General features: G+C 43.8%; 104 protein-coding genes, 1 tRNA gene and 1 pseudogene (1 of these 106 running past the window's edge). 74 read left to right on the top strand and 32 right to left on the bottom strand.

The window, feature by feature from the left end; genetic code table 11:
- From AC23P2_RS17015 to AC23P2_RS17000, 4 genes are all read left to right on the top strand, one after another.
- Positions 1-2,657, top strand: partial view of a TonB-dependent receptor gene (locus tag AC23P2_RS17015; RefSeq protein WP_487774308.1) — the 3' portion only. The gene continues 700 nt to the left of window position 1, outside the view; 2,657 of the gene's 3,357 nt are visible here — the last part of the coding sequence; the start codon falls outside the window, past its left edge; its stop codon occupies positions 2,655-2,657.
- Positions 2,658-2,883: 226 nt separating this feature from the next.
- Positions 2,884-3,264: a response regulator gene (locus AC23P2_RS17010; RefSeq protein WP_028526095.1), complete on the top strand. Its 381-nt coding sequence runs from the start codon at positions 2,884-2,886 to the stop codon at positions 3,262-3,264.
- Between the two features lie 58 nt (positions 3,265-3,322).
- Positions 3,323-4,090, top strand: a complete 768-nt coding sequence (locus AC23P2_RS17005) for an MBL fold metallo-hydrolase (RefSeq protein WP_472491793.1) — start codon at positions 3,323-3,325, stop codon at positions 4,088-4,090.
- A gap of 87 nt (positions 4,091-4,177) precedes the next feature.
- A complete protein-coding gene (locus tag AC23P2_RS17000) occupies positions 4,178-5,560 on the top strand; it encodes an alpha/beta fold hydrolase (protein WP_487774307.1) in 1,383 nt (460 codons plus the stop codon).
- Between the two features lie 3 nt (positions 5,561-5,563).
- On the opposite strand, the gene AC23P2_RS16995 is transcribed toward AC23P2_RS17000, so the two are convergent.
- Both AC23P2_RS16995 and AC23P2_RS16990 read right to left on the bottom strand, forming a co-directional pair.
- On the bottom strand, positions 5,564-8,212 hold the full coding sequence (locus AC23P2_RS16995) for a carboxypeptidase-like regulatory domain-containing protein (protein ID WP_487774306.1): 2,649 nt from the start codon (positions 8,210-8,212) through the stop codon (positions 5,564-5,566).
- A gap of 5 nt (positions 8,213-8,217) precedes the next feature.
- Positions 8,218-8,907: an NUDIX hydrolase gene (locus AC23P2_RS16990; protein WP_487774305.1), complete on the bottom strand. Its 690-nt coding sequence runs from the start codon at positions 8,905-8,907 to the stop codon at positions 8,218-8,220.
- A gap of 101 nt (positions 8,908-9,008) precedes the next feature.
- On the opposite strand from AC23P2_RS16990, the gene AC23P2_RS16985 reads away from it, so the two are divergent.
- Complete coding sequence (locus AC23P2_RS16985; protein ID WP_472491795.1) at positions 9,009-10,301, top strand: hemolysin family protein; 1,293 nt, start codon at positions 9,009-9,011, stop codon at positions 10,299-10,301.
- 23 nt (positions 10,302-10,324) lie between these two features.
- On the opposite strand, the gene AC23P2_RS16980 is transcribed toward AC23P2_RS16985, so the two are convergent.
- The 10 genes from AC23P2_RS16980 to AC23P2_RS16935 form a co-directional block, all read right to left on the bottom strand.
- A complete protein-coding gene (locus AC23P2_RS16980; protein ID WP_472491797.1) occupies positions 10,325-11,074 on the bottom strand; it encodes a DeoR/GlpR family DNA-binding transcription regulator in 750 nt (249 codons plus the stop codon).
- Between the two features lie 265 nt (positions 11,075-11,339).
- Positions 11,340-12,035: a 3-keto-disaccharide hydrolase gene (locus AC23P2_RS16975; RefSeq protein ID WP_487774304.1), complete on the bottom strand. Its 696-nt coding sequence runs from the start codon at positions 12,033-12,035 to the stop codon at positions 11,340-11,342.
- A 99-nt stretch (positions 12,036-12,134) separates the two neighbouring features.
- Entirely contained in the window at positions 12,135-12,692 is a 558-nt protein-coding gene (locus AC23P2_RS16970) for a YceI family protein (RefSeq protein WP_472491800.1), read from the bottom strand.
- Positions 12,693-12,727: 35 nt separating this feature from the next.
- The gene (locus tag AC23P2_RS16965) at positions 12,728-13,630 is read right to left on the bottom strand and encodes a DUF5777 family beta-barrel protein (RefSeq protein ID WP_487774303.1); all 903 of its coding nucleotides are present in this window, start codon (positions 13,628-13,630) and stop codon (positions 12,728-12,730) included.
- A gap of 55 nt (positions 13,631-13,685) precedes the next feature.
- Complete coding sequence (locus AC23P2_RS16960) at positions 13,686-14,204, bottom strand: QcrA and Rieske domain-containing protein (protein WP_487774302.1); 519 nt, start codon at positions 14,202-14,204, stop codon at positions 13,686-13,688.
- 118 nt (positions 14,205-14,322) lie between these two features.
- Positions 14,323-15,228 carry a DUF72 domain-containing protein gene (locus AC23P2_RS16955; protein WP_487774301.1) on the bottom strand — a complete coding sequence of 302 codons (906 nt, stop codon included), beginning with the start codon at positions 15,226-15,228 and terminating at the stop codon, positions 14,323-14,325.
- Between the two features lie 97 nt (positions 15,229-15,325).
- On the bottom strand, positions 15,326-16,471 hold the full coding sequence (locus AC23P2_RS16950; protein ID WP_487774300.1) for a hypothetical protein: 1,146 nt from the start codon (positions 16,469-16,471) through the stop codon (positions 15,326-15,328).
- A gap of 131 nt (positions 16,472-16,602) precedes the next feature.
- A complete protein-coding gene (locus AC23P2_RS16945) occupies positions 16,603-17,217 on the bottom strand; it encodes a YceI family protein (protein WP_487774299.1) in 615 nt (204 codons plus the stop codon).
- Positions 17,218-17,365: 148 nt separating this feature from the next.
- The gene (locus tag AC23P2_RS16940) at positions 17,366-17,857 is read right to left on the bottom strand and encodes a MarR family winged helix-turn-helix transcriptional regulator (protein WP_487774298.1); all 492 of its coding nucleotides are present in this window, start codon (positions 17,855-17,857) and stop codon (positions 17,366-17,368) included.
- A 159-nt stretch (positions 17,858-18,016) separates the two neighbouring features.
- Positions 18,017-19,945, bottom strand: a complete 1,929-nt coding sequence (locus AC23P2_RS16935) for a BamA/TamA family outer membrane protein (protein WP_487774297.1) — start codon at positions 19,943-19,945, stop codon at positions 18,017-18,019.
- Between the two features lie 186 nt (positions 19,946-20,131).
- On the opposite strand from AC23P2_RS16935, the gene nuoL reads away from it, so the two are divergent.
- Together nuoL and AC23P2_RS16925 are read left to right on the top strand one after the other, a co-directional pair.
- The gene (nuoL, locus tag AC23P2_RS16930) at positions 20,132-22,126 is read left to right on the top strand and encodes an NADH-quinone oxidoreductase subunit L (RefSeq protein ID WP_487774296.1); all 1,995 of its coding nucleotides are present in this window, start codon (positions 20,132-20,134) and stop codon (positions 22,124-22,126) included.
- Between the two features lie 9 nt (positions 22,127-22,135).
- Entirely contained in the window at positions 22,136-23,722 is a 1,587-nt protein-coding gene (locus AC23P2_RS16925; protein ID WP_487774295.1) for a complex I subunit 4 family protein, read from the top strand.
- Between the two features lie 63 nt (positions 23,723-23,785).
- Here the strand turns inward: AC23P2_RS16925 and AC23P2_RS16920 are convergent, their stop codons facing one another.
- On the bottom strand, positions 23,786-24,784 hold the full coding sequence (locus tag AC23P2_RS16920) for a lysylphosphatidylglycerol synthase domain-containing protein (protein WP_487774294.1): 999 nt from the start codon (positions 24,782-24,784) through the stop codon (positions 23,786-23,788).
- Here AC23P2_RS16920 and ruvC point away from each other — a divergent pair.
- From ruvC to AC23P2_RS16870, 10 genes are all read left to right on the top strand, one after another.
- The gene (gene ruvC / locus AC23P2_RS16915; RefSeq protein ID WP_487774293.1) at positions 24,783-25,370 is read left to right on the top strand and encodes a crossover junction endodeoxyribonuclease RuvC; all 588 of its coding nucleotides are present in this window, start codon (positions 24,783-24,785) and stop codon (positions 25,368-25,370) included. The genes AC23P2_RS16920 and ruvC overlap by 2 nt on opposite strands.
- Before the next feature lie 150 nt (positions 25,371-25,520).
- Entirely contained in the window at positions 25,521-25,817 is a 297-nt protein-coding gene (locus AC23P2_RS16910) for a type II toxin-antitoxin system HigB family toxin (RefSeq protein WP_487774292.1), read from the top strand.
- Between the two features lie 18 nt (positions 25,818-25,835).
- A complete protein-coding gene (locus AC23P2_RS16905) occupies positions 25,836-26,204 on the top strand; it encodes a helix-turn-helix domain-containing protein (RefSeq protein ID WP_487774291.1) in 369 nt (122 codons plus the stop codon).
- Positions 26,205-26,398: 194 nt separating this feature from the next.
- Positions 26,399-27,601 (top strand): AI-2E family transporter, encoded by a 1,203-nt coding sequence (locus tag AC23P2_RS16900; RefSeq protein ID WP_487774290.1) that lies wholly within the window; start codon positions 26,399-26,401, stop codon positions 27,599-27,601.
- 112 nt (positions 27,602-27,713) lie between these two features.
- Entirely contained in the window at positions 27,714-29,531 is a 1,818-nt protein-coding gene (locus AC23P2_RS16895; RefSeq protein ID WP_487774289.1) for an alpha-amylase family glycosyl hydrolase, read from the top strand.
- Between the two features lie 35 nt (positions 29,532-29,566).
- Positions 29,567-30,025: a hypothetical protein gene (locus AC23P2_RS16890; protein WP_487774288.1), complete on the top strand. Its 459-nt coding sequence runs from the start codon at positions 29,567-29,569 to the stop codon at positions 30,023-30,025.
- Positions 30,026-30,079: 54 nt separating this feature from the next.
- Positions 30,080-30,874: a transglutaminase-like domain-containing protein gene (locus AC23P2_RS16885; protein ID WP_487774287.1), complete on the top strand. Its 795-nt coding sequence runs from the start codon at positions 30,080-30,082 to the stop codon at positions 30,872-30,874.
- A gap of 226 nt (positions 30,875-31,100) precedes the next feature.
- A complete protein-coding gene (locus AC23P2_RS16880; protein ID WP_487774286.1) occupies positions 31,101-31,823 on the top strand; it encodes a YiaD family glycine zipper/OmpA-like lipoprotein in 723 nt (240 codons plus the stop codon).
- Between the two features lie 35 nt (positions 31,824-31,858).
- Positions 31,859-32,332 (top strand): hypothetical protein, encoded by a 474-nt coding sequence (locus AC23P2_RS16875; protein ID WP_487774285.1) that lies wholly within the window; start codon positions 31,859-31,861, stop codon positions 32,330-32,332.
- 71 nt (positions 32,333-32,403) lie between these two features.
- On the top strand, positions 32,404-33,033 hold the full coding sequence (locus AC23P2_RS16870; RefSeq protein WP_487774284.1) for a porin family protein: 630 nt from the start codon (positions 32,404-32,406) through the stop codon (positions 33,031-33,033).
- A 39-nt stretch (positions 33,034-33,072) separates the two neighbouring features.
- Here the strand turns inward: AC23P2_RS16870 and AC23P2_RS16865 are convergent, their stop codons facing one another.
- Complete coding sequence (locus tag AC23P2_RS16865) at positions 33,073-34,644, bottom strand: Na+/H+ antiporter (RefSeq protein ID WP_487774283.1); 1,572 nt, start codon at positions 34,642-34,644, stop codon at positions 33,073-33,075.
- 138 nt (positions 34,645-34,782) lie between these two features.
- On the opposite strand from AC23P2_RS16865, the gene AC23P2_RS16860 reads away from it, so the two are divergent.
- The 4 genes from AC23P2_RS16860 to AC23P2_RS16845 all read left to right on the top strand — a co-directional run bounded on the left by AC23P2_RS16860 (position 34,783) and on the right by AC23P2_RS16845 (position 40,441).
- Positions 34,783-35,685: a helix-turn-helix transcriptional regulator gene (locus AC23P2_RS16860; protein ID WP_487774282.1), complete on the top strand. Its 903-nt coding sequence runs from the start codon at positions 34,783-34,785 to the stop codon at positions 35,683-35,685.
- Positions 35,686-35,849: 164 nt separating this feature from the next.
- A complete protein-coding gene (locus tag AC23P2_RS16855) occupies positions 35,850-37,649 on the top strand; it encodes a serine hydrolase (protein WP_487774281.1) in 1,800 nt (599 codons plus the stop codon).
- Positions 37,650-37,667: 18 nt separating this feature from the next.
- Positions 37,668-37,799, top strand: coding sequence for a hypothetical protein (locus AC23P2_RS16850; RefSeq protein WP_487774280.1), 132 nt, complete (start codon positions 37,668-37,670; stop codon positions 37,797-37,799).
- A 212-nt stretch (positions 37,800-38,011) separates the two neighbouring features.
- Positions 38,012-40,441 (top strand): TonB-dependent receptor, encoded by a 2,430-nt coding sequence (locus AC23P2_RS16845; RefSeq protein ID WP_487774279.1) that lies wholly within the window; start codon positions 38,012-38,014, stop codon positions 40,439-40,441.
- 33 nt (positions 40,442-40,474) lie between these two features.
- On the opposite strand, the gene AC23P2_RS16840 is transcribed toward AC23P2_RS16845, so the two are convergent.
- Together AC23P2_RS16840 and AC23P2_RS16835 are read right to left on the bottom strand one after the other, a co-directional pair.
- Positions 40,475-40,960, bottom strand: a complete 486-nt coding sequence (locus tag AC23P2_RS16840) for a hypothetical protein (protein WP_487774278.1) — start codon at positions 40,958-40,960, stop codon at positions 40,475-40,477.
- A 219-nt stretch (positions 40,961-41,179) separates the two neighbouring features.
- Entirely contained in the window at positions 41,180-41,731 is a 552-nt protein-coding gene (locus AC23P2_RS16835; protein ID WP_487774277.1) for a sigma-70 family RNA polymerase sigma factor, read from the bottom strand.
- Between the two features lie 192 nt (positions 41,732-41,923).
- Between AC23P2_RS16835 and AC23P2_RS16830 the strand changes: the two genes are divergently transcribed.
- Together AC23P2_RS16830 and AC23P2_RS16825 are read left to right on the top strand one after the other, a co-directional pair.
- The gene (locus AC23P2_RS16830; protein ID WP_487774276.1) at positions 41,924-42,262 is read left to right on the top strand and encodes a DUF6249 domain-containing protein; all 339 of its coding nucleotides are present in this window, start codon (positions 41,924-41,926) and stop codon (positions 42,260-42,262) included.
- A gap of 30 nt (positions 42,263-42,292) precedes the next feature.
- Positions 42,293-43,780 (top strand): serine hydrolase domain-containing protein, encoded by a 1,488-nt coding sequence (locus AC23P2_RS16825; protein ID WP_487774275.1) that lies wholly within the window; start codon positions 42,293-42,295, stop codon positions 43,778-43,780.
- Between the two features lie 41 nt (positions 43,781-43,821).
- Here the strand turns inward: AC23P2_RS16825 and AC23P2_RS16820 are convergent, their stop codons facing one another.
- Positions 43,822-44,316 carry a ferritin-like domain-containing protein gene (locus AC23P2_RS16820; RefSeq protein WP_487774274.1) on the bottom strand — a complete coding sequence of 165 codons (495 nt, stop codon included), beginning with the start codon at positions 44,314-44,316 and terminating at the stop codon, positions 43,822-43,824.
- Positions 44,317-44,532: 216 nt separating this feature from the next.
- Here AC23P2_RS16820 and AC23P2_RS16815 point away from each other — a divergent pair, with 216 nt between their 5' ends.
- Positions 44,533-44,751 carry a hypothetical protein gene (locus AC23P2_RS16815; RefSeq protein WP_487774273.1) on the top strand — a complete coding sequence of 73 codons (219 nt, stop codon included), beginning with the start codon at positions 44,533-44,535 and terminating at the stop codon, positions 44,749-44,751.
- 27 nt (positions 44,752-44,778) lie between these two features.
- A complete protein-coding gene (locus tag AC23P2_RS16810) occupies positions 44,779-45,117 on the top strand; it encodes a hypothetical protein (protein WP_487774272.1) in 339 nt (112 codons plus the stop codon).
- A gap of 102 nt (positions 45,118-45,219) precedes the next feature.
- On the opposite strand, the gene AC23P2_RS16805 is transcribed toward AC23P2_RS16810, so the two are convergent.
- The gene (locus AC23P2_RS16805; RefSeq protein ID WP_487774271.1) at positions 45,220-45,543 is read right to left on the bottom strand and encodes a response regulator; all 324 of its coding nucleotides are present in this window, start codon (positions 45,541-45,543) and stop codon (positions 45,220-45,222) included.
- A 310-nt stretch (positions 45,544-45,853) separates the two neighbouring features.
- Here AC23P2_RS16805 and AC23P2_RS16800 point away from each other — a divergent pair, with 310 nt between their 5' ends.
- Genes AC23P2_RS16800 through AC23P2_RS16790 form a run of 3 tightly spaced genes read left to right on the top strand, consistent with a single transcriptional unit; the run spans position 45,854 to position 46,946 of the window.
- Entirely contained in the window at positions 45,854-46,159 is a 306-nt protein-coding gene (locus AC23P2_RS16800; protein WP_472491853.1) for a YtxH domain-containing protein, read from the top strand.
- A gap of 57 nt (positions 46,160-46,216) precedes the next feature.
- Complete coding sequence (locus tag AC23P2_RS16795; protein WP_028526058.1) at positions 46,217-46,582, top strand: phage holin family protein; 366 nt, start codon at positions 46,217-46,219, stop codon at positions 46,580-46,582.
- Positions 46,572-46,946, top strand: coding sequence for a hypothetical protein (locus AC23P2_RS16790; protein WP_487774270.1), 375 nt, complete (start codon positions 46,572-46,574; stop codon positions 46,944-46,946). The genes AC23P2_RS16795 and AC23P2_RS16790 overlap by 11 nt, the downstream gene beginning before the upstream one ends.
- Here AC23P2_RS16790 and AC23P2_RS16785 read toward each other — a convergent pair.
- Positions 46,943-47,371: a response regulator gene (locus AC23P2_RS16785; RefSeq protein WP_028526056.1), complete on the bottom strand. Its 429-nt coding sequence runs from the start codon at positions 47,369-47,371 to the stop codon at positions 46,943-46,945. The genes AC23P2_RS16790 and AC23P2_RS16785 overlap by 4 nt on opposite strands.
- Positions 47,372-47,380: 9 nt before the next feature.
- Entirely contained in the window at positions 47,381-48,889 is a 1,509-nt protein-coding gene (locus tag AC23P2_RS16780; protein ID WP_487774269.1) for a sensor histidine kinase, read from the bottom strand.
- 149 nt (positions 48,890-49,038) lie between these two features.
- Here AC23P2_RS16780 and rpoN point away from each other — a divergent pair, with 149 nt between their 5' ends.
- From rpoN to AC23P2_RS16755, 5 genes are read left to right on the top strand one after another with little or no spacing between them, the layout of a single operon-like run.
- Positions 49,039-50,475 carry an RNA polymerase factor sigma-54 gene (rpoN, locus tag AC23P2_RS16775; protein WP_487774268.1) on the top strand — a complete coding sequence of 479 codons (1,437 nt, stop codon included), beginning with the start codon at positions 49,039-49,041 and terminating at the stop codon, positions 50,473-50,475.
- Between the two features lie 35 nt (positions 50,476-50,510).
- On the top strand, positions 50,511-52,007 hold the full coding sequence (locus AC23P2_RS16770; protein WP_487774267.1) for a sigma-54-dependent transcriptional regulator: 1,497 nt from the start codon (positions 50,511-50,513) through the stop codon (positions 52,005-52,007).
- A gap of 32 nt (positions 52,008-52,039) precedes the next feature.
- Positions 52,040-54,037, top strand: a complete 1,998-nt coding sequence (locus tag AC23P2_RS16765) for a PAS domain-containing sensor histidine kinase (protein ID WP_487774266.1) — start codon at positions 52,040-52,042, stop codon at positions 54,035-54,037.
- A gap of 43 nt (positions 54,038-54,080) precedes the next feature.
- Complete coding sequence (locus tag AC23P2_RS16760) at positions 54,081-54,551, top strand: response regulator (RefSeq protein WP_487774265.1); 471 nt, start codon at positions 54,081-54,083, stop codon at positions 54,549-54,551.
- Between the two features lie 15 nt (positions 54,552-54,566).
- Positions 54,567-56,036, top strand: a complete 1,470-nt coding sequence (locus tag AC23P2_RS16755; RefSeq protein ID WP_487774264.1) for a two-component system sensor histidine kinase NtrB — start codon at positions 54,567-54,569, stop codon at positions 56,034-56,036.
- On the opposite strand, the gene AC23P2_RS16750 is transcribed toward AC23P2_RS16755, so the two are convergent.
- On the bottom strand, positions 55,975-56,835 hold the full coding sequence (locus AC23P2_RS16750; RefSeq protein WP_487774263.1) for a hypothetical protein: 861 nt from the start codon (positions 56,833-56,835) through the stop codon (positions 55,975-55,977). The two genes, AC23P2_RS16755 and AC23P2_RS16750, sit on opposite strands and share 62 nt — an antisense overlap.
- A 194-nt stretch (positions 56,836-57,029) precedes the next feature.
- On the opposite strand from AC23P2_RS16750, the gene AC23P2_RS16745 reads away from it, so the two are divergent.
- From AC23P2_RS16745 to AC23P2_RS16735, 3 genes are all read left to right on the top strand, one after another.
- The gene (locus AC23P2_RS16745) at positions 57,030-57,182 is read left to right on the top strand and encodes a lmo0937 family membrane protein (RefSeq protein ID WP_157607738.1); all 153 of its coding nucleotides are present in this window, start codon (positions 57,030-57,032) and stop codon (positions 57,180-57,182) included.
- Positions 57,183-57,234: 52 nt separating this feature from the next.
- On the top strand, positions 57,235-57,426 hold the full coding sequence (locus AC23P2_RS16740) for a hypothetical protein (protein ID WP_183976520.1): 192 nt from the start codon (positions 57,235-57,237) through the stop codon (positions 57,424-57,426).
- A gap of 165 nt (positions 57,427-57,591) precedes the next feature.
- Entirely contained in the window at positions 57,592-58,602 is a 1,011-nt protein-coding gene (locus tag AC23P2_RS16735; RefSeq protein ID WP_487774262.1) for a WD40/YVTN/BNR-like repeat-containing protein, read from the top strand.
- On the opposite strand, the gene AC23P2_RS16730 is transcribed toward AC23P2_RS16735, so the two are convergent.
- On the bottom strand, positions 58,596-60,011 hold the full coding sequence (locus AC23P2_RS16730; RefSeq protein WP_487774261.1) for a prenyltransferase/squalene oxidase repeat-containing protein: 1,416 nt from the start codon (positions 60,009-60,011) through the stop codon (positions 58,596-58,598). The genes AC23P2_RS16735 and AC23P2_RS16730 overlap by 7 nt on opposite strands.
- Positions 60,012-60,259: 248 nt before the next feature.
- Here AC23P2_RS16730 and gldJ point away from each other — a divergent pair, with 248 nt between their 5' ends.
- From gldJ to AC23P2_RS16700, 6 genes and pseudogenes are all read left to right on the top strand, one after another.
- Positions 60,260-61,561, top strand: a complete 1,302-nt coding sequence (gene gldJ, locus AC23P2_RS16725; RefSeq protein ID WP_487774260.1) for a gliding motility lipoprotein GldJ — start codon at positions 60,260-60,262, stop codon at positions 61,559-61,561.
- A 295-nt stretch (positions 61,562-61,856) separates the two neighbouring features.
- On the top strand, positions 61,857-64,424 hold the full coding sequence (locus tag AC23P2_RS16720) for a TonB-dependent receptor (RefSeq protein WP_487774259.1): 2,568 nt from the start codon (positions 61,857-61,859) through the stop codon (positions 64,422-64,424).
- Between the two features lie 65 nt (positions 64,425-64,489).
- Positions 64,490-65,371 (top strand): sulfite exporter TauE/SafE family protein, encoded by an 882-nt coding sequence (locus AC23P2_RS16715; protein WP_487774258.1) that lies wholly within the window; start codon positions 64,490-64,492, stop codon positions 65,369-65,371.
- Between the two features lie 11 nt (positions 65,372-65,382).
- On the top strand, positions 65,383-66,609 hold the full coding sequence (locus AC23P2_RS16710) for a sterol desaturase family protein (protein WP_487774257.1): 1,227 nt from the start codon (positions 65,383-65,385) through the stop codon (positions 66,607-66,609).
- A 6-nt stretch (positions 66,610-66,615) separates the two neighbouring features.
- Positions 66,616-67,218, top strand: a complete 603-nt coding sequence (locus AC23P2_RS16705) for a redoxin domain-containing protein (RefSeq protein ID WP_487774256.1) — start codon at positions 66,616-66,618, stop codon at positions 67,216-67,218.
- A gap of 9 nt (positions 67,219-67,227) precedes the next feature.
- Positions 67,228-68,085: pseudogene (locus AC23P2_RS16700) on the top strand (family 2A encapsulin nanocompartment shell protein); the annotation flags it as partial.
- On the opposite strand, the gene AC23P2_RS16695 reads toward AC23P2_RS16700, so the two are convergent.
- The gene (locus AC23P2_RS16695; RefSeq protein ID WP_374754684.1) at positions 68,077-68,139 is read right to left on the bottom strand and encodes a hypothetical protein; all 63 of its coding nucleotides are present in this window, start codon (positions 68,137-68,139) and stop codon (positions 68,077-68,079) included. The pseudogene AC23P2_RS16700 and the gene AC23P2_RS16695 sit on opposite strands and share 9 nt — an antisense overlap.
- On the opposite strand from AC23P2_RS16695, the gene AC23P2_RS16690 reads away from it, so the two are divergent.
- The 8 genes from AC23P2_RS16690 (at position 68,138) to AC23P2_RS16655 (ending at position 76,133) form a co-directional block, all read left to right on the top strand.
- Positions 68,138-70,066, top strand: coding sequence for a family 2A encapsulin nanocompartment cargo protein cysteine desulfurase (locus tag AC23P2_RS16690; protein ID WP_487774255.1), 1,929 nt, complete (start codon positions 68,138-68,140; stop codon positions 70,064-70,066). The two genes, AC23P2_RS16695 and AC23P2_RS16690, sit on opposite strands and share 2 nt — an antisense overlap.
- 69 nt (positions 70,067-70,135) lie before the next feature.
- Entirely contained in the window at positions 70,136-70,951 is an 816-nt protein-coding gene (locus AC23P2_RS16685) for a serine O-acetyltransferase (RefSeq protein ID WP_487774254.1), read from the top strand.
- An 88-nt stretch (positions 70,952-71,039) separates the two neighbouring features.
- Positions 71,040-71,852, top strand: a complete 813-nt coding sequence (locus AC23P2_RS16680; protein WP_487774253.1) for a phytanoyl-CoA dioxygenase family protein — start codon at positions 71,040-71,042, stop codon at positions 71,850-71,852.
- Positions 71,853-71,860: 8 nt separating this feature from the next.
- Positions 71,861-72,655: an SDR family NAD(P)-dependent oxidoreductase gene (locus AC23P2_RS16675; RefSeq protein ID WP_487774252.1), complete on the top strand. Its 795-nt coding sequence runs from the start codon at positions 71,861-71,863 to the stop codon at positions 72,653-72,655.
- Positions 72,656-72,663: 8 nt separating this feature from the next.
- On the top strand, positions 72,664-73,119 hold the full coding sequence (locus tag AC23P2_RS16670; RefSeq protein WP_487774251.1) for a hypothetical protein: 456 nt from the start codon (positions 72,664-72,666) through the stop codon (positions 73,117-73,119).
- Between the two features lie 107 nt (positions 73,120-73,226).
- Entirely contained in the window at positions 73,227-74,684 is a 1,458-nt protein-coding gene (locus AC23P2_RS16665) for a tetratricopeptide repeat protein (RefSeq protein WP_487774250.1), read from the top strand.
- 53 nt (positions 74,685-74,737) lie between these two features.
- The gene (locus tag AC23P2_RS16660; RefSeq protein ID WP_487774249.1) at positions 74,738-75,973 is read left to right on the top strand and encodes a peroxiredoxin family protein; all 1,236 of its coding nucleotides are present in this window, start codon (positions 74,738-74,740) and stop codon (positions 75,971-75,973) included.
- Entirely contained in the window at positions 75,927-76,133 is a 207-nt protein-coding gene (locus AC23P2_RS16655) for a DUF4395 family protein (protein WP_487774248.1), read from the top strand. Before AC23P2_RS16660 ends, AC23P2_RS16655 begins: the two co-directional genes overlap by 47 nt.
- Positions 76,134-76,445: 312 nt before the next feature.
- Here the strand turns inward: AC23P2_RS16655 and AC23P2_RS16650 are convergent, their stop codons facing one another.
- The 3 genes from AC23P2_RS16650 to AC23P2_RS16640 form a co-directional block, all read right to left on the bottom strand.
- Complete coding sequence (locus AC23P2_RS16650; protein WP_487774247.1) at positions 76,446-77,738, bottom strand: O-acetylhomoserine aminocarboxypropyltransferase/cysteine synthase family protein; 1,293 nt, start codon at positions 77,736-77,738, stop codon at positions 76,446-76,448.
- The gene (locus AC23P2_RS16645; protein WP_487774246.1) at positions 77,722-78,951 is read right to left on the bottom strand and encodes a cysteine desulfurase family protein; all 1,230 of its coding nucleotides are present in this window, start codon (positions 78,949-78,951) and stop codon (positions 77,722-77,724) included. The genes AC23P2_RS16650 and AC23P2_RS16645 overlap by 17 nt, the downstream gene beginning before the upstream one ends.
- 402 nt (positions 78,952-79,353) lie before the next feature.
- Entirely contained in the window at positions 79,354-79,971 is a 618-nt protein-coding gene (locus AC23P2_RS16640; protein ID WP_487774245.1) for a YceI family protein, read from the bottom strand.
- 959 nt (positions 79,972-80,930) lie between these two features.
- On the opposite strand from AC23P2_RS16640, the gene AC23P2_RS16635 reads away from it, so the two are divergent.
- The 21 genes from AC23P2_RS16635 (at position 80,931) to AC23P2_RS16535 (ending at position 106,918) form a co-directional block, all read left to right on the top strand.
- The gene (locus AC23P2_RS16635; protein WP_487774244.1) at positions 80,931-84,035 is read left to right on the top strand and encodes a SusC/RagA family TonB-linked outer membrane protein; all 3,105 of its coding nucleotides are present in this window, start codon (positions 80,931-80,933) and stop codon (positions 84,033-84,035) included.
- Positions 84,036-84,064: 29 nt separating this feature from the next.
- On the top strand, positions 84,065-85,369 hold the full coding sequence (locus AC23P2_RS16630; RefSeq protein WP_487774243.1) for a RagB/SusD family nutrient uptake outer membrane protein: 1,305 nt from the start codon (positions 84,065-84,067) through the stop codon (positions 85,367-85,369).
- A 47-nt stretch (positions 85,370-85,416) separates the two neighbouring features.
- Positions 85,417-86,820 carry a DoxX family protein gene (locus tag AC23P2_RS16625; RefSeq protein WP_487774242.1) on the top strand — a complete coding sequence of 468 codons (1,404 nt, stop codon included), beginning with the start codon at positions 85,417-85,419 and terminating at the stop codon, positions 86,818-86,820.
- Between the two features lie 41 nt (positions 86,821-86,861).
- Positions 86,862-88,379, top strand: a complete 1,518-nt coding sequence (locus AC23P2_RS16620; protein ID WP_487774241.1) for a hypothetical protein — start codon at positions 86,862-86,864, stop codon at positions 88,377-88,379.
- 87 nt (positions 88,380-88,466) lie between these two features.
- Positions 88,467-89,396 (top strand): TIGR01777 family oxidoreductase, encoded by a 930-nt coding sequence (locus AC23P2_RS16615; RefSeq protein ID WP_487774240.1) that lies wholly within the window; start codon positions 88,467-88,469, stop codon positions 89,394-89,396.
- The gene (locus tag AC23P2_RS16610; RefSeq protein ID WP_487774239.1) at positions 89,396-90,835 is read left to right on the top strand and encodes a phytoene desaturase family protein; all 1,440 of its coding nucleotides are present in this window, start codon (positions 89,396-89,398) and stop codon (positions 90,833-90,835) included. The genes AC23P2_RS16615 and AC23P2_RS16610 overlap by 1 nt, the downstream gene beginning before the upstream one ends.
- Positions 90,832-91,752: a cyanophycinase gene (locus tag AC23P2_RS16605; protein ID WP_487774238.1), complete on the top strand. Its 921-nt coding sequence runs from the start codon at positions 90,832-90,834 to the stop codon at positions 91,750-91,752. Before AC23P2_RS16610 ends, AC23P2_RS16605 begins: the two co-directional genes overlap by 4 nt.
- Before the next feature lie 22 nt (positions 91,753-91,774).
- A complete protein-coding gene (locus tag AC23P2_RS16600; protein ID WP_487774237.1) occupies positions 91,775-93,352 on the top strand; it encodes an SGNH/GDSL hydrolase family protein in 1,578 nt (525 codons plus the stop codon).
- 108 nt (positions 93,353-93,460) lie between these two features.
- Complete coding sequence (locus AC23P2_RS16595; RefSeq protein ID WP_487774236.1) at positions 93,461-95,092, top strand: sensor histidine kinase; 1,632 nt, start codon at positions 93,461-93,463, stop codon at positions 95,090-95,092.
- Positions 95,089-95,835: a LytR/AlgR family response regulator transcription factor gene (locus AC23P2_RS16590; RefSeq protein WP_487774235.1), complete on the top strand. Its 747-nt coding sequence runs from the start codon at positions 95,089-95,091 to the stop codon at positions 95,833-95,835. The genes AC23P2_RS16595 and AC23P2_RS16590 overlap by 4 nt, the downstream gene beginning before the upstream one ends.
- A 44-nt stretch (positions 95,836-95,879) precedes the next feature.
- Positions 95,880-96,962 carry a hypothetical protein gene (locus AC23P2_RS16585; protein ID WP_487774234.1) on the top strand — a complete coding sequence of 361 codons (1,083 nt, stop codon included), beginning with the start codon at positions 95,880-95,882 and terminating at the stop codon, positions 96,960-96,962.
- A gap of 276 nt (positions 96,963-97,238) precedes the next feature.
- A complete protein-coding gene (locus AC23P2_RS16580; RefSeq protein WP_487774233.1) occupies positions 97,239-99,023 on the top strand; it encodes an AIPR family protein in 1,785 nt (594 codons plus the stop codon).
- Between the two features lie 660 nt (positions 99,024-99,683).
- On the top strand, positions 99,684-100,649 hold the full coding sequence (locus AC23P2_RS16575) for a DNA topoisomerase subunit B (protein ID WP_487774232.1): 966 nt from the start codon (positions 99,684-99,686) through the stop codon (positions 100,647-100,649).
- 541 nt (positions 100,650-101,190) lie between these two features.
- Complete coding sequence (locus tag AC23P2_RS16570; RefSeq protein ID WP_487774231.1) at positions 101,191-101,646, top strand: hypothetical protein; 456 nt, start codon at positions 101,191-101,193, stop codon at positions 101,644-101,646.
- A gap of 5 nt (positions 101,647-101,651) precedes the next feature.
- Positions 101,652-102,257 carry a DUF6915 family protein gene (locus AC23P2_RS16565; RefSeq protein ID WP_487774230.1) on the top strand — a complete coding sequence of 202 codons (606 nt, stop codon included), beginning with the start codon at positions 101,652-101,654 and terminating at the stop codon, positions 102,255-102,257.
- A 757-nt stretch (positions 102,258-103,014) separates the two neighbouring features.
- Positions 103,015-103,446, top strand: coding sequence for a hypothetical protein (locus tag AC23P2_RS16560; RefSeq protein WP_487774229.1), 432 nt, complete (start codon positions 103,015-103,017; stop codon positions 103,444-103,446).
- Positions 103,447-103,973: 527 nt separating this feature from the next.
- Complete coding sequence (locus AC23P2_RS16555; RefSeq protein WP_487774228.1) at positions 103,974-104,213, top strand: hypothetical protein; 240 nt, start codon at positions 103,974-103,976, stop codon at positions 104,211-104,213.
- 8 nt (positions 104,214-104,221) lie between these two features.
- Positions 104,222-104,623: an SMI1/KNR4 family protein gene (locus tag AC23P2_RS16550; protein ID WP_487774227.1), complete on the top strand. Its 402-nt coding sequence runs from the start codon at positions 104,222-104,224 to the stop codon at positions 104,621-104,623.
- An 80-nt stretch (positions 104,624-104,703) separates the two neighbouring features.
- Positions 104,704-105,720 carry a helix-turn-helix domain-containing protein gene (locus tag AC23P2_RS16545; RefSeq protein ID WP_487774226.1) on the top strand — a complete coding sequence of 339 codons (1,017 nt, stop codon included), beginning with the start codon at positions 104,704-104,706 and terminating at the stop codon, positions 105,718-105,720.
- Positions 105,721-105,791: 71 nt separating this feature from the next.
- Positions 105,792-106,361 (top strand): NAD(P)H-dependent oxidoreductase, encoded by a 570-nt coding sequence (locus AC23P2_RS16540; protein WP_487774225.1) that lies wholly within the window; start codon positions 105,792-105,794, stop codon positions 106,359-106,361.
- Between the two features lie 68 nt (positions 106,362-106,429).
- A complete protein-coding gene (locus AC23P2_RS16535; RefSeq protein WP_487774224.1) occupies positions 106,430-106,918 on the top strand; it encodes a DUF1905 domain-containing protein in 489 nt (162 codons plus the stop codon).
- Here AC23P2_RS16535 and AC23P2_RS16530 read toward each other — a convergent pair.
- On the bottom strand, positions 106,896-107,594 hold the full coding sequence (locus tag AC23P2_RS16530) for a ComF family protein (RefSeq protein ID WP_487774223.1): 699 nt from the start codon (positions 107,592-107,594) through the stop codon (positions 106,896-106,898). The two genes, AC23P2_RS16535 and AC23P2_RS16530, sit on opposite strands and share 23 nt — an antisense overlap.
- Before the next feature lie 204 nt (positions 107,595-107,798).
- A complete protein-coding gene (locus AC23P2_RS16525) occupies positions 107,799-108,617 on the bottom strand; it encodes a phytanoyl-CoA dioxygenase family protein (protein WP_487774222.1) in 819 nt (272 codons plus the stop codon).
- Between the two features lie 142 nt (positions 108,618-108,759).
- On the opposite strand from AC23P2_RS16525, the gene AC23P2_RS16520 reads away from it, so the two are divergent.
- Positions 108,760-109,626 carry a helix-turn-helix domain-containing protein gene (locus AC23P2_RS16520; protein WP_487774221.1) on the top strand — a complete coding sequence of 289 codons (867 nt, stop codon included), beginning with the start codon at positions 108,760-108,762 and terminating at the stop codon, positions 109,624-109,626.
- Positions 109,627-109,667: 41 nt separating this feature from the next.
- Positions 109,668-110,810 (top strand): DUF4249 domain-containing protein, encoded by a 1,143-nt coding sequence (locus AC23P2_RS16515; protein WP_487774220.1) that lies wholly within the window; start codon positions 109,668-109,670, stop codon positions 110,808-110,810.
- Between the two features lie 15 nt (positions 110,811-110,825).
- Here AC23P2_RS16515 and AC23P2_RS16510 read toward each other — a convergent pair whose 3' ends face one another.
- The 3 genes from AC23P2_RS16510 to AC23P2_RS16500 form a co-directional block, all read right to left on the bottom strand.
- A complete protein-coding gene (locus tag AC23P2_RS16510) occupies positions 110,826-111,617 on the bottom strand; it encodes a helix-turn-helix domain-containing protein (protein ID WP_487774219.1) in 792 nt (263 codons plus the stop codon).
- Between the two features lie 10 nt (positions 111,618-111,627).
- Positions 111,628-112,578 (bottom strand): SDR family oxidoreductase, encoded by a 951-nt coding sequence (locus AC23P2_RS16505; protein WP_487774218.1) that lies wholly within the window; start codon positions 112,576-112,578, stop codon positions 111,628-111,630.
- 186 nt (positions 112,579-112,764) lie between these two features.
- Positions 112,765-112,838, bottom strand: a tRNA-Ile gene (locus AC23P2_RS16500).
- 464 nt (positions 112,839-113,302) lie between these two features.
- On the opposite strand from AC23P2_RS16500, the gene glgP reads away from it, so the two are divergent.
- Positions 113,303-114,985: an alpha-glucan family phosphorylase gene (gene glgP, locus AC23P2_RS16495; protein WP_487774217.1), complete on the top strand. Its 1,683-nt coding sequence runs from the start codon at positions 113,303-113,305 to the stop codon at positions 114,983-114,985.
- Positions 114,986-115,059: 74 nt separating this feature from the next.
- Here the strand turns inward: glgP and AC23P2_RS16490 are convergent.
- The coding region (locus tag AC23P2_RS16490) for a hypothetical protein (RefSeq protein WP_487774216.1) at positions 115,060-115,343 on the bottom strand (284 nt) is incomplete at its 5' end.

The following is a 115,343-nucleotide window of genomic DNA, read 5'->3' as shown; positions in this document are numbered from 1 at the left end:
TTCGTCAGTCAGGTTTTGCTGGCGCGGGAGTCAATGCGGTTACTCGCTCAGGAACCAATGAAGTCTCTGGTTCTGCTTATTTTCTCACAAGAGGAAATAGCTTGGTTGGCAAGAAAGCAGATGGCCAAAGCCTCCCTCCAGTGAACGTGAACGAAAAAACGTTTGGATTCCGAATTGGAGCACCTATTATTAAAGATAAGCTCTTTATTTTCGCTAACTTCGAAAATTTTGTAAGTTCTACTCCAGCACTCTCGTGGGTAGCAAATCGTTCAGGTGCAACAGGGAACGTTTCTCGTGTAACGGCGGATGATTTGAATGACCTAGCTAGTTTTATGAAAACAAACTTCAACTGGGACGCAGGAGCGATTGATAACTTCAACAACGATGTAACCAGTAGAAAAGGACTTGTTCGTTTGGATTATAACATCAATAATAACCATAAATTGTCTGTTCGTTACTCTCATCATAATTCAGAGTCTGAACAAGCTATCAGCAATAGTAATAGTAGTAATACAGCAGGTTTTGGTAACAGAACAGGATATGCAACTGGTTCATACGCTGGTAATTTAGCCTTATCGCCAGAAAACACAGGTTATATTATTGCTGATAATACTCGTTCGTTAGTGGCGGAATTAAACTCAAATTTCGGAGGTAAATTTGCCAACAACTTCATCGCTACCTACAACAAGCAAATTGAAGACCGCCAATACAGAACCGATATCTTCCCGACGGTTGATATTTTGAAAGAGGGAACAACCTATACTACAGTAGGTTTTGACCCATTCACGCCTAACAACAAGTTGAACTACTCAACGTTGAACTTTACCAACAACTTGAGCTACTTCGCTGGCAAGCACACATTCACGTTGGGTCTTTCTTACGAGCACTTTACTTCAAACAACGTATTCTTCCCTTCATCAAACGGGGTATGGGTATTTAACTCAATTGCAGATTTCAAAACAGCAGCCTTGGCTTTCAAAGCAAATCCAAGTTTAGCAACGTCACCTGTACCTGTGGCACGCTTCAACTACCGCTATTCACTTTTGCCAGACGGAGCAGAACCATTGCAAACATTGAAGCAATCAACTTACGCAGCTTACATACAGGATGAATTCCAAATAAGCGACAAATTCAAATTGACAGGTGGTGTACGTTTCGACTTGTTTGATTACAACGATGACCTTGCAAAAGACTTTAACAACCCAGTAGTAGCTGGTTTGACGTATAAAGACGAAAACGGGCAAGATCTGAAAGTTAGCACTGGTACTTTCCCAAGCAATAAATTGTTGGTGTCTCCTCGTCTTGGTTTTAACTACGACGTAAAAGGTGACAGAACAACGCAGGTTCGTGGGGGAACAGGTATCTTCGTATCACGTATCCCACAAGTATTGGTTTCAAACCAATTGGGGAACAACGGGGTAAACACGGCCGTTCTTAACTTCACTAACACTACGGCCTACCCTTTCACAACCGATCCAAGCCGTTATAAGCCTGCTACGACTGACATCACTAGATTGCCTGCTTACGTAATCAACGCTTCAGTAGATGGTTTGAAAAACCCAGTAATTTGGAAAACAAACTTGGCGATTGACCAGAAACTTCCTTTCGGTTTGATTGCTACCGTAGAAGGTATTTACAACAAAAACGTGCAAGCACTTCGTTACATTGACGCCAACTTGAAAGGACCAAGCACTAACTTCACAGGCCCTGATACACGCGGTCGTTTCCCTGCATCAGGCTTATCGGGTGCAGCAGTGAACCCAGCTCGTTTTATCAACGCTGCTAACACCAACGCCTTTATCTTGACAAATACGAAAGAAGGATACGCTTACTCTTTCACAGCTAAGTTGGAAAAAACAGCGACAAAAGGGTTGAGTGGGATGCTAGGATATACTTACGCAGTTGCCAAGGACATCCAGTCAGTAGCCAGTACTGTATTGGCCAACATTCCAACAGTAGCAGGTCAAAACTACTTGACGCCATCATGGTCTGACAACGACCTTCGTCACCGTTTTGTAGGATACCTCAACTATCGTCTCAATTATGGTGGTAAATTGGGAGGTTCGACCATGTTTACTTTAGGGATGGTTTCCAACAGTGGATTTAAAGGTTCTTATACTTATGGAACTGATTTGAACGGTGACGGTCAAAATAACGACCTTATTTTTGTACCTAACAAAGGTTCTGATTTAACTTTTGCTTCTTTAACTACTGGTGGCAAAACATTTACAGCAGATCAACAAGCCGCTGCGTTGGATGCCTATATAGATGGTAACCCTTACTTGAAAAGCCGCCGTGGCCAATACGCAGAAAGAAATGGAGTAACTTTCCCTTGGCTTACTCGTTTTGATCTAACAGTTGAGCAAGATTTTTATGTTTCTGTAGGCGACAAAGGCAAAAAGAATATCATTCGCCTACGCTTCGACGTTCTTAATGTTGGGAATTTACTGAATAACAAATGGGGTGTAGGTAACGTTTCAACTTCCCTAAACCCACTGAGACATACGACTATCAGTGCTACGGGAGTTCCTACTTATACTTTTGGTACCCAAGTTGTAAATGGAGAGACCATTCTTCTTAAAGACTCATTTGCAAAAAGTATCAATATTGACAACGTATGGCAGGGCCAATTCGGTATCCGCTATATCTTCAACTAATCGGTTGATTCTCATACCAAAAAATCCCGCACTTAGGTGCGGGATTTTTTGTTTTTACGCCTCTCCTCACCCGTTAAAAGTTGTAAGTAAAATTGGGCTGATTAAGAAAAGCGCTAACTTTTACATTTTACATTTTTCAGTTTAAAATTTTTCGGTTTACTTAGTGTCTCATTTCTTTGAACGTTTGCCAAGCAAAGCTTTAAACCACCAAAAACTTCCTATTACCATGTCGCAAAAGCGCGTACTTATTGCCGAAGACAGTTCTGTAATCCAAAACCTAGCAAAGAAAATTTTGGAGTTCCAAAACTTTGAAATTACTGCCGTCAAAAATGGCGAGCAAGTGCTACAGATTTTGGATAAAGAAGATTTTGAGATTATTTTGCTCGACATAAACATGCCTATCATGGATGGTATGGAATGTGTAAAGGCAATTCGGGGACTAGCCAACAAAGCTAAAGCGCAACTTCCAGTGGTAGCTATTACTGGAAATGCTAAAAACTACTCTGAAGAAGATTTTACTACCGCAGGATTCAACGATGTACTCGTAAAACCGCTCAATTTTGACCGCCTCGTTGAAATTGTAAATGAACTGACTGCCGCAGAATAATAACGAACGATGGGGTTGCGTAAAAGCATTTTTACGCAACCCCACTATTTTATAACGAATGGTCATTACGCTCCTTGGGACAGGGACATCTTCGGGAATTCCATTGATTGGTTGTCGTTGTGACGTTTGTCGGTCGTTGGACTACCGCGACAAACGCCTTCGGGTGTCTGTCTATGTCGAAACACAAGGCAAGTGTTTTGTAATCGACACTGGCCCAGATTTTCGCCAACAAATGCTGCGTGAAGACATTACCCAACTCGACGCAGTTATTTTTACGCACCAGCACAAAGACCATACCGCGGGCTTAGACGATGTCCGTGCCTTTAATTTTCTTCAAAACAAAGACATGCCCGTCTATGGGCGTTTGCAGGTCTTAGAACAGTTAAAACGCGAGTTTGAATACGTATTTGCCGACTACCGCTACCCAGGTATTCCGCGACTTCAGCTCCACGAAATTACCAATACCCCTTTTGACGTCTTGGGAGTTACGTTTACCCCCATCGACGTGCTTCACCATCGCTTGCCCGTTTTTGGCTTCCGCATTGGCAATTTTGCCTATCTAACCGACGTTAATCATATTCCCGAAGCAGAACTAGCGAAACTTCAAAACCTAGATGTTCTGATTTTAGGAGCCTTGCAGCGCGAAACGCACATTTCGCATTTTAATTTGCAACAAGCCATTGATGTTGTGTCAATTTTAAAGCCCCAAGTGACCTATTTTACCCATCTGAGTCATAAAATGGGCCGCCATGCCGAAGTAGAAAAAGAATTACCCGCTCACATTAGGTTGGGATTCGATGGGCTAAAAATTAAGCTCGAAGACTAATTTTTAGTGATTTTTTCTATCAAAATTTTTGGCGTAAATTTTGCACCAAATCGCAGTGTTCCTGCTTTACTTTTATCTTAGATTCAGATGTACGCAAAACTCAGCCACGGAATTTTCATCTTTTTGATTGCCTTTGTATCAACCACTCAGGCACAACACCTTCACCGCAAAGGATCATTAGGAATTGACTACGTTGAAGCACCAGATTCGCTACTCAATGCCCTTAAAATAGAGGAAGCGCACTGCATTTGGGTAAAAAGCGTTCATCCACAATCGACAGCTGCCCAACTGGGGATTCGTCCTGACGATATTTTGGTATCAATCAACGAAACAGATTCACTCTATCTTTTTGACTTCCATAACCTCGAACAACAGCTCAAAGAGAACGACCCTATTTCGATTACCTATCTGCGTAAAAACCGCAAAACGCGCGCCGTCGGCGTTGTCAAACCCGCCCCCCGCGAAAACTCCGCAGGCGAAGTGTTTTACGATGAAGTTCCGTACCAACGTGGGTATTTACGCACCATCGTTCACCGTCCCTCCAACACTGACAAAGTGCCTGCCGTTTTTTATATCCAAGATTTTGATTGTGGTTCTATTGATTTTTCAAAGGATAGCCTCTCCCCTACCAAACAACTGGTAGATGGCTGGGTGAGGGCGGGATATGCCGTGGTGCGGGTCGAAAAGCCTGGTGTAGGCGAAAGTGCGGGCACCAAAGACTGTGCAAGGCTGGATTACCAAGAAGAACTCGCGGCTTTTCAGAATGGGTTTCGTTTTACCCAAAAACTTCCCTTTGTTGACAGTTCAAAGGTTTTTATTTTTGGACATTCTATCGGCGGAACGGCCGTCCCTATTGTCGCTCTTAAAGCGCGGCTCAAGCCACGTGGCGTAATGGTGTATGGCACGGTAGTAAAACCTTGGTTTGAGTACATGCTTGATGTGTTTCGTAAGCAACCACTGCTCTACAAAGAATCACTCTTACCTTCGGATGTCAATGCCCGCATGATGACACCACTCTTGTACGAATGGCTAGTGCAAGGCCGTAGTGCCACCGATTTGCTCAGTGTCCCCGATTTTGAAGCCATACTCACCTCCAAAGAAAACCCGCTCGGCTATCGAAGAGGAACATTTTGGGGACGTTCGGCGGGATACTTTGCTGATTTAAACCGCGTCAATCTTCTACAAACGTGGGCACAAGCTAATGTCCCGACCTTGGCCATCCACGGAGAATTCGACAGCCAAGCGATTAGTCCAGAAGCAGCGCAGCAGATTGCCCAAATCGTCAATGAGTCGTTGCCTAACAAAGGCACTTATAAATTACTGAGAAATGCCGACCACTTTATGGCAAGGGTAAATTCATTTTTAGAATACAAACAGCTCCAACAAAAAGGAAAATACAAGGATTTTGCTTCCCACAACTTCAACGCTGCTATTATCGAAATGACAGTCAACTGGATGCAACAGCAGTAAAACCTACTGGCGAACAGTGTAACTCATGTTGGCTACCACTGGTTTGCCTCGGTAGGTGAGCCCTTCGAAATAAATGCTATACAGCCCATTTTTTGAGGGCTTAGGCACTTTAATGGTCGTTATTGCCGACGATGAAGGAAAAACAGAGGGGTTCCAATACGCGACTAACTGACCCGACCTTGGTGTCAGTTTCGATGACAACCCATCGACCATAAACTTTTGAAATCCTTTGGTTTCGCTGGCGCCTCCTTCTCCAAGTCCTGCACCTGCGTGCTTGGTAATGATAGAAATAACCCCTACGTAGCCCCTAAGCCCCAACAAGGACTCAGCTCGGTTGACCACTTCCACCCGTTCTACTTGAGAAGCGGGTATTTGAGAAATAAGATTAATGTTGTCAAATCCGACCCCATCTACCAGTACCAGCGGTTGAGGTAGTTTTGTTCGCACAAAACCTCCCGCCGATGCCCCCATACGCATCGTAATGACCAATTTGGTTAGTCCGTTGTCCTCAGGAAATTCTACAATTCGTAGCCCTGGCACTCGCCCCTGAATCGCAGATAGAATATTCATCCCAACAGCATTTTCGTATAAGTCTTTTCCCTGAAGTACGTAATCAGCCTCTTTATAAATTGAAGTGATGGGTTTGGGGGCCACTTTTGCCTTTACCTGCACTTCATTCAACTGTACGGTAGTGCCTTTGAGTAACCCATCGTAATTCATCGGCACGATCTTCCACTGGTTTGAGGAAAATGCAGGCAACCAATTGGGTGAAATCAACGAATCGACACTAAACGTGGCATCAAGCGCGGGCTTTCCTTTGGCATTAGTTACTTGCAATAGTACGGGTTGTTTCCCTTCCAACGGTAAATTTGTAAATTGAAAATGGCCTTTGGAGTTGATAGAAGCAAAAAAGCTCAAATTGGCACTCGGCAATACCATCAAAACCGACTCATGTTTATTGGGACGATAATTTAGTACTTTCCCCGAAACCTCGAATCCGCGTTCAATAGGGCCGTTACGCCAAGCAACCAGTTCATTGGTACTCATTAGCGGATGCCTAGCCCCAATACTCCCCCTAAAAACTGTCATTGTACCCCAAGAAAAGCCCTCAGAGGGGAATGAAACAACCAAGGAATCATGCAACTCCTCCACTTTTATTGACATGGAATCTGTGGGTACAGTGGGCAAGTACACCGCCATTTCCTCATTTTTCAGCACAGGAATCCAGCGGTAGGTATAAGTACTATCCGACTGATGTTTCCCCCATTTGGTATATGTACGGAGCAGGTACGTATCAGGTATAATCAAAGAATCTTGTAATAAAAATTGGGTAGTAAAGTGGCGATTTTCCAGCGATAATCGCTGTTGTAGAAGCACCTTTTTAGTCACAGGTTGTACCAATTCAACATACACCAATTGGCTCAGTGTATCCGCTCCCTCCTCGGACGTATAGCGCATTTGGCCGCTTACTTGTACGACGTCATTGGTAAAATAGTAAGGCTTATCCGTCGTAAAATAAGCCGCTTCGCTTGGACTAATATGAGATTTCGGCGGATTGTATGTAGCGTTTGTGGGAGACGTATAATCCAGCGGCAAAAGCGTAGAAACACGATTTTCGGCCAAATATCCAGAAACAGAACACGCTTGTGGATTCAAGATAATACCCTGACTGTTAAACAATAAAGGCTGACCATTGGTCTCAATCCAAGCCACTTGGCAGGCTTTGTCTTTGTAGATGGAAAACACGCCTTCTTTCCCATTGTAATGCACCTCAATGCGCGCAGGCAAGACCAAACTGTAAAAGTTTTTCACCGCTTTCACCGCACTATCCAGCTGTATTTTGGATAGTTTTTTTGCTTGATTTTGGTGAAAGAAAGGCGTTCGTTTGGTCGGGTCTTCGCCTGGTTTATCGACAAAAAACTCAAAGCCTTCTCGGACAGAATTTTTAACTTGTAATGATTTAAAAAAGTGAACATCAGAGCCTCGGTAAGCTTCTGCCCTATGCTGTTCCCAGACTGCCTTTTGGGAAGCATCATTGGTATATAACGACGTAAATTCGGCCAAGCCACTAAAAAACACTTGGGCTCCGTCGTAACGAAATTCATTCAACGAATAACGTATCTGATACCCTAACCACTGGTTGTTGATTTCGAGTATATCTTTGGCTATGGCAGTGAGTACGTTTTTTTCTTCACTAAACTCCAGTACCCACGGATTGACGATTCGGCACTGATTTTTAGCTAATTTATCACCCAAAAACTGTTTTTCAAATTGCTCAAATTGTTGCTCCCATACTTTGTCTTTTTTCTGAGATACTTTTACCTCTTCCAGCAATTTTTCATCTATTACTAGCCTGACATCTAGTTTTAGCTCCGTGTTGCTGTCGATGACAATTCTTTGGGTAAAAGGTTTGAACCCTACTTGACGAACGACGAGACTATAGGTGCCGATAGGAATATTTTTTAGCAAGAACAGCCCCTCCAAGTTTGTCTCGGACGCAATGGAGGTATTGTTCAAAAATACGCTCACAAAAGGCAGTTTTTCGCCCGTCGTTGCCGCGCTCACTGTCCCCGAGATACGCTGCCCCCGCACCCAAGCCGATGGCAGCACCACAAGCAAGAGAACAGCGATAAGTAGCGTTTTGGGATACATCGTTTTTAATCCATGTCCACTTCTTGGCCCAAAAAACAATCCACCACGTAGCGAATTGAGCTGAAAGAGTTGAGGAGAGCCTGCCTTGCTTCTGTTTCCGTCATCCACACAATCTGTTCAATTCCTTCCTCGTGTTGCGGCGCCATTTTTTTATCGTTGACGTTGCGCATCAAGTACCATTTTGTGCGTTTGAGGTATTTTTGATTGTTTTGGCTGTAGGTGTGCCAAGTGGTACAAATTTTTTCGACCAATTCGGCTTTCACGCCCGTTTCTTCTTCTACCTCACGCAAAGCCGCTTTTTTGGACTTTTCATCCTCGTCCAGCTTTCCTTTTGGTAGGTCCCAACAACCACGTCGAAACATCATCAAAAACTGCTCACCTTTGGTCACTACTCCACCCGCAGCTTTTACTACCGTAAACATCTTTTTGAGACGCTTTTCTACGGCCTCTTTATCTTTTGGCACCAAATAAACCGACTGTAAATCAGGCAAATCGAAGTTATTCAGAAAATGAAACAACTTTTCAACCGTGATGGGAGTGGCGTTTAAAATCAGCAAATGGCCACGCAAACTAGCCACTTTCAACATCTCTAGGTTAGCATCCACTACCTTGTCAAAAGTGCTTCTATCGGGAAGCTTTTGGGCAGCCTTTTCGCTTAAAATTCGGATAGGTCGGTCTTTGATAAAAATAATCATTCTGCTATGGAAAGTAAAACTTGACAAAATTAGCAAATGCGATTGTTTTGGATAGCAAATAGTTTTGATAATTTTGCAATTGTACCAACCATCCCCCCTTCGTGGAACTACTTGTAATCGTTCTACTCGTTCTAATTAACGGAATTTTCTCCATGTCGGAAATCGCGCTTGTCTCATCGCGAAAGTCGAAATTGGAAACCGCGGCCCGCAACGGTGACCGTCAAGCCCAACACGCGCTTGAACTTGCCAACTCTCCCAATCGCTTCTTATCCACAGTCCAGATTGGTATCACGCTCATCGGTATCCTTAACGGGGTATTCAGTGGCGAACGCATTACAACTGATTTTCAAACGTACATCGAACAGTTTGAGTTGCTTAAACCCTACGCCCACAGCATTGCTGTTGGGGGCGTTGTCCTTTTTGTCACTTACCTCTCGTTGGTACTTGGAGAACTTGTTCCTAAACGAATCGGGATGGCCAACCCCGAAGCCATTGCCAAATTTATGGCAGCGCCAATGAACTGGCTTTCTACCATTACCGCACCATTTATTTGGTTGTTGGCCAAATCAAGCGATTTGATTATGAAATTGCTTCGAATTACACCACAAAATCAATCTATTACAGAAGAAGAGATTAAAACAATTATCCAAGAAGGAACCACAGGGGGCGCTATTGACGAAATTGAACAAGAAATTGTTGAAAATGTATTTCACCTTGGAGACCGCAAAATTGTATCCTTAATGACTAACCGCCAAGAAGTGACTTGGCTAGATGCAGCCGATGAACCTGAGGTGAATAGAGCAAAAATCTTGGAATCAAAACACTCTGTTTATCCGCTTTGCAATGACGGAATTGATAATATTGTTGGTTTAATTTATGTCAAAGACCTGCTCGGTGAAGACCTCGATGGGCAACTTCGACGCTTGGAAACGTTGGCCCGCGAAACGCTATACATTCCCGAAAATATAAAAGCGTACCAAGCTTTAGAAAAATTTAAGGAGCGACGCGTGCATTTTGGCATCATCGTCGATGAATATGGCGCCATGCAAGGCATTGCCACCCTCAACGACATTATGGACGTTCTGGTGGGAGATTTGTCAGAAACGAATGAGTTTAACTACGACATCGTTGAGCGCGAAGACGGCAGCTTTTTGGTGGATGCACAGCTTCCTTGGGAAGATTTCCTCGACCACTTTGATATTGTGGTCGAAGACAACAAAGAATTGACTGGGTTTAATACCCTCGGCGGATTTGCCCTGCACATTATCAAGGATATTCCTGCCACTGGCGAATATTTTACTTGGCAGGAATATCGCTTTGAAATCATCGACATGGATAAAAGTCGTATTGACAAAATTCTGGTGCAACGTATCTCTGACGAAGGTTTTCTTTAAAACTGCAAACTTTTGCAATGTTTTTAGATAAGTTCAATACCTTGCTGCCGAAACCCATTTAAAGTGACGTCAGAAGGCTTCAAACTTGTTATCAGAATATCAATATCTTGTAAGTCGCATACTTTGTAGGTTTCTACCGTATGCAGCTTTTCAGTAATGGCGCAAATAGCTACTTTTTTGGCTGCTTGCGCCATTTTCTGTTTTAGAACCGACTCTTCATAGTGGCGTAGCGTAACGCCGACTTCGGGATCTAGCCCATTAAAACCCATCAAGTACAAATCCACCCGAATATGCTCAAGTTGCTTCATTACTTGGTTTCCAATCGTGATTTGATAGCGTTTATGGTAAGTTCCCCCCAGTAAAATGGTTTCGATTTTGGGATGTTCATTCAATACCGCCGCCAAGGGTAAGCTATTCGTAATCACTGTCATTTCCAGATTCTTAGCGAACTGCTCCGCAATATGAAAATTGGTTGTACCTCCGTCCATGAGTATTGTCTGGTGATTGTAAAAAAGCTTTTGTGCTTTTCGGGTCAGCATCACCACCTCTTGCTGGTCGGCGCTATAGTTGTGCGTATTTTTAAACGATAAGTACGAGTTGGCCACCGCACCTCCGTGGACTTTCTTTAAAAGTCCCTTGTCTTCTAACTCAATAACATCGCGGCGAATGCTATCGTAGGAGACATTCAACAATTGGCTCAACTCCAACAAATTGATTTTTTGGTCACGATTGAGCTTCTCAATAATGAGCCGTTGGCGTTCTTCTTTAATCATAGGTTGACGTGTCTGACAGGTATCCAAGTATCGTTTGCAAAGTATTGAAAATTCTTTGCAAAAAAATGCAAAAAAAAGTTGCATTAAAACAAAAAGTTTGCATATTTTTGCAATGTTGATTCAATCACAACTTGACCTATGATGAAAAAAAACCTCGCGCTACCCTAGGGGTTTGTGTAGCTGCGAGGTTTTACAAAAATCTGTTTTAAAATGATGTGGATAGGAACGTCAGACCCAGCTGTTTCGGCTGGGTTTGTGTTTTTATCTACAATTCACGAATACGGACATTGCGGTACCATACTTTGTCGCCGTGGTCTTGCAACGCAATTTTGCCTTTTGCAAATTTTCCAAATCCTTCCCAAGTCTTAAATTTACTGTTGGCAACCAAGGCGTCCCATCCTTCTCCTTTGGTTGGGAATGTAACCATTTGCTTTCCGTTCAACCAAAACGTGCCTTGTCCGTTTGAAATGAGCATTTTAGCCTTGTTCCACTCTCCTGCGGGCTTCACGGCCGTCAGGTCTGCGGGTGGAATCATGTCGTACAATGAACCTGATTTGTGATTACCATTTTTACCAGCAAACGAATCTGGGTGTTTGGCATCGTCCAATACTTGCATTTCTGGGCCTGTGCTGTAAGGGCAGCAGTATTTTTTGTCTTCTACTACGCCCCACATAACGCCGCTATTGCCTTTTTCGGCGATTTTCCACTCCATTTCCAACTCAAAATTTTCAAACTCTTGGTCAGTTACTAAGTCACCACCGCCTCTGGCAGTAAGGGTCATTGCGCCATCTTCTACCTTCCATTTATCCGACACGGGCTGACCTTGTTTGTTAAAGTTGTGCCAACCGCTGAAATCTTTGCCATTGAAAAGCTTTTGCCATTTTCCTTTTTTTTGCACAAATCCGCAGGTCAAAATAAGCGCTGCTGCTGCAAAAACGAGTGTGAATTTTAATTTTGTCATGATACTAAAAGTGATAAATTAAGAGAAACAAAAAATGAGTAGTCTTGGCTAAGACCACTCATCAAAAGGAATCGGTGCGACACCTATACTTATTTTACTTTATTTTTTAGCAGCTTGTGGCGCCATACTGTACTTACATTTTACCTTAATTACCTGCGCAATTTTCACAAAAACCATCTTTGGCACCTCTATGTTGTGATCTACCAAGGCAACATCAAACTCAGAATTAATGGAGATTGTTCCCTCAGCCACAGTGAGTTTTCCTTTGAGAGTACGGGGTTTTGTTACCCCATGAATCGTTAAATCGCCCGTAGCAGAGACGTCGTACGTACCGTTTTTAGTATAATCAATTTTTTCTACCAATTTTCCTTTAAAAACGGCTTTGGGATACTTGTCTGAGTCCATGTAGTTTTCGTTGAAATGCTCCTGCATCAACTTATTGGGAAAATCGAACTGCTTCATCACCATTTGCACAGCTACGTCTCCCGTTGCGGTGTTGATGATACTTACACTGTTCTTATTCACTGCCGAAATGTCCTCGACGGGGGTCTCTGAGAAGAAAGTGGTTTCTCCCTTATTGGTCAGATATATCCCTTGTGCTCGCAGCGAACCCGCCAATAGCAGGCAGCCCAAGAAAAGTTTAATGCGTGTTTTCATAGCCATTCAAATAGGTTTGAGATGATTGTATGCTTTTATTTCATCATGCTTTTAGCTCTTTTGTCGAAGCTAAACGTGCGTGACACATTGAATCCGTAGCGAATATCGCCTTTGCCCCAACTCCCCGCCGTATCGCCAATAAATTGTTTTTCGACCATACCTGATGAATTGGTGAAGTGAAGTTGGAAAACGTGCCCGCCCGTTTCGATGTCAAAGCCAATCGCCAACGAGTTATTGTACTTATCGCCAAGGTCATTGATAATATCTTGATCACGAAAAGCCCAGTAGTATTCGGCATTTAACGAGACGCGCTTACTGACTTTCATTCGTCCGCCAAAACCAAGAGCAAACAACGCGCGTTCTTGCGCGGCCGTAGCCACTCGATTGCGATACAACAACGTCGGGTTCAATTGCAGCGACAACTTATCGTTAAATTTCCGCGCAATCAACAATTGCGTACAGTACGAAGTTTTGTCTTGGGTAGAAAGCGTCTTATCTTGGGTTTCGATGACTGCGCTGACCAAACCCGTGATGGACACAGGGATATTTTTTGTTCCACTTGCCTGCCGTAACAACTTGGCTTTCCCAAAGAAATCGTAGGTTTTTTGGACACTGCTACGCCCAACTCCAATCATGATGTTGTCGGTCAAGCCGTATTCAAACCCCAAACGAACAGTAGAATAATCAAGCCCAAACAAATTATAGGCACCAGAATTGAGGCGGTCGAAACGGTGGTGAATCAAAAAATCAAGGTGATTTTTCTTCACCGTTTCAACCGAATGCCCATTGATAATCCGTGTCCCTTTGAAGGTCGCAGAGGTATAATCGGTTGTTTTAGGAGTTTCTTGCTCCAGCAATTTTGTCAAGTCATCTTGGGCATTTGCCTTGACTATACCTATCACTAGCCACAATAAGGCTATTTTAGCAACTACTTTCATAATTTGGGAATATCAAATGGTTAACACGCTTATTTTATTTGAGGAACTTCGATGATTACGCACTTACTGTGAGCGTATTGCCATTGGCACTTAGTTGGGCTTTATATACTGTCAAAGCCCTGGTAGCTGGACCCACTTCAACTGCACCAGCTGTACTAAATTCTGAGCCGTGGTTACTACAATAAAAATCATTTTGTGCCGAGCGATAATCAACGGTTGTACCTTCGTGGGTACACGCTTTTGACAGGGCAACAATGGTTCCTTTGGCATTGGCCACAATCAAACTGCCTACAACCACAAATTTACCTTCAGTTTTCAAGGTCGAATAGTTACTTGAGGTTAAATCAAGGGTAAAACTAATCGCTCCTTTGCTCAAATCAGCATTTCCTGTTAAGCCAGTCGTACCTGTATTTGTTCCCCCCGTATTTGAACCCGTTCCAGAAGTATCTGGGTCAACACTCCCGCTTGAGCAAGCCGTCATAGTAGTTCCCATGCAATAAAATGCCATTAACGCACTGCTACTAAGCCCTAAATTGCGCAAAAATTGTCCTCGTTTCATGGTTTGATTTTTCATGTTAAAAGAAAGATGGATTGTTGGTTAAAAACTCCTTTTAAAGCTATTTACGAGTCTCACACCGATATGGTTGCGTGAATGGCACTTTTTTTTATGCCTTGTAACAAAAGAGAAGCAATTAAAACAACGAGCCTTGGATTACTTTAGGCTGAATACGAGGCGCTAAGAGTGCAAAGTGGCAATATTTATTTAGTTGCTCAACCCAATAGCTAGACAGCTCGGGGGCATGAAGATTTTCACCACAATGGACAAAAATATAGACCGTTGATAGCCCTGTTTCAAACCATTTTTTTAGACGCTGTACCCACTCGTCCACCCTGCTGTAGTCGGTCGGGTGAAGTTCATTGCCCACAAATCGGAGCGTAACCGTTGAATTTGAAAGTCCCATGTGAACCACATCGCGGCGGCCTGCCACATCCGACATGACCGTGCCCACGCCCAACTCGTGCAGCATCTGCAAGGTTTCTTCCCAAATCACTGGTTGCGCAAACCAATCGGGGTGGCGAAATTCAACCGCTATGGGAAATTTAGGGGGGAGTTGTTTCAAAAAAGTCGATAAAACCTTGGATTGGCGCGCGTCAAAATACGGCCCTAATTGAAGAAAAGTCATCCCAAGATTAGCTTCTAAGCCCAACACCGACTTGGTAAAGGCGTCACTTAAAGGTTCACAACCGCGCAATTGGCGGTCGTGGCTGATTTCTTGGGGCCATTTAGGGCAAAACTTAAAATGGGCAGGCACCGACTCTTTCCAACGCTGAATGGTGGACTCCGACGGAATTTGGTAATGCGTTACGTTTAATTCAATCGTATTGAACTGACGACTGTAATGGTAAAGAAAGTCTTTTTCTTTGGCCGTGGTGGGATAAATTTTCCCCACCCATTCTTTATTGGCCCAAATAGGAGGCCCAACAAACACTTGTTTCTCTCCCTTAACAGCCTCTTTAAGGATTGTTTTATTGAAGTCAGGGTCGTTTGGTAAGGTAAAATCGACCCCTGAAATATCGGTTAATTTGCCAAAATCCATGGTAATGTTTCCTTGATAAAACTAAAAAGCCGCTTTTTCAGCGGCTCTTCAAATTAAAACAATTTACGTTTCATTATGTTTATCCAAACGTATTTTTCTATTTAACCCGTTCGTCATTGGTATATATCCCCACTTCCTTTCGTCCATTACGGTGATAAAATGCGCCTTGGCCATTTCGTTTTCCGTTGGCAAAAATACCCACAAATCTATCACCATCCACGTAATAATAGGTACCTTTTCCGTTGGGTAAATTATTTTGGAAAATTCCCACGTACTTATCACCATTGGGAAAATAATAAGCGCCGTAGCCTGCACGTTGGTCGGCTTGAAAATCACCTTTATACTTCATTTTTCCGTCGGGATAATATTGAACTCCAATGCCATGACGACGCCCCATCCGAAAATCACCTTCATATCGCTCACCGCTTTCATGTACGTAAATACCGTAACCATTTTCACAATTTCCCGCAGTACACCCTACCTTATCGTCGTCGTCGTCTTCTTCCTCTTCATCATCGTCGGAAGCAGGAAACGAACCCGTACTTGTAGAGGCGATAGTTACGGGAATTTTACTTTGATTTTTGGCCGTTAGGGGGGCTTCTGATTTCGACGGTGTGACGGCCGTTGTTAGACCTGCGGCATCCATCCAACCTTGCCGAATGGCGTCAATACGGTATGTTTTGGCAGGATGAGAATAGGTGGCTTTGTCGTCACCCAAGGTTTTGATCGCCACCAGCGACTCTTCTAAGGAAGCCCCAAGGCGCTGCATTACAAAACCCGAAAAACGGTCGGCTTCTAACTCTTTTTGCGGACGTGCCCCTTTCCCGTCAATGGTGTGGCCTTGCAAATGATGCCCGATTTCGTGGGCTACAATACTAATGGCCGACCAGTCGGTGTGGGTTACGTTTTCAACCCGCTTCATAAACGCACCGTCATAAACGATGTAGCGTTGTCCATCCACCACGGTTGCAAAGCAATTTTCGGTGTTGGGACACTCGACCACGATAAAGTTTCGCAACAAGCCCACTTGCTTTAAGATTCGGTCCACGACCGCTTCGGCATGTTGGTTGGAGCGAAAACTCAGGTAGTTACAAATGTCCTTGGGCGATTGGAGTTGTTTGAATCCAAAGTAATGACAAACGAAGGCATCATCCTCAGAGTTGTCAGTTTTTTGGGTTGCCGCAGGGGTTTGGGCAAACGAATAACTTGAAAGAGCTGTTAATAGGCAGATTAGGCGTTTCATAAGTGGTCTTCAGTCAGGAATCGCATTATTGAAAAAACGTTGGGTAGGTTCAAAAATTACATTCCCCTGAAAAAATAAAAACCTCTCCCGAAACTCAGGAGAGGCTTTTTGATTTCCCAAAATAGGTCAAGTTACTTTGCAGCAGCCAATGTCAAGTCGATAGCGAAATCATCGTAAATCGCTTTGTCACCGATGTTAGCAAAGAATGTTTTTGAGCCATAACGAATATCCCACTTAGTACGGTCAAGTGTGATTTTTGCGTTAGCACTTACCCCTTTCGCATCTGCTTTCACTGTCGCTGGGAAAGTTACGCTCTGGGTAATTCCTTTGATTGTCAAATCGCCAGTAATATTGATGTTTGCACCAGTTCCGTCCACTTTCTTGATGACAAATTTTGCTTTTGGATGCTTTTCTACCGAGAAGAAATCATCTGATTTTAAGTGACCAACCAATTTCGCGTTGTAACCTGCATCTGTCAAATCGTCACATTTGATGGTAGTCAAATCAATTTCAAACGAACCGCCAGTTACTTTAGCGCCATCCACCAACAAAGAACCATTTGCCAATGCTACTGTTCCGTAGTGCTCACCAGTTACTTTTTTCGCGTTCCATTTTACCACACTTTTCGACGCATCTACTTTGTAAGCAACTGCTTTTTTCGAGCTATTTTTTTCGGTAGCAGAAGCACCGCTAACGGCCAACAAACCAGCTACCAACACACTTGCAATCATTTTCATTGTTTTCATTGTACTTAATTGTAGTTAAAGAATTTGTGTTTATTGTGAATTTTAAAAGTTTTAAACGCTAAAAATGTACTAATTACAAACTAGGCTTATCGAATTAATAGGTTTTGGTTTTACAACAGCCAAATGCGTAAAATTAGTTCGCATCAACCTATTCTTCGATAGATGGGCACTGGCCTTCTTTAGCAGCGCATGACCCTCTGAGGCGGTCAAGCAAATCACTGAGAGTATTCGCGTCTTCTTCAGTCAACCGCTTCAACTGATTTTCCCATTCTTCCTGCATACTGTCCAGCTCCAATAAAATTGCCAATCCTTCCTCCGTAATCACTACATCTACTGCTCGGCGATCACTTGGGCATTCCGTACGGCGAACGTACCCTTTTGCTAATAGTTTATCTACTAAGCGAGAGGCATTCGACATCTTGTCAAGCATGCGCTCTATGATGTCGTTTACCCGTACTGGCTTTGGATGTTGTCCCCGCAATATCCGTAAAACGTTGTACTGCTGAGGTGTCAACTCATAGGGTTTTAACAGGCAAGCCTGGCTGTTAGTCAACCAGTTCGTTGTATAAAGCAAGTTAATCGCAACTCGCTGATACGGGTTTTTAAATTTTGTTTGTTTGATGTCAGTTTCGATAGACATGGTACATGTGTCATATTTGACGTTGCAAATATATGATGTATTTACATTATATGTCAATACATTTAATTTATTTTTTTAGAAAAAACTAAAAATAAAAATTTATTTTCTTGATAATCAGATTGTTAAATAACCAACAAAATTTTATCAATTATTTTCTCCTTACTTAAACTGGACGATTTCAGGAGCTGAAATATCGAAATCTCTAAACCTTAACGGCGGAACACCATCAAAATTGGCCCGAAATGGCTGCCCAATGTCTGGAATTCCCGAATAAATACTCAGCCGAACCTGAAAAGTTGTAAATGTCAGATTTTCGTTTCGGAACCTAAATCCGAGTCCATAGCCAGCAAAAGGTTTATTTCGGAAGAGGTATTGTCCACTAAAGGCAGTCCATCCCAAATCGGCAAAAGTAAAAGGCGCTACCCGAAAACCCAAAAAATTGAGTGGACTAAAGAAAACCGTCTCCGCACCAATGACCAATTTTCGGGTACCGCGCAGCTCGTCGCTGGAAATGCCCCTAATGCCCTCGTTACCACTTATGTTAAGATATTCATTCGCAAACCGATTGAACCCCCAAGCAAATTTTAGGTTGATAAAATGCCGCGCGTACCATTCCCCTCCAAAGCGATGTAATGGAGTAAAGTAATTGTTTTCGGTGCTAAAAACCCCTTGCTCAGTCGCCCCTTCTTTTATGTAAGTTCCAAGGTTAGTGAGGTTGTATAAGTACCCGATTTTAATGTAACGGGCCCTCGAATATTTTAGTCCGATGTACTTTCGGTCGCCCAGTTCGGCGGGGTCACTGCCGTAAACAAACGAAACCAAATCGCCCACGGGTACGTCTTCGGTTCGGCCAAAACCATAAATGAGCAAATCGCGCTGGTATCGGCGGTTGGAGTACCCAATGCTGAACAAAGTGGGGCGGGTATTTTGGAAGAGTTGGTTAGTGCTATCGGTCACACTGCGGTCGCGTCCATAAAAAGATTGGCGCGTGTGCCGCAAAGCCACCACAAACCGAGCCCGTTCACGCAGTTTATCATCACCAAAAAATATACGAAAAGAACGCCCCATCCACGCATCAAACAATACATACTGCGACCAGAAATAATTCCTAACGGAACGCCCTGTCAGCGAATCGAGGGTAAATTCAAACAACCGACGATTGTAGTATCCCAATTCTATTGCTCCCGCATATTTCATTTGGGGAGTTAGGAAAGGACGATAGGCTTTAAAAGAAAGTTGTTTTTGGTCGCGTTGCACGTTGAGTATCCCCTCCCCCGCCACAAACGTTTTGCCAAAAGAAGGGATAAAGTAACGCCCTGCATATTCCAAACGCTGCCGTTCGTCGCGGCCGTTGTACGATACCGTATTTTTGAACGACTGCCCCAAACCGCGAAAATTCCGTTGTTCTATACCAATCGTAAAATTGTCAAAATTTGAGGCCGACCCATCGGGCAGCAACGACCACAAATCTTGGGTATAAACGTGGACATCGACGGCATCTTTAGCATTGCGAAAGGGAACAATGACAATGCGTGCGTCGTGAAAAATCCCCTGTTGACGCAAATAACGCTCGTTGTCGCGCATTTTTTCGGGGTCAATCACGTCGCCTTCCTCAAAAAAAAGATAATTTCTTAAAATGATTCGTTCACGGGTACTTCGGTGCAATTTATTTCCCGTACGTTCGGTCCAATTTCCTGGCACTTGTAAGGTATCATGCACACTATAACCAAAAACATCTAAACTATGGATATGGATTTCGCGAATCCAACGGCCTGCAAACGGCAAGTGCGGATTTTGTTCCATTTGGGCCACTTGTCCAGAGTCAATATGCCGATCAATATCTCGAAACAATACATTATAAAACGTCTTGGGAATCACCTTTTTAGCTGTTTTTCCAAAGGCAGTATCTTTGGCTGTAGGGGCATCTAGTTTCGCTTTAAACAAGCTGTCGATGGGGGAAGAAACGCGCGTTGTGTCTTTGACTTTTGTATTTTTTCGGGTGTCGGGACGTTCAATAGTGGGCTTCTGTGCCCACGACGACGCCGTCATCAGCACAAATACCACCCACAGAAGTCCATTTTTTATCATAAAAGCCATTTCCCTAACCACCGCTTGCGATTCGTAGTACTACATACGAGTAAATTCAGTTGAAAATTAAAGAAACTTAGTCAAAATCGTTACTCTTCTGTTAAATTTTAGAAACAGCTTTGCAGTAAACTTCTGAAAGTTGGCAGATAGTTTTTACTTTTGCCCTCGCAAAAGGCTAACGTTTGAATGTTTTCAAAGCTACTCATTCTTCTTTTTTTACCCCTGGTTAGTTGCCTCGGGCTGTTGTCAGTAGGCAAAAAAGCCAATGCTTGGGCAGGTTGGGTCGCATCCTTTGTTTCTCTCCTCGGGCTTGGTCTCTCTCTTTATTTGTTTCAATCGTGGGTTCATGCTCCACAGCAGTTTGCCGTTGAGTGGTTTCAACTCAAAGAAAAATCATTTACGTTGTCGCTTCAAACCGACAATCTTACGCTCATCATGCTTGTTCTTATGCATTTTGTGGCGTTGTTGGTTCAGCTTTTCTCCATCAGCTACATGCACGACGATGCGGGTCGTTGGCGGTATTTTGCCTTTTTGGGCGTGTTTGTCTTTTCGATGTTATTGATTGTACTCGCTGGCAACCTATTTTTAATGTACGTAGGTTGGGAATTGGTGGGTTTATCTTCCTATTTATTAATTGGCTTTTGGTACGAAAAACCACGGGCCGTCTGGGCAGCAAAAAAAGCTTTTATCCTCAACCGAATTGGCGACGCGGGCTTTTTAATGGGAATTTTGCTCCTGTTTTGGTATTTCGGGACGAGCGAACTATCGGTGCTAAGTTCGCAGATAACCGTTGGTAGTTCACGGTTTGCCGTTTCTACCAATGAACTGACACTCATTGGTTTGTTGCTTTTTTGTGGAGCAGTCGGAAAATCGGCACAATTTCCACTTTCGGCTTGGCTGCCCGATGCCATGGAAGGCCCAACGCCCGTTTCGGCACTGATTCACGCCGCGACAATGGTGGCTGCGGGGATTTTTTTGTTAGCAAGAATTTATTTTTTATTGACGCCCGATGCCCTTACCATCATTGCCCTCATTGGCGGAATTACCATGGTGATGGGTGCTTATCGTGCTATTTTTCAAACAGACATCAAAAAACTTTTGGCCTACTCCACCATTTCACAATTAGGTTTGATGGTACTTGGAATGGGGGTTGGCGCACGTGAGGCAGCTTTATTTCACTTATTGACTCACGCTTTTTTTAAAGCAGGATTATTTTTGTGCGCAGGAGCTGTCATCCACGCTGTACATACACAAGACATGCGGCAGATGGGGAATCTACGCCCCAAAATGAAAGTTACTTTCGTCGCTTATTCGATTTGTGCCGCCGCACTGGCAGGCTTACCGTTTTTTTCGGGCTTTCTATCAAAAGACGCAATTTTGGTTGAAGCATTTGCTTGGGCTTCGCAACGAACTGCTATTGCGTACGTGTTACCTGTTGCAGCTCTTCTTTCGGCTGGGCTAACGGCCTTTTATATTACGAAACAGTGGCGTTTGGTCTTTCTATCGCGACCTGCTTCCGAAACGGTGATTCACTCGCCTGAAGTACACGAAGCCGATAAGCTTATGCAACTACCGATGGTTTTATTGGCAGGATTATCGGTTTTTGTGTGGTTTTCAATCAATCCCTTAGACGCCGCACATGGTTGGTTTTTCCAACTTTTTCCTAGCAAATTTAGTCATGAATGGCATACCATCGTTGCTACTTTATCATTAATTGTCGCAGCAATAGGCATTAGTTTGGGATACATTTGTACTTTTAATCACAACATTCCATCTATTGTTCAGCAATTTGGAACATTGCACGACACCATCAAAAAAGCATACGAACAAGGTTGGGATTCGGTTAAGCATCAACTCCAAATCCTCAGGGAACATGACCCCGAAACGGAGCAGTTTTTATTTTTAATAAGTCCTCTCCAAAAAATTGGACAATGGCTGTATCATCTCGATAGTAAAATTGTGGATGTAACCGTCAATGGATTTGCTTATTTAACCGTCATTGTCGCTCATATTATTGGTCGTTTTGACCGAATGGTCGTCGATGGAGCAGTCAACGGTGCAGCATGGCTGGCAAGGTTTGTCGGTAGCCGAACCCGCAACCTCCAAAATGGCCAAGCCCAATCTTATTTTGTAGTCGTTCTCGTAGGAATTATCGTTGTTATCCTGTGGGTACTCCACTGAAACTAAGTTATGAAGATACCTTATCTACTTTCTTTTTTTGTATTTCACCCCTTGGTAGGTACGATTGCTATTCTACTGATTTCTAACCGTTTCAAACACACGTACAAATGGATTACGTTGTTTTTTACGGCTTGTCAAGTACTTGTATCGGGGGTTTTATACTCCATGTACGACACTTCCAACCCTGCCCACCAATTTGTGGAAAAAGCAGATTGGATTACACTTTCGTTGGGCAACATGGGCACCGTTTCCATTGACTACCTGCTCGGAATTGACGGTATCAGTTTTCCAATGGTCTTGCTGACGTCGATAGTGATGCTTGTAGGAGCTATTTCTTCGTGGAATATTGACAAACGCGAGAAGGCTTATTTCTCCTTGTATTTACTATTAACTACCAGTATCACAGGCTGTTTTATCGCCCTCGACTTCTTCTTATTTTTCCTCTTCTTTGAGTTTATGCTCCTGCCCATGTATTTTTTGATTGGGCTGTGGGGAGGCCCCCGTCGCGAATATGCATCAATTAAGTTTTTCCTTTATACGCTTGTTGGCTCTTTGCTCATTCTGATTGTCATGATTGGGCTGTATTTGTCAGTTATCGACCCTGTTGAGTCACAGTTAACCCAAACGTTGGTGCATACCTTTGACCTTCGTTACATGACAGATATGCGCAACTACCTGCCCAACAGCCTATTGTCATTATCGGGTGAGGTCAATTTGTTTGGAATTCCGTCTCGGATGTTGGCTTTCTGGTTGTTGTTTATTGGTTTTGCCATCAAACTCCCCATTGTTCCTTTGCATACGTGGCTGCCCGACGCCCACGTGGAGGCTCCAACGCCTGTATCAGTGGTGCTTGCAGGGATTTTGTTGAAAATTGGGGGCTATGGTTTGTTGCGAATCGCCTACCCTATTTTTCCCGATGCAGCCAATGAATACGCCTTCGTCTTGGCACTTTTGGGCGTCATTTCCATTGTTTACGGAGGTTTTAATGCCCTTGCCCAAAACGACCTCAAAAAAATGATTGCTTATTCGTCGGTATCGCACATGGGTTTTGTAGTCCTCGGAATTGCCTCGCTTACGTCGGAAGGTATCAACGGTGCCATTTATCAAATGGTGAGCCACGGGGTGCTTTCGGCCATGTTATTTTTGGTAGTGGGTGTTCTTTACGACCGTACCCACAACCGCCTCATCGACAGCTACCGTGGACTGATTGGTCCCATGCCTATTTATACTGTGCTTACGGGAGTGGCCTTTTTTGCTTCGCTAGGTTTGCCTGGTTTTTCGGGTTTTGTGGGCGAATTGTTTACCCTCATGGGAGGTTTCAAATCGGCAGTAGTTCCAACTTGGGTAGCAGCCCTTGGCACCATAGGCATTATTTTAGCGGCAGCTTATTTCTTATGGACACTCCAACGGATGTTTTTGGGGAAATTGTGGGCCAAAAATCAAGACGATTTGGCGGTTTTGTATGACCTCGATGCGCGCGAAAAATGGATGTTGGTGCCGCTTGGATTGTTGGCTTTCCTCATCGGGATCTTACCAAATAGCCTTTTCCAGATTTCTGACAAAACAGTGAGTCAATTGCTCAAGGTTTTTGAATAAACAATAGTTTTAATCTGAACAGTACTTTAGTCAGGTTGCTTACAACCTGACTCACACAACACCTCAATTCCACCATTTTAGTTTAAAAGTCCAAACTGTACCTATCAGTACAGGAAAAAGGATATTTATACACCAAAGCGTTAGTGTTACTGCTAAAATACGGGCGGGTTCGATGTCGTAAAAGCTAAAAACGTAAAGGGAAGAAGCTTCGCGAATACCTAAATCGCCCAAAAAATTGAGGGCAGGAATGAGGGTTTTGGCAAAAAATACTAGAAAAATACCCGCAATGGCAACATCGAAAGGGAGCTTTACTTCAAAAAGCCAAAGTAGCAGCGCAAACTGAAGAGTAAAAACCCCATAACGCAAGATTGCCCAACGAAACGCTTGGCCAATTTCGGATAGTGTATATGCTGCAATGACTTTTACGTAAGGATCTACCCATCGAAAAAATCGAAAACGAACCAAGAACTGCTCGGCTTCGCCACGTTTGGCCACCAATACTACGCCAAAAACAAGGGTCATCACCAAGGCCAATAGAAGCAATAGCTGCGGCCATTGTTGTAAAGTAGGTTGATGATATACCCAAAACCCCCAGCCCAACGTACCAAAAAACAGGGACACAAAAAACTGTAATCCACTGGAAAGCAGCGCTGCTCCTACTCCCGACAGGCGTTGGTGACTTTGTAGCGAAAGTACCCTTCCTGCCGCATCACCGACGTTGTTGGGCATTAAAAACCCCAAAGCAAGTCCCGAAAGTACTCCTTGAAAAGCCTGCCCAAAACTGATTTTTTCAATTTTTTGGGCCAAAAGTTGCCATTTGCGGCTTTCGCAAGCCCAGTTGATGGGGGTAAGGAAAAGGGCTAACCCGAGGATTCCCCAATGACCTTGCTGCAAATGAAAAAGCAAGAGCCGATATACTTCCCCCAGGCTTTGTCCTTTGGCCTCCACGCTAACGTACAGGTAGAGCAGCATTCCAAAAAAAAGAAGCCATTTGAACACCCAAGTGATTTTTTTGAGCGAAGAAAGCCGAGAAAACCACGAAGGGCTGTTACTTTGCGTCATGCAAGATCAACAATCAAATCTGACTGAAAAAATTATTTTAGGGATTGACCCTGGAACCCGAATCGCAGGATACGGTGTCATTCGTATTATCGGTGCGCGTATCGACTTACTTCAATACGGCGTCTTAAAACTCGACAAATATAGTAGCCATGAACTAAAACTGAAGAAAATTTTTGACCGTATCACCCAACTTATCGAGGAATTTTTGCCCGATGAAATGGCCATAGAAGACCCCTTTTACGGAAAAAACCCCCAATCAATGCTGAAATTGGGGCGTGCCCAGGGTGTAGCGATGGCCGCTGCGCTCAACCGAAACATTCCGATTGTGGAATATTCGCCCAAGACCGTAAAAATGTCTGTAACGGGCAACGGAAATGCCTCCAAAGAACAAGTGGCTTTTATGTTGGAAAGTATTCTAAAGATGCCCCTACAGCCCGAATACCTCGACGCTACTGATGCCGTAGCTATTGCGATTTGTCATCATTACCACGCCAATTCGCTACCAACGGCAGCGGCCAAAAAGAAAGGAGCGAAGAAGGGCGGCTGGTCAGCTTTTGTGAGCGAAAACCCCACTCGAATCAAGTAAATTTTACTTACCCTGCCGAAAGTTTGAAACTTTCGGCAGGGTGGGGAATATCACCCCTTGTCTCCTCGCGGAGGTCTAAAACCACTTAAAAGATTAAAACACATCAACCAAGTTCCCAATTTGTGGAACTTTTTTTATACATTTGCCCTTATGAGAATATATTCACATAAAACTCTAAAAGAGTTTTGGGATCAATACCCTGACTCAAGAACCTCCCTAGAAATGTGGTACGAAAAAATGGAGGAGAATACCTACGAAACGCCCAATCAAGTTATCAAAGATTTTAAAGATGCTGATATTATTGGCAATGGTAGGATTATTTTTAACATCGCACTCAACGAATACAGATTAGTAGCCTTTTTTCGATACAAATTTCATGCTGTTTATGTTCGATTTGTAGATACACACAAAGAATACGACAAAATAAAAGATATTACAAACCTATAACCTAAGTCACTCACAGCAATGCAAAATAAAACAATTCAGATCAAGCCAATCACGAATGATGAGGAGTTTGCCGAAGCAAATGAAATGATTGAATTATTACTGGAATGTCCAGAAGGTTCTGAGGAAGAAAAAATTTTAGAAGCCATTACCATACTTGCCTGTGAGTATGAAAAAAAATATTATCCTATTCCTAAACCTAACCCAATTGAGGCTATTAAATACAAAATGACGGAATTGAAACTTTCTCAAAAGGATTTAGCCCCCTATTTTGGAGGTGAAAACCGAGTTTCCGAAGTATTAAATGGAAAAAGAAAGTTAAGCCTTAAAATGATAAAGCAATTACATCATAATTTAGGTATTTCTGCAAATACTTTGTTGGCTTTGTGATTGATTGAAATACCAACTTTTATCACCTCATAGAGGTCTAAAACCGCTTAATTGGAAGCCTTCTCTGACGAGAAATACCCTCCCAAAAATTTGAAACTTTCGGCAGGGTGGGGAAAAACATCTACGAACTTTTCCCAAAAAACAGTGGAACAATGATTTAAGCATACAGTACAGGTCTTTTAACCTTTACTCGTATGCCACCGACTACCACACCGCCTACCACGTTTCAGCTTCCGTACGTTGCCCGCTTGGGTTTCGTATTGCTCAGTATCACATTATTGGTGTACTGGATGCACGTCTTAGGGTCTATTGTTACCCTGCTGCTCTTCTCCATCATTTTGTCGATGGCTATGTTTCCCCTTACCCAATGGCTCGAAAAAAAGGGACTTCCGAGCGCCTTTGCCATCACCCTCGCTATTTTAGCGTTTACGGCGGTTTTTGTAGGGGTTGGTTTTGTGATTGGGTACGAGGTCAACGAATTTATGCAAATGCTCCCTCAAATGCTTTCCAAGGTAGAATCGTACGCGGCGCAGATGCAGCAATGGGCGTACGAGCATTTGAAGATTTCGCACAAAATGCAAGTCAATAAGCTGCAAGAATATACCCAAAACCTAAGCTCCAAAAGCGGCGATATGGTAGGGTCAGCCGTTACGACCACGGGGTCGATGCTCGGAATGCTTGCGATAGTTCCCGTTTTTATCTTTTTTGTGTTGTACTACCGAAATATGCTGACGCAGTTTTTGTACAAAGTGTTTAGCAACACCCCAAAGTCGAAACTGAACGGCGTTTTTAGCAAAATTTATGAAGTAGTCCACAACTACTTATACGGCTTGTTTCTGGTGACAGTTATTGTAGGTACGCTCAATTCAATAGGCTTGTTGGCCTTGGGGATACAGTCCGCCTTTTTCTTTGGTTTTTTAGCCGCCATACTGCTCATCATTCCTTATTTTGGCATACTCATCGGTTCTATCCTACCCATTGTGGTAGCGCTTGTCACCAAAGAGTCTCCCATGTATGCACTCGGCGTGGCTGGCATCTTTTTCTTTGTTCAAATTTTAGAAGGAAATTTTATTACGCCCTACATCGTAGGGTCCAAAATCAGCATCAACCCGCTGGCCGCCATTGTCGCTTTGTTTCTTTGCGAAATGCTGTGGGGCATCGCAGGAATGGCCCTCGCTTTGCCACTTACAGCCATCTTGAAAGTCATTTTTGACTCGGTTTCTTACCTAAAACCTTACGGTTACGTCTTGGGAGAACCTGAGGTGGACAAAGAACGCGAACTAAAAAGCACCAAAATTCAGGCCCTTGAACGCGAACTGGTAGAAACCATCCACGAAACAACCGATGAAGTAAAGGCCATTTTTCACAAGAAAAAGGCCGTAAAAAAGGCATCGTAATACTGGGGAATAAATTCCCCAATATTGCCAACTATTCACCTCAAACGAATGTGGCATAGGATTTTAATCTTAAACAATAAGACTGTTAACCACAAAAAATAGAACTTACGCCATGAAAACAATTGAACTCTCAGACATACAAGCAAGTACCGTTGCAGGCATGGGAGCTGTACCACACTCAGAAGGTGTTTCGTTTCGGGTTTGGGCTCCCAATGCCAAAGCAGTATCAGTAGTTGGAGATTTCAACAGTTGGAACAACGAGGCAACACCCCTCTCACACGAAGAAAATGGGTATTGGTCCGTCAATGTTTCAGAAGCAAAAATTGGACAAGAATACAAATACGTGCTTTCCACGGAGGTAGGCGAATTGATGCGCAATGACCCTTATGCCCGACAATTAACCAATTCGGTTGGCAATAGCATTGTACATGACCCACATTTTGAGTGGGCAAATGATGACTCATTTCAGATGCACAACTGGAACGAAATGGTCATTTATGAACTGCACATTGGGACTTTTAACGTAAAAGGAGAAGGTCAAATTGGCGATTTTTATTCAGCTATCGAACGCCTCGACTACCTTAAAGCACTAGGAATCAACGCTATAGAAATTATGCCCATTGCCGAATTCCCTGGTGGGTACTCGTGGGGATATAACCCTGCCCATCCTTTCGCAGTGGAATCGGAATATGGTGGACCATTGGGGTTAAAAAGTTTTGTCAAAGCTGCCCACGAAAAAGGCATTGCCGTTATTTTGGACGTCGTTTATAATCACTTTGGCCCGACAGACATGGACTTATGGCAGTTTGACGGCTGGAGTGAGAACAATCTTGGAGGAATTTATTTTTACAACGATTGGCGCGCCACTACTCCTTGGGGAGACACTCGTCCCGATTATGGTCGGCCAGAAGTGCGCCAATATATTCGTGACAACGCCTTAATGTGGCTCGAAGAATATCGTTTAGATGGCCTCCGAATGGACATGATTCCGTACATGCGAAATGTACATGCCGACGGAAACCCTGACAACGACTTAGCAGAAGGCTATTCTTTAATACAGTGGATAAATTCGGAAATCAGGGAAAAATTTCCCCATAAATTTACCGTAGCCGAAGACCTCCACACCCTATCATCTATCACAGCTAGTGTCGCAAACGGTGGTTGCGGTTACAGTAGTCAATGGGATGCCGAGTTTGTCCATCCCATCCGTGAGGCCATCATTACGATGCACGACGCCGACCGAAACATGGATGCGATTGTCCATGCCATTACGCACAAATACAACAACGACGCTTTTCAACGGGTCATTTATACCGAATCGCACGATGAGGTAGCCAACGGCAAGGCGCGGGTCGTTCAGGAAATTGCGGGAGAAGGCGACGTCGATAACTGGTATGCCAAGAAACGTTCCATTTTAGGGGCTGTGCTTACGCTCACTTCGCCAGGCATTCCGATGCTTTTTCAAGGACAGGCATTGCTCGAAGACAAATGGTTTGATGACACTGACCCGATTGATTGGAGCCTATTTTCGGCACATAAAGGTATTTCAAAACTTTATAGAGACCTTATTCATTTGCGGTTGAATCAACGACAAACCACGGCGGGATTAACTGGCCAACATGCAATACCGCTCTATCTCAACCGCGAACAGAAAATCATTGCCTTCTACCGTTTCAAAAATGGCGGTAGTAAAGATAGTACCATCGTCATTGTCAATTTTTCCCAAAAATCTTTGAATCCCTTGACGCTTCGATTTCCCAAACAAGGACTTTGGCGACTTCAATTTAACAGCGACTGGGACGGATATGATGCCGAATTTGGTAATCATTTTGCGAGCGACGTAATCGCAAACAAGACCAATAACGACGAAAATTTGCTCGTTAATATTCCACTCGGCCCTTACAGCGCTCTGATTTATTCATTGGATTAAACACACTCTATTTCACTCATAAACATCACAAAATCATGAAAAAAGCAACCATCATCGTCGCCGCCATGTTGGCATTCGGAACAATCTCATTGTCAAGCTGCTCACGCGAAGAAAAACGCGACGTAGCCGATAACGTACAAAATGCCCAAGATGAGGTAAAAGATGCGGCTGACAACGTAGCCGAAGACGTAAAAGAAGCCAAAGAAGAAACGGCAGAAGAAATAAAAGAAGCCCGTGAAGAGCTATCGCTTAAAATTGAAAATCGACGTCAAATCATCAATAGTGAGCTTGACGAGCTAAACGCAAAAATCAAAAAGGCATCGGCCAAAGAAAAGGATAAATTAGAGGCAAGACGTGACAAGTTGAAAGAAAACTTGAACGACCTTAACGATGACTTAGCAGAGGTAAAAAAAGACGTTAAGCGTGACTGGAAGCAGTTTAAACGCGACCTCAACGACCGCATTGACGCCATGCAAAAAGATTTTGAAAACTAGCCATTACACCCCTGTCCAGCTCCAAAATGGAGCTGGATTTTTTCACTTCCTCTCATGAAACTCCAAGGCCAAAGTACCCTCATTTACCAAATTCCCCAGCCTGTTCCTGTTCAGATGATGCTTCGCCCGTATCGCCACGACGGGCAATCTGTCGTAAAGGAGCAGTTTAGTATTCAACCTAACGTACATTTTACAGAATACTTAGATACTTATGGCAATCAATGCCAACGTGCAACCCTGCCCGCTGGCAATGTCACCATCACTACGGAGGTGGAAGCATTGGTTCATCCTTACCTTGCTCCTGCACTTCCTTTACCCGAATATATACCCGTAGCCGACCTCCCCAATGAGGTGATGATGTATCTGCTGGCAAGTCGATATTGCCAATCCGATTTGATTGATATTCAGAATCTTGCGCGAGAAATTGTTGGAAATACCAAACTGGGTTATGCGCAAGTGGAGGCGATTAGAACGTGGATTAATCAGACGATTAGCTACCAATACGGCACCACCAACGCCACCACTACCGCCCTCGATATTGCGCAACAACGCGTTGGGGTCTGCCGTGATTTCACGCACCTTGCCATTGCATTGTGCCGTAGTTTGTCTATTCCTGCCCGCATGACAGTCGGCTTTTTGGACCAACTCGAATACATGGATCTTCACGCGTGGTTTGAAGCGTATGTTGGTCATCAATGGTACACCTTTGATGCCGTCCAGCCCCAAACACAAGGTTGTCGGGTGGTACTTGGGTACGGCCGCGATGCCGCCGACGTAGCCATGGTAACACAGTTTGGAGCGGCCAATTTGCAATCGCTCACAGTCAATGTACAAGTTTTTCAAGAATAATAAGGTTTCCGCTTTTTATATGCTTCGAAAGCTGCATCAGTTTTGGTGTAGCTTTTTTTGTGGCCATTTGGGAAAAATGAGGAAAATATTCTACATTTTTTCTCATCCGAAAAATTAGCAAAAATTAACACAAACCACTAAATATCAATTATTTAACTCATATTCAAACAATAACTGGAACAGCTTTTTTAGATTTTACTGCGTTAATCTTTAACATCAACACAGTATGAAAACGAGCATCATCACCTACTTACTTTGTTTCGGATTATTAGCACCAAGCCTTTATATACCTTCACAAGCCCAAACGTCGTCGAAGAAAAAAACGACCAAAACCAAGCTCAAAAAAACGCAATCAGGCGCTTTGATTGGTGCAGGAGCGGGAGCGGTTATCGGAGGAATCATTGGTAAAAACAACCGAAATACTGCCATTGGCGCCATCATTGGAGCAACCGTCGGTGGCGCAACAGGTGCCATCATCGGACAGTCGATGGACAAGAAAGCCGAAAAACTTCGCCAAGATTTGGGTCCTGATACCAAAGTAGAACGCGTTGGAGAGGGTGTAAAACTCACAATGAACGACCAACTCCTGTTTGACTTTGGCTCGGCCAAGCTTCGTCCCGAAACACTCGGTAATTTGAGAAAAATGGCCGCCACCCTCCGTAGCGACGATTATACCAATTTACTCATTGAAGGAAACACCGACAACGTGGGTAGTGAAGCCTTCAACAAAAATTTGTCAGAACAACGGGCTGCTGCCGTGTCCAATTTCTTGATAGGCGAAGGTATTGCCTCAAATCGGGTAAAACTGATTGGTTTGGGCGAAGCAAATCCCATAGCGAGCAACACATCTGAAACGGGACGCCAGCAAAACCGTCGGGTAGAAATTGGAATTTTTGCCAACGAAAAATTAAAACAACAAGCCGCTCAATCGGCCTTTAATGCCCAATAATCACCATACCTAACTTATTTTAATAGACCAAAACCATGAGAACTCGCCTCTTCATCATCGCTTTAGTAGCCGCCTTAAGTACTGGATTCAGCACTTTTGCCCAAGATTATCGTACGGCAGTAGGACTACGCTTAGGTTCTACCAACGGTATCACTATCAAGCACTTTACCAAACGAAATGTCGCCCTTGAAGGAATTGTTTCTACCCGTTGGCGGGGTGTTGGCCTTACGGGATTAATCGAAGGCCATACTCGTTTTTTGGGAATCAATCGCCTCAATTTCATCTATGGCGCGGGTGGCCACGTCTATATCTGGGGAGAAGGAAATAGAGGCTACGCCCCTTACCAACGGTCGAGCATCGCAGGACTAGACGCTCTCCTCGGACTTGAATACAATTTCCGCGAAGTACCTATCAACATCGGCATGGACTGGAAACCAACCCTCAATTTCAGCGTGGACAATGGTTTTTGGGGCGACGAAGCCGCCATTTCAATCCGATATACATTTTAGTGAAACGGGTTACTCACAACCCACTTTTACCCAAATTCAACCATTATTAAACATTAAAATCAACAATCGCCATGAATCGCAAACACATCATTTTAGCCATTGCTTTTGTAGCATCAGCCCTTACTTCATTCGCTCAAGACTCCGAAAACAGAGCAAGAACAGGTATCCGTGGTGGGCTAAACGCCTCGAATATGTACATCGACGAAGTCACCGACCGCAATCCTCGCTACGGCTTTCACGCGAGTTTGTTTACCCAGTTACCATTGGTGAAAAACAAATTGTACCTCCAACCCGAAATCGGGTACAGCAACAAAGGAACGACGGCCAGATACAACGTTCTCAATACTTTTCAAGGAGAAAATACTTTTAGCCTCGATTATGTAGAGGTTCCTGTTTTGCTGACGTATAAAATTGGCAATTTTATTGACCTACACGCAGGTGGTTACGGGGGCTATTTGCTCAATGCCAACACCAGAAGTAAAAGCGATGTAGGGTCCAGCCAAATCGAACTTGGCAAGGGCAATTTCAACGAAATTGACTACGGACTTTCGGCAGGACTGAGTATTTATTTTGGCAAATTAATGATTGGGACTCGCTACAATTACGGGCTTCGCCCAGTAGCAACGAGCGATGCCGCCAAGGTATTTATGGGTAACGCCAAAAATTCCGTGGGACAAATTAGCGTAGGTTTTACGTTTTAGATAAACAGAGGGGAGGATGTAAGCATCCTCCCCTCACTGTTACGAGTACCTCAATTTCTCTTCATCTAGGTCAATTCCGTGCAACAGTTTTCGCACAACTTCCTCGTCGATTTTATCATCTGTATTGTTTTTATTTTGTAGCCAAAGTCGCTGTTGTTCCAATACATCCAAGTAAATTCGCTTGGTTTCTTCAGTCAGCTCTTCAGGTTCTTCATGGCTTTTTTGTTCCCACAATGCCACTTTTGTCCGTAGTATTTCATTTGTAACGAGGTGTTTACGGTAGTTTTGGTGAAAATACTGCAACGAATGTTCGGCCATTCCCCTCTTTAGCATTGCTTCGGTTTCTTCTTCAGGCAAATAATCGCCATAATCAGGCAGTTCAAGCTTTTTAATCAGCCACGGTAAGGTAAGTCCTTGGAGTACCAATGTGGTGAGAATCACCACAAACGTAATGAACAAAATAAGATTTCGGTGGGGAAAAGGAACCCCGTTTACCTCTACAGGAATGGAAAGCGCCGCCGCCAACGACACCACGCCGCGCATCCCCGACCAAGACAGTACAATTGGCGCTTTCCAGCCTGGGTTGGGGTCGGCTACTTGTATAAAATGACTCATTATTTTGGTCGTAACCACAGCGCCAAATGAAGCGATAATTCGCCCAATGATGAGCACGGCGGTGATGACCAAGCCATATCCAATGGCCAGCGAGAGTGCAAGTCCCTCTTGTTCGAGTCCTTCGTAGATTTCGGGCAAGTCCAAACCAATCAGTAAAAAGACCACGCCATTGAGCACAAAAACAAAGCTTTGCCACACGTTTACCCCTCGTAAACGTGACGAACTTGAGAGAAAGAGATGTCGGCGATTGGCCAACAACAACCCACCACTCACCACCGCCAAGACCCCCGAACTGTGGACTTCTTCGGCCGCGATGTACATCACATAAGGCGTCACAAACGAAAGCACAATGTCTATGTTGGCGTCGGTAGGCAATAGTTGATGGGCTTTCATAAACAACCACCCTACCGCTAATCCAATCACGGAACCACCAATGACCATCCACCCAAAACTTAGCGCGGCTTCGTGCCAAACAAACTGACCCGTGGCGACGGTGAGCATGGCAAAACGAAAGATAATCAGCGACGAAGCATCATTGAGTAGGCTTTCTCCTTCCATGATTGAGGACATTCGTCGTGGCAATTTGACAAACTTCAAAATCGCACTGGCACTCACCGCATCGGGCGGAGAAACAATACCACCCAATAAAAAGCCCAATGCCAACGAAATACCAGGAATACACCAATTGGCGACCAAAGCCACCGAAAAGGCCGTTAGAAATACTACAACGAATGCAAAACTACCGACAATGCGCCGCCAACGCCACAGCTCTTTCCACGACATCGCAAAGGCAGCATCGTACAACAAAGGCGGCAAGAAAATGATAAATATTAACTCAGGCTTAATTTGTATTTTCGGGATACCAGGAAAAAAACTGATGATTAAGCCCGTGATGACCAACAGCACAGGATATGCTACTTTTATCCTGTCGGCCAGCATAATCAGTAACAAAATGACGACAATCAGCGTGAGAAAAAAAGGGAAATGTTCAATCATATTTGTAAGAGGTTTATTGCGTGATGGGTAGGTGGACGTTCAAATGTACATAAAAATTAAAATTACACCACTCATCAAATAATCGGTTGTCGGCAATAGATAAGTACTTTATTTGAAGGAATATCGCTTTAAAACGCCATGGTTCATTTGTCGGAGCAAACCAAAAATGTATTGGAGGGAGTCAATTACCGCAACAATTTGCTGGTGGTTTCGTCATTGAAAGAATTTTACCATCCCATCAAATCCCATGGTTTTGCCATCAAATATGTACTCAATGGGGTCGAACATTATACCCTCAACGGGCAGCCGTACCCCGTGGGGGCGGGCAACTATTTGCTATCTAACAATACCAGCGATGGTCACGTAGAAATAGACAAAGGCGAATTTGTGAAAGGAATTTGTATCAATATAGTACCTGAATTAATGGCCGACGTCGTAGCCAGTCGCCAGCGACCAGATACTGCTTATCCCGACGCGAATTTAGGCCATTTTTTTAGCTCACATCTTTTTTTGGAACAACAATACTCGGCCACCAACACCCGCTTAGGACACCTTTTACGGCAACTTCATACTGATTTCTTACAGAATGATTTATTGAATTTCCCCATTGAAAACGATTTTTTTTATACGCTTTCGGAGCTAATCGTTGCCGATCAAATACCTGTTTTTAAGCAACTTCATGCCATCCCCAGCCTTAAACCTTCTACAAAAAAAGACCTCTATCGCCGACTTCATCGGGGCAAAGAGTGCATCGACGCGCTTTTCCAATTTCCACTGGCCATTGAAACCGTCGCTACCGAGGCTTGTCTTTCAGAGTATCATTTTTTTCGTCTTTTCAAACAAGTTTTTGGCCAAACTCCCCACCAGTACCTCCACCAAAAACGCCTAAATCACGCCGCTCAGCTACTTGGTCGTGAGCGAGCGTCGGTGACTGAAGCAGCGATAGCGTCTGGTTTTGCTGACATCCATTCGTTTAGCAAAGCCTTTAAAAAACACTTTGGCGTTTCCCCTACCAGTTGGCTGCAAAAAGAAAGTTTCTAGCACTAAATTTCTGCGTGCCTCTGTGTTTTTTCAATCTATGCCAATCTGGGCGAAAAAATTATTTTCTCCATAAAAAGCCGTCGTCTTTACGAATTAGCAGGATTTGACAAACCGTTTCCTCAGCTTCGCCGTAGTTTTACCCCACAGGTTGAAAACACACTACGATGAAGAAAACTATCCTATTTTTGACGCTTTTTGTAAGTACTTCTTTTGCCCAACAAGCCACTCCCGACGCCCGTTTTGCAGGACTGGACACCCTCTTTGCCCGCGTCCTCAACGAATGGAAATGCGCAGGTTTTGCCGTAGCAGTGGTGGAAAAAGACAAAGTTATCTATGCTAAAGGCTTTGGTTATGCCGATATCGACACCAAACGCCCCATTACCGAACACACCCAATTTGCCGCAGGAAGCTGTACCAAACCCTTTACCTGCGCCGCTTTAGGCTTGTTAAGGGCCGAAAACAAAATAGACTTTAACCATTCCGTTCGTGACTATTTACCTCAATTGTCGTTTTACAACGAGGAGATGAACAAAAACATCACCGTTCGCGACTTGATGTGCCACCGAACAGGTCTCCCCCGCCACGACCAAGCATGGGCTTTATTCTCCACCAATTCCGTTGATACGTTGCTCAAACGGGTTCAGTTTTTAGAACCTAATTATGGCTTGCGTGAAAAGTGGCAATACAACAACTTTATGTTTGCCGCCCAAGGAAAAATGGTCGAAAACCTCTCTGGGCAATCTTACCGTGCTTTTGTAAGGCAACGCATTTTTCAGCCTTTGGGAATGAAAGACGTTACTTTTTCGGTCGATAGCATGGCGCTTTACGACGACCGTTCGTTGTGCTATACCGTTTCTGAAGATGACAAAATTGTCTCCTTGGATTACTTCAACCTAGATGTGATGTCGGCAGTAGGAGGTATCAACACCTCCGTCAGTGAGATGGCCAAATGGGTTATGTTGTGGGCAAACAACGGCATTTATAAAGGCAAACGCCTTCTTCCTGCCGACTACGTTCGCGAAGCCATCAGTTCCCAAATGATTGTGCGTGACGCCGCCCCTTCGGCCAGCAACCCCTCGTTACACTTTGAAAATTACGGCCTTGGCTGGTTTTTATCTTCCTATCGCGGGCATTATCGGGTCGAGCACGGCGGAAATATCTCTGGGTTTTCGACCAATACTTGTTTCTTTCCCACCGACGGGGTAGGCATTGTGGTTTTCTGCAACCAAGCCGTGTCGCGGGTACCCTCGGTCGTTCGGAACATCCTCGCCGACCGAATGCTCGGCCTCCCCGACAAAGATTGGCAAAGCTACCTTTACACCTCCGACATGGCGGCCAAAAACGCGGCCAAAAGTGCCAAGAGCCAAATGGCGAGCCTTACCAAAACCAACATCAAGCCCGCGCATCCAGCAGACGAATACGAGGGTTACTTTCAACACAAAGGATACGGAACGTTTGAAATTGTGAACCGTAACGACTCGCTTTTTGCCGTTTTTCCGTTACAACAATGGTACTTACGCCCCTACGGACACGATGTTTTTGACGCCTTACCTGTTGATAAACATGGCAAAGTGGCGTCCGAAGCCAGTATTCAGCGGATTGTATTTAACCAAAATACCGAAGCCGAAATCGCCAGTGCTTCCATTGCTTTTGAACCTGAATTGATTCATCCGCTGGAATTTACGTGGTTGCCTAAAGTCAAAAAATTACCCAAAGTTGTCCTTCAACGCTACGTAGGTGAATATAATCTCAATGGTATGGCCATGAAAGTGGGACTTAATGCCAACGAAATTTTGTACCTATCGCTCCCCAACCAACCTACCCGCGAATTAGAAGCCCTCGGTAAAGGAAAATTTCGGCTAAAGGGATTGAACGGCTATTCGATTTCATTCAGCCAAGACGCGAAAGAGTTTTTGCTCACCCAACCTAATGGTATCTTCAAAGCCCTCAAAAAGAAAGCATAATCTAAACGACTCACAACGATGGAAACTTCTCAGCTGGTAAAATCCAAACTATTCAAAATTTTTTTAGTGGTATTTATAGCCGCTTGCCTATTTAAAATTTTTGGAAGTGGCTATGATTTTGGGCAATGGCTGTACCGTGTCACGCACTAACCTGCTCGTGCGAGAGAATACACGTGCAGGAGGATACTTATATCCGCCCCCTAAGGCACGAGAAGGGCACAGAGCAGCGTCCGATTTTGCACAGAAATTGTTCAATTTCGGACAAGAACCCATTCACATATTCACCCAACTAGCTGTAAATCAAACCATTTATTTATTGGCACGACTTTAGTAAAACATCATTACGAACTACCCAAACTCCAATGACAAGAGCTATCTTATTACTGTTATTATCCACTCATTTTTTATTTGCTCAAACCGCCAAAATCAGCGGCAACATCGTCAATGCTAATCAGCAGCCACTTGACGGCGCAGTCATTTCCTTGTTAAAATCAAAAGATTCATCGTTTGTCAAAGCAGCCATTACTGAGCCTAACGGTAATTTTGAATTTTTAAACGTCAAAGCAGGTACTTACCTCGTCAGTAGTTCGCATTTGACCTACCAAAAATACGTTGGAACGCCCTTTGAACTATCGCAGTCGGACCTCGTATTACCCACGATTCAGCTCAAAGAAGGTGAAAAAACACTCGCTGAAGTGAAAGTAACGGGTAAAAAACCCTTTGTAGAAACCAAGATTGACCGTACGGTCATCAACGTTGATGCCCTAATCAGCAACGCAGGTACCAATGCCATGGATATTTTGGAAAAATCACCAGGCTTGGCCATCGACCCCAACGGAGGGATTCGTCTCAAAGGTAAAACGGGGGTGGTTGTTTTTATCGACGATAAACCTACTTATTTGTCGGCGGAAGATTTGTCTAACTACCTCAAGTCATTGGCCGCGGGTTCGGTCGAAACCATCGAAATCATGCCCAACCCTCCCGCCAAATACGATGCAGCTGGCAATGCGGGGGTGATTAACATTCGTCTAAAAAAGAATACCGTCAAAGGCTTTAACGGTGGACTCAGCTTGAGTTACGGACAAGGCACGTATCGTCGTTCCAACAACAGCTTTAACTTCAATTACCGCATCAATAAGTTTAACTTTTTTAGTAATATAAGTGTAAATCAAAACAATAGCTACCAAGATTTGACCATTTGGCGGCGGTATTTTCAGCCCAATACAACCACTTTTTCTTCTGCTTTTACCCAAAACTCCTACATTCAACGGAACATTGGCGGGAATAATGCAAAAGTTGGATTTGATTATTATGCCTCTAAAAAAGCCACATTTGGGGTTGTTCTTACGGGTTTTATTAATCCTTCGCACGTGGATGTCACCAACAAAGCCAAGGTCTTCAACGCCTCCAACGAAGTTACTAGCTTGGTAGAAGCCATCAGCCCAACGGATAAAACCTTAAAAAACGGTAGCATCAACCTCAACTACGCCTACAAACTTGACAGCACGGGCAAAGAACTTTCCACCAACGTTGACTATATCCATTACCAAGCTACCACGGCTCAGTCGCTTACCAATTCGCTTTTTGATGCCCAAAATAAATTCGTTAGTCAGTCGGTGTTGGTTTCTTCTTTGCCCACAAATATCGACATTGGCACGGCCAAAATTGACTACGTAGCCCCTTTGATCAGCGGCGGAAAATTTGAAACGGGTATCAAAACAAGCTTTATCAGTACGGGCAACGTCGCTGATTTTTCTGACCAAGTTGATGGTAAGCTATTTCCCAATTATGAATTTACCAATAGCTTCAACTACAACGAAAACATCAACGCAGGCTACCTCAATTATGCCAAAGAGCTTAATCGTCTGACCATTCAGGCGGGGCTTCGATTTGAAAACACCAACATTCGTGGACATCAATTGGGAAATAAACAAACCAAAGACTCGACCTTCACCCGCAACTACAACAACTTATTTCCTACCCTGTATTTGCAATATCGTTTGGACTCAACGGCGGTGCACTTGTTAGGATTTTCGTTTGGGCGTCGTATCGAACGTCCTAATTATCAGGACATGAACCCCTTCTCCTACCCGCTCGACCGTTTTACGTACTATGGTGGAAATCCGTTTCTACAGCCTACTTTTTCATATAATTTTGAGTTGTCTCATACCTTCAAACAACGCATTACGACGACGCTTCAATACAGCATAGCCAAAAACGTCATTTCTGAAACCAACGAACAACGTGGCACCATTTATTACAGTCGCCCAGGGAATTTTGGGCAACGAATTTCGTACGGTATTTCTGTAAACGGCAGCTTTCAGTTGGCCAAATGGTGGTCGCTCAACCTCTACACCGAATACATCAGCAACGGATTCAAGGCGACACTCTACGGTCAAAAACTCGATGATTCGCGGTTTTACTGGGCGGTGGTTCCAACCAACCAATTTCAACTCAAAAGCGGCTGGGCGGCGGAATTGGCAGGCTCATACCAAACCACTTTTTTGTTAGGTCAGTTACTCATTTATCCCATTGGGAACGTTCGGGCAGGGGTTTCCAAACGCATTATGAAGAACAAAGGCACGCTAAAATTGAACGTCAGCGACATATTTTATACCAATCAAATCAAAGGAGACATCCGAAACATCGCCAATGCCGAAGCCAATTGGTTTAGTTACTTAGACACCCGCGTAGCCACGCTTACCTTTTCGTACCGATTCAACAAAGGAAAAACACTCAACCTTCGCCAAACGGGTGGCTCCGACAGCGAAAAAAGTAGGGTAAAAGCATAGGGTAGCAAAAAGTCCTCCCTAACAGGAGAGGATTTAGGTGGGGTTCACCACGCGAAACCTCAACAAATAATCTACCAACAACAAAACACATACAGCCACTGCACCCAGCAACAGTTGGTCGGGTATGGCAGAGGTAAGTTTTGAAACGTCGAACGAAATCAACTCCACTCCTTGGGGCACAGTTCCTGAGGAGTTTTTTTGTGGAAAAAATAATCCAAAAACCAGCAATGTACCCACAAAAGTCGCCACCATATACCACACGAAGGTCGGTATGATGGGCTTAAATACGGTTTTGGGAGGTGCGATTTGTGTTAATATATTTTTCGTAAAATCAGGGGGCGTTTTTTCAAGGCTATGCTGCTGCAACAACCTCCGAAGCGCAGGTTCTTTTGCTTCCGACAACGCTGCTTCTGCGTCAATTTTTAGCATAAGTTGATCCGTAAAAAGCGGACTTGGTGCGCCCAAATCGGCTTTTTTCAGAAGTTCTTGTAGTTTATTTTCTTTTTCCTCTTCCATCATTTTAGTCTCCTAATGAGCTTAAACGCATTTAAAAAATAGCCTTCGGGAGGCTATATCTTAGTAGAAAAAAGGAAACAAAGCCACATCGGGATGACCGATACTCGGTAAAATATGCCACCCCGATGGGGCTTTGCTTGAGACTTGATTATTTCTTTCTACTAAGATTAGGCTCCTCTGGAGCAATAAATAGTATTTTTTTATTGAATAATGTTTTCGTCCCTACTCCAACAAAAAACGCAAGGAATGTTCCAGCTTTTTTCGGGCGCGAAACAGCCTAATTTTTATATTCTCGGCCGTCAGACCCGTAATTCCTTGAATTTCCTTGACCGAACGTTCATCCAAGTAATAAAGCGTTACCACGACTGCTTCTAACTTCGGCAATTGGCCAATGGCGTCTCTAACAAACCGCTGTTGTTCAGAGGCTTCCATCGGCGGTGCTTCCGTCGAGGTTTCTTCCGACCAATAGGTATCCGATAATTCGTCCGTCAACGGAGTCATATCCAGCGCATTTTCTTTTAACTTTGATACTGCCGTTCGGTATGCAATGGTGTATAGCCAAGTCGAAAACTTTGACCGTCGTTCAAACCGATAAAGCTGACGATACGCTTTAATAAAAACCTCTTGGGCAATGTCCTCGGCTTCGGCTTCATTTTCCAGCATTTTTATCGCAATCGTGTAAACCATGTACTTATACTTATCCACCAAATACGCATACGCGCGGTGGTCGCCCTTCAAAACTTGGTCAATGTATTTGTAGTCTTGCTGTTCCATTCCCACATCTGACAGGCAATTAATAAAATTGGTTACAGGTTCGTGAATTATTTTGTAAAAAGAGGCTTTCCGAGTTTGAGGTTTTTGTCAGCTTGAAACTTGGAAAGTATTTTTTCGGAAAAAGTTAAATTTATTTGTAACCGCCACTAAACTTCTCTTGTCCTATGAGCAGTCACCTAAAAATTAACTGCTATGAATGAGATATTAAGAGATTGCATTGTTTCCATCGTCGCCTTCGGTTCCGTATTTGGAATTCTTTATGTAGTCCTGATGACCCGCCACCGCGAACGAATGTCGCTCATGGAGCGCGGGCTTTCTACGTCCGAGTTTTTCAACCAAAAAAGTACTTTATCTGCCACCCTAAGGTATGGTTTATTGCTTATTGGCATTGGCATCGGCATTTTGTTTGGCAATTTTGCCCATGCCCATTTTGACGTACCTCGCCAAGGTGCTTTTTTAGCCATGATTTTTTTATTCGGTGGCATCAGCCTAATTATCAGCTTTTTAATCGAACGTAAATTGAACAAATAAAACATTAAATTATTTTTCCCCAAAACAGCCATGAAACGTATCACTTTAATTCTTGTATGGAGCACCATCTGCTTCTTCACTGCCAATGCCCAAACAGAGAATCTTTTCAAAGCCATTCAGGGCCAAGACAGCCTCATGTTCAACATTACTTTCAACACCTGCGATTTAGGGCCGTTGGAAGAACTCGTTAGCGAAAACTTTGAGTTTTACCACGACAAAGGTGGAATTACGATGGGTAAACGTGCATTCATCAATAGCTTAAAAAATGGTCTTTGTGCCCACCCCGAACGCTATCAGTCACGTCGTGCGTTGGTCAAAGGTAGCATGGAAGTGCATGAATTAAGAAAAGACGGTGTACTATACGGAGCCATTCAAGTAGGGCGACATCGGTTTTATGAAACCAATAAAGGCCAACCTGAGCGCTTTGCAAGCATTGCCCGATTTACGCATTTGTGGCTATTGGAAGAGGGAAAATGGCGGTTTGCACGCGGCCTTAGCTACGACCACCAAACCACCGATGCGCCTGATAAAGAAACAAATACCTTTGAAAACGAAGAAGGAATCAAACAATGGCTTGCCCAAAACCACATTCCAGCGCTGGGAGTTGGTATTATTCGTGATGGAAAATTGAAAGAAATAAACGTCTATGGAGAAATAAAAAAAGGAGAAACGGCTCCCTACAATGCCCTTTTTAACGTAGCATCATTAACCAAACCTGTTGCCGCCATCTTGACGCTTCGCTTGGTGAGTGCGGGAAAATGGAATTTGGACGAACCGTTGGCCAATTATTGGATTGACCCCGACCTTAAAAATGACCCGCGCCACGCCCAATTGACCACGCGACACGTTTTGACCCACCAAACGGGCTTTCCAAACTGGCGTAGGAATCACCCTACCAAAAAATTAGCCTTTAACTCCGACCCAGGTACCAAATATGGGTATTCGGGCGAGGGTTTGGAATATCTCCGCAAAGCGTTGGAAAAGAAATTTAAAAAGCCGCTGGATCAACTTGCCAAAGAATGGGTACTGGAGCCCCTCGGAATGAAAGACACGCATTTTTACTGGGATGGCTCGTTTGACGAAAGTCGTTTTGCCGTGGGTTATAATACACAAGGTATTCCTTACAAAATAAATAGAACCACCGCACCTAGTGCCGCCGACGACTTGGTGACGACCATCGAAGACTATGGAAAGTTTTTGGTTTCGGTACTCAACAACGAGGGGCTTAGCAAAGCCGTTGCCGAAGAAATGGTGAAACATCAAGTTAAAACCAGAGAAAACAAATACTTTGGACTGGGCTGGGAAATTTATGAATTGGCCAATGGAGACTATGCGCTTTCGCACGGTGGAGCCGATGAAGGCGTTAAAACCTTGGTGTTTCTTTTTCCCAAAACCCGCGAAGGACTCATTATTTTTACCAATGCCGATGACGGATACAAAGCCTACGACCTTTTAGTAAAGACTTACTTGAAAGACAAAGGAAAACAAATCATCGACATTGAGATGGGGAAAAAATAAATTAGGAGTTAGGAATTCCTAATTCTTAACTCCTAATTCACTTATTCCATCAGCTTCATCGTGTCTTGTTCGTAAGTATTTGCGGCTTGGCTACGGTGAAGCGATTGAATCACTTTGAGTGATTGTTCGATACTCCCCTTTTGCCCCAGCAATACTCCCTTGATTTCCGCATTTGCTTGAATATCTTCCACTTCCAGTGCTGCTTGGTACGCCTCAATAGCCGCTTCATCCCCAAACTCGCACGAGCTCAAAATACCGTTTCGGTCATTACCCACCACAGCCGCTTTAAAATTGAGCCAAGCTTGGTGGAGAATCCCTACCAACGTTCCTTCATTCGCAGGGATTTCACCCGTTTCGCGTATGTAAGCGGCTAGGGTTTCGGCAAAGTTGACGCTTTCATTATACATACTCGAAAAAATGACTTTCAAGTCTTCGTCTTTGGTGTCAGAAGCGGCAATTTGATACCCCGAAAGACGGTCGTTATTAATCCTTAAAAGCTCATTGAGCGTCCGTGTTATTACTTCGTTCTGTATCATGGCGTTGCTTTGTTTAGTGAATGAATAGTCAGTAAGTCAACAAAACAGTTCCACCCGTTTTTAGGAAACACATTGGGGAATTGGGACGCTAAAAAAGCCCCTAAAAGGCCAAATTGGGGAAAATACACCTCATTTTTTCTCACAAATAAGCATGGTATTTATTTTTTATACAATTCATTACCAAACAGTTATGACCACAAATTAAAGACAGCAACCATGAATAACATAGAAAGAAAAAGTGCAAGAGACTCGGCGGAGTCGAGGAAGTATTCCGCCACTAGAATCACGCTTACCATCTTATTAGTAGGCATCGGATTAATGGTAGCCGCGTATTTCGCAGGTTTTGTAACTCGCCCCGACGAACAGCGTTTTGGCAAAGTGCAACCTACTGACTCGGCCATCGTCACCGAAAGTGACACCACCATTGGAAAATAAATTTGAAAACCATAAAACTCAATTAACATGAAAACCACAGAACAAAAAATCAAAGAAACCGCTCAAGAAGGCATCGAAAAAATGGAAAAAGCCGCCACAAAAGCGGAAGCCAAAGTGGAAGTGGCTGTAGCCAAGGCCCAAGCCAAAGCTGAAGTAGCTGCTGAAAAAGCCGACAGCAAATGGGAACAGTTTAAGGACAAAGCAGAAGACGCTTGGGAGGATGCAAAAGAAAAAGCCGAAGATATTTGGGAAGATGCCAAAGACGCGGCCGAAGATGCGTGGGACAAAACCAAAGAAAAAGCCCACGAAGTAGGCGAAAAAATCTCGAAGAAGTCCAAAGAAATCAAAGAAGATGTGTCAGCTTAGCAGCTAAACGTCTTAAAACAAACGCGCCTGTGAGCAATGCTCGCAGGCTTTTTTTTAGCAAAAAAAAGAATGAACGCCGATTGCTCATTCAAAAAACTATCATTACAAAACGCTCGCTATCTTCTTCACATCCAGCGGCTTTTCAACAAAACCATCTGCACCAAGTGCCAGGGCTTGTTCGCGTAAGGCACTCATGGCTGTCATCATTACGAGCTTGGCTTGCGGCATTTGCTGTCTCACTTGTGCGATATAATCAATGCCCGTTCCATCGGGAAGGTTATTGTCCAGAAAAATCAACTGAGGGGCTTCGACGGTTAACTTGGCAAGGCCATCTGCAAGGCTGTGGGCCCGCATCGACACGATACCGTATTTTTTGAGAAACATTCCTAATAATAGACACGTATCTAATTCGTCGTCGATTATCAATGCTCTCTCATAGACCTTATCTAAACTCGCATTATCCATTTCAATAAATCATTAAATAAAAGGCTAATCTTTCAGTAGTGGGTATGCTTACGATAATTGTAAGCAATATATGTATTAACATTAAAAAACCGTGCCAGTAACACGTAGAAATACGGGCTGGTTTTGGTAGAATCTCCCCAATCGGGGCAAAAACGCCTCAATTTTCCACTCAAATACCCCTTTTTGACTTTGGAACAGCCTTTTTATCTTATTACTCGAATTCATCAGTAAATGAATAAATCATCACAAATCATTTAAACAAATAATTGCCATGACTAACAATTCAAAAGTAGTATTGGGCGTAGCTGCGGCAGCCGCAGCAGGTGCCGTAATCGGAATGATGTTTGCGCCAGAAAAAGGAAGTGATATCCGTGAAAAACTTCGCGAAACTGCGAATAATTTCGCTTCAGATTTGCTTGACGCACTCCAAAACGGACGTACACAATACGCCCAAGTTGCCGAAGAAGTAGAAGACGCCGCGCAAAATGCAAAATCGAAAGTAGTTGGAAAAGTAGCTGAAATCAAAGACCGAGTAGAATCGGAAGCGGGGCAGTTGGCCAACACTTTCAAATCATAACACCTTCATTCATCACGACCAAGCGAGGTAGCTCGCTTGGTCTTTTCCCTTACCGCCATGGAAGTCATCAAATCAGCCCACGAAATCAAAGATAACGCCACCGACTGGCTCGATGCTGCCACTACCTACCTCGAAGCCCGTTGGAACTTAGGTGTTCTCGACCTCTCTGAAAAATCAGCCCGCGCCGCTTCACACGTCGTGTCGTTGTTGATTTTAGGTACTATTGGCACCATCGTGCTGCTATTTCTCAGCTTAGGAGTCGCTTGGTTGCTGGGCGAATGGCTTCATAGCCCCGCCAAAGGCTTTTTTCTAGTTGGTCTTTTTTATGGAATTGTAGGACTCGTTCTATTTTGGGTCAAAGACCAATTTATTCGGGTTCCTGTTGTCAATGCCTTTATCAAACAATTTTATTATGAAAAATAACATCCAATCCATCGAAGATATTCGGGCCGAACGTGCCCATTTGAAGAATAAATTGGCCTTGTCACAACTTCACATGCACACCCGCGTACAAGCCATTCAACAGGAGCTTAATCCAGCTCGACAAGCCCTAGGCGTGGTGAAAGATGTGTTTGCTAGGCCCCGCAAAGGACTTCTTTACGTAGGTGTTGGTATTGGCGTTGACTTGCTGCTGCGTCGTCGCTTGCTCAAAAAAGCAGGCTGGTTGCCACGGTTAGTTGTTCCTTTTTTGGTACAAAATGCGGCTGCCAACGTCATTCAACGCAACAGCACGTCGTTCCTAGAAAAAGGACTACGGTGGTTAAAAAAAGCGACCGATAAGCGCTAGTTAGCCCCCACGGGCAAACGACTCAGTTGGGTCCAAAATTTAAGCAATGTTTTGACGGTATCGTTGAAGTTCTCGTACGAAGCGGGTTTTGTGATAAAACAATTGGCCCCCATCGAATAGCAATTGTCGATGTCTTCACTGGCGCTCGATGTCGTCAGAACCACAATAGGAATACGCCGTAACAATCCATCCGATTTTACGGCTTTTAGCACTTCCCTCCCGTCCATTTTAGGCATATTTAGGTCGAGCAGTACCAAACCAATTCTATTTTGCAACGCAGGAGAATTGAGGTTTGCTATTGCTTCAAGCCCATTTTTTGCATACACAATTGGATTTTTTATACCACATTCTTCCATGACCGACTTCAATAAATACACATCGTCCTCGTCGTCGTCACAAATAAGAATCGTTATTGCTTTGTTCATTCGTTTAGGTTATTTGGGAAGGTAAACGTGAAAAATGGCCCCCGATTCTCCCTGACGAGGTTCGGCCAGTATATAACCGTTGTGATTGGTGACAATTCTACGGCACAACGAAAGGCCAATTCCCGTTCCTTCAAATTCGTTACGGCTGTGTAATCGCTGGAAAATTACAAAAATTTTCTCAGCATATTGAGGTTCAAAACCTATCCCGTTATCTATAAACGTAATTCGGTGGTATATATTTTCACTCTGCAAATCGCCCGCATTTGGTATTTCTCCCCCCGCTACCTGTTGGTAGTCAATCGTCACCACTGGGGCAACTCCGTCGTGGCAATACTTCATTGAGTTGGAAATCAGGTTAGTAAACAATTGTTCAAACTGACTTTTTACCCCCAATACCTCAGGAAGTGGCTGACTTATGATGCGTGCGTTTTTCTGGACAATTCGCTCCGATAATTCTTCTCGTACATTTTTTAGTACCTCGTTCAAGTCAATTTTTTCAAAATTTTCTTCACTTCGATTGGTCGCTTTTGAAAATGCCAAGAGGTCATTGATGAGATTTTGCATCCGCATCGCCGACTGACTTATCTTCACTAGGCTATTTTGAGCATCTTCGTTGAGCTGTGACGCGTGTCGAACCTGCAACCGTTCGCTAAATGCTCGAATTTTCCGCAGCGGCTCTTGCAAATCGTGCGAAGCTACGTAAGCAAACTGTTCCAATTCGGCATTGGTACGTTCGAGTTCTGACAATTTATTTTCCAATTCCGTTTGAAACCCAATCCGACGGCTCAATTCTACGTACAGAAGCCGAAAGAAGACGGCCAAAAAAGCCAAGGCTAACCCACACAGCCCCAACAGATACAGCGACATATTATGGTCAGCACTTTTTTGTAATTCAATGCGAAGATCTAAATAACCTTTCTCCTGCTGATCAAAACGCTCCGAGGTAGCCCGAATCTTATCCATATACCCTTTTCCAAGATTCAAGGTTTTTAGGTCAATTGGGATATTTTCTTGCGCACGGGCAATGTTCCCTTTGATGAAAATTAACCGTTGTTTTATAAATATCTCAAGCGAATCTAGCCGTTTCAATTGGGTCTCATTGTCACTCACAAGCGCCCTCAAGTCAGACTGATATTGCTTTATATTTTCAAGTCCTTTTTGGTAAGGCCCTAAAAAATGCTCCTGATGCGACAGTAGAAAACCTCGCTGACCTGTTTCTATATCAACTAATGTCTTGATTAGCTCTTTGTTCAAAAAGCGGATTTGGTACGAATGCGCCACATCATTCGTACGTTTCCCCATCTCTTCAAAGTGATTGAAGGTAACCCAACTCAAAAAAACCAATAAAAGTAAGCTGACAAACGTCGCCAAAATAATGGTAAAAAGAGCACTGGGGACGGAATACAAAGGATTCAAATTGGGAATTTTTTTACCCGAAAAATTGTAGAAACTTTTCCCCAATTTGGGTAAAAAACGAATCAAAAACCACACTTTAATTTTCTGCGCTCTTGTTCTCATGCGAAACTGTTACCAAGTCTATCAAAATTCAGCATTTTTTTAGAATTAACTAAAATTTGCTGCCCCATTTTTCAAAAAAAATACCCAAAAGCGAAACTTGGGCATATTTTTTTAATACCACAACCACAGAACAATTCCCATACCACACCATGGCCGCACCTGCCTTTAACCTGTTACAATCGCAAAAGCAAACGCTTAAAATCTCGCCCTCCCAAATTCAGTTGCTGAATTTTTTGCAATTGAATTCATTGGAGCTTGAGCAGTACATCAAAAACGAGTTGGAAGAAAATCCGCTCTTGGAAGAACGCCAAAACGACGAACAAGACGGAGAGGCGAACGACACGGAGTTTTCGTTAAGCCCACAAGCCGAAGACCGTACCCAAGACTACATGGACTGGGACGAGTTTAGCAACGATGACTTACCTGATTATCGGACGCGTATTGACCATGCCTCCGACGACGACAAAATATATACGCCTGTAGTGGTTGAAACTACCGATTGGCGGAGTGAATTAAAAGAACAATTTCACTTGTTGCCTTTTTCAGAAAAACAACTACAACTTGCTGATTTTCTGATAGATTCTCTCACCGACCAAGGCTATTTGCCCGCTTCGGTAAGTACCCTAGCGGATGACGTTTCGTTTACGACGGGAATATTTGTGGAAGAAGAAGACGTACATTTTTTGGTTGACTGTCTCCGAAAAATGGAGCCCATTGGTTTGGGAGCGCGCGATTTAAAAGATTGCCTGTTGATGCAGCTCGCCCGTGACAAAAGCCCAGCAGCGGGGGTTGCTTCATGGCTAGTTGATGACCTTTTTGAGGAAGTTGCCGCCCGTAATTACGACAAAATTATGCGTATGAGCGGCCTGCAACAGCACGAATTGAAAGAAGCAATTGCGCTCATTAGCACCCTCCGTCCCTACCCAATTGTGGACGGCGGCAGCAGTTCAGCCATGGTTTTGAAAGAAACCATTGTCCCTGACTACATTATAATCGTTGAAAACGAGGCCATCGAAGTAAGTCTTAACACCCGTGGGATTCCACCGTTGAAAGTCAATACCGATTATGCCAAATCCGTGGGCACATCGCGCTCGGCGGCTAGTTACGTCAACTCAAAGATTTCGGCCGCCCAGTGGTTAATCGAAGCCATTTTGCAACGCGAAGCGACCATGCTCAAAACAATGCGTACCATTGTTAATTTGCAACGTGACTATTTTTTAACGGGTGATGTAAGGTACTTGAAACCAATGGTATTGCGCGACATTGCCGAACGCATCAAAATGGATGTATCAACCATTTCGCGAACTACCAGTGGAAAATATGCGCAAACCCCATTTGGAATTATTCATTTAAAAGACTTATTTACCGAGGGCGTCAAAACCGACAACGGCGAAGAAGTTTCAAACCGCCAGATTCAATCCGCTTTGGTCGCGTTGGTGGGGCAAGAAGACAAATCTCAACCACTAAACGACACCCAATTGACGGAGCTTTTGGCCCAACAAGGGTATTCATTGGCCAGAAGAACGATTGCCAAATACCGCGATTTACTCGATATTCCGTCCGCAACCATGCGGCGAGTTTTATAACGTACTTACTTGATTTTAATTAGTTTTTGCATCTCATGGCACAAAAAATCTTAGTCATCGACGACGACACCGACATCTGCTTACTTTTACGCCGCTTTTTAAGTAAAAATGGGTTTGATGTGGCCATTGCGCACAATGGTGTCACTGGCTTAGCCACCCTCGACGACTTTCGTCCAGACCTTGTTTTGACGGATTTCAAGCTAGGAGATATGGACGGCGTTACGATTCTAACCCAAATCAAAGAGCGGTTCCCTTACGTTCCTGTGCTCATTATTACGGGTTATTCTGACATAAAAGTGGCCATCAACGTCATGAAACAAGGTGCTTATGATTACATTACTAAGCCCCTTTTTCCCGACGAAATCCTCTTGACCATCAAAAAAGCCCTGAGCCAGCCCACGCATCACGTTGTGCCTGCGGCGGCGGCGGTCGAAGAAGAAACCAACAACCCATCATCGCCCCGTAAAAAAAGCAGCGGCCCTGCTCCTGCTTATATTTTAGGAAATGGCCCCGAATCTCAGCAATTATACAAACAAGTTGACTTGGTTGCCCCGACCAATTATAGCGTACTCGTTTACGGCGAAAGTGGCTCAGGAAAAGAAGCCGTTGCCCTCGAAATCCACCGTCGGAGCAAGCGTTCCAGCGGGCCGTTTGTGGCCATGGACTGCGGGGCTATTTCTCGTGACTTGGCGGCGAGTGAGTTGTTTGGGCACGAAAAGGGGTCATTTACGGGCGCACTCACCCAAAAAATAGGTCATTTTGAAATGGCCAATGGCGGCACGCTCTTTTTGGACGAAATCGGCAATTTACCCTACGATGTTCAGGTGTCGTTGCTGCGCGTGGTGCAAGAACGGAAAGTGCGCCGTATCGGTGGAAACCGCGAAATCGAAGTGGATGTTCGTATCATTGTGGCCTCCAACGAGCGCCTCATCGAAGCCGCCCGCCGAGGAAAATTTCGCGAAGATTTGTATTACCGTTTCAACGAGTTTAGCATCGACGTCCCACCGCTTCGTGATCGCAAGCAAGACCTCATGGCATTTGCTCAGTTTTTTCTTGATAAAACCAACGAAGAATTGGGGAAAAATGTCCGTGGTTTTTCGTCCGAAGTCATTCAGGCGTTTGAAGAATACCCTTGGCCTGGCAACCTCCGCGAGATGCGAAACGTCATCAAACGTTCTACGCTGCTATCAGAAGGAAGCATGATAGAAGCCCGAACCCTCCCGTTTGAGTTGCTGAATTACAGCCGATTACTATTTTTAGAACCCAGTACCCCTGCGGTAGCCCCAGTACCATCGCCGCCCGTGGAAGTACCCATCTATGCACCGCCCCAACCCGTCGTTTCTGTTCCTGTAGCCTCAAAAGCAACATTCAACAAAACCGACCTAAAAGCCGCTGCACTGGAAGCCGAGTACGAAATGATTTTGAATGTGTTGAAGCAGGTTAATTTCAATAAAAGTAAAGCCGCCGCCGCTTTGGGCATCGATCGAAAAACGCTTTATAACAAAATGAAAAGCCTCAACTTAAACAGCTAGGACTCCTAGCTGTTTTTGGCATTTAAGATACCATGACCGTACCCTACGATAATCCGCTTAAAACATTTCAGCTCGACTTGATTGGAAGTCAAGTAGAATTGCTTTGCCGTATTCTACCTGACCTTATTTACGTGATTGATTTAAAAATCAGCAAGTTAGCATTTGTCAGTGACCGAGTGACCGAATTGCTGGGGTATTCGCTCGACGATATTCACGAAATGGGTGACACGTTTGGGCCGATTATGATTATTGAAGACCGTGCTAATTTTTCAAAGCAAATCTCAGAAAAATTCCACAACCTTCAGATCGGAGAAAATGTAGAATTTATGATGGGATTTCGCCACAAAAATGGCGAAATCCTTACGCTTCGTAACCGTGGTACTGTCCTTAAAAAGGACGAAGAAGGCAACAACCACTACCTGATTCTCACTGCCGAAGACGTCACTCAGTCGCAACTCAGGGAGCAAACAATTTATAAAAAACAACAGCACATCGAAGATACCGAACGTGCGCTTAGGTTTGGCTCATGGGCTGTAAGCAATTACCCCGCCAACGACAAGGTGTATTGGTCCAACGGTGTTTTTGATATTACGGGGCTGTCCGTCAAAGACTATCCCGATAGCTTTGTTCCGTTCCAAACTTACTCAGAGCTAATTCCTACGCAGGAGCGCGAACGTGTTCAGGCCATTGCCCAAGCACACCTTGCTTCCAAAGACCCGTACTATGAAATAGAGCACGGGATGATTGACACCAATGGTCAACAAAAACAGGTTTTGCTCCGTACTCACGCTTTTTTTGAAGAACATAGTTTTTCACTAATCGGAACGGTTTCGGACATTACCCTCACCAAGCGCTACGAAGACGAACTTGCCACAAAAATTGTCGAGCTCGAACGTCAGCAGGCGCAGATGGAAGAAGCAGAGTCGATTTTTAAGTTTGGAAGCTGGGAATGGCAGTTGGGAGAACAAAATTTTCGCTGGTCGGAAGGCATGTTTCACTTGCTAGGTATTGACTCAAGCACTTGTCCCAGCCATACTGTTCCCGAGGGGTTTTATAATCAGTTTGGACACCCTAGCGACATCAAGGCTATTGATGATTTTGCGGCCGAGTTATTGGCTGGACAAAAGGCCATCAACGAACTCAACCACCGCTTGGTTGATAAAAATGGCGATTTAAAGTACATTTCTATTCGGGCAAAAAGCCATTTTGACGAACACGGGAAAGTCCAAAAAATCGTTGGGGTTTGCATTGACGTCACTCAGCTTGAAATTTACAAACGCGAACTCGAACGCCAGCTCGAAGCCGTCAATAAAAGTAACCGTGAGTTGGAGCAATTTGCGTACGTAGCTTCCCACGATTTACAAGAACCACTGCGCAAAATCATTGCGTTTGGCGAACGTCTCGAAAAGAAATACCAAGAAAGTCTCGGTGACGATGGTCGTTTTTTGCTCGGCCGCATGACCAATGCCGCTCAACGGATGAACCACCTCATTGAAGGGCTTCTGACCTATTCACGGGCATCGCGCCAGATGGAATCACTCCAAACGGTTTCGCTACAAGAGGTTATTAAACAAGTACTTGAAGATCTTGAACTCAAAGTCCAAGAAAAACAAGCCACCATCACGATTGGGGATTTGCCAACGGTGGACGCCCAGCCTGTTCAGATGCGTCAGCTTTTTCAGAATCTTATCGACAATGCTCTGAAATTCAGCAAAATAGACACGCCCCCAATCATTAATATTACCTCATCGGCTGTCAACAAAAATGACATAAAGTACAATCCTCAGCTTAATTCTGAACTTAATTATTATCAATTTTCGGTCAAAGACAACGGCATTGGCTTTGCGCCCGAATACAATCAACGCATTTTTGGGATTTTCCAACGGCTTCATGGGCGCTCAGAATACGAAGGAACGGGCTTAGGCTTGGCCATTTGCCGAAAAATTGTGGAAACCCACCAAGGATATATCGAGGCCGAAGGCCAAGAAGAGCAAGGAGCCGAGTTCGTCTTTTACTTGCCTGTCAAATAACTACCTCATTTTAACCTATGTTTAACCCGTAACACCAACCATTTTGGAAGCACACGACACCCACTACAACAAAAATCGAGCACTTATTTTGGTTGCCGAAGATGATGAAGACGACCAACTTTTCACCAAAGAAGCCTTTGAAGAAGCCCGTTCTTATATTGATATTCGCTTTGTAAACGACGGTCTTGAGTTGCTTGATTACCTCAAAAAACGCAACAAATACGCCGAACCCGCCGATGCACCACGGCCTTCGCTTATTTTGCTTGACCTCAACATGCCCAAAATGGACGGTCGCGAAGCCCTCAAGGAAATTAAGTCAGACGAAACCCTGCGTACCATACCAATCGTTGCCCTCACTACGTCCAAAGCCGAACAAGACGTCTTAAAAACGTACCAATTGGGGGTAAATAGTTTTATTACTAAACCCGTAACATTTACCGAATTTACCGAAATAGCCCGAACCCTCGGTCACTACTGGCTTGATATTGTCCAACTTCCTCAAAATCGTAAGTAAGCTTTTTTAACGCACATGAGCACCGAAACCCTCAAACTCTTGATCGTTGACGACGACGAAGACGATTTTTATTTGACCTCCGATTACCTCAAAGAAATACCTTCTAAAAAATTTGATATTACCTGGGCAAATTCGTTCAACGAGGGAATCAAAAAACTAACCCAAGACAGCTTTGACCTGTGTTTTTTTGATTTTTTGTTGGGAGCCAAAACGGGCATCGACTTGCTCAAAATGGCACTCGAAAGAGGGGTAAGCTGCCCTATTGTGCTGCTTACAGGCAAAGGCGACCAGCACATCGACCTCGAAGCCATGCGTCTTGGGGCAATGGATTATCTGGTTAAAAGTGAGTTGGATTCTGAGAAATTAAATCGGTGTATTCGGTATTCGTTGGAGCGTGCAGAAAGTGTTCGGCGGCTACGAGAAAGCGAAACCAGGCTGCGCAACATCTTTGAACACATGAAGGATGCGGTTCTTTTGAAACGCCCCAATGGACTCATTTTTTACCACAATACCGCCGCACTCACCCTCCTCGGGTTTGACGAAACTGACATTCGACAGCTTCATTTTCGCGATTTGTTTGTCACCGTTTCCGATTACGATCGCTACGTGCAAGCCCTTGAACACCGCGATTCCTTGGACCATTTCGATGCGCTTTTGCTCCGAAAAAACAACGAACGGATACTGTGCTCGCTTCACATCAGCAGACATACCGACAGCGAAGGACTTCCGTACATTATGATTGTTATTCAGGACATTACGACCCGAAAAAAACTTGAACGGGACAGGTTGCTGGCCGAAAAAGCCGCTTCTACCGCCCGTCTTGTACGTACGCTTGCCCACGAAGTTCGGAATCCCCTTACCAACATACACCTGTCGCTCGACCAACTAGAACCCGAGCTTGAAGACGAAGATTTGCGTCTTTTTACGGATATTATTCGACGTAACGGCCACCGAATCAACGGCCTCATCACCGAACTCCTCAATTCGTTTAAACCCCAAGAGACGATTCTCAAACACGTCTCAATTCAAGATATTTTGGAAGCAGCGCTTGCTGAGGCCATCGACCGCATCAATTTGAAAAAAATTACGCTCATCAAAGAATTTGGACAAGCGTGCTTTTTAGAATTGGATGCGTCAAAGATTAAAATTGCCCTACTTAATCTTATTATCAATGCCATCGAGGCCATGGAACCCGAATCGGGCGTGCTGACTATTGTGACTTACATCGACGACGAAACCTGTTTTGTCAAAGTCCAAGACAATGGCTCAGGCATTAGTCCAGAAAACGTAAACCGTCTGTTTGAGCCTTATTTCACCTCAAAAACAAACGGTTTAGGGCTGGGATTGGCCGCTACGCTTACCATTTTACATTCGCACCAAGCAACAGTCGAAGTGGAATCTGAACTTGAAAAAGGCACTACCTTTACTGTGATGTTTCCACTTGCGAAATATACGTCCTTTGCTGAGGAGGAAATGGCCGAATAATTGTTTTTCGGAACAACGACCGCAAAAGCTCAATCGCCAACGCACCCACTACAAGCAGCATAGCAAACACCGTGGCCCACACCAAAATACGGTGGTACTCTGCTGCTTGATGACGTGCAATGAGTATGCCCGTAAAAGCCCACAAAACTGAAAGGCTCATATAGCCATTGCGCAGTATGTTCAGGGCAATACCTGTCACAATGGCCCCAATAACAACCATCGTACTTGCCCACGACACTTCGTTGCCTGTCCAACCCAAACTCACCAAATAGGCCGTCACGTTGGCAATGGTAGCAATACAAATCCAGCCCAAATACATTCCAAATGGGGCTTTTAGGGCCACCCGACTTCCGAGCGTAAGCGCAGGGGCAATACCATCTATTTTACGATTGATTTGAACCAATTGGGCCAATAACAACACCATAACGACCACCGAAATGGCAATGTACTCAAAATGCCACAAACAAATCCAAGAGGCATTTAGAAAGCAGCTTGTCACAAAACCCAACCCTATACTTCTGACTGTTTCGCCCGTGGCTGGATCCACATTTCTTTGAAACATCGACTTACTCTGTTTGACGCAAAACCAAAAAAGGAGAAGATAAATCACTCCCCAAATGGAAAACGTGATGGGTGCAGGGACAAACAGATTGGGGTATTGGTCGGAAAGCTGTCCCGTGGTTTTATGGTTTAAAGGTAGCGCTACGGCAAGGTAGTTGGCCGCAATCATTACCACAAAAAAGACCCAGTTAAGCAACTGTAAAGTCTTGACGCCTAGGTTATTCATCTGTGCTTTCATAGTTTTTCATGTTTTGTGTTATTAATAAAACACGCGTTCCAAAGCCATTGTTTGCCCCAACTGTGGTATTTGTTCCACACTTTCCCACATGTCTCACCTCATTTTCCCCATTTTTTTGGCTGTTTTAGCCTTGGAACAACGTTTTTAACTTACTGAACATCAATCAATTTTTCCACCCAAAACTATTTTCAATCATGCGCTCTCTCTTGTATATTATCGCTGTCATTTTAGTAATAGGCTGGTTAATTGGCGCTTTTGCCTACAGTGCTTCTGGTCTTATTCACATCCTTTTGGTATTTGCCGTTATTTCGTTCCTGATAGGACTTATCCGTAGAGGAACGGTTTAGCACCCCTACACTACGTTTTTGTTGATGTTTCACTTAAAAACTGTTCAATTGTATGGAAGCTCTCATTTTGTTAATTATCATGGGTGTAGGACTCATCGGACTTGCAGTTTCATCGGCGTTGCTTTATTCAACTTATCATCCCAAACAGGATGGACTCAACACAAACGTAGATCAAGCACACCGTGACTTGTTCTTTCGAAAAGTCAAAAACAACGCCACCCGTATGCGTCACGCTCTTCACTAATAGATAGTACCATAAGGAAAACGCGCCATTCCATTTGCCTTGGAATAGCGCGTTTTTTTTGTTTTATTCTTTCCATAGTGGTAAAAGCCCAGTAAGTTGTCTTTAGGATAGTTGGGAAAGAACCGCCCACTGCGTATTTTTGCAGGAAAGAAAAAACTCGTATAGTTGAAATTTACAGCCCAAATAACGTCTATCATTCTCTTACTATTAACCACTTTGGCCGTTTGTGCCCAAGAGGTTAATATCCAAGTTCTCCAACAAGGAACGTCCTTTACTGACTCTTCTTTTTATGATATTATTCCCGTTGCCAACCAATTTTGGATCGGGGGGAAATACGGCATCCTCAAAGCCAGCGATGCCCAAGGCCAATTATCCGACATTTCGTACCCCAACCAACGCGTTGATATTTATAAATTTGACCGCTTCGACGACCAAAACCTAATTGCTTGCGGCGATAAAGGAGTGATTTACAAACATAACTTAGTGTCAAAAACATGGGAGGTAATTCGGGTGAAAGGCTACGAAAAAGCATGTTTTTACAACATGGCCGTCGTCAACGACTCTACGGCGTTTATCTGCGGTGGCAACTCGGCCATTGCCCACTCTCAGAAAACCGTTCCTTTGGGTTTTATTCTCAAATCCATTGACCGTGGGCGCACTTGGAAAAAAGTCTATAGCAATCCTTTTCAAATGGTTTGGTGCGTTAAGTACAACCCTCATAATCAGCAAGTATATGCCTTGATGTACACCCCAAACAAGACTTTTTTGTACGCACTATCAAACGACCAATGGAAACGCCAGGAAAAAATAGGCAATAGTATTTTTCACGAAATTCAATTTGATAGCCCGTCGCAGTACGTAGCCATGGGTGGGTGGATTGGTAAAAAAGGGCGCGTTCATCGCAATCGTCAGCGCTCCGAAATCCCACTTTCAGGCTTGGTTTGGGGACGCGTGACCAACCACAAATATGAGCTTTATACGGCTTGCAACGGCCAAATTTTGTTGGGTGACAACGCGGGAAAATACAAACGTTTTGGCATAAAACTCAACGACCAATTTAGCATTTACGAAGCCGTTTTCACTTCCGAAAACACCGCATTAGCCATCGGTAGCGCCCAAACCCTACTTAAAATCACCATTCAACCCGCACCTCTCACTGCTGGAAGCGCTCAGTAAAGTAGAAGAAACTTTTGCAAACCCAGCGCAATCAAGGCCGTAGTGTAAGCATCCGACGTAAAGTACAGCACATTGCGCACTACTGTTCCTCCCGAAAAAAACACGCCTCCTTTCCAATAAATTTGGTCTTTTTCTTGCTGTTTTTGGCGACTTAAAAACTGCACCAACAACCCTATTTTTTCTTTGGGCACATCGATTCCTGCTTCTTTAAAATACAACATCGCCAACAGCGCATAAGCCGACGACTGCACCACATCTCGGTGATTTACTTTTCGACGGCTCCGAAAACTTCCATTGTCCCGCTGCGACGCTATGAGGTGACTTAACATCATTTCGGCGGTTGGTCGTAACGAGGAATCGCCCGCAGCCAACGCTTTTGCGACCGCATAATGAAAATGATAGCGGTTGGGGTAATACGTTGCCGCTCGCCGCCAGCGCTGCATTTTTGCCTGGTGTTCAATAAAGTTTTTTGCCCCTACCCTCCCTCGGCTTTGGGTCAATTCTCCTTTTTTTGCCAAATAAGTCAGTACGTTGGCATTCACCACAGCGTCGAGGTCGTTGGTACCATACGGAATGTAGGGTTGATAAGGCGTTGGGTAGCAAATGCTGCTTTTCAGAAAAAACGTCTGGTTATGGCCAATCGTTTTTAAGATATTCCAACGTTTAAATTCCGCCTCCTTTCCCAGCCAAGTCATATAAGCACTTGAGTTGGGGAAGCCATTAAACAAGTAATTGTACCAATGGCGGTTTTTACGATTTTCGTCCAAAAACGCGTCAAAAAGCCGATGGCTTACCAAGCTGTCATTCGTTCCAAAAATGCGGTTGTGGTACCAAATCGCAAGGTTCCCCGAAGCCGTATCGTCGGCATCATTTTCGACGTTGGCAGCATTGTTGATATAACGAGAATTTAATTTATACTGCGTTGGACGCCGCACCAAGGGCACAGGCTGCGGTTCTGGCCCCCGTTTTAAGTCACGATTGGGGGGTAATTTTTTCCAAAAATTAAATTCCAAATGGGTCGCGTACGAACAAATTTCGGGGTAAGCTTTGAGCAGCATGGGGCGAATTTCTTGCAAAGCGGTGTCTGACAAATACATTTCAGCCAGCAGGTTATGAATCCCAATGGTGGTAAAACTGTTTGAGTCTCGGTACTTGTGGCGTGTCCCTAACAAGACAAAACGCGTGTGCATTTGCATATAAGCAGGCCATTCGCCTGCATATTCTTTACCCTCAATGGTGAACGCACATTGGCTCTTTTCCAAATAGTTAAGGGCAAATTTCACTTCCAATGCAATCGAATCGGGGGTTTGGGCGTTAGTTGTGGTACTTGCTCCCCAACAAATGATACCAATGCAGAAATGGCGCAATTGCCAACATCGTATGTATAACTGAGAAAGACGAAGGGACATTTTATTGAAAATCTTTTTTACTTATGACAATACGGTCAAAATAGGATTCGTTATTTGAACAAAAAAACAAGAAAAACGGCCATTTTGAAGTTTGGCAAAGTTATTGATAGACAACAAATCGACGGATTCTTAGTTCTTTTAAGGCAATAATTGTACTTTTGCCGAGTTAATAAACAAACATTTAAGGTACAAAAATTCGTAATTAACGATTACAAGGATAACTAATAACGATTAACTATTTAATCTAAATGGTCAAATTCAGTATGAAAGCGGCGATTTGGGTGCTCTCAGCCACAGTGCTGATCAGTGCTTGTAAGTCGAAACACCCTTCAAGCCTCAATCCAGGCAAGAAAAGTACAGCAACGAACGTGGATTTTGCTTCTAAAAACGGCGGCAAGTCTAAAAAAGGGAAGAAAGGTGTTGCAGCAACGTCTGCCGAGCCAGAAGGCTTCGCAGTAATGCCTTACAAATCGCAAGTGGTAGGTCCTAATCTTGTGTTTATCGAAGGAGGCCGTTTTACCATGGGGGCGTTGGAAGAGGATGTGATGAACTCTCGTGACAATCGTGAGCGTACGGTCAGTGTGCAGTCTTTCTACATGGATGAAACCGAGATTACCAACCTGAACTATCTCGAATACCTCCATTACGTACAGCGCGACTCATCGGCCGAAGTACTCTCAAAAGCACTTCCCGATACTACGGTTTGGTACGATCCATTGTCGTTCAACGACTCGTACGTAACGTACTACTTCCGTCACCCAGGTTTCCGCATGTACCCAGTAGTGGGCGTTTCTTGGGTGCAAGCAAACGACTATTCTATCTGGCGTACAAACTTTGTGAACGATAACCTAGCCAAACAAGCTACGGGCAAACCTAAGAAATCGTCGCTAGGTGGTAAGAAGAAAAAAGGCCAAGCCATGGCTGAGTCAGAAGCATTAATGACCAACGCGCGTCCTGCGGTAGAAAGTGGCTACGTGCTACCTAACTATCGCCTTCCAACCGAAGCTGAGTGGGAATATGCCGCAAAAGCAATGATTGGTACGCAGTACGCCGATGAAAACCAGTCGAACCAACGTATTTATCCTTGGGATGGCTCATCATTGCGTAACCCACGTGGCAAACACAAAGGAGAGATGATGGCCAACTTCAAGCGTGCCAAAGGAGACTACGCGGGTATTGCTGGCAAGTCAAACGACGGTGCCATTATCACGGAAGAGGTGTATAAATATCCTGCCAACGATTTCGGTTTGTATAACATGGCTGGAAACGTAAATGAATGGGTATATGACGTTTATCGCCCGTTGTCATCCATGGACTTCAAAGACTTGAACCCGTTGCGTCGTGATGGCTTCTTGGACGAAGAAAAACGCTATGACGTAAAAGGCAACAACTCTGTTATCAACGATAAACTTCGTGTGTATAAAGGAGGCTCTTGGAACGACGTAGCTTACTGGTTGTCACCAGGTACGCGCCGCTTCTTAGCACAAGATTCTTCTACTGCGATGATTGGTTTCCGTTGCGCCATGATTTCGACAGGTAGAAATAAGTAATTAATTCCATTTTCCTTATACGCAAAAAGGCGGCCTTAAAGGTCGCCTTTTTGCGTATAAAGCATATTGATTATCAAGCACTTTAATTAATTAACTTAATCTATGTAAAAAATATTTTATAAAAAACATTTGGATTTAACGAATCACTGATAGACCTTTGCAGCCAGCAAAAATGGCCAGAGAAAAAAGTCTCTGGCCATTTAAAAGTCCTAATAATACATATATTCGATAGGATATAAGTATTTATTTAAATACACAAAAACAACCACCACAAACTGTCCAATTCGCCACGATTATGAAACAGGCTCTAAAAGTATTCTATTCGATAGGTTTACTATTTTTTGTATTTCAATCGAATGCACAAAACACACCCATTATTAATGCTACCTTATCGGGAACGGTCATAGATGCCGTCACCAACGAACGCCTCATTGGCGCTTCGGTCTCCATCAAGGGGACGACCAACGGTGCTTCTACCGATGCTAACGGCGAGTTCCGGCTCGTTACGGGACAAAAACTACCTTTTACCCTCATTGTCACTTACATTGGGTATAAAACCCGCGAACTTATTGTCAACGAACCTAAAGTTGAGATTCGTTTAGAAGCTGGTTCTAACCAACTCGAAGACGTGGTGGTTACCTCGCGTCGTCGCCAAGAGTCCGTGCAAGACATTCCCATTCCGATTTCGGTAGTACGCGGTGTAACCGTTGAAGACCAAGGCGCTTTCAACGTAAACCGTTTGAAGGAATTGGTACCAACTGTTCAGTTTTATGCCTCAAATGCCCGAAACACCACCCTCAATATCAGAGGATTAGGCTCAACATACGGATTAACCAACGACGGAATTGATCCAGGTGTTGGCTATTACGTTGACGGCGTTTATTACGCCCGCCCCGCAGCCACTGCACTCGACTTTATTGACATCGACCAAGTAGAAGTACTTCGCGGTCCACAAGGAACATTGTTTGGAAAAAATACAACTGCGGGTGCCTTCAACGTAACCTCACGCGCTCCTTCTTTTGACCCAACCGCCAGCTTTGAACTTAGTTACGGAAATTACGGCTATATCCAAGCAAAAACATCCATCTCAGGCCCATTGAGTAAAAAACTAGCAGCAAGGGTTTCGTTTTCGGGTACGCAAAGAAATGGGTTGTTTTACAATACCCGCACCCAAACCAACATCAATGACATCAACAATATCGGCGTCAGAACGCAGTTTTTGTACAAGCCAACTGAAAAAATAAACATCACGTTTATCGCCGACATCACTGACCAAAAACCTGTGGGGTACGGTTGGCCAGTTGCCAAAGTAGTCACTACCCAACGCGCAGCTTACCGTCAATTCAACGCCATCATTGCTGATTTAAACTATAAATTGCCTTATCAGAGTGCTTTTGAAAGAATATTAGACTTAGATACGCCATCAAGAGCTGGCAACCAATTAGGTGGATTGTCATTGAATGCAGACTTTAAAATCGGTAAAGGAACGTTGACATCTACGACAGCTTGGCGTTATTGGAAATGGGATCCCCTCAACGACCGTGACTATACAGGCTTGCCTTCATTCACTATCTCATCAGGGACATCTGCCCATGATCAGTTTTCGCAAGAATTTAGATATTCAGGAAAAATCAATGACAAACTCAGCGGTGTAATTGGTGCTTTTGGTTTGTGGCAAGACCTAAGAACTGACCCAGTGCATACCGAAGAAGCAGGTTCGGCACAGTGGCGTTTTGCGCAAAGTTCTACCAGCGCACTTTGGAAAACACCTGGCTTGTTTGATAATTTCGGCATCAAAACTACTTATGGCATCAAATCATCTAGTGTAGCATTATTTGCGCAAGCGGACTGGGCAATCACCAGTAAATTGCACATCTTACCAGGTCTTAGATACAACAACGATACAAAGAAAGCCAACTACAGCCGCGTAACCTACGGAGGTTTACAAACCACTGACCCCGCTTTATTGGCCCTTAAAAATGGCGTATATAGCAACCAAACTTTTGATATTGATGCCTCTGAGGGTAATTTCTCTGGCCAGCTAACGGTTCAGTATAAATTCAACAAAAACGTCAATGCTTTCGGTACGTATTCATTGAGCTATAAACCAATTGGGGTTAACGTAGGTGGGTTGCCTACTGCAAGTGGTCGTGTCTTGACCGAATTGGCGACAGTTAAACCAGAAGCGGTATCCCACCTTGAATTTGGGGTTAAAACCAAGCCTTCTGCCAATTCAGTCTTAAACATCGTATTTCACAATACCGACATCAAGGATTACCAAACGCAAGTACAAACACCTGAACCTGGGGTAAACCGTGGATACTTAGCCAATGCAGAACGCGTAAGAGTGATTGGTTTGGAAATAGATGGGAACATCAAAGCAAACAATCACATCTCATTTACGGGTGCTTTTGCTTACACCGACGGAAAATACGTGAAGTTTACCAACGCACCAGTGCCCATTGAAGAAGTAGGTGGCCCTCAAGCTTTCAAAGATATTTCGGGAGGACAATTGCCAGGCATTTCAAAATACGCAGGGTCGCTTGGTACCGAGATTACAGGCAAAGGAAGCTTATTTGGACTAAAAGGCAATTACTTCGGTGGTCTTGATGTGTATTACCGCTCTACATTCTCGTCAAGCCCTTCTCCTTCGGCATTCTTAGACATTGAAGGCTACGCGTTGCTCAACGGTCGAGTAGGTTTCAGGGCATCAAATGGCTTGTCTATCTTTATCTGGGGAAGAAACTTAGGCAACAAAGATTACTACGAGCAGCTTTTGGTCGCTCCAGGAAGTGCTGGACAAATTGGAGGTATTTTGGGTGATCCACGTACCTACGGCATAACGCTTCGATACACGCTATAATCTCACCACATTTTGAACGAGGGTTTCGTTTTTGACCCTCGTTCAAGCCCTAAACAAACACAACCATGGCACAGACATCCGTTCAAAAGAGAGTATTTGGAGGCGATTACCTTCTCTTCGGGCTTTTTGCTTTTATCTTAGTAGCTGCTGTGGGTCTGGGAGGTTGGCAGCTTTGGGGAACCAGCCTTCAATTCAACCTCAAAGATTTGTTTACCTCCGAAACCCTCCTTTTTATTGGAGCTGGATTTTTAGCCCAAACCATCGACGGGGCATTGGGAATGGCCTACGGAATAAGCTCTACTTCACTTTTGTTGAGCTTGGGCGTCCCTCCCGCGGCAGCGAGTGCGAGTGTTCATATTGCGGAAGTATTTACGAGCGGCGCTTCGGGCTTGTCGCATTGGAAGTTTGGAAATGTCAATAAGAAGCTTTTCAAACTATTACTCATCCCAGGTATCATTGGAGCAGTTACGGGTGCCTACCTTTTGAGTTCTTTCGATGGAAACTTAATTAAACCTTACATTTCCATCTACCTTCTTATCATGGGCATTGTAGTGATTCGTAAAGCCTTAGGAAAGAAAAAAGCAAAAACAAAAACCAAATACGTCGGGCCGTTGGCACTCCTCGGCGGCTTTGTCGATGCCGTAGGTGGCGGTGGCTGGGGGCCTGTTGTTACCTCCACCTTGATTGGCAGCGGACGTGACCCTCGCTATACCATTGGTTCGGTCAATACCGCAGAGTTTTTTATTGCGGCCGCGGGGGCAGGAATGTTTACTTTAATGATTGGAATTGATAACTGGCGCGTCATTATTGGGTTATTGCTAGGCGGCGTAATCGCTTCTCCTTTTGCCGCTTATGTTTGTGGGAAAGTAAATCCCAAAATCTTAATGGTGATTGTCGGAATCGTTATTATAATTCTTAGCCTACGCAACATTTTGACTTTGTTTTAATGCCCAACGCCATGAACATCAACATCTTTGCCTTTGCTGTTCCCCTTTTCTTATTTTTTATCGCATTAGAATACTTTGTAGCTAGAAAAACAGGGAAAAAGTATTTTCACTTTAACGAAACCATTGCGAACCTCAACGTTGGGGTTGCCGAACGTTTGATTGACCTGTTTACCGCAGGAGGTTTTTATTTTGTCTATGACTATTTGCACCAACATTTTGCACTACTTGACATCCAACCGACGCTGCTTCACTGGATTCTTTTATTGTTGTTTACTGACTTTTTGTGGTATTGGTACCATCGGCTCGGGCATGAAGTAAATATATTTTGGGCGGCCCACGTGGTTCATCACCAAAGCGAAGATTTTAATTTAACTACGGGAACCCGAATCACCATCATTCAGGCGGTAGCCCGAACATTCTTTTGGACCATCATTCCCATCATCGGTTTCCCAGCCGAAATGATTACGGTCGTACTTATCATTCACGGGATTTACCCTTTTTTTACGCATACACAGCTCATTGGAAAACTAGGAATCTTAGAATATATTTTAGTAACGCCATCGCACCACCGCGTTCACCACGCGGCCAATGAACAGTATCTCGACAAAAACTACGGGGATATGTTTATCATTTGGGATAAACTCTTTGGGACGTTTGCCAAAGAAACTGAAGCGCCCGTCTATGGTTTGACAAAACCACTTGGAAGTCACAGCTTTTTGTGGCAACACTTTCACTTTTTTGTCGAACTAGGACTTGCCGTAACATCACAAAAAGGGTTCTGGAACAAACTAAAAGTTGTATTTGGTAAACCTGCCGAGTTTGATGAACGAATGAGGTCAAAAGCGGAAATCCTTTTTTTATCTCACCGAAAAGTACAAGCTCCCACGCACCGATTTAAAGGTTATGTACTGGGTCAAATGGCTTTTACGCTCTTTTTACTCTTTTGGTTTTTGTTGCTAGAACAATACGTTCCGCTGCCAGTGCAGCTCGCCATCTCTTTGTTTATTTTATTGACTCTGGTCAACAGTGGTGCCATTTTAGAACAACGCCGATGGGTGTTTTACCTTGAATACCTACGGATTGGTAGTTTAATGGGCGTCGTTTACTACTACTACCCTAGTCCAACCACTTTTGTTCTTTCGGCGGGCTTATTGGTAGCCGCATTGATTTACCTACGAAGCATCGAACGCCAATACCTACGCTTACTCTACGGAAACATTTACCTCCCAAATTCTTAATACAACATGAGAGCTATCATAAAAAACATTGGAGAAGATTATTTTATCTCTTCATTACCAACTTCTTATCAAAAAGTACAGCCTGTAAAAAATCGTGGACTTCTCCCCAGCATTCGGGTCAATGCGGAGGTAGGTGTATGGCAAAATCTGCCCGTCTATTTGGAATCAAACAGCTTTTTCTATCTGCACGATTTGCTGAATGAAGGCCCTTTGGTACTAAGTACCTACAGCCCTGCTTGGGAAAAATACGGTGCAACCCACCTCGACCGCCTCAACAAAGCATTTGAAGTTATTTCAAAGCTAGGAGCTAACATGCTTGTTATCAGCACCGAACACTTTAAGCACATTATTCATACGGTACAAGATTACGGCATTGAGTTTAATGTAGTCCAAGATTTAAACAATAAAATCAGTGAAGCACTGGGGGTCTATTCCGAATTTGAACCTGTCTGGGACCGCATTGCGGGAATTTCGGAAGATGTACCCTTCCCTGCCACGTTTGTCATAAGCCGAAACCGATACATCGTCTATGACTACGTTGACAAGGACTTTGAATATGCTGTTTCAGAAAAAGAAATTGAACGGGCCGTAAAAATCGCACTAAAATAAATCCATCTTATGTCAGACACATCCAACAAAAACAAACAAACGGCATTAGGCGACGTAGCCGCTAGACAACTGGCGATTGCGACCCGCACCGTGCCGCAAATGGTGACCATCACCCCCCGTTGGCTAACCCGCCTGTTGAACTGGGTTCCTGTAGAATCAGGCGTTTACCGTCTCAACAAAGTCAAAAACGCCAATAGCGTTGAAGTCGATTGTTCGGCGCGCGACGAGCGGGTTCTTCCCCAAACATTTGTCGATTACATTGACAATCCGCGCGAGTACAATCTGTCGGCCGTACAAACCATTGTTGATGTTCACACCCGCGTTTCTGATTTGTACAGCAAGCCTTACAATCAGATTTCGGAGCAGTTGCGCTTGGCGATTGAGACCATCAAAGAGCGTCAAGAAAGCGAACTTATTAATAATAAAGAGTATGGATTACTCCACAGCGTCGTTCCTTCGCAAGTAATAAAAACCCGCCTCGGAGCCCCAACTCCCGATGATTTGGACGAGCTGATTGCCAAAGTTTGGAAAGAACCTGGTTTCTTTTTGCTTCATCCGTTGGCTATTGCCGCCTTTGGTCGTGAGTGTACTCGCCGTGGCGTACCACCGCCAACAATTTCCCTTTTTGGTTCACAATTTATCACTTGGCGGGGTATTCCACTGATTCCTTCGGACAAGCTTCCTATCCAAAACAATAAAACCAAAATCATTTTGCTTCGCACGGGCGAGAGCCGCCAAGGAGTAGTAGGGCTCATCCAACCTGGATTGCAAGGCGAGCAAACCCCTGGGCTTTCGGTTCGTTTTATGGGCATCAACGACAAGGCCATCGCCTCTTACCTTGTTTCACTTTACTGCTCGTTAGCAGTATTGGTGGACGATGCCATTGCAGTTTTGGAAGACGTTGAAATCGGCAACTACCATGAGTACAAGTATTAATACCTCGACAGGACTGCCCGACGTAGCAGCGTTGGAAGCACTGGCAAATCAGTTTTTTGCTGCTTTGCCAGGCGAGCATCCGATTGCGCAAGGGTTTGCCAAGCAGGCGATTCATACCCTTGCGCCTGTTCACGCAGGAGCTCCCAATGAGGTTCCTTTCTATTTTGCAGACGGCGCACCCGCGCCGCCTGCCCTAGGGGGAATTGGAATTTCACCGACCTTGCACGACCCAACGGCTTTTGTCGCTGCTGGTGCAGAACCGACATCACCCCAAGTGGTCGAACCTACAAGCATTAGCTCAAACGGTGGACGAATTCCTAGCTCCGTAGCGGGGAGCGGTGCATCGCCCTCAGCGATTCAGCACGGCAACAACATTAATCTGGAGAATCCACAAACCAGTTTTCCCGACGAAAACTTAAAAAGTGACGCTATCCCCTCCTCTATTGGTTCGGGAAGGGAAACATCCCCAGAACAGTTGCCCTACCAATCCCATTTTTCGTTTGAATCCGAATTACAAAAGGCACTGGAAGCGCTTTCGGGCACAAATCACGTTGCTTCAATCCCTCAAAAAGACAGCCCTTACTATTTTCTTTCGGGTAATGCTTTGCAAGGGTTAGAGGGTGGTTTCGTACCGCAATTGTCTTCCGTATCTCAAACATCCCCCTCCAGCACTAGCTTACAAACAGCGCCCAAATTCCCATTAGACGCCGCGCTCATCAAAAAAGATTTCCCCATTCTTCAGGAAACTGTCAACGGGAAGCCCCTCATTTGGTTGGACAACGCCGCTACGACCCAAAAGCCTAAGTTGGTCATCGACCGTTTGAGTTATTTTTACGAACACGAAAATTCAAACATACACCGTGCCGCTCACGAATTGGCTGCTCGCGCTACCGATGCCTACGAAGCCGCCCGCGAAAAAGTCAGGGCGTTTTTGAATGCAGCTTCGACCAACGAAATTGTGTTTGTGCGGGGAGCAACGGAAGCGATTAACTTGGTAGCTAAAAGTTTTGGAGAACAATTTATTAACGCAGGTGACGAAATCATTGTCAGCCACCTTGAGCACCACGCCAACATCGTGCCTTGGCAGCAATTGGCGCAGAAAAAAGGCGCACGCCTGCGCGTGATTCCCGTGGATGATGACGGACAAATAATCCTAGAAGAATACGTTAAGTTGCTCAATTCGAGAACCAAACTGGTTTCTTTTACGCAGGTTTCCAACGCTTTAGGAACGGTTACTCCTGCCAAACAAATCGTTGAACTCGCTCATCAGATTGGCGCTAAAGTTCTCGTCGATGGGGCGCAGTCCGTTTCGCACATGAGCGTGGATGTTCGTTACTTAAACGCCGACTTTTTTGTCTTTTCGGGCCACAAGGTGTTCGGGCCAACGGGCATTGGCGTGGTCTATGGCAAAGAAGAGTTGCTCAATCAGATTCAACCTTGGCAAGGTGGAGGCAATATGATTAAAGACGTGACATTTGAGCGTACCGTTTACCACCCACCCCCTTCTCGTTTTGAAGCTGGGACGGGAAACATCGCCGACGCAGTGGGACTCGGCGCCGCCATTGACTATGTCACAGGTTTAGGGATGAACCTCATTTACCAGTACGAACATCAATTGTTGCACTACGCCACTCATCTGCTGAAAGACGTACCAGGACTTCGATTGGTAGGTACTGCTCCCGACAAAGCCAGTGTTTTATCGTTTACCTTGAAGGGATACACCAACGACGAAGTAGGACAAGCCCTTAATAAAGAAGGAATTGCGGTTCGTACGGGGCACCACTGTGCGCAGCCTATTTTGCGGCGTTTTGGCTTAGAAAGTACCGTTCGACCTTCGTTGGCGTTTTACAATACCTGCGCCGACATCGACACATTGGTAGAAACGCTCTATCGTTTGCAACATAAAAAATAACCCCAAATTCTCCACCAAACCTTATAGGTTTTAAAAACCTATAAGGTTTCAGAATTGAAACTTTTCATTATGTCTGACGTAAAGGAATTTATCGACAAACTTCACCATACGCACAAAGCCGAATGGGAAGCAACGCCCAAAATCCAAGATTCGATTGATTGGTTAACAAACCTTTTTGAGTTTCTTTTTCCCAACAACCGTTTGCACAAAAAAGCAACCTACGTGGGCATCCTCAAGAAGAATCAAATCGACCTTGAAAATATTTTATTGAGCTACTTAGATCCTACAGAAGCCGATATTGAAGGTACGGTAAACGCCTTTTATCAATCATTAGAAACGGCATATCATCATTTACGGGCCGACGCCGCCAAGATTTACGAATTTGACCCCGCCGCCACCAGCATTCACGAAGTAATCGTTTCTTATCCAGGATTTTATGCGATTGCCGTTTACCGCATTGCACATCAATTAACGCTCTTAAAAGTACCCGTTTTACCACGAATCTTGAGCGAATATGCCCACCGAAATACGGGGACAGATATTCACCCTGCTGCAAAAATTGGAGTACCGTTTATGATTGATCACAGTACAGGCATTGTGATTGGCGCAACGGCCGTCATCGGCAATAACGTTTCTATTTATCAAGGGGTTACGCTAGGCGCATTGCAAGTAGCCAAGGAGTTGGCCGAAGTAAAACGCCACCCCACGGTAGAAGATAATGTCATCATTTACGCCCGAACCACCATCCTTGGCGGAAAAACCGTCATTGGAAAGAATAGTATCATTGGAGGAAGTGTATTTTTAACCAAAAGCGTAGCCCCTCATTCACACGTATTTAATACCCACCAACTCCGAATCGAAGTAAAAGACGAGGTGTTTGACTAACGTTTGTTTTTAAGCCTAGCATTTTATTTTTACCAATTAATCTACAAAATCAATAGTATTAATATTTATTCAAAAACCTGATACAATTATGAAAAGATTAGACACTCAGACCTTTACATTCAACGAAAAATTGACGGAAGAACAAATCACGTTTTTCAATCAAAACGGTTTTTTACACTTCAAAAATTTCATCGCCAAAGACGCCGTTCAGTTGTTTCTCAACGAATTCAAGCGAATAGAAGAGCAAATTTTGGCCGATGGAGAACAAAAAATCAACGGAGTACCCCTCAAGTTTGGCAAAGACCTAGACGGTAGTCCATTGGTTCAACGAATTTGCTTTGCGTCCAAGTTTAGCCCCATTCTACGAGAGTACATCCAAGACCCTCGTATCCAGTCGCTTACTGCTTTACTCGGCGGCGATGCCCGCGTAGGGGAAGACGAAAAAGATGGGCTGGTTTTTAATCATTACGTTCGAGACAAACACAGTAAGTTTACCTCGATGGGATGGCATACCGATAGCCCACGGGACTTGTTTTTAGGGCAAAAAATTCACAAAATGCTCAATATCGGTACTCACCTTGATGACTGCCTAAGCCGCAACGGGGGTCTCAAGGTGTTACCGGGTACGCACACCCAAGGCGTTTTTCAGACGCTTTTCCGCAAAAAACAATTCATCGATCACCAGCCCGACGTCAACGAAGTAGGCCTCGATATTGAAGCGGGTGATTTGACCATTCACGACGGCGACTTGTGGCATCGGGTAGAAGCGAGTGTTTTTGAGGGCGAACAGTCACGCCGTCGCGTCATGTATGTACCCATCGTGACAGGAAAATACGTACCCAAAAACGAACATAGCAAAACCCCTTTTTACCAGCGTCTTGCGAAATACGTTGTGAAATAAGCCCACATATGAATACTCCCAACTATGCCCTCATAACAGGCGCGGCCAAAGGCATCGGAAAGGCCATTGCCAACGAACTTGCGCAGCGTCAGTACCACCTCCTCTTGGTCGATTTTGACCAAGAGGTGCTCGAATATACCCAAACTGAGCTACGCGGGCGCTACCCTGCTCTTAGTGTGCACACCTTTGTGCAGGATTTATCCGAACCAGAAGCCGTCGCCAACATTGAGAAATGGCTAACTCCTTTCATAAACAAGCTAAAAGTGGCGATTAACAACGCAGGATTTGGACTAACGGGGCGATTTACCGACCTCCATATCGAAGAACAACTCAACATGGTTGATGTCAACTTCAAAGCGGTCGTTCGGCTTTCGTATCTGTTTGTTTCTATCCTAAAAAACAACGGAGAAACCTATTTGCTCAACGTAGCCAGCACGACTGCCTATCAGTCTGTCCCCTACTTGGCGGTGTACGCAGCCTCCAAAGCGGCGGTATTGTCGTTTACGCGCAGCCTTCGGTTTGAGCTAAGAGAAACGAATCTTTCCGTTTCGACCCTCAGTCCAGGCAGTACCGACACCGATTTTGTCTATCGGGCCAGAATGGGCGAACATACCAAAAAAACAGCGTCCAAAGTGAATATGACGCCCGAAGCCGTAGGCAAAATCGCCGTTAAAGGGTTGTTCGCCAAAAAATCAGAAATCATTCCTGGTTTTCTCAACGTCCTCAATGCGCATCTACCCAAGTACGTCCCAAAAATAGTGACAGAAAAAGTAGCCGCAAACATCTACGAACCCCGAAACTAACCGAACCGATGTCAAAAAGCATTCCTGTCCTTATCCCCTCCGAAATCCATAGCATTGTCGATAAGCAATATACCCAAGTACGCCAGCTGCTGGGCAACCGCCTTGCCTTGATGTTTGGCTACCTCATTGCTCAATCCGCTCAAAGCGCGGTTTTCTCGGCTTTTTTTAGGAAAAACTTACTGGAACTAGGAGAAAATCCCGACCTACTAGAAGTGGAAGAAGACGAATTGCTTGTGATTTTATTTGGCTCAAAAATAGCCACCGAAGGCGGTAAAATCCCCGATGAATTATACGAAGCCCTTACCCAACGCTACTCGCAAGAGCAAGTCATTTTACTGGTGAGTTTTGCAACTCAATTGGTTGCCGCTACGATGTTCAACGCAACGCTGGAAGTCCAAGTCGAAGCGTCGCTTCAAGCGTATGTATTACCCGAAGAATTTAGAACTGAGTTATGTTTAGTATAAAAACCTATTTCGCACTTCTAAGTGCTAGAGCACAAGTTAATCGTTATTTGTTAATTGTTATCCGTTCAAACCCTTATACAAGTACACGAAAACTTTCACTCTATTACTTGGTAGCCTGTTTATCAAGCATTTCTTCGGCATTTGCCGCAGATTTTGACTTTACGCCCAACCTCCAAAAGGCCCACCAAGAAGTATTTAAACTTCGGCTGGAAAGTGCGAAAAAATTGGCCGCGTCCGAAAAATCGTCCAATCCGTTTCGGGCTTACGTGGAGCATTATGCCGAAACAATTCAGTTGCTCAATACCGACACCGAAGATGCTTACAATGCATTTTTAACCCACGAAGATGAACGCCTCGACGCCATTGAAGACCTCGACGAACAGTCGCCTTACAATCGGTTTTTACGGGCTGAAATCAAGCTATTGTCGGCAGTCGTGCGCATTCGTTTTGGCAATGAGGTAAAAGCGGCATGGAATGTGATTCAAGCGGCAAAGTTGTTGGAAGAAAATCAAAAACTGTTTCCTCAATTTCTACCAACGTACAAGTCGCTGGGCTGCCTGCATATTGTCATTGGCTCCGTTCCCGACAATCACCGTTGGGTACTCAAACTATTGGGGTTAAAAGGTAACATTGCCCAAGGTATTTCCGAACTCAACCGAGCTACCAAGGACAAAGAGTGGGGAAATGAAGCAACCCTAACTTCCTTTTTTATTCAAGAATTTGTTCTAAAGTTTGACGAACGCGAAAACAACGAACTGCTCAACACTGTTGAAAATCAATCCGATAACCTCAGCTTTTATTGGTTAGCAACGGCCATTTCGTTAAAAAGTACCCGCAATGAGCAAGCGTTGAAACTGCTCAAAAAAGCGCCATCCGACCCCTCCTATCCCGCACTTTCTATTTTTACGCTCTACCGCGCCGATGCCCATTTGCTCAAAGGCGACTACCCCGAAGCGAGTCGGTTATATACGCTTTACATTCGCCAATTTAAAGGAAAATCTTACCTCAAAGAAGCCTATTACAAACTAGCGTTGTGCCATTGGCTCACGGGCGATTCGACGAAAGCCCAACAATCATTGTCGCGGATTCCGTCGGTAGGGGTGGCTTACGCTGAGTCAGACAAAGCCGCCGAGAAGTTCTACGAAAGTTATTCAAAAACACACCAACTTCCCAACAAAACCCTGCTCAAAATTAAACACGCTTCCGACGGTGGCTATTATGAAAAAGCCGCAGAATTGCTGACCCAACTCACTGAAAAAGACCTAGAAACGCCTAAAGAGCGCGCCGAGTATTATTTCCGAGCGGGCAAAGTGTTTCAACGTACGCATCAAAGTGACAAAGCTTTGGCTTCGTTTGAAAAAGCCATCCAATTGTCGGCCAAGGAAAGTTGGTATTTCGCTCCGAGTGCGTCGTTGCAGATTGGTTATTACTACCAAGAAAAAGGCCAACGCCAGCAAGCCAAAGTCTATTTTGAGAAGGCGATTTCCTACAAAAAACACGAATATAAAAGCTCCGTTGACAGCAAAGCCCGCGCTGCGCTCACTGAAATGGGGTTTGATAGCTAACATTTTAACAATTAATAATCAATCACTTATCAACTTTAAACCAGCAGAATTGTATGAAAAAGCTCACAATGATTACCGCCCTCTTTGGTGCAAGTCTTGCCCAAGCGCAAGTTGCTCCCCAACAAGGCCATTGGCGAGGTACATTTGCCTTTCCAGCGGGGCAAGAAGCTCCTTTTAATTTTGAACTGAAAGGCCAAACCGCCTACCTACTCAACGGAACCGAACGGTTTGAACTGAAAGGTGTTACCCAAAAAGGAGATTCTCTTTTCTTTCCCGTGGAAGTTTACGACGCCGTCTTAGCCGCCAAAATTGACTCCCCAACGCAGCTTTCGGGGGCATTTAAACGAAGTGCTACTGATTCAGGCATTCCGTTTAAAGCCGAGTTTGGGAAAAAACACCGTTTCTTTGAAGTCACTCCCGTAGCCAATGTCAGCTTAAAAGGCAAATGGGACGTGACCATCGGCGATGATAAAGGCAACGCCCGTCAGGTGGTGGGGGTGTTTAACCAAGTTGGAAGCAAACTAACAGGTACCTTTCTGACCACCACGGGCGATTTTCGCTATTTAGAAGGCACGGTGAAAGGAGAAGAGTTCTTTCTTTCCGCTTTTAGTGGTTCTAACCCTACCCTTATCAGAGGGAAAGTTTCGGGAAATGAGCTAACGGGGGAATTTATTGGTTTCCGAGGTAATCAAACCATTAAAGGCGTGCGCAATGAAAAAGCTGCCCTTCCTGATGCCTACCACTTGACCACCCTCAAAGAAGGAGCTTCCACCCTTCATTTTGCTTTTCCTGATGCGTTTACGGGAAAAACGGTGTCGCTCAAAGACCCTAAATACCAAGGCAAAGCCGTGATTGTAACGGTACTAGGAAGCTGGTGCCCCAACTGCGTGGACGAAGCCCAGTTTTTGGCCCCTTGGTACAAAGCCAACCGCACGAGAGGTGTTGAAATCATTGGGTTATCTTTCGAACGTAAAAACGACCCTGCCTTTGCCAAAACGCGCTTGGAAGCCCTTAAAAACAGGTTTGGTATCGAATATGACCTACTTTTTGCGGGCGTAGCCGACAAAAAATACGCTTCTTCGGTGCTGCCCGAACTCAGTGAGGTTTTATCTTTTCCAACAACCATTTACATTGATCGTTCAGGCAAAGTCACCAAAATTCACACGGGTTATACAGGCCCTGCCACAGGCGCTTACTACGAAGAATTTGTGAAAGAGTTTAACGCTGATGTGAATCAACTGCTTGCCACGGAAGCTGCCAAATCAACGGCCGCAGCGGGAGGCAAATAAACTTACAATCATCGTTTTACAAGTACTAGGTATTTCAACGATTTGGGTGGCGGGAGTCTTGGCTTTTTTTGCCGCACTTGAATCCTTGGCGGGTATTTGCGCAGGTTGCTATGTGTATGATTGGCTGTTGCCAGTGTGGCGCAAAATAGGATTAGAGTAGCCTACTTTTCTTGCCTTCAATAAAAAAATCCCTGAAGCAACGCTTCGGGGATTTTTGCTTTATTCAACCCACCAATTCTATACAATTTTATTTTAGTTAGTTTATACGCTAAATCGGTCTGACTATCGTCTGACCGATTTAGCGTAATTAACGGTCAGACGATAGTCAGACCGTTCCGCTGATTCAGTTTGAGGAATATCCTTTGGAAAATAAAATTTGGGATAATTCAAACGATTACCCCAAATCGACTCATTTCCCAAATTCCCTTTCAATCTCCCTATATAGGGCTATGAAAAAGACTCAATAAAAAAGTTACCCTAGACTAAGTGCTTGACTTATATCCTCTTTGATATCGTCGATATGTTCGATACCTACCGAAATACGCAACAGATTAGGATCAACACCCGCCGTGCGCTGTTCTTCGGCCGACAACTGCGAATGGGTCGTAGAAGCGGGATGAATAATCAGCGTTTTGGCATCACCTACGTTGGCTAAGTGGCTAATTAATTTCAAACTGTTGACAAACTTTTCGGCCTGCTCGCGGCCACCTTTTAATTTAAACGAAAGTACCCCTCCAAACCCTCGCGTAAAGTACTTTTTCGCCAGTTCATGGTAAGGATTTTCCTCCAAACCGAGGTAATTTACGCTCTCTACTTGCGGCTGGTTTTGAAGCCACTGCGCCAAAGCGAGGGCATTTTCACCGATACGTTCTACGCGCAATGTCAGCGTTTCGAGCCCCTGAAGTAATAAAAACGAGTTAAACGGCGACTGAGCAGGCCCCCAATCACGTAAGCCCTCTACCCGTGCTCGAATGATAAATTGAATGTTCCCAAAAGGACCACCAACCCCAAAAACATCGTTGAGAACCAGTCCGTGATAACTTGGCGAAGGATCCGTAAACTGCGGGTATTTACCATTTCCCCAATTGTACGTTCCAGCATCGACAATGACCCCACCCATGGTAGTTCCGTGGCCACCAATCCATTTCGTAGCCGACGATACGACTACGTGCGCTCCGTACTTGATAGGTTGTGCAATAGCTCCACCCGCACCAAACGTATTATCCACAATAATCGGCAAGTCATATTTATCGGCAAGTTTGGCAAAAGCCTCAAAATCTGGAACATTAAAGCCTGGATTTCCAATCGTTTCTAAGTACAAAAACTTGGTTTTTTCGTCAATCAGCCGCTCGAAGGCATCCACATTATCACCATCCACAAAGCGAGCTTCCACCCCAAGGTTTTTGAAAGAATTTTTAAATTGATTGTACGTCCCGCCGTACAAAAACGACGTAGTGACGAAGTTATCGCCAACCGTCGTAATGTTATTAATTGCCAAAAACTGCGCCGCATGTCCCGAAGCCGTAGCAAGGGCAGCCACCCCACCCTCCAAAGCTGCGATACGTTTTTCAAACACATCGTGGGTAGGGTTCATAATACGGGTATAAATATTACCAAACTCTTTGAGAGCAAACAAATTAGCTCCGTGTTCGGCATTATTAAAAACGTACGAAGTGGTTTGATAAATAGGTACGGCCCGCGCGTTGGTGGTAGGGTCGGCGGTCTGGCCTGCGTGTAATTGTAAGGTTTCAAATTTTAGTGACATGACGATATAATACGTTTAAGGGTTCAAAAAATCGTTCATTCAAATCGTTTCGTAAGCGTTTTGGATGGAAAGTTCGGCGGTCGTTTTCGTAAATCTCGTTCAAGCTTTGGGTGACATAATCCACTTCGCCAGGCGTATTGTATTTACTAAACGAAAAACGGATATGTTGGGCTTCGGGCGCGGCCTGAAGCGCCGTCAACACGTGGGAATCAGTGGCTTGAAGATTAGAACACGCACTTCCCCCCGAGGCAGCAATGCCGTACAAATCCAAGTAACTCAGCAAAGACTCTCCTGATTTTAAGGCAGGAAACGCGACATTGAGTAACGTATAAAGGCTATTTTCCGAAGAAGCACTCTCACCGTTAAACGTACAGCCAATTCCCAAATTTTCGAGTTGTTTAATCAGGCGATTTTTGACAAAACGAATACTCTTTTCATGCGCTTCCAAGTCATGGTAGGCTACTTCAAGGGCTTTCCCGATGCCGACGATGGCGGCTACATTTTCCGTTCCCGAACGGAGCGAGCGCTCCTGCCCTCCGCCGTGTAACAAAGGTTTTATCTTACGCTTGGGTGAAACATACACAAAACCCACCCCTTTTTGAGCGTGAAACTTGTGCCCCGACCCAACTAAAAAATCAACAGGAAGACGCTGTAAGTCAAACGAATACTTACCAATTGTCTGGGTGGTATCTGATAAAAAAAGCGCTCCAGCGGCTTGACACAGACGGCCAATAAATTCCAAATCATGAAGGTTTCCGATTTCATTATTGCCGTGCATCAACGCCACCAACGAATGCGGAAAATCTTTTAATAATTGTTGCAAATGGCCTAAATCTATCTGCCCTTTGTCATCTAGCTCCACATAGTGTAGCTGGATTTTGTGCTCTTTCTGAAGCCAACGAAGGGGTTGCAGCACGGCTTTGTGCTCAGTGGGACTTGTGATGACGTGCCGAAGTTTGTAAGCATTCACCGCTGCGGTAATCACCCAATTCAAAGCCTCTGTAGCGCCCGATGTAAAATAAATAGCCTCAGAAGGCGTATTAAGTAATTTCCCAATTTGGGCTCTACTTGTTTCAATGGCTTCCCGCGCTTGCCGCCCAAATCCATGACTGGAGGATGGGTTGCCGTAAAAAGTGGTCAAATAGGGCATCAATACCCCTAGCACCTCACGGTCGATGGGGGTAGTTGCTGCATTATCAAAGTATATTTTCATGGTGTCTGATGATTGGAATGTTAGAGTCGGGTTTTTACTTCCGACTCTTTCTCGACGTAGGTTAGGTAAGAAAATTGGTTTGATTAGTTGATGATGATTAGATGAAGTTCTTTAGTCATAATAGTTCAGAAAATACTCCGTCGGGGTAAGTCCCCGACGGTTATTTGAAATAACTAACCCACCTTAAATATACATACAGACTAATTTTTTGAATTATTGAGGTTGTCTCAAAAGCCTAGTATCACCAAATTATCTTCGGCCTGTGTTCAACCTCATCCCAACCCTTCTCCTGGCAGGAGAAGGGCTTTCAAAGTCCCCCTCTCCAGAAAGGAGAGGGGGATTTAGGGGGTGAGGTTGAACCCAAAGAATATTTTGTGACCTGCTACTTTTGAGACAGCCTCATTAAAGTTTTGTTACCGACGAAGCATTCGCTACCAAGTTCACGTCAAGCGTAAAATCGTTTTCGATGGCTTTATCGCCCAAGTTTTCAAAGAAGTTGCTCGACCGATAGCGAATATCAAACTTAGTACGGTCCACCTTAATCTTAGCTTGGGCAGTAAGGAGCGATTTCTCAGCTTTTACCACGGCTGGAAACCTAACTTCTTGCGTAATGCCCTTAATGGTAAGTTTGCCCACGATTTCGTAGTTGTTCGCACCTTTGGGCGTCACCGAGGAGATCACAAAACTTGCTTTGGGGTATTTTGCCACGGCAAAAAAGTCGTCATTTTTAAGGTGCCCCACCAACTTTTCGTTGTAAGAGGCATCGGTAATGTCTGTTACGGTTAAGTTTTTAACGTCAATGTCAAAGTTTCCCCCTTTGAGCTTGTTGTCTGCCCACACGAGGCTTCCATTGGTGATAGGAACAAAACCCGTGTGTTCTCCCGTCACTTTTTTGCCCACCCAAACCAATTTACTATTTCGGGTATCAACAGCATACGAGCTTTCTTTTTTCGATGGACGCGCTTGCGAAACGCCTCCAAACAACATAAATGAGGCGACAACAACTGGTACTTTTTTCATGGTGTTTCCTAGTTTAAGTTTAATAAATAATTATTCCTATATACATTATAGATATTTTATGTAAACGAGAATGCGTGTTTTTACGATTAATTGTTAAAAAAAATTCGATGAATTTTGCTGAGCGCTCTTTTTTCTAAAAAGCTTCACTAGGAAGTGAAGAGCAAAAGTTAGCATAATTGAATAAATAGCCAAATGGTATATCACTTCGCTCAGTGATTGTGGTTGCAAAGGTGAGAAATAAAAAAACAATTTTCCAACTATTTTTCAAAAAAAATTAAAAAACAAAATTTTGATTAGTCTATTGATTATTAGGAGTTTACGCTTTTATTTTTTAGTCTAACCAAGCTATTTAGCCGCTGCTACCCTTCAAATAATACCATTTTACCCTTATAATACGCTCAAAACAAGAATAAATAATACATTTAGAAGATTTTACATCAATACACTTTACATATAGTCTAATTTATTTACTATAAATAGATGGATTTTAGGGTAATAATTATAAAAAATATTATATTTAAAGCTTGTTTATATGAAACAGGCTTTTCAACTTTGTGCCCACAATAAACCAATCAGCAGCTTCTATACCAATGATAGCAAGCTTCTGGTCAAACCCAAACTTGTTTCTTCAATTTATTAAGAAAAATACACTAACGAGTCAACCGATGGTTAGTGATTGACGAGCAAATACAGCTTGTAGGAAATCATTCAAATGAGACAATATAAATAGAAAAAGAAATAACGAAAAAATTACAAAAAATTCTATATCTATTCGATAGTCTTTAATCCAAAATAAATTTTGAAGAACCATTTTTAAATCACCCAATAAACAAAACGTGCCAGAGTAGCGGCAACTACCCTGGCACAAGCTAAATTTTTTAAGGCTCATTGGCTATGATTCTTAATGACTGTTTGACAGTCACTATTACCTTATTGTTTAATTTAACCCTCGCAAAGTAATGAAAAAAAAACAATTACTTTTATTATTTTTCACGCTAGTTTACGGACTTGCTTTTTCCCAAAACACACCGACCATTAATGCCACGCTGTCAGGTAAAATTGTCGATAAAACTACGCAGGAGCCCCTCATCGGTGCATCCGTCCTAATAAAAGGTACAACCAACGGTTCCATCACCGACGTTGAAGGTAAGTTTTACTTAAAAACGGGCCAAAAATTACCTTTTACCCTTGTTTCCAGCTTTATCGGTTATACTTCACAAGAAATTGTAGTTGATAAAAACACCATTGTCATTGAATTAGCACCCGATGCACGTCAACTCGGTGAAATCGTAGTGGTTGGTTACGGAACCCAAGAAAAAAAGAGTTTGATAAGCAGCATTGCCAAGATTAACCCTAAAGAAACCCAGACAACACCTGTTGCAAGTTTTGACGCCCAACTACAAGGACAAGCGGCTGGTGTACAAGTAAATACCTTTTCTGGGATGCCTGGTGAGGGCGTTCGCGTACAAGTGCGGGGAACGGGGTCTATCAACTCAAGTAATGACCCACTTTACGTTATCGACGGGGTATTTGCGAATAATAATACACTATCAACCATAAACCTCGGTAGCAAATTTACCTCTCCGTTAGCAGACTTCAATCCATCCGACATTGAAAGTATTGAAATTCTGAAAGATGCGAGTGCCGTGGCTATTTACGGGTCACGAGGAGCCAATGGTGTGGTTTTGATAACGACCAAAAGGGGTAATTATGAAGCGCCCAAAACCAAATATGACCTCAACGTATCTCAAGGTGTACAATGGGCTGACCCAACTCGCATGTGGGAGCTCACTACTGGCCCCGAACATGCAATGCTGGTGAACGAAGCTTACACCAACTCGGGCATTGAGAATCCTGCTCAAACCAGATACTCGTTTGCGACCCGTCCATTCCAACCAAATGCCAAAGGAATTGCAGACCCTTTCTCGACAACTTTACGAGGTAATCCCGAAGACCAGCAAACCTATGACCGTCTATCCAAAGTTTTTCGTACTGCCCAGATCAAGAATTATGATTTTAGTATCAGAGGCGGTGGAAAAAGCATTCGTTATTATTTGGGAGCGGGTTATACCAAACAAGAAGCCATCTTACGACCAGCTTCCTTTGAAAGGGCAAGTTTCAAGTTTAACTTCGATACAAAGCTCCACGAAAATGTAACGTTTGGTTCAAGCAATGGCGTGTATCGTTCGTTTCGTCAGCAAGTTCGTGGAGGGGCTGGACAAGAAGCAGGACATTTATTATCGGCCCTGCATCACCCAACGTATTTTCCCTTTACGTATGCTGACGGCACTTTTTCAAGAGGCTCTATTTATGAAAGTATTGACAATTTAATTGACATAAATACGGCTAATATTTCAACTACAAGTTTGAGGTATTTAGGAAATCAATTTGTAGAAGTGAATGTACTTCCTAATCTAAAGTTCAAGACTTCCTTCGGATTAGATTACAACCTATACAATGAACAAGAGTTTTTTAACGATCAAACTCAAATTGGAGGCGTGCTCAATCCTGGTGGATACAAAAATGAAGTCAACACCAACTTTAGCGTATTTGTTAATGAGCAAACACTGGCGTACAAAAAAACATTTGGAAAAAATCACAATTTCTCTGCTCTGATTGGGAACACAATTCAAGCTACCAATCTAAAAGTGCTTTCAGCCACTGGTTTTGGTTTCCCTAATAACTCTTTTCAGCAAATTTCAGCTGCGTCTAATAGAACATCGGCCCAAAGTGCTTCGAAATCAACTTTAGCTTCTTTCTTTGGTCGCCTAACTTACAACTTTGACAACCGCTATTTTCTTGAGGGCACATTCCGAGCAGATGCCTCTTCTAAGTTTGGAGCCAATAATCGTTGGGGCTATTTCCCAGGCATTGGAGCTGCGTGGAGAGTGAAGCAAGAAGCATTTTTGCGCAACGTGGACGTCATTTCGGATTTAAAACTTCGGGTCAGTGCAGGTACAGCAGGTAACCAAAACGGAATCAGTGATTTTGCTGCTCTTGGTCTTTGGAATGGAACAGCCCAATACCCCGACAACCTCACAAGTGGTGATAAATCAGGAACCGCTCCGTCACAGTTGGCTAACCCCGATTTGAAATGGGAAAAAACTGCCACGTACAACGTTGGGGTTGATTTAGGGCTTTTCAAAGACCGCCTGTTTGTTGACCTAAATGCCTATTACAAATACACTACCGACGCCCTACTCTACGTACCTATTCCTGGTAGTACTGGTTATGCAAGTGTACTCTCCAACGGAGGTGAGGTAAGTAATAAAGGGATTGAGCTCGCCGTTACTTCAACCAATATCAAGCGTTCGGGTTGGGAATGGAGTACCACATTCAATATCGCCCGAAATGTTAACCGTGCCGAAAAGCTCGTTAGCCCTATTACTTTTGAAGCACGCGAATACATTCGTACACAAGAAGGGGCGGCACTGGGCTCTTATTGGTTGTACAAACAACTCTACGTGGACTCAGAGACAGGAAATGCTGTTTTTGACGATGTGGATAAAGACGGAAAACTTACCGCCGCTGACCGTCAACTTTTAGGAAACTTAATTCCTGACTTTTTTGGTGGGCTAACCAACCGTATCTCTTACAAAGGTTTTGACCTAAACCTACTCCTTACTTTTCAGTACGGCAATAAAGTATATAATTTCAACCGCTTCATTCTGGAAGGTGGCGGTACGAGAGATGCTTCTCGTTCGATCTTGAAAAGTCAGCTAAATCGTTGGCAAAAACCTGGCGATGTTACTGATGTTCCTCGACTTACTTTTTTTGGCAATAATTATACAATTGAGCAAAACAGTCGCTTTTTGGAGGATGGCTCGTTTTTGCGGGTGAAATCGTTGAGCATTGGCTATTCATTTCCTACGCGCGTTGCGAGAGCCATCAAAGCTGAAAAAGTTCGCTTGTTTGCCCAAGGCACCAACCTCTGGATTTTCACCAAATACACAGGCGCCGACCCCGAGTCTTCTGGTAGTGCCTTACAAAACCGTCAAGGCTTAGACACAGCTACCCCTCCTCAACCTGTTGGTATTCAAGTGGGAGCGAGTATTTCTTTTTAATTATTTCCACCAAAGTAACTTTTATTCAAATGAAGAAATTTATTGTCATCCTATTTCTTTGCACTGGGGTTAGTCTTCAATCTTGCAAAAACTTTCTGGAGGTTCAGCCACTTGACCAAGTTTCGGACGAACAAACCATCTTTGATAAAACCTCCGCTGAAACGGCCGTAAGGGGTGCTTACCGTGGACTTGCCAACCTCAACTACAGCGGTGGGTTTCAAAATACAATTTTACAATCTGGCGCCGACATCGTTTCGGTCAACGTAGGTTTGACTGACCTATCGGTTACAAATTACAATTTACGTTCTGATATACCCTTTCTTCAAACTTATTGGAACAACAACTATAATACGATCAATCGAACCAATCACATCTTAGAGAAAGTCCCGCTGGTTAATGACGTAAAATTGACTACGGAGCTAAAAAATCAGTTTTTAGGGGAAGCTTACTTCATTCGTGCGTTGTCCTATTTTGACTTAGCGCGGTTGTACGGAGGGGTTCAGTTGTTTCTAACACCCACCAAATCCGTTGCCGACAAACTGGGGGTCAAAAAAAGTACGCAAGCCCAAGTCTATGCCCAAGTGCTGGATGACCTTACAAAAGCCGAAGCCTTGTTGCCTTCGACGATTGTCCGTAATCGAGCCACTAAATTCACGGTGTATGCACTTCGCGCCCGTTTGCACCTCTACCTAAAACGCTACGATGATGCGGAAAAAGACTTAAATTTAATCCTAGCAAACACCAGTTATCGCTTGATAAAACCGTTCAATTTGGCAAGTGGTACCACCGAATCTGTTTTTGAGCTTACCTATACCATCAACAATCAAAACCCAGGTTTTACACTTTGGCAGGGCAACCGTCAGCTTTCGCCCACTGCGACGCTACACGCACTGTTAAACGACCCCAAAGTAGGTGGAGGCAGAAAAATTCTCTCTAAGCTAAACGCGTCTAATCAGTTTATTGGTAGCATTTTTCCCACCAATACGTCGGCAAACTATGTGATTCGCACCGCCGAATTGTATCTGAACCGAGCGGAGGCGAGGTTAAATAAATCTACGCCCGACATTGAAGGAGCACTTAGCGACCTCAACCAAGTAAAAAGCCGTTCGGAAATATCCAACAGCACCGCAACCACCAAAGAGGCGATTTTACTTGACATAGAAAATGAGCGACGTATAGAGTTTGCGTTAGAGCCGCATCGTTGGTTTGACTTGGTAAGAACAGGCCGCGCTTCCGCAGTTCTAAAACTCGCCGATGCCAACAAATACATCTTTCCAATTCCAGCCAACGAAATTTCTACGAACCCAGTGTTAGAACAAAATCCTGGTTACTAATTCTTATTCTTTTCGCTTGATACTTCCTTACTAAAATCAATATCCTGATGAGCAAAACTACTTCCAACCCAACCTTAGCAGACCACTTATTGTCGGTTGCTAACCCTGACGTTTCTTTCCAACCATGGAAAGAATGGGAAAAAGTGCTGTTCCGTTTCTTTGCCCTCTTTCTAGTCATTTTAATCGTCCCGCTTGATTGGAAATACTACCAATTGGTCTTTTCGATTGATTGGAGCGACTTGCATTTTTATGATTTGCTAACACTCACAAAATACCAACCTCAGTTTATTCCATTAGAAGAAAACGGGGTACCGCTTTTGGGGGTTAAAAGTTTTTATAATTGGGGTATTGCTGCGCTGATTGCTGGCGTGGGAGCTTACGTTTGGGGGCGAGTTGACCACCCCCGAAAAGAATACACAACGTTGTATTACTGGCTGAGGGTACTCGTTCGTTTCCGACTGGCCATTGTCTTGATTGCATATGGTTTTTTCAAACTTTTTCCCTTGCAAATGCCCTATCCATCGTTGAGTAATTTGTTGACCAATTATGGTGATTTTTACGCGTGGAAAATTTATTTCCAAACCGTCGGCATTGCTCCAAAGTACGAATCGTTTCTTGGTTTTGTTGAAATCATCGCGGCTTTCCTGATTTTCAACCGCCGTACTGTTACCTTCGGCGTGGGTCTTATCATTGGTTTTTTGGGAAATGTAGCCGTAGCCAATGGGTTTTACGATATTGGAGAACAAACATTGAGTACCCTCATCGTACTCCTTTCCGCATTTCTGTTTGCCTACGATATACCTCGGCTTTACCAGCTTTTGATTGAAGAAAAAACCGCACGCGCCAATCGTTTTATTCCACAATTTACAGCGCCTACCCTGCATCGCTTACGCATCGCTGGGCGTACTTTGTTTTACTCGTTTGTGGTTTTGTATGCCTTTAAAACGTACCAAAGTTGGGCAAACGACCCCTACAAATACCCTAAAACCCCTGGCTTGAAAGGATCTTACGGGTACTACAATGTGCAAGATTTTGCCGTCAATAATGATACATTGGCTTACTCAAAAACCGACCCTCAGCGTTGGCAAGATGTTGTATTTGAACGATGGTCCACGCTATCGATTAAAGTAAATCGACCCGTAAAAATCGATTTAACCAATGGTGAAGGATACCATCCAGAAGATATTGATCGTAACTACGAAATTGCGGGTTTTGCTGGTCGCCATTATTTCCATTACCAAGTAGATACACTCACCAACACCCTGTATCTCCAAAACAAAAATCGCAATCACCGAAACGAGAAAATGGTTTTAACCTACCGTTGGGCTGCTGACTCTACTTTGCTTCTCACAGGTACCAACGAAAATCAGGATTCCATCCGCGTAGCGCTGTCTAAAATCAACAAGAAATTCTTAATGTTTGAAGGACGCCGACGCCCTGTAAAAATCTAAATATCTCCTCCGTTTATTCACCTTTTAATCGACTCATTGATATGTCAACGGCAGAAAATAGCATAGAACAAGTAGAAGAAGCGCAGCAAAATTATAGCGCATCTCCCGACGTACCGACCACTTCAACGCCCTCTTTTGAATGGACTAATCTTCAAAAGATAGCGTTCAGAATTGCGTTTGTTTACTTTTTTTTACTGTGTATTCCGACGTATTCCAATTTTTACAAACACCTTTTTGGATTAAAATTTTCCAAAATCACCTACCATGACTTCCAGAGTGTTGTTGCTTTTTGGCCGCCTCAATTCATACTCATCGAATCCGAAGAAGGAGTTTTTGGACTATTTAATTACATCAACTTATTCCTAGTTTTTGTCGTAGCGGTAGTTGGGGGTGTCCTTTGGACTTTTGTCGATAAAAAATCAAAAAACTACAGTAAACTTTATTACTGGGTACGAGTTTTGGCCAGGTATCGCTTGGCCTATGGCATGGTAGGCTGGGGATTAAAAAAAGCTTTTCCTATGCAGATGGTCTATCCTACCATCGGGATGTTGAACACTCCCTTTGTCGATATGGCGGAGAAAAAACTCTATTGGTCACACGTTGGCGTGTCGTTTAATTACACCGTTTTTCTTGGGTTTGCAGAAATTATCCCTGGGCTGTTACTCTTACACCGTAAAACGGCGGTATTGGGAGCTGCCTTAGCTGCGGTTGTTACTTTTAACATTTGTATCGCCAACCATGCCTATGACGCTGGCGTGGCTGTACCTGCTGCCTACTTTGCCCTTATCGGAACGTTTATTGCGTGGTACGACTTGCCTAAAATTTGGAACTTACTCGTCAACGAGCAAGACATTCAACCCTATCGCTACTACCCTACTTTTCCTGAAAAATGGCAACGCAACTTACGCACAGGCTTGAAGCTTTTCTTCAATACCTTGTTCGTCCCAGTTGCTGCGGCTATGTGGGCCTACGGATTTTTCTTTGGCAACAACTACAACATACCGAGCACTCCAGGCTTGACTGGCACCCAAGGATACTACAACGTAACAGAATATCGGTTGAACAACAAACCCCTCCCCTACACGCCGTTTGATTCGCTGCGCTGGCAAGACGCCACGCTGGAAGCTTGGTCGTCTTTGAGCTATCGAACTAACCGAGGAGCCGTTGTGGATCGTATGATTGGTTATTCGCCGTTGCGTGTCAAAGGTGACAAAACAAATACCAAGCTTAACCAAGTCAATACGCAAGACTCTGACCGACTCGGCAAGCAAAACAAAAACCGCGACCTTGGGGTGACACGCTGGGAAGTGGGGGGAATGTCGGGAGAACGACGCTACTTCTTTTACAAAGCTGATACTGTCAATCACGTTTTATACTTGCAAAACAAAAACAAAAACCACGCTACTGAGACGCAAGTACTGCACTATACCCATTCGACTCCCGATAAAATCATTTTAAACGGGACGAATGAATTTAAAGATTCTATTTACGTAGTGCTAGAGCGAAACCCTAAAAAATACCCACTGGTGGAAGGGCGCAAAGGAGTGCGTGAGTTTTAGAATAGTTTAAACGTCTATTTGAGCACTTCACCAAAAAGAGGAAATTGACTATGAACAGTCAGTTTCCTCTTTTCTAAACATAGAGTAATGAAGAAAAAAGTGGTCATTGCGGGTGGTACAGGCTGCCTTGGGAAATCAATCATTCAGTCTTTTTCGCCCCACGAAGTAGAAATCGTAGTTCTTACTCGTAAAATACTCCCCGCTACTGATCGTGTACGTTTTGTAGTTTGGGATGCAAAAACCGCAGGAGACTGGGTACACGAACTGGAAGGGAGTGCCGCTGTTATCAACCTGGTAGGCAAATCCGTAAATTGTCGTTACACTGACTTTAACAAGAAAGAAATAATTCAATCGCGGATTGAGTCAACTCTAGTCCTTGGCAAAGCCATTGCTTCTCAAAAAAAAGCGCCAGAAGTCTGGATAAATGCGGGCTCTGCTGCTATTTTTGGGGACGGAGGAAACGTATTTAAAGATGAGACCTCGGCCACGGGCGATGGTTTTCCTGCGGAAGTTTGTAAACAGTGGGAGTCAGCATTTTTTAGTTGTACCACTCCTAATACTCGGAAGGTTCTCTTGCGGATGGGGCTCGTTTTTCAAAAAGGCCAAGGCTTACTTCAGCCGTTTATTTATTTGGTGAAATCAGGTTTTGGGAAAAGTATCGGTTCTGGGCAACAATACATCACGTGGATTCATGAGCACGATTTTATCCGCCTCATTCACTGGAGCATTGAGAAGAAAGAAGCAGAAGGTATATACAATGCTGCTTCTCCTGAACCCGTCAAAAACGAGGATTTTCTCGCTGATTTACGAACTGTTCTCCGCATTCCTGTCGCCCTTCCACTTCCAACCTGGTTGATTAAAATAGGTGGCAAAATAGTTGGAACAGAACCCGAGCTGCTTTTGAAGGGAAGAAGAGTTATTTCTAAACGACTAAAAGAAAACGGCTTCGAATTTACGTTTGTAGCACTAAAGCCCGCATTGCAAAATTTAATACATGTTAACCAAACGCCTCTTTAATGCCACACACAGACTTTGACGCCATCGTAGTAGGTTCGGGGCCCAACGGGCTTGCGGCCGCCATTACCCTCCAGCAGGCAGGGCTTTCGGTGTTATTGGTAGAAGCAAAAGCTACCCTTGGGGGCGGAATGCGCACCGCCGAACTTACCTTGCCAGGCTTTCATCACGACATCTGCTCGGCCATTCATCCGATGGCATTGGCTTCGCCTTTTTTTAAGTCGTTGCCGCTTCAACATCATGGGCTTGAATTTGTGCACGCTCCCATCGCTGCCGCCCATCCGTTCGACAACGGAACGTCGGCCGTACTTACTCGGCACTTGGAAGAAACAGCGGCGTTGTTGGGAAGTGACGAAACGGTGTACAAACAGTTGATTCAACCTCTTAAACAACAGTGGGACAGGCTCATACCTGCCATTTTGGGGCCGTTGCGCTTTCCCGAAAACCCCATTGAATTGGCGCAATTTGGGCTTTCCGCCCTGCAACCAGCCACTTGGTTAGCAAACAAATTCCGAACCCCTGCCGCCCAAGCGCTTTGGGCAGGAATGGCTGCGCATTCGATTTTACCGCTTGAAAAACCCACGACGTCAGCCATTGGCCTGGTACTGATGACTGCCGCTCACCTCGGCGGCTGGCCCATTCCTAAGGGAGGAAGCCAACAAATTGCGAATGCACTCGGTGCATATTTTGAGGCTTTGGGTGGAAAAGTGGAGAAAAATTTTCAGGTGTCCTCTTTGGCACAGTTACCCTCGTCGAAGGCGATTTTGTTTGATACCACCCCGCGCCAACTCCTGCAAATCGCTGGTCATACGTTTTCATCGCTTTACCGTTGGCAACTCGAAAAGTACCGATATGGCATGGGTGTCTTCAAAGTGGATTGGGCGCTGGATGGCCCTGTGCCGTTCACGTCGAGGGATGCGCGATTGGCAGGAACCCTTCATTTGGGAAATACCATTCAAGAAATAACCGCTTCTGAACGAGCCACTTGGAAAGGAGAACACCCCGAAAAGCCCTTTGTCTTACTGGCGCAACAAAGTTTGTTTGACAAAACCCGCGCGCCCGAAGGAAAACATACGCTCTGGGGGTATTGCCACGTCCCGAACGGTTCGACCAAAGACATGACCGAGGCGATTGAGAACCAAATTGAACGGTTTGCACCAGGGTTTCGAGAACGAATTTTGGCAAAAAATACGTTTCATACGGCTCAATTAGAAGAATATAACCCCAACTACATTGGGGGTGACATCAACGGCGGGGCGGTGACATTAGACCAACTTTTTACGCGCCCTGCGTTGCGTTGGTCGCCCTACCGAACTTCAACAAAAGGCTTGTATCTTTGTTCTGCCTCTACTCCTCCAGGGGGCGGAGTGCACGGCATGAGCGGGTATCATGCTGCAAAACAAGCCCTTAAAGACATTTTCAACCTAACTATCTCCCAATGAAACGCCTTTTATCTGCTCTACTGGCCTGCTGCCTCACGTTTACATTAGTCGCTCAGACGCCCATTACCATCAACGAAAAAACCGTTACCCGCCACGGCCCCGAAAAAGGCTCGTTGCTCATCATTGGCGGCGGGACGATTCCGCCCGAAATTTGGGCTAAATTCATCGAACTGGCAGGGGGAAAAGAAAAAGCCAAACTTGTGGTGGTGACGGCGGCGGCGGGCGATTCGGCGGCCTTGAGTCCGTCGCACGTGGAACTGGTAAAAAAACAAACGGGTGCGGCGCAAGTGACGCTCTTGCACACCAAACGCCTCACCGAAGCCAACAGCGAAGCGTTTGTGGCTTCGCTTCGTCAAGCGACGGGCGTGTTTTTTGTGGGTGGTCGCCAATGGCGCATTGCAGATTCGTACCTCAATACCCTCACCCACCAAGCCTTCAACGAAGTACTAGAGCGCGGCGGGGTGATTGCGGGCACCTCCGCAGGGGCGAGTATTCAAGGGTCATTTTTGTGGCGCGGCGATACCAAAGGCCCTCACATTTTGGTCGGTGATCATACCCAAGGACTCGGTTTTCTGAAAAATTCGGCCATCGATCAGCACTTACTTCGTCGCAATCGGCAGTTTGATTTAGTCGATTTTATCCGCCAATCCCCCGATTTAATTGGTCTTGGGTTGGACGAATCAACCGCCGTTTTGGTCCAAAAAGACACCTTTGAAGTCATTGGAAAATCGTACGTGGCCGTCTATGACTACCAGACGATTATCGGAAAAGGTGCTCCTCACGTGGTCAACGACAACGAAGACCACACTGCCTCCAACGGCTCTTTCATTTTGTTGAGCAGTGGCCAACGCTACGATTTACAACAACGAAAAGTGCTTCGGGAAAATCGAAGAAATACCGCCGCCCCCAATCGTTAATCATTTGAACGCCTCCCGTAGAATGAAGCTATTTTTGAGTTCTATTTTTTTATTAACGTTTTGTCTGAACGTAACCGCCCAAACGGCTTGGGATGACACGCAAAAGAAAAAATGGCCCGAAGGAATCCACGAGATTTCGGTAAAAAGTAGCGTGGACGGGACAGAGCAAAAAGCACTTTTTTTTGCCCCGTCCAACCCTTCCGAAAAGCGACCCTTAATCGTGAGTTTACATACGTGGAGCGGTGATTACATACAATTTGACCCGTTGGTTTTTAAGGTGGTGGAAAAGGGATATTACTACGTTCATCCTGATTTTAGGGGGCCTAATAATCGCAAAGAAGCCACGGGTAGTCAATTGGTTATCAGCGACATTGAGGACATTATTCGGCATTTGCTCCACACCCAACGCATCGACCCCAACGAAGTGCATATCGTAGGAGTATCGGGCGGCGGATACGCTACTCTGCTGTGTTACAACCGTTTAAAACTACCTATCAAATCTTTTTCGGCGTGGGTACCTATTTCCGACCTCGAAAGTTGGTACCACGAAACGTCCCGCCGCAACCTTGCCTACGCGGGGCAAATTGTAAAAAGTACCTCCGCCGACGGAGTTCCCAACCTAGCAGAAATGCGGAGCCGCTCGCCGCTGTTTGATACTATCAAAAACCGCCCCAGCGAATTGTTTATCTACACGGGTGTCAACGACGGGTACACGGGCTCGGTACCCATTACGCAGTCCATTCGGTTTTATAATAAACTTGCCCAACGCAACGAGGACAAAGTAACAGATCAAGAAACCATTACTCTCCTAAGTCAGCGTCAGCTTCCCCACGTTTCGGGGCCGTTTTTGGAAGGACGAAAACTGTACGTGCAGAAAAAATCAAACAACGTCACCCTCCGAATTTTTGACGGAACGCACGAACAATTGACCCAAGTAGCCTTACCTCTGATTCCTGTACAGGGACAAAAACCCGATCCTACGTCGGTTCGGTTACTAGCGATTGGCGCCTCCAACGAACAAGCGCCTATGAGCTGGGTGAATCAGTTGGTGGGTAGCTTGCCGTTTAGTAACATCGTCAATTACTCGATTTCGGGCAATACCGTTGGGTTCAATAACCTCGACAATCCCAAGCTAAATACCTTGCGCAACCTCGATTCGTTGGTACAAATGGCTTTGGCCAAAAACTATCAAGAATCCTTCGACTACATTGCCATTGCGCTGGGTACCAACGACTGCAAAGCCATTTTTGCGGCAGATTTTGAAACGGTGAAAAAGAATTACCAGGCTCTGTTAGACAAACTGCAAAGCAGCAAACTGTACGCTCCGCAGAAAACCAAGATCATTTTGATAACCCCACCGCCCATTGACGCGGCCAAGGCAATCGCCAAATACGACGGCGGGAACGAATGTGTGCAGCGTTTGAATCAGTTCTTACAGCAACTAGCCACCGAACGACACTTGCTCTTTTTGGATACTTATTCTTCGCTTTTGGTAGGGTTTGAAACAAAAACGACCGACGGGGTGCATCTTTCCACCGAGGCGCAGCGCTCGATTGCGGAAGAGTTGGTCCGTTTTATCAAATTACACGGCAAAAAGTGAGTTGAACCCCCGCTTTTCTACCACATTCACAGCCAACGGCACCAAATTCACATCGCGTACTTGTTTGTAAAAAAAACGGCAGATATTTGACCTATCAAAACCGCCGCCATGAAAACAATGCGCTTGCTGATTCTCTTGTTGTTGGGCTCCTCCCCGCTTTTTGCCCAAATCACTTGGGGAGATTATTCGCAGAGCTACCTGACGGGCGCGTTGGACAAACCCGAAACGGTTGCTTTGATTTTAACCATTCCCAAAACCAACAACTCCTTTTGGGCAATTCGGGAACACAGCGAGCATTTTAGGACGTTGGAAAAAGACGCTGATTTCCGCAAAAATCGCCCGTCGGGAATCGTCGCCCGCACCACGTTTAGCAGCGACAAAGGGCACTTTTTTCTCCACGGTGTTCATCCCAAAAATGCCCAAGACTACGAGTTTCGCGTCACCGACTACCCTAGCCAACGGGTGCTAGTACCGTGGAGTGCCATTACGCAATTTGCCGATGAAGCCGTGGTAAAAAGCTCAACCCTGCCCCCAATGGCCTATTTGGGAGGGTACGTTACCCGCTTGGGGAGCATGATTATCGTTGACGTTCGGAAGAAAGGCAAGGCTGGCATCGTAGCCACTAGCCTGCTGGCGTGGGAGTCAATTCGTCCCACGGTGGCAGGGGTTTATACCTCCGAAAACTTAGACATTTTCCTCCAAAAACTCCAGTACCCTTGGGCGCAATCACCCGCGCGCCGCTCCCCTACCTACTCGTTGGACAAGCTGCAATTACCCGCCAACAATCGTAATTTGATTTTTACCCTAAATGCCGACATTTATACCAAAAACCAGATTCAATACCAATTGCTACGCGACGGAACGCTGATTCGTCCTTGGCAAAACAATGAGTATGACAACAGCTTCATTTGGCTCAAAGATTTTTCGCCTGGGCATTACACCATTCAGATTCGCTATACTGTTCAGCCTCAGCACCTGGCCGAGTATCACTTTGAGATAGAGCCCCATTGGTACCAAACGTTTTGGTTTGCGCTGATTGTCGTCGGTCTTGGGGTCTTGCTCGCGGGGTTGGGCGTGTTTGGTTACTTGTTGGTTCGGCAGCGGCGAAAAACCCAGCAAGAAATGGCAACCAAACAAAAACTCCAACTCGAACTGAAAGCCATTCATGCCCAGCTCAATCCTCACTTTATTTTCAACGCACTCAGTTCGATTCAGGGGCTAATCAACCGCCACGACGTGCAAGGCGCCAACGAATACTTGTCGGATTTTGCACGTTTGATGCGCGAAACCTTGACCAACAGCAGCAAAGAAGCGATTCCGCTTCAACACGAACTCCAAAGCATGGACACCTACCTCAAGCTCGAACAACTTCGGTTTGGGTTTCGCTACCACATCGACGTACCGAAAGCGCTGGATGTATATTCGACCAACGTGCCGTCGTTGCTTTGGCAGCCGCTGTTGGAAAATGCCGTCAAACACGGCGTCGCGGGTGGACAGCAACGTGGGCACATCGAGGTAAGGCTTCAGCAACAGGAGGAAGCACTCGTGCTGACCCTGCAAGACAACGGTAAAGGCTTTGTTCTCCAAGAAACGTACCCTGGATTTGGGTTAAAACTGACGCAAGAACGCATTACGTTGTTGAACCAACTGCACCCCGAACAACCGATTACGCTGGCCATTGACTCCTCGCCCGCGTCGGGCACACGCGTGACGCTCACCTTTAACCATTGGTTTGTATGAAAGCGATTCTGATTGACGACGAACCCCACAACCTTAGCAACCTACGTTCGCTTTTAGCCACGTATTGCCCCAGCGTGGAGGTGTGTGCCGTGGCTTTGAACGCCGAAGAAGGAAAAAAAGCCCTGAGTAAGCACCAACCCGACCTGCTTTTTTTGGACATCCAAATGCCTGAACAAAACGGTTTTGAGCTCCTTCGCAGCCTTGCCGAATACGACTTTGAAGTCATTTTTGTGACGGCCTACGACCAGTACGCCATTCAAGCCATGCGGTTTTCGGCGGTGGATTATCTACTCAAACCCGTCGCTATTAGTGAGTTACAAAACGCCGTCGAAGGCGCGACCAAACAGCGCGCGCTGAAGGTTCAAAACCAACAGATTGGGCATTTGATGCGGTGGCTGAAAGCGCAGTCGCAGCAAGAAGAGCTGCAAATTGCCCTGTCTAGTTGGCAAGAGACGCGGTTTGTTAAAACCAGTGAAATCATCCGCTGCGAGTCGTCCAACAATTACACCACATTCTTCCTGACCGACGGCTCGGCCTTGGTGGTGAGCAAACCGATTTACGAATACGACGACCTGCTGAGTAGTCACGGGTTTTTGCGCTGCCACCAGTCACATTTGGTCAATAAAACGTTCATCAAAAGCTGGAAAAAAGACGTGGGCGACGTGCTGCTGCTGACCAACGGTGCGCAGGTACCCATTTCGCGCGGCAAAAAAGACGCCATCAAAAAAGCACTTCATTTATAGATTTTCTCCAAATACATTCTGTCCATTTGTAACCATTGACTCTGATGAAAAAATTATCAGCCACCTTTGCTATGCTCTTTTTTGGCTACTTTCCCTTCTTTTCGCAGGCCAATTCGCCCGTTCGCTTGTCGGAAACCTACGAGTTGGCCAACATCATTTTGGCCCTGACCGACTACGGCAAAACCGACCCTTGGGAGGTATGGCACAGCTCGGATTACTACCGCGAAGTGCGGCAGTATTTTGACCCTTACAGCCAGCATCCCTTATTGGCGAAAGTCAACTATTCGCGCAAAGAATGGGAAAACTACCTCAGTTTCCGCACCGATTCGTACGCTTTTGCCTTCGACGCCAACAATCGGCTAGTGCGTACGATGCCGTTTTCGGCCAATGAAGGGTTTAATCCGTTTGAGGAACAGCTCGCACTCATCGAAGATTTTGCCAAAACCAGTCATTTTCGGGCGTTTTACCAACGCCACCTTCCGTATTTTGAGGGCATTGCGTCATCGTATTTGGCATCACAACGCTACCCCGAAATGCGGCAATTTTTAGAGGACGAACTGGGCAAACAACCCCATTTGACGTCGTACGCGATTGTGTTCTCGCCGCTCGTTGGGCGGATGAACTGCCACCGCGTGGTGCAGGGCGTAGGCACCGATTTTATCACCCTTCCCGACTTTATCTTGTCGGGCAAGACCGTGCAAGCGGCGAGCGAAGAAGAGATTGCGTCGGGAACACACATGTTGTTTACCGAGCTTGACCACGCCTTTGTCAATCCGCTTTCTACTAAGTACCAAAACCTGATTAAAGCAAACTTTTCCAATCAGGTCTGGGACAAAGGCAGCGGCTACGAAACCGACAGCCTAGCCACCTTCAACGAATACATGACGTGGGGCATATACGATTTGTACGTGCAACGTTTCTTCCCTACCGTTGCCGAGAAAGTGAGCCTAGCGTGGGCCAAGCAAAATGCTACCCGAGGTTTTCACGCCAGCGTTTTGTTTAACGAAGAATTATCAAAAATGTACCGCCGCCGTAAGCGCGGCCAGACGATTGCCGATCTATATCCCGCCTTCATCAAACACCTCGGCCAATTACAACCCACCCTAGCTCAACCACCAAAAAAATAGTAACGCACCACCCAACGGCTACCAAAACCTAATTTTTCCTCAACCCCGACCCGCTTTTAAGCGTTTTGTCGGGGTTTGTTAATTCGATAGGTACGGTTGACTATTTTATTTTGAATTGTTTTGGAAGGTGTCAATGAGGTGATTATAGTGCGGTATTCTAACAACTGTACAAATTTGATATAGTGCAAATGTGTACGAGAGTAGACAAAATTTTTGTATATTTGGGGATTAAGTAATATTTTAAATCCCTATACACAAGATAAAAATAAAAAAACTATGAAATATAATATACTCTCAAACATTCTAGACAAAATTTCAAAAGATGCTCCAATTAAATATGTGAAATATAAATTGTCCAAGGACATTGAAAAAAATAATCAAATAAGGTCTAAATGTTTAATCCATTTATTTTTGATGGTAAGGTTCGGCCTTGATGACTTTGAATTGAGAGAAAATTTCATCACAGAAGGAGGATATGATGGAGGCTTGGATGCTTATTTTATTGACAAAGACAGCAAAATTGTATATTTAATTCAGTCGAAATATAGAACAAGTGCCGACAACTTTGAAAATAAAGAAATTTCAATAGATGAAATTATAAAAATTGATATAGGCAGAATACTACAAGGTTTAACTGTTGATGAAAAAGGAAACAATTATAATGGCAAAATTTTGGGATTTCAAAGAAATTATAGTCAACTTCCAGAACTAGGCTTATATACAAGAAAAGTAATTTTTCTATGTAATTTAGTTAGTTACTCTAACGAACAAATCAAAAGACTTATCGATAACTTTGAATTCGAGATTTTCAACTACGAAAAAATCTACAACAAGCTAGTATTCCCACTTTTGACAAGTACATACTACGATGTAGATTCGTTAGATATAACCATAAATTTAGACAAAAAAGAAATTCCACATTTAAGGCAAGAAATAAACACAAGTATTGGAACTTTTGACATTACAGTCGTTTTTGTACCAACTTTTGAAATAGCTAAAGTTATGTCAAAATATAAAAACGCACTTTTAACATTTAACCCAAGAAATTATTTAAGCTTACAAAAAAATGAAGTTAATAAAGAAATTAAAAAGTCTATTCTAAATTTGTCAACTGGCGAATTCGCAATATTCAACAATGGAATAACAATATTTGCAGATAGTGGTAATGTTAATACTGCAACAGGAAGACAATCAATAGGAACTGTTTCTATCAGGAAGCCACAAATTATTAATGGTGGTCAAACAGCATTTACACTTAGTAAACTTTATGAAGAAGGAACTCCTAAAGAGCAATTTGATAGTAAAGAGGTTATGTTGAAAATAATATCACCTAACTATCAATCTGATTCTTCAAATGAGAACCAAGACAAGGATATTATCAAAAACATTTCAAAATCAACTAATCAACAAAGTAAAATTGAAGAAGCTGATATGAGAGCAAACGATGATATACAGGTGAGTATTCAAAAGACTTTATTTGAAAAGTATGGTTTGCTTTACGAAAGAAAAAAGGGAGAGTTTGAAGAAGCTATAAGTAAAAAGCTTGTTGATAGAAAACTACTAGTTAAAAGAGAAGATTTAATAAAAGCTTACTTGTCATTTAAAGGTGAACCTGGTCAGGCGAAGAACGTAAAAAAAGATTCACTATTTGAAGAAAAGAAATTTAATACTCTAATAGACACAATTGACATTATAGATGATATATTTTTAAGTATTTTGCTATATCAGAAAATTTCAGATTATGAAACTAAACACAGTAAGGATTTTGAAAAGAATTTTTCTAAATCAGGATATGCTTTAAAATATGGAAAAAACTCCATGATATATATGTATAATCTAGTTTTTAACAAAGATCTAAATGAAAAAACAATAGAAAGTAATATCGAAACATTACTAAAGAACTGGAAAGGTTTTGAAGATAGCTTTTATCAAGAAAATGGCAAAACAACTATTTTTAATGAGTATAGAAATTCGACAATAAACGAACGTATATTAGAATATAGTTTAACAATTAAAAAAACATTAGCTAATAACCAAGGTTTCGACGTGGCTGAAAACTAAGCCATGAAAAATATAGGGAACGCCCAGTCTTGAACGAAACTCGGGCGGCTAGCCTAGCGGTGAGTGCTCACCAAACCGTTTTGTTATAGAGTTATCGTCGAAGGGGCAACTACACTGAGAGCAGGTTTTGACCTACTCGCGCCATACACAAACGTATTCTCTCTAAGCGCATTACACTTCTTTTTAAGGTCAAACGCATCTAAAAAATAGCCTCAGCGAGGCTAAATCTTAGTAGAAAAAGGCAAACAAACACCGCCCCCACACCGCCCAAGCCCCATCTGGGCGACCGATGCTTGGTGAAAGATGTCACCCCGATGGGGCTTGGGGGGATAACCTACGTCATTTTTTCTACTAAGATTTAGCTCCTATGGAGCAATAAAGAGCAAAGCCATGTTTTAACGCATTCAACCAGCTTCTTTTTATTATGCTAAATTTTAAGGTTAAATTGGGCTATATAATGGCGCTTTGGGGTGTTGTGTAGCTATCGAAGGTTTTGTTCAATAGACGCTTGACTCAATGGCGAGTGGTGTGATTAATTGAACATGCTACCGAGCATCCATCCCGAAAATGGTGAATTGACAGTGTAGGGCTACGAAATCCGCCACATCGCCAAGTTGAAACTCGTAGGTGGCCATTATAATGACAGACACGACACAAACAATGACATTTGAAGAATCGATTAGAAAACGACCTTTTATGTATATCGGCAATGACGGTGTCATTGGACTTTTGGAAGGACTGTTGACAGACTGTGTTGACCTTTGCAAGACTGACGAAATCACTTTTGAAATTGTAGTATCAGGAGACAACGATTTTACTTTGGGACTTGCATCACAACACGACATAACACCATTTATACAGCAGTTTACAGATGATAGTAAAGAGTTTTCAACCTATTTCCCAAAAGTTCTCAAGGTCGTTTCCGAGACATTTGAAATAATCAACAAAGACAATTCGAAAACGGAAGTTACCTTTTCGTTTGACAAAAAGATAATTACAAATACGAATATTGATTATCTAAAATTGACCGAAAAGGTTTTGCAAATTGCCTTGTTAAACCGACAATGCGAAATAATCACGATAGACAAAAGGCAGAAATATTTAACTCAAAACTATTATCACTTTCCACAAGGTGTTTTATATTTGTTCGACAGAGCAACGACAGAAATTCTGGGCAAACCAGAGTTCAAATTGACTTTTGACGACAAAGTAAATTCTAACAGTTATCAAATTGGACTTGCTTACCGCACGGACTGGTATCCGACACCTAATATCATCAGTTTTGCCAATAATATTCACACAATTTACGGAGGCTCATTAGTTGAGGGAATTTTAGATGGGCTAATTAGTGCTTGTAAGAGTTATGTGAAAGAAAAGAATTTAGAAACATTCAAGGTCAGTAGAAAAAAGTTCTTGAACGGACTTATTATTGTTTGTGCTGTTCGTGGCGAGAACTATAAGTATGGCGGAAGTTTCAAAGAGACATTAGAGGACGATTTTGTAAAGAAGCAAGCAAAAAAAATCACCTCAAAATTAGCCCTCGACTTTTTAAACAATCAAAAAGAAAAGGCTGACAAATTTCTATGGAGGTTTGACACAACACAACTAACGAGTGGAATGTATTAACGAAACAGAAATAACGGCTGCTAATAACTAAGCATTCGTGGTCAAGCCATGAAGTCCCGAAAGCCTTCGGGATTGAATGAAACTCGGGCGGGCGGCTAGCCTAGCGGTAAGTGCTCACCAAACCCTTTTTCTTTTGTTATGGAGTTATCGTCGAAGGGGCAACTACACTGAGAGCAGGCTTAAACCTGCTCGCGCCATACACGAACGCATTCTTTCTACTAAGAGGTAACTCCTCTGGAGCAATAAAGAGTGAAGCTATGTTTTACTGCGTTCAACCTACTTCTTTTTGTTATGCTAAATGTTAAGGTTAAATTGGGCTATATAATGGCGCTTTGGGGTGCTGTGTAGCTATCGAAGGTTTTGTTCAAAGTAAGCTTATTGATACAGCGATTTAAGAAAATTAATTAAACGATAAAATTTTTAATTACCTTTAGGCGAAGTATTGAGAGTAGTTTTTGTAATTTCATCAATTCATGTAAGTATAATGACTATACTAAAACAATTTTCATGCAACCAAATTAACCATAAACAAACTTAGAAAATGGCAAAATTCGCAGTTCACAAAAAAGGTTTTTTTTACACAGACGAAGCCTGGGAAGATGTTGATACTATCGGAAGTACAGTTAAAGTGTTTGACACATTGGAGGAAGCAAAGGCTGAAAAGGTTATTCAAGACGTCATTTCAATCCAAAATTTAAAAGGTTTTAATGCGGTAGATTTCTTTTTTTATGCTGAGAATTATGATGAAAAATATGAAAAAATGAACTATTACTACAAAACTGAATTTGGGCTAGAGATTGCTGATAAGCATTATTTTGATTTTCCTATCGAAATTAACGCAAATCAAGCCCAAGAGCTTTTAAATATTTTAGAGATTTCATTTCATGAAGTAGTTGAATATGCTGATGAAATGGCACCTACACCAAAAGTTGAAAGTAATCGTAAAGATTATGGAGACGAAGAAATTAATTTCGAAGATGAGTTACAAGAATTTTAAAAAACATGAATTCAGTTATTCATTCTCAAATTTCTGTCAAAAGAAGGGGTGGAGATATTGAAGATTATCTACCAATACATGATTTTATTGACAGTACCAAAGAACTTTGCAGTGATAATCGACATAGAATTCTTCATACTATGTGGGGGATAAGACGAGTAATTATCCCTATTTTTGGGCACACAATCATCAATAGTGATAATAAAGCCATTAATGTAAAAGACCTGTGTGAACAAGACCATATATTGCCCGACTATCAGAATCGGTTTATTCCGACACTTTCAGACTTTGTAAGTGCGATAGATAAATCTAAATTAAATGATTTTGATTTCGTAAAATTTGCAAAATCTTACGAAACAGACAAAGAATTATATAATTTACTTTTATCACCTTTGGCAAATACAGGAAATACGGCATCATTGTTAGTAACACATAATTCTTGGTTCATCAATGAGATTGTACCAAAAATATTGAAACGAAAAATTGAAATTAGAAATTTTGATATATCCCCAGACGACTTATTCAATAATATGAATTTCAAACTTTGGATGGATAATGGGAGTGCATATCCCGAAAGCTGTAAATTGACCGTTGGAAAAGTGGTTGGATAAAAACAGCCACGAATAACTAAGTATTCGTGGTAGCCTTAGGCCAAGCTATGAAGGCGATGGGGAACGCTCAGTCTTGAACAAAACTCAGGCTGGCGGCTAGCCTAACAGTGAGTGCTCACCAAACCCTTTTTTCTTTTATTATGGAGTTATCGTCGAAGGTGCAACTATACTGAGAGCAGGCTTTAACCTCCTCGCGCCATACACGAACCTATTCTCTCTAAGCGCATTACACTTCCTTTTCAGGTAAAACGCATTACAAAAAAGCCTTAGCAAGGCTACATCTTAGTAGAAAAAGGCAAACAAACACCTCCTCCATTCTTTCTACTAAGATGTAGCTCCTCTGGAGAAATAAAGAGTGAAGCTACATTTTAATGCGTTCAACCTACTTCTTTTGTTATGCTAAATTTTAAGGTTAAATTGGGCTACATAATGGCGCTTTGGGGTGCTGTGTAGCTATCGAAGGTTTTGTTCAACAGAGGTTTCGCGGAATTCTCTTTGCCGTAGGTACAACACAAGGAGAACTTCGCAAAACCACCTCACGTTGTGTGCAATGCTAAACGATGACAAAACCAGTTCAATAATATACCAATTTGGGTTTTACTTTTAAATGCTGTTTTAGAGTTCTTACTTTTTCATTTCTAGTATTTGTTAAAATTGATATATTTGTAATATGTTTTTTCAACTAATTTATATAACAATCTAAAAAGTGATGCACAACCTCAATTTTATAATCTATAGTATATTTAGACGTTTTAATATGATAATTATAAAGACCTCCCTCATTATATTGATTCTTTTATGTACTATATCATGCGGCATCGTTAGAAATGCCACAAAATCTACCGACCAAGTAAAAATACAAGGAGTCTGGTTGGCACAAACAGAAAGCGTAAACGGAACCAAAAAAAATGTGTCTTTTATTTATGCTTTCAAAAGGGATAAACTTACCTTCACCGACGAGGTAGGGAAGGAGGTTACGTATTCTTTCAAGTTGGACACTACGAGCAGCCTCAAGTTCATTATTATTCAGCCAGATGTGACGCTTAACATTTCGGCACCTGTCAGCATTGCATATGAGTTGTACGGAGATACGTTGAAGATTGTCATAGCACCTGCTGGCTTAATTCCCACAGAAATATCAGACAAAAACAATTATGAGTTGATTATTTGCAAAAGAAAGCGTTCATAAAAAAGCCAAATCATATTGCTTGAGAAAAGGTAATTCCTATTACGAAGCAAGAACAACTCTAAAGATACAAATGAAGATGCCCCTCCACACTTCCAGAAAGCACAGCACACAATAACTAAGGTTTCGTCGTGGCTGAAAGCCAAGCGATGAAATCCCGAAAGCCTTCGGGATTGAATGAAACTCGGGCGGGCGGCTAGCCTAGCGGTAAGTACTCTCCAAACTCTTTTCTTCTATTATAGAGTTATCGTCGAAGGGGCAACTACACTGAGAGCAGGCTTAAACCTGCTCGCGCCATACACAAACGTATTCTCTCTACTAAGAGGTAACTCCTCTGGAGTAATAAAGAGCGAAGCTATGTTTTAATGCGTTCAACCTGCTTCTTTTTGTTATGCTAAATTTTAAGGTTAAATTGGGCTATATAATGGCGCTTTGGGGTGCTGCGTAGCTACCGAAGGTTTTGTTCAATAGCACCTTGCCAAACGTTAGCGGTAATTATGCCAGACGACACATAAACAACAAATTGACAAATGACACTACCAAAAGACAGGGTAATAATAGCAAGTGATGTTAGCGACAGAGACGGCATTGGAGTTGAAATTTACCGTGACGACAAATTAGTAATTGAAATATTTCGTGACGATACTAAACGTACAAGGACTGTTACATTATACAAACAAGATATCTCATTGGAATTGCTTGAAGAAAGTATCCAGACTTTTAAAAAAGAAATTCCTTGGGACTTTATTGATTATGACAACTTAAAATAATTTGACTTATGCCATTTCCAGTAAATATAAAATATATCAACGAAATAGAGCAAGAATTTGAGCTCGAATTCCCAGGCAAATTCAAGTCGAAAATGACGAAAGAAAATGGAGGGGAATTAATAACTGAAGATGATGATTGGCAACTATTTCCATTTTTTGACAAATTAGATAACAAAAGAATAAGCCGAACCTGCAACCATATTGGCTTGGAAACAAAACAAGCAAAAGAATGGGAAAACTTTCCGAAAAATGGAGTTGCAATTGCATCAAATGGTTATGGCGACTTTTTAGTACTTCTGCCGACAGCAGAAAATGAAAAAAAACTAAGTGACGAAATTTTTATATGGTTTCACGAGACAGGACAAATAGAAAAAGTAGCCAACAGTATTAACGAACTAAATGAAGGCTGAACGAATAATTACTACTAATAACTAAGCATTCGTGGTGGCCTTAGGCCAAGCCATGAAGTCCCGAAATCCTTCAGGATTGAATGAAACTCGGGCGGGCGGCTAGCTTGGTGGTAAGTACTCTCCAAACTCTTTTCTTCTATTATGGAGTTATCGTCAAGCGGGAAATTCCCACTACCCACAAATTTTCTATTTTAGCCGTAACAACAATCAAAGTCTATGCTTCAGCGATTAACGACCTTATATATTCAAAGAAAAACGACATAAACTCTGAGATTATAATGGCACAAAATACGCTCTATGACAATTTTAGAATAGCTGTTCCAGCAGCGTACGAAAATGTGTTTTCCCATTTCTATTTTGCCCAAAATCAATCAGGAGAAACGATAACAAAAACTTTGCTACCGTCGTATCAGACCATAATGATTTTCAATTTTGGAGCAAAAGCATTATTGCATTCAAAACAAAACACACACATAGAAGTTGAAAAGTGCTTTGTCTTGGGCACAATTAAACAAGCATTTACTTATTCGTTGCCTCCTCAATCAAAAATTTTGGTTGCTAACTTCAAAGACGATGCGTTTTTTCGGTTCTTTGGCAACGTTTCACTTACCCAAAACTTACCAATAAATCCCGATGACTTATCGGATGAAAATTGTTTTACGGCGTTATGGTATCAACTCAATACAATCGACGATGCCGCCCAACAGGTAAACTACATCCTTGAATTTTGTAAACCTTATTTGCGTGAACGAAATCTAATGGCGGAAGAACTAACGAATCTCAAAGAAAAATCGTTAAATTCAATAAAAGTCGTTGCGAGCAACATCCAACAATCTGAACGCAACATTCAAATCAATCACAAAAAGTATTTTGGATACTCAGCCAAAGAGATTAATCGCTATCAACGATTTATAAAAGCTGTTGAAATGCTAGAAAATAGTGCTTCAAAATCATCAAAAAATGATTGGTTTACGATTATCAACGAGTGTGGCTATTACGACCAAAGTCAGCTCATCAACGATTTCAAGCATTATTTGAATGTAAGCCCTACAAAATACCTCAAATTCCAACAGGACATTTGTAACCCTGTCAACTGATTTCGTTTTCTTACAATTTTAGCCAACAGGCTCATTCTACTTTTGTGTCATCACATTTAAAAAGTAGAACAATGAAACATTTGATTATTTATGCTCACCCAAATACACAGAGTTTGAACGGGCATTTCAAAAAAGCAGTGATTGAGCACCTTTCCACCAGCGGACACGAAGTGAAGGTTCGGGATTTGTACCAACTCAATTTCAATCCTGTTCTTTCCCTAGAAGATATTGCGGGACAACACAAAGCGCAAGTGGCCGAAGACGTAAAAACGGAACAAGATTTCATTTCATGGGCTGAATGTATTACGTTCATACACCCAATCTGGTGGACAGGTTTACCCGCTATTTTGAAAGGTTATATTGACAGGGTTTTCAGCTATGGCTTTGCTTACCAGTATGACCAAGGTATTCAGAAAGGGTTACTAACAGGAAAAAAGGCCGTAATTATCAACACCCATGGGAAATCACACGCTGAATACAGTGAGATAGGAATGGACAAAGCTTTATCGCTTACATCAGATAAGGGTATTTACTTATATTGCAATTTGGAAGTTAAAAAACATTTTTTCTTTGATAAAGCAGACCGAGCTAATGCCGATACCATTGACAACTGGACACGACAGATTAAAGAAACACTTTAAATTAGAAAACTCGTCCGAATGCAATGCACCAAAACGTTGGTGACAAGCTTAACAAACACAGTCCGAAAATGAAATACTTAGTAAAAAACAAAATACTTGAATTGAAATATGAAGCGGGTAAAGGCGCTTGGACGTATCATATTCAAATTCCCGATACGAAGCATATTGTAGGTAGATGGGGGTCACTGAAAGTGACTGGTTATATCGATGACTACAAAATTGATAGTATCAACTTGTTCACAATTGCAGGACAAGACAAATTGATTTCGGTAAATGAAAAAATCAGAAAAGCGATAAATAAAACAGGTGGTGACAAGGTAAGGGTGACACTTTCATTATTGACTGTCAATAAATTACTATCAGAAAAGGAAATTTTGGACGCGCTTGAAGAGGCCGACGTTTTGAAGAAATTCAACAAACTTTCCGAAGACGAAAAACAAGAAATATTGTATGTCATCTTAACTGAAAAGACGGAAGAAAAGCAAATAAAAATGATAATAAAACAAATAGACAAGTTAAACTGGCAAAAAAAGCTTAATACGCCGCCGCCATCGTAATCACCGAAACCTCTTTGGCGCCGTTCTCAAGCAAAGTCGCTACGGCCGATTCGAGCGTAGAACCTGTGGTCACTACATCGTCCACAATCGCAATTCGTTTTCCTACTACTTCCGCAGGGCTAACTACCTCAAAAATCCCCGATACGTTTTCAAAGCGTTCTAAGCGGGTTTTTCGGGTTTGGGTGGAGGTAAACTGCGCCCTCGCCAGCACCTCCGCCGACCACGGAACACCCAAGGTTTCCGACAGTCCTTCGGCAAACATATCGCTTTGGTTGTAGCCTCGTTGCGCTTTTTTACGCGGGTGAAGGGGAACGGGCAACAACAAATCAATCCGCTTTTGGACGTCTCCCGCCCGAAGTTCGTCGCCGTAGAGTCGTCCTACCACCTGCCCCACTTCGGGTCGATTTTTGTACTTCAACTGGTGAAGCAAGCGCTGGACTTTACCCCCTTTTTCAAATTTCAAGAAAGTATAAACGAAAGAAACCGCCACTTTTCCCGCAAATTTATTGGTAAGCTCGGGCGTGAAGATAGTGTGTGAATATGAGCGAGGCAACGACAAACGGCAAGAAGTACAAAGACATGCTTCGTTTCCGACCAGCGGCGTCGTGCAAGCACAGCAGGTATTTGGGTAAAATAAATCAAGTAAGTCGTTCCAGAGGCGAAAAAGCAAGTTCATGGTTTGAAGTCTTTTCTTTTTGACTTCAAACCAGCCTGAAAGTTACGCATTAAAGCTCGTCCCGACATTGCGCTTGCGCTCGTCCCGACATCCAGTCGGGACGCACACGGCTTAACGTCTCTGACGTTACTTTATGAATGACTAAATTTAGCTCGTCCCGACATCCAGTCGGGACGCACACGGCCTAACGTCTCTGACGTTACTTTATGAATGACTAAACAAAATCGGGTTCAAGGCGCTTTCGGGGGTACTACCCACAGGCGCCGACGCCAGCCACGTTTCCCAATCTGCTTTTTGATAACTGTTCTTTGGCGCCATTATTTGCTGGTCTTTGTCCATGTAAATCATGGTCATCACTTTACGCGGACGGTTTGAGACATTAGCGCCCGCGCGGTGAAATAACCAACCCGCATGGTAGCTTACTTCCCCCAAGTCGAACGGCGTTTCGTTGAGGCTAAATTGCGTAAGCGACTGTTGCATAAGGGCTTCGCTTTCATCGCTGATTTCCACATCGCGCCCAATTTCCACCAATTGGCTTTTTTCGGCAAACGCCAAAGGGCCCATTTCCAACGGCGTCGCTTGCAGCGGAATCCAAACCGTGACGGTTTTGGGCGAAGCCAACGGCCAGTAAAACTGATCGGCGTGCCAGGGCGTAATGCCTCCACTTGGCTCTTTATAAAGGGCTTGGTCGTGGTACAAACGCACCCCCTCCACTTCCATCAAATCGGCGGCGATTTGCGCCAAACGCTTTGAAAACACAAACTCTTTCGCGGTTTCATCTTCCCGCCAGAGGTTCATAATTTGTAGGAAAGCTTTTTCGTAGGTAGTTCGTTCTTCCATGGGTTTGGTGAGTTTGTTGAGCTTAAACACCAAATCCGTAATGATTTCCCCATAATACGCAATCGCCTCGGCGCTGAGGACATTTTTAAGCTTTACGTAACCATTTTCGCGGTAAAATGCCACAGCTTCGGTAGGTACGGCATAGGGAGTTGACAATTCTTCGAGTAAGGCTGACTTTTGCATATAGTTTCGATTGAGTTGTTTGATGATGCAAAGTACCACATTCGACAAATTTCAAAAATTCTGTTTTTTAGCCATTTAGTGTAGTATTTTAACTCATTTTGTTGCTTATTTTAAAAAATAAAAGCAATATTCTACATTTTATATGCGACCCCTGCTTGAGCAACTGACCTTTGAACATACATCCTCTTTTCTCGTTAGGGCGTTTGAGCGACCCTATTTCGACGCGCCTTGGCATTATCACCCCGAATTTGAACTTACCTACATCGTTCAGGGCGTCGGGCAGCGTTTCGTTGCCGATAGTATCGAGGCTTTTGACGCAGGGGATTTGTTACTGTTAGGCGCTCACGTTCCGCACTTTTGGCGCAACTCCGTCGAATTTTACCAACCAAACTCAGCGCTGACCGCCCAAGCCGTCGTTGTTCAATTTCCGCCGCAGTGGGTCAACGATTTTATCAACAAAGTCCCTGATTTTAAACCCATTAGCTCATTACTTTTAAAATCAGAAAGTGGCCTTGTTTTTAGCTCCGTCTCCCCCACACTTCACCAAAAGCTCCTCCAACTTCCTACCCTCACGGAAGGCTTTCGGTTGGTGGCTTTACTCGATATTTTATTGCAGCTTGCCACTCAAACTCCCTTTCGGTCGCTGGCAAGCCCTACTTATCGCATCACCATCGACGACTCCGAAACCGAACGAATGAAACGTATTTTAGAATTTACTTTGGCCCATTTTCAAGAGGAAATTTCGCTCGAAACCATCGCTGATGTCGCTCACTTAACCGTCCCTGCTTTTTGTCGTTACTTCAAAAAACGGACAAAGAAAACGTACATCGAATACCTTAATCACCTCAAAATCAACCATGCTTGCAAACTTCTGACCACCTCCGAGCTGAGTGTGGCTCAAGTTGGGCTCGAATGTGGGTTTCATAACTTATCTAATTTTCACCAAACTTTCAGGCGGCAAACGGGGCTATCTCCTTTGGCCTTTCGGAAAACGCACCCTCTCAGGTAGTTTTTGGGCGTATTGTTCTTTTTCGACTAATTCCACGCACCATGACCTATCTATCTCGACTTTTACACCTGCTCTTATTCGTATTCATTGGCTATCTGAGCGATGGCTGCATAGAGTCTTATTCGCCACCCGAGGTAAATCAGGCACAAAATTACCTGGTGGTGGAAGGGACGCTCAACCCCTCCATTACCAGTGAAATACGGCTGAGTCGTACCCAAAAAGTAAAACAAACGGGAGCTACTTTGCTCGAACAGCGCGCTCAAGTGAAAGTCGAAAGCGACCGAGGCAACAGTTATAACCTCGTCGAGACCCAGCCAGGCGTTTATACTTTAAAAGCATTTTCGGCGACCGAAAGTGAAAAGTTTCGGCTCCATATTCAAACCATTGGCGGCAAAGAATACCTTTCGACCTACGTCCCCCTCATCCAAACGCCTGCCATTGATAGCGTCACTTACCGCGTCAATCGAGAACGTACCAACGTGCAGATATTCGTAAATACCCACGACCCGCTAAACAAAACCCGTTTTTACCGTTGGAACTTTGAAGAAACGTGGGAGTATCAAGCACCCTTATATTCGGGTTATGAAGTCGTGGCGGGCAAAGTAAGACCACGTACCGAAGACATCAACACCTGCTGGGGTAACCAAAAATCGGCCCAAATTACGTTGGCAAACACCCTACGCCTTAGTCAAGACGTTGTTCAGGATGTTCCCCTGACGACAGTGTTGTCCATCAGCGGGAAATTAGCCAGAAGGTACAGCATTTTGGTACGTCAATACGGGCTATCGCGGGAAGAATTTGATTATTGGGCGGCACTTTCCAAAACCAACGAAATCACGGGCAGTTTGTTTGACGGCCAACCCTCGCAAATAACGGGCAATATCACCTCCGTCACCTCCCCCGAAGAACCTGTTTTTGGATTTTTCAGTGCTTCAACACCCCAATTTAAGCGGTTATTCATCACCGAATACTTAGGAAGATTTACGGTGCAAGACCAACTCTGCGAGCCCCTCGACACCCTTCCCGAGCCCGAAATCATCCGTCAATCAGTCAATGCTTCGTTTTTAGTGCTCATCGAACACCCCGTACCAGGTTCACCCATTCCTTTTTACACCATCGGTAGCATCCCTTGCAGCGACTGCCGCACCCAAGGCGGCACCAATAAGCGGCCTGCGTATTGGTAGAAGATGTTTGGTAACTTAACGAACAAGCAAAATCTCACTTGGATTTTTCCCAAACTCCTTTTTGAAGGCATACGAGAAATGCGACAAGTCTTCAAAACCTACTTCTAAATACACATCACTCGGTTTTTGGTGTTGGGTACTAATTTGAAAAAAAGCTTCTTCTAACCGTTTCTTTTTGAGCCAAGTACCAGGAGTCATACCAAATATTTTCAAGAAATCGCGCTTAAACGAGGACACGCTTCGCCCTGTCATAAAGGCAAAGCGTTCCAAGCTCACATTGAATCGAAAATTTCGATTCATAAAGGTTTCAAGATCTATTTTTTGCGGTACACTAAAGTTAAAAAAAACATTTGCCAACGTAGGTTCAGAGGTAAGAATGATAAGAAGTAATTCTTCTCGCTTAATATCGGCAAAAGTTGCATCCAGTTCCTGTCCATTCGAATAGTAAGGTTCAAGCGACTGTATATAGCTTCCCATCAACTTACTTTCATTTAAAAATAAAAAGGCATCGGGAGTTTCTGAAGGAGTTATTTTATAGGGATGTCGTTCAAAAAATTGTTTCAAAAACGGCTCATCGAGGGTAATGATTATTTTTTTAAACTGCTCATCTTCCTTGTACTTCGTATAACGAATAAAATGATTTTTACGGGCAATGTAATAATCCCCTGACTGCACCCAATATTGTTTATTGCCATCATACGCTTTCATAGAGCCTTTGAGCAGATACATAAAATAATGATGCTGGATAAACTGTTCTGGTGATATTTCGGGTCCCAAATGACAGGAATGGATGCTATTTATTTCCATGTTGTTAGCTTTACTTTAAACTATCGACGCTCGCCAGTACAGCTTCTTCTTTGTTTCGAGGATGCCAATCTAGCATTTCAATTGCGTTCCGATTTGACATCTGAATGAAAAATTCATCGGCGGTTGGCTTCATCTCGCCTATCTTGGCTGCCTTTTGTGGGCGCTCTTGTTTAATAAGCTGTGCTACATCATAAAAACTCATCACTCCCTGAGAAGTTGCTAAAAAACGATGACCATTAGCTTCAGGATGTAGCATTGCTTTAATATGAATTGCCGCTACGTCCCGAACGTCAACTACTCCAAATGTAAATGCTGGGCTTTCCTTCACATTACCATCAATAACCGTTTTTATAACTCCTTCCAACGACGCAGAAGTAATCGTTCCTAACATCGGCCCAAAGATAGCTACTGGGTTAATCACTGTAAACTCCAATCCTTCGCCTTCCGTTTTAACAAACTCCCATGCGGCTTTTTCCGCAACAGTTTTCGATTTAATATAGGCCATAATAGGCGCGTTTTCGTCTGTCCAGTCTGCCTCAGTAAATACATAACCTTTCTCCTTCATACTATAGCCAATCGCCGCAAACGAAGAAGTAAGCACCACCCGCTTCACTCCCGCTTCTTTCGCGGCTTTCAGTACTCTCAACGCCCCGTCGCGTGCTGGGATAATAAGTTCATTTTCGTCTTTGGGCTCCCCCAGTGGAAAAGGCGAAGCAACGTGTAAAACATAATCACAACCTTCAACGGCTTTATACCAGCCCCAATCGCTAGTAAGCTCGGCTTCAAAAAAGCTTAGATGTTCAAAATTAGTAATTCCACCCTCTGCTAAAGCGTCCAAAATTTCATTTTTTCGATGTAATGCACGTAGGGTTGTTTTTACGTTATACCCTTGTTGTAATAATTGTAAAACGGTATGGATACCCACAAATCCAGTACCACCAGTTACTAATACAGTTTTCATTCTTTTTTGATTTAATGACGGGGCAAAGTTCATCAATCAAACCGCAATTCATTTTGTTGTGACGTCCAATTTTACTTTGTTGTGAAGTTCAGAATATTATTTAAAAGCTAAATGCAAGAAGAGAATTGTCTTAAAATAAAAAAAGCGTCAAATTTGCTGATTATCAACAAATTTGACGCTTTAGAGTGGGCCCAGCAGGGCTCGAACCTGCGACCACCTGATTATGAGTCAGATGCTCTAACCGACTGAGCTATGGGCCCGAAAAATATCTCTTCGATATTTTGTGGGTGCAAAAGTAGAAAATGAACTTTACATTCGCAAGTAGGTTGAACGCATTAAAATAAAAAGCTACTACTTATTGCTCCAGAGGAGCTACATCCCAGTAACACTCGATGTCACCCCGATGGGGCTTTGTGGAAGTGTTTATTTGCCTTTTGCTACTAAGATTTCACCTCGCTGAGGCTTCTTACCGACCGTTTGCCTTCGCCCGGTCTTCGGGTTTAGGCTGTGCGTTTTTGATGGCTACTTGCGTTGGTTAATAAATAAAATCTGTTTCGTGCAAGGCGGGCTCAAAACCACCACACATATTTCGACGCATTTAGCAGGTTTTGAGAAACCTGCCACACACAAATGAGAAACCTGCTGCACACGAATGAGCCACTTGCTGCACATTTAGGTATTTTTTCTTAGCTTAGCAGCCATAAACCTATGATGATTTACTTTTATGGCAAAAAAACTTCCTGCGGCGTATGCACATCCGTACGCCATTGATGCTCGTTTTAAAAAATCTGCGGTCTATTTTTCAATGGAATTTGCCATTGACCAAGCCCTCAAAACGTACTCGGGCGGTTTGGGCTTTTTGGCGGGCTCTCACATGAAAAGTGCACACGATTTACGTCAAAATCTGATTGGAATCGGGATGTTGTGGAAATTTGGGTACTACGACCAAATGCGCAATGCTGACAATAGCATGATGCCTCAGTTTCGGGAAAAAATATACAGTTTCTTGAAAGATACGGGCATCCGCTTCCAAATTACGATTGCCAATAAGCCCGTGTGGGTAGCGGCGTATTTTCTCGACCCCACTACTTTTGGGACGGTTCCGATGTTTTTCTTGACTACCGATACCGACGGCAACGATACCTGGGCACGTCAAATTTCGTATCGGCTGTACGACTCCGACCCTGCTATCAAAGTCATGCAGTGCATGGTGTTGGGAATTGGTGGGGCCAAGTTTTTGGATGAACTCGGCTACGACCCCGACATTTACCACCTAAACGAAGCCCATGCGGTGTCGTCGGTCTTTTATATGTACCAAAAACTAGGCAAGAAAGAGGCAGTTCAAAAGAAGTTTGTTTTTACTACACATACCCCCGAAGAGGCTGGTAATGAAAAACATGACATTCACTTTTTGAACGACCTTAGCTTTTTTGCGGGCCTTAAATTGGACGAAGTTCGTAAGATTACGGGCATTTCCGACAATGTATTTAATCACTCATTGGCCGCACTTCGATTGAGTCACCAAGCCAATGCGGTTTCAAAACTCCACGGAGAAGTGTCGCGGCAGATGTGGGGGTGGGCCAAAGATATTTGTGAAATTACCCACGTAACCAACTCCCAACACAAAGCTTCTTGGGCAGATGCCGACTTGGAAAAAGCCCGCGAAAAAGGCGATTTAAAAGCTCTTGAAAAGCGTAAAAAATCACTAAAAGGACAATTGTTTAAAACTGTAGCCGACCAAGCAGGAAAACTCTTTGACCCGAATGTGCTTACCATCGTTTGGGCTAGACGATTTGCAGGGTACAAACGCCCCGATTTACTCACCCGCGACCAAGAACGCTTCGACCGAATTATGCGCAACAAAGACCTCCCGATTCAGTTTATTTGGGCAGGAAAGCCTTATCCCAAAGATGAGGGCGCTATTCAGACGTTTAATCACTTATACTACCTCAGCCACCTCTACCCCAACATGGCGGTGCTCACGGGCTATGAGTTGGCCTTATCGAAACAGCTCAAAGAAGGCTCGGACGTGTGGCTCAATACGCCCGTGGTGACGCGCGAAGCTTCGGGCACCAGTGGAATGACGGCGGCGATGAACGCCAGTCTCAACTTTTCGACCTACGACGGCTGGGTATGCGAATTCTCCCGCCACGGCGAAAACTCGTTTATTGTTCCCGTAGCTTCTGATCACAACCGCGATGGTGAAGACATTTCTAACATGCTTGACATGCTCGAAAACGAAATTTTACCGCTTTATTACAAGCGCCCTAAAGACTGGTACAAAACCGTCCTGACAAGCATGAATGAAGTAGGTGATTTCTTCAACTCTGACCGAATGGTGACAGAGTATTATGAGAAGGTTTATAGGTGTAGTGGTTCTATAGATACGCTACAGCGACAGGCCTGAGAAAATTGTATAAAACTATGATTTTGCTTTTTTCTTTAAGAGTATGTTTTGGATTGTAAATGGTTCGCTACGGATTACGCAGCGATTTTAGCGTAATTGGTTAGTGTTGCTATTTTGGAGTTATTTTCTTGGTGTTCGGTGCAAATCCCGAACACGTTAAAAAATAGATTCAGGAACCGTTCATTGAAATATTGAGTCTTAATGTCTTGAATAGAAAACGGTTTTCTGTTTTCAATCGGCTGAGATAGCCAATGTACTACTTTGGTTAATGAAAGTATTGCCAAGACAAAGTTATGATGAAAATTAAGCCTGTGCTCTTGAGTGGACTGGCAATGAGTTAGCCCTAAGTGTTGTTTGG

It is taken from the genome of Runella sp. R0.1_18 (assembly GCF_057652155.1).
This window is presented reverse-complemented; position numbering and strand designations above follow the sequence as displayed.

Bases quoted from the DNA above. Each gene is read 5' to 3' on its own strand.
- AC23P2_RS17010 (WP_028526095.1), top strand. From the start codon at position 2,884: ATGTCGCAAAAGCGCGTACTTATTGCCGAAGACAGTTCTGTAATCCAA.
- AC23P2_RS17005 (WP_472491793.1), top strand. From the start codon at position 3,323: ATGGTCATTACGCTCCTTGGGACAGGGACATCTTCGGGAATTCCATTG.
- AC23P2_RS17000 (WP_487774307.1), top strand. From the start codon at position 4,178: ATGTACGCAAAACTCAGCCACGGAATTTTCATCTTTTTGATTGCCTTT.
- AC23P2_RS16995 (WP_487774306.1), bottom strand. From the start codon at position 8,212: ATGTATCCCAAAACGCTACTTATCGCTGTTCTCTTGCTTGTGGTGCTG.
- AC23P2_RS16990 (WP_487774305.1), bottom strand. From the start codon at position 8,907: ATGATTATTTTTATCAAAGACCGACCTATCCGAATTTTAAGCGAAAAG.
- AC23P2_RS16980 (WP_472491797.1), bottom strand. From the start codon at position 11,074: ATGATTAAAGAAGAACGCCAACGGCTCATTATTGAGAAGCTCAATCGT.
- AC23P2_RS16975 (WP_487774304.1), bottom strand. From the start codon at position 12,035: ATGACAAAATTAAAATTCACACTCGTTTTTGCAGCAGCAGCGCTTATT.
- AC23P2_RS16970 (WP_472491800.1), bottom strand. From the start codon at position 12,692: ATGAAAACACGCATTAAACTTTTCTTGGGCTGCCTGCTATTGGCGGGT.
- AC23P2_RS16965 (WP_487774303.1), bottom strand. From the start codon at position 13,630: ATGAAAGTAGTTGCTAAAATAGCCTTATTGTGGCTAGTGATAGGTATA.
- AC23P2_RS16960 (WP_487774302.1), bottom strand. From the start codon at position 14,204: ATGAAAAATCAAACCATGAAACGAGGACAATTTTTGCGCAATTTAGGG.
- AC23P2_RS16955 (WP_487774301.1), bottom strand. From the start codon at position 15,228: ATGGATTTTGGCAAATTAACCGATATTTCAGGGGTCGATTTTACCTTA.
- AC23P2_RS16950 (WP_487774300.1), bottom strand. From the start codon at position 16,471: ATGAAACGCCTAATCTGCCTATTAACAGCTCTTTCAAGTTATTCGTTT.
- AC23P2_RS16945 (WP_487774299.1), bottom strand. From the start codon at position 17,217: ATGAAAACAATGAAAATGATTGCAAGTGTGTTGGTAGCTGGTTTGTTG.
- AC23P2_RS16940 (WP_487774298.1), bottom strand. From the start codon at position 17,857: ATGTCTATCGAAACTGACATCAAACAAACAAAATTTAAAAACCCGTAT.
- AC23P2_RS16935 (WP_487774297.1), bottom strand. From the start codon at position 19,945: ATGATAAAAAATGGACTTCTGTGGGTGGTATTTGTGCTGATGACGGCG.
- nuoL (WP_487774296.1), top strand. From the start codon at position 20,132: ATGTTTTCAAAGCTACTCATTCTTCTTTTTTTACCCCTGGTTAGTTGC.
- AC23P2_RS16925 (WP_487774295.1), top strand. From the start codon at position 22,136: ATGAAGATACCTTATCTACTTTCTTTTTTTGTATTTCACCCCTTGGTA.
- ruvC (WP_487774293.1), top strand. From the start codon at position 24,783: ATGCAAGATCAACAATCAAATCTGACTGAAAAAATTATTTTAGGGATT.
- AC23P2_RS16920 (WP_487774294.1), bottom strand. From the start codon at position 24,784: ATGACGCAAAGTAACAGCCCTTCGTGGTTTTCTCGGCTTTCTTCGCTC.
- AC23P2_RS16910 (WP_487774292.1), top strand. From the start codon at position 25,521: ATGAGAATATATTCACATAAAACTCTAAAAGAGTTTTGGGATCAATAC.
- AC23P2_RS16905 (WP_487774291.1), top strand. From the start codon at position 25,836: ATGCAAAATAAAACAATTCAGATCAAGCCAATCACGAATGATGAGGAG.
- AC23P2_RS16900 (WP_487774290.1), top strand. From the start codon at position 26,399: ATGCCACCGACTACCACACCGCCTACCACGTTTCAGCTTCCGTACGTT.
- AC23P2_RS16895 (WP_487774289.1), top strand. From the start codon at position 27,714: ATGAAAACAATTGAACTCTCAGACATACAAGCAAGTACCGTTGCAGGC.
- AC23P2_RS16890 (WP_487774288.1), top strand. From the start codon at position 29,567: ATGAAAAAAGCAACCATCATCGTCGCCGCCATGTTGGCATTCGGAACA.
- AC23P2_RS16885 (WP_487774287.1), top strand. From the start codon at position 30,080: ATGAAACTCCAAGGCCAAAGTACCCTCATTTACCAAATTCCCCAGCCT.
- AC23P2_RS16880 (WP_487774286.1), top strand. From the start codon at position 31,101: ATGAAAACGAGCATCATCACCTACTTACTTTGTTTCGGATTATTAGCA.
- AC23P2_RS16875 (WP_487774285.1), top strand. From the start codon at position 31,859: ATGAGAACTCGCCTCTTCATCATCGCTTTAGTAGCCGCCTTAAGTACT.
- AC23P2_RS16870 (WP_487774284.1), top strand. From the start codon at position 32,404: ATGAATCGCAAACACATCATTTTAGCCATTGCTTTTGTAGCATCAGCC.
- AC23P2_RS16865 (WP_487774283.1), bottom strand. From the start codon at position 34,644: ATGATTGAACATTTCCCTTTTTTTCTCACGCTGATTGTCGTCATTTTG.
- AC23P2_RS16860 (WP_487774282.1), top strand. From the start codon at position 34,783: ATGGTTCATTTGTCGGAGCAAACCAAAAATGTATTGGAGGGAGTCAAT.
- AC23P2_RS16855 (WP_487774281.1), top strand. From the start codon at position 35,850: ATGAAGAAAACTATCCTATTTTTGACGCTTTTTGTAAGTACTTCTTTT.
- AC23P2_RS16850 (WP_487774280.1), top strand. From the start codon at position 37,668: ATGGAAACTTCTCAGCTGGTAAAATCCAAACTATTCAAAATTTTTTTA.
- AC23P2_RS16845 (WP_487774279.1), top strand. From the start codon at position 38,012: ATGACAAGAGCTATCTTATTACTGTTATTATCCACTCATTTTTTATTT.
- AC23P2_RS16840 (WP_487774278.1), bottom strand. From the start codon at position 40,960: ATGATGGAAGAGGAAAAAGAAAATAAACTACAAGAACTTCTGAAAAAA.
- AC23P2_RS16835 (WP_487774277.1), bottom strand. From the start codon at position 41,731: ATGGAACAGCAAGACTACAAATACATTGACCAAGTTTTGAAGGGCGAC.
- AC23P2_RS16830 (WP_487774276.1), top strand. From the start codon at position 41,924: ATGAATGAGATATTAAGAGATTGCATTGTTTCCATCGTCGCCTTCGGT.
- AC23P2_RS16825 (WP_487774275.1), top strand. From the start codon at position 42,293: ATGAAACGTATCACTTTAATTCTTGTATGGAGCACCATCTGCTTCTTC.
- AC23P2_RS16820 (WP_487774274.1), bottom strand. From the start codon at position 44,316: ATGATACAGAACGAAGTAATAACACGGACGCTCAATGAGCTTTTAAGG.
- AC23P2_RS16815 (WP_487774273.1), top strand. From the start codon at position 44,533: ATGAATAACATAGAAAGAAAAAGTGCAAGAGACTCGGCGGAGTCGAGG.
- AC23P2_RS16810 (WP_487774272.1), top strand. From the start codon at position 44,779: ATGAAAACCACAGAACAAAAAATCAAAGAAACCGCTCAAGAAGGCATC.
- AC23P2_RS16800 (WP_472491853.1), top strand. From the start codon at position 45,854: ATGACTAACAATTCAAAAGTAGTATTGGGCGTAGCTGCGGCAGCCGCA.
- AC23P2_RS16795 (WP_028526058.1), top strand. From the start codon at position 46,217: ATGGAAGTCATCAAATCAGCCCACGAAATCAAAGATAACGCCACCGAC.
- AC23P2_RS16790 (WP_487774270.1), top strand. From the start codon at position 46,572: ATGAAAAATAACATCCAATCCATCGAAGATATTCGGGCCGAACGTGCC.
- AC23P2_RS16785 (WP_028526056.1), bottom strand. From the start codon at position 47,371: ATGAACAAAGCAATAACGATTCTTATTTGTGACGACGACGAGGACGAT.
- AC23P2_RS16780 (WP_487774269.1), bottom strand. From the start codon at position 48,889: ATGAGAACAAGAGCGCAGAAAATTAAAGTGTGGTTTTTGATTCGTTTT.
- rpoN (WP_487774268.1), top strand. From the start codon at position 49,039: ATGGCCGCACCTGCCTTTAACCTGTTACAATCGCAAAAGCAAACGCTT.
- AC23P2_RS16770 (WP_487774267.1), top strand. From the start codon at position 50,511: ATGGCACAAAAAATCTTAGTCATCGACGACGACACCGACATCTGCTTA.
- AC23P2_RS16765 (WP_487774266.1), top strand. From the start codon at position 52,040: ATGACCGTACCCTACGATAATCCGCTTAAAACATTTCAGCTCGACTTG.
- AC23P2_RS16755 (WP_487774264.1), top strand. From the start codon at position 54,567: ATGAGCACCGAAACCCTCAAACTCTTGATCGTTGACGACGACGAAGAC.
- AC23P2_RS16750 (WP_487774263.1), bottom strand. From the start codon at position 56,835: ATGAAAGCACAGATGAATAACCTAGGCGTCAAGACTTTACAGTTGCTT.
- AC23P2_RS16745 (WP_157607738.1), top strand. From the start codon at position 57,030: ATGCGCTCTCTCTTGTATATTATCGCTGTCATTTTAGTAATAGGCTGG.
- AC23P2_RS16740 (WP_183976520.1), top strand. From the start codon at position 57,235: ATGGAAGCTCTCATTTTGTTAATTATCATGGGTGTAGGACTCATCGGA.
- AC23P2_RS16730 (WP_487774261.1), bottom strand. From the start codon at position 60,011: ATGTCCCTTCGTCTTTCTCAGTTATACATACGATGTTGGCAATTGCGC.
- gldJ (WP_487774260.1), top strand. From the start codon at position 60,260: ATGGTCAAATTCAGTATGAAAGCGGCGATTTGGGTGCTCTCAGCCACA.
- AC23P2_RS16720 (WP_487774259.1), top strand. From the start codon at position 61,857: ATGAAACAGGCTCTAAAAGTATTCTATTCGATAGGTTTACTATTTTTT.
- AC23P2_RS16715 (WP_487774258.1), top strand. From the start codon at position 64,490: ATGGCACAGACATCCGTTCAAAAGAGAGTATTTGGAGGCGATTACCTT.
- AC23P2_RS16710 (WP_487774257.1), top strand. From the start codon at position 65,383: ATGAACATCAACATCTTTGCCTTTGCTGTTCCCCTTTTCTTATTTTTT.
- AC23P2_RS16705 (WP_487774256.1), top strand. From the start codon at position 66,616: ATGAGAGCTATCATAAAAAACATTGGAGAAGATTATTTTATCTCTTCA.
- AC23P2_RS16690 (WP_487774255.1), top strand. From the start codon at position 68,138: ATGAGTACAAGTATTAATACCTCGACAGGACTGCCCGACGTAGCAGCG.
- AC23P2_RS16685 (WP_487774254.1), top strand. From the start codon at position 70,136: ATGTCTGACGTAAAGGAATTTATCGACAAACTTCACCATACGCACAAA.
- AC23P2_RS16680 (WP_487774253.1), top strand. From the start codon at position 71,040: ATGAAAAGATTAGACACTCAGACCTTTACATTCAACGAAAAATTGACG.
- AC23P2_RS16675 (WP_487774252.1), top strand. From the start codon at position 71,861: ATGAATACTCCCAACTATGCCCTCATAACAGGCGCGGCCAAAGGCATC.
- AC23P2_RS16670 (WP_487774251.1), top strand. From the start codon at position 72,664: ATGTCAAAAAGCATTCCTGTCCTTATCCCCTCCGAAATCCATAGCATT.
- AC23P2_RS16660 (WP_487774249.1), top strand. From the start codon at position 74,738: ATGAAAAAGCTCACAATGATTACCGCCCTCTTTGGTGCAAGTCTTGCC.
- AC23P2_RS16650 (WP_487774247.1), bottom strand. From the start codon at position 77,738: ATGTCACTAAAATTTGAAACCTTACAATTACACGCAGGCCAGACCGCC.
- AC23P2_RS16645 (WP_487774246.1), bottom strand. From the start codon at position 78,951: ATGAAAATATACTTTGATAATGCAGCAACTACCCCCATCGACCGTGAG.
- AC23P2_RS16640 (WP_487774245.1), bottom strand. From the start codon at position 79,971: ATGAAAAAAGTACCAGTTGTTGTCGCCTCATTTATGTTGTTTGGAGGC.
- AC23P2_RS16635 (WP_487774244.1), top strand. From the start codon at position 80,931: ATGAAAAAAAAACAATTACTTTTATTATTTTTCACGCTAGTTTACGGA.
- AC23P2_RS16630 (WP_487774243.1), top strand. From the start codon at position 84,065: ATGAAGAAATTTATTGTCATCCTATTTCTTTGCACTGGGGTTAGTCTT.
- AC23P2_RS16625 (WP_487774242.1), top strand. From the start codon at position 85,417: ATGAGCAAAACTACTTCCAACCCAACCTTAGCAGACCACTTATTGTCG.
- AC23P2_RS16620 (WP_487774241.1), top strand. From the start codon at position 86,862: ATGTCAACGGCAGAAAATAGCATAGAACAAGTAGAAGAAGCGCAGCAA.
- AC23P2_RS16615 (WP_487774240.1), top strand. From the start codon at position 88,467: ATGAAGAAAAAAGTGGTCATTGCGGGTGGTACAGGCTGCCTTGGGAAA.
- AC23P2_RS16610 (WP_487774239.1), top strand. From the start codon at position 89,396: ATGCCACACACAGACTTTGACGCCATCGTAGTAGGTTCGGGGCCCAAC.
- AC23P2_RS16605 (WP_487774238.1), top strand. From the start codon at position 90,832: ATGAAACGCCTTTTATCTGCTCTACTGGCCTGCTGCCTCACGTTTACA.
- AC23P2_RS16600 (WP_487774237.1), top strand. From the start codon at position 91,775: ATGAAGCTATTTTTGAGTTCTATTTTTTTATTAACGTTTTGTCTGAAC.
- AC23P2_RS16595 (WP_487774236.1), top strand. From the start codon at position 93,461: ATGAAAACAATGCGCTTGCTGATTCTCTTGTTGTTGGGCTCCTCCCCG.
- AC23P2_RS16590 (WP_487774235.1), top strand. From the start codon at position 95,089: ATGAAAGCGATTCTGATTGACGACGAACCCCACAACCTTAGCAACCTA.
- AC23P2_RS16585 (WP_487774234.1), top strand. From the start codon at position 95,880: ATGAAAAAATTATCAGCCACCTTTGCTATGCTCTTTTTTGGCTACTTT.
- AC23P2_RS16580 (WP_487774233.1), top strand. From the start codon at position 97,239: ATGAAATATAATATACTCTCAAACATTCTAGACAAAATTTCAAAAGAT.
- AC23P2_RS16575 (WP_487774232.1), top strand. From the start codon at position 99,684: ATGACATTTGAAGAATCGATTAGAAAACGACCTTTTATGTATATCGGC.
- AC23P2_RS16570 (WP_487774231.1), top strand. From the start codon at position 101,191: ATGGCAAAATTCGCAGTTCACAAAAAAGGTTTTTTTTACACAGACGAA.
- AC23P2_RS16565 (WP_487774230.1), top strand. From the start codon at position 101,652: ATGAATTCAGTTATTCATTCTCAAATTTCTGTCAAAAGAAGGGGTGGA.
- AC23P2_RS16560 (WP_487774229.1), top strand. From the start codon at position 103,015: ATGATAATTATAAAGACCTCCCTCATTATATTGATTCTTTTATGTACT.
- AC23P2_RS16555 (WP_487774228.1), top strand. From the start codon at position 103,974: ATGACACTACCAAAAGACAGGGTAATAATAGCAAGTGATGTTAGCGAC.
- AC23P2_RS16550 (WP_487774227.1), top strand. From the start codon at position 104,222: ATGCCATTTCCAGTAAATATAAAATATATCAACGAAATAGAGCAAGAA.
- AC23P2_RS16545 (WP_487774226.1), top strand. From the start codon at position 104,704: ATGAAACTCGGGCGGGCGGCTAGCTTGGTGGTAAGTACTCTCCAAACT.
- AC23P2_RS16540 (WP_487774225.1), top strand. From the start codon at position 105,792: ATGAAACATTTGATTATTTATGCTCACCCAAATACACAGAGTTTGAAC.
- AC23P2_RS16535 (WP_487774224.1), top strand. From the start codon at position 106,430: ATGAAATACTTAGTAAAAAACAAAATACTTGAATTGAAATATGAAGCG.
- AC23P2_RS16530 (WP_487774223.1), bottom strand. From the start codon at position 107,594: ATGAACTTGCTTTTTCGCCTCTGGAACGACTTACTTGATTTATTTTAC.
- AC23P2_RS16525 (WP_487774222.1), bottom strand. From the start codon at position 108,617: ATGCAAAAGTCAGCCTTACTCGAAGAATTGTCAACTCCCTATGCCGTA.
- AC23P2_RS16520 (WP_487774221.1), top strand. From the start codon at position 108,760: ATGCGACCCCTGCTTGAGCAACTGACCTTTGAACATACATCCTCTTTT.
- AC23P2_RS16515 (WP_487774220.1), top strand. From the start codon at position 109,668: ATGACCTATCTATCTCGACTTTTACACCTGCTCTTATTCGTATTCATT.
- AC23P2_RS16510 (WP_487774219.1), bottom strand. From the start codon at position 111,617: ATGGAAATAAATAGCATCCATTCCTGTCATTTGGGACCCGAAATATCA.
- AC23P2_RS16505 (WP_487774218.1), bottom strand. From the start codon at position 112,578: ATGAAAACTGTATTAGTAACTGGTGGTACTGGATTTGTGGGTATCCAT.
- glgP (WP_487774217.1), top strand. From the start codon at position 113,303: ATGGCAAAAAAACTTCCTGCGGCGTATGCACATCCGTACGCCATTGAT.